The organism is Stenotrophomonas testudinis (assembly GCF_024499815.1).
In the GTDB taxonomy this organism is placed as follows: Bacteria; Pseudomonadota; Gammaproteobacteria; order Xanthomonadales; family Xanthomonadaceae; genus Stenotrophomonas.
The window spans coordinates 1-87,485 of record NZ_JAMOKY010000013.1 but is presented as its reverse complement, the minus strand read 5'-3'; the positions used below and the strand labels follow the sequence as shown (position 1 = coordinate 87,485).

Below are 87,485 nucleotides of genomic sequence, written 5' to 3'. Positions count from 1 at the left end.
GGGGGGGGGGGGGGGGGGGGGGGGGGGGGGGGGGGGGGTGGGGGGGGGGGGGGGGCGGGGGGGGGGGGGGGGGGGCGGGGGGGCCCCCCCCCCCCCCACGGAGGTGAGGACCAACGGTCCGCACCCACCCATCAACGGCTCAGATGCAGGAACTGCAGGTGCCGTTCGTACTGGCTGATGATGTCGTTGATGATCTGCTTGCGGCTGTAGCCCACCAGGTCGTAATCCTGGCTGCCTTCGAACAGATGCACCTCTGCGCGGTAGTAGCGCTGGTTGCGCAGCTGCTGGGCGGCGAAGGACGGGGTCAGGTAGCCGCTGAGGATCACCCGGTACTGGAAGTCCTGCTGCTCGCCGTGGTTGACCGACAGCTCCATGTCACCGGCCTCGAAGCGCGTGACCACTTCCCAGCCCTGCCCTTGTAGCTGCTCGGCCACCGCTTCCATCGCCGGCTTCACCGTGTCATCCATGAAGCGGTAGACCTGGTCGCGCACCGGGAAGTGCATGGCCTGGCTCAGGCGCTGGCGCCAGCCCTGGTGGTGGCGGTCATCCCCAATCAGCGGTGATGGCCGGAACTGCTGCGCCCGCTCGCGGTGCGATTCATCGCTGAAGGCGCGGGTCAGGCCCCACATCATCAGCAGCAGCACCGCCGAGAATGGCAGCGAGGCCAGCACCACCGCCGACTTCAATGCGTCGATGCTGCCGGCCAGCAGCAGGCCGGCGGTCAGCACCGCGATCACCGTGCCCCAGAACACGCGCAGCCAGCGCGGGCCATCGTCCTCGGGCGCACCACCGTGCGAGGACAACGTGGACAGCACCACCGCCCCCGAATCGGCTGACGTCACGAAGAAGATGAAGCTGACCAGCACGGTCAACGCGATCACCGCCTTGCTCCACGGGTAACCATCCAGCAGCGCGTACAGCACCGTGGGCGGATCATCCACCGCCAGCTGTGCCAGCTGCTGCTGGCCATGGTGCAGCACCTGGTCCAGCGCGCTGTTGCCGAAGATCGACAGCCACGCCAGGGTGAAACCGAGCGGAATCAGCAGCACGCCGAATACGAATTCGCGGATGGTGCGGCCGCGCGAGATGCGCGCGATGAACAGGCCCACGAACGGCGCCCAGCCGATCCACCAGGCCCAGTAGAACACCGTCCAGCCGCCCAGCCATTCCGGGCGGCCGCCGTAGGCGTAGACATCGAAACTCTTGCCGACCACGCTGCCCAGGTAATCGCCCAGGTTCTGCATGAGCGTACTGAGCAGGTACTGGGTGGGGCCGGCGCACAGCATGAACAGCACCAGCGCGATGGCCAGCAGCATGTTGATGTTGGCCATCCAGCGCACGCCCTTTTCCACGCCGGACACCGCCACCGCCACCGCGGCGCCCATCATGCTGGCCACCAGGATGATCTGCACCAGGTTGGAGTGCGGCACGTTGAACAGGTGGGTCAGGCCGGCGTTGAGGTGCAGCACGCCAAAGCCCATGTCGGCACCGATGCCGAACACGGTGGCGACGATGCCCAGTGCATCCACTGTGTAGCCGATGGGCCCGTTGATGCGCTTGCCGATGAGCGGGTACAGCGCCGAGCGCAGCGCCAGCGGCAGGTTGTGGCGGTAAGCGAAGTAGGCCATCGCCATCGCCGCCAGCGCGAACACGCCCCAGCCATGCAGGCCCCAGTGCAGGAACAGCAGCTGCATGGCCTGGCGCGCACCCGCCTCGCCGGCGGCCGCATCGCCCTGTGGTGGCTGCAGGTAATGGGTCAGCGGTTCGGAGACGCAGAAGAAGAACAGGGTGATGCTGATGCCGGCGGCAAACAGCATGCCGGCCCACGACAGATAGCTGAATTCCGGTTCGTCATGGTCGGCCCCCAGCTTGATGCCGCCGTACTTGGACAGCGCGACGCCGACCACGAACACCAGGTACAGGGTCATCGCCAGCAGGTAGTACCAGCCCACGTTGAGCGCGGCCCAGTCCTGCGCCTTGACCAGCAGGCGGCCGGCGCCCAGCGGGAACAGGCTGACGAACAGTGCGAAGGCAACGACGACGATCGCCGCGAAGGCGAAAACGGGCCGGAGGGTGCGCACCGGCGTGTGTTGAGGCTCCAGTGCTTCCATCGGCAGCCATCTCCGGTCGATCAGGGATTAGCCCACCGAGTCTGCATGAATGGCAGTGGACGCAGGATGAAGTGCGGGGTGGTGATGACAGCCCGGGGACAGGCAACGCGTGTTACGCGCGCGACCGGGGCCTGCACTTCTATAGAGCCGAGCCCATGCTCGGCTGCATTCTCCCAGCCGAGCACAGGCTCGGCTCTACAGATCAGCGGTGGGCCAGCGCGTACTCGAGAGCCGAGCGCACCGCTGCCACCTGTGCGTCGTTGCACTGCGCCGGCGTCGCGCGCGGGCTGTCCGGGTAGACCTCGGTGGTGGTGGTGTACTTCGCGCCGGTGATGCCCGCGCACAGCGCCAGCTTCACCAGCGGGTACTCGATGACGCCGTGGGCGACCACCGGCGAGCCGATGATCTCGTTCTTCTCATCCGCCGGGGCGATATGGGTCACCTGCTCGACCGCGGCGATCACCGCCTGCTGGAATGCCGGCTGCGGGTTCTCGCTGTCATCGACCAGGTAAAAGCCATCGGGGATCAGCCCCGGTTCGAACGGCTTGCCATCGCGCGCGGCCAGCGCCGGGCGGAACTCGCTCTCGTCGCTGTCGGTGGTCTCGTGCAGGTCGATGTGCAGCACGAACTGGCCCTGGTACGGGGCGATCAGCTCGATGACCGCCGTCGATTCGCGGGCCGGGCCATCGGCGCGGAAGTTGCGGTTCGGGTCGATGGCTTCGTAGTTCCAGCGGTTGATGCGCTCGAAGCCCCAGGGGTTCACGCACGGCACCACCAGCAGGTTGGCCTTGCCGGCGTAGTCGGCGGCGTGGTTTTCAAGGAAGTCCAGCGCGCCCATCACGCCACTGGTTTCATAGCCATGCACGCCACCGGTGACCAGCGCCGCCGGCAGCGCCGGGTTCCAGTCGCGGCTGCGCAGGGCGTACAGAGGGTAGGTTTCGCCAGCGTAGTCCAGCTGGCCATAGGCCACCTTGTCGAAGCGGTCGGCCAGGGCCTCGATGCGCGGCAACACTTCCTCGTCATAGCGGCGAAGGCGCTGCTGGCGGCCGCGCCACTGCTCCCGTTCCGCCGCGCCCCACGGCTGGCCAGGGGTTCCGACGGGGTAGAAAGCGGCAGTGGACATGGCAGATCTCGGCAGTCAGGAAGCAATCGCCCACTCTAGCACCGCCCTCCGCCGCCGTTCATCCGCACGCCTCCAAAGGTGCATTCCATTGGCGAATGGAATCAGCAATAATTCTCATTTAGCACCCTTCCGCGCCCGCCTCCATGCCCTTCCGAATCCTGCCCCCGGCCCGCCTGCCCCTGGCCGCCGCCCTCACCCTGTGCCTGTCCGCCACTGCCTTCGCGCAGGACAGCGCCACCACCCTGGACAGCATCCAGGTCTCCGGCAGCTGGCTGGGCACCGGCCTGCATGACAGCGTGAAGAGCTTTGCCGGCGCACGCACCGTGGTCGACCGCCAGCGGATCGACGCCAGCGGCGCGGCCAGCATCGGCGATGCCATGCGCCGCATCCCGGGCGTGCAGGTCACCGACAACTCGGGCACCGCCGGCAGCTCGGTCTCGCTGAACATCGGCGTGCGTGGCCTGACCGGCCGCTACTCGCCGCGCTCGACCGTGCTGCTGGACGGCGTTCCGCTGGCGGTGGCGCCGTACGGCCAGCCGCAGCTGTCGTTCGCCCCGACCAGCCTGTCCAACATCGAATCGATCGACGTGGTGCGCGGCGGCGGTGCGGTGCGCTACGGGCCGCAGAACGTCGGCGGCATCATCAACTTCAGCACCCGCGCCATTCCCACCGAGGCCGGCCTGCATGGTGAAGCCGGCGTGCGCTACAGCGCCAACGACCACGGCGGCGGTGACAGCACCCAGTACAACGCCTTCCTCGGCGGCACCGCCGACAACGGCCTGAGCATGGCTCTGCTGTACTCCGGCCAGGACGGCCGCGGCTGGCGCCAGGGCAGCGACGACCGCTTCGACGACCTGGCCCTGAAGTTCGCCTATGCCATCGACGCGCAGCAGGAGCTGCGCGCCAAGCTGTCCTACTACGATGTGCGCTCGCTGACCCCGGGCGGCCTGACCCGCGCCCAGTACGAGGCCGATCCGTTCCAGAACACCCGCCCCACCGATTTCTGGAAGGGCCACCGCACCGGCATCGACCTGGGCTACACCAACACCCTGTCGGCCGACAGCGAATTCGAGGTGGTGGCCTATTACAACGAGAGCAACCGCGCCAGCTCGCTGATCAACGCCGCCAACACCCAGCTGACCGTGCAGCCGCGCGACTACCGCGTGCTCGGCATCGAGCCGCGCTACACCCAGCGCCTGCGCTGGGGCAGCACCGTGCATGACATCACCGCCGGCTACCGCTTCCTGCGCGAGCGCGGCAACGACCGCAGCTACACCGTGGTCCGCCGCACCGGCGTGGAAAGCGCCATCACCCGCTTCGACAACGCCACCGACGCGCATGCGTTCTACGTGGACGACCGCATCGCCGTCGGCCAGTGGCGCATCACCCCGGGCGTGCGCATGGAGTGGATCGACATGGACCGCCGCCAGGCCGGTGGCGGCGCCACCTTCAGCAGCCGCAACGACAAGGCGCTGCCGTCGATCAACATCGCCTACCTGCTGACCCCGCAGCTGACCGTGTTCGGCAACTACACCACCTCGTTCGGGCCGGTGCAGAACATCCAGCTGAACTCGCAGACCGCCAGCAACCCGCTGAACCCGGAAGTGGCCAAGACCACCGAACTGGGTGCGCGCTGGCAGGATGGCGCCCTGCGCGCGGAAGTGACCGTGTTCAAGATGCGCTTCGACAACCAGATCCAGCAGGTGCCGGGCATCACCCCGCCGACCTTCCAGAACATCGGCGCCACCGACCACAAGGGCGTGGAAAGCGCGCTGGAGTACCGCTTTGCCGAGGACAGCGCGCTGGCCGGCCTGGAGCTGTACGCCAACTACACCTGGACCAAGGCGATCCAGCAGTCCGGCGACAACCGCGGCCTGGACGTGCCGTTCTACTCGCGTGACACCGACAGCATCGGCGCCCGCTACGCCATTTCCGCATGGACCTTCAACGTCTCCAGCACCCACCAGAGCGGGCAGTTCTCCGATGCCGCCAACACCTGGGCCGAGAGCGCCGACGCGCGCGTGGGCCGGGTGCCGGGCGTGCGCCTGTTGAACGCGCAGGTGGCCTGGCAGGTGCCGGGCCTGGGTGACAGCGAGATCGCGCTGGGCGTGAACAACCTGGCCGACAAGCGCTGGTACACCCGCAATGTCGACGGCAACGCCGGGCGCATGGTGGCCGCGCCGCGCACCTTCTACGTGCAGGGCCGCTACCGCTTCTAAGCCCCCCAGCCGCCCGATGCGGTGAGGGCAGCGATCACGGTGGCGGCGTATCATGCCGCCACCATGTCCTCCCACGCTTCGCCATCACGCCTGCATCTGGCGTTCCAGGGCCTGCGGCTGCGCCTGCGCGGCAGCGACCTGTGGTTCATCGCCCTCGCCCTGGTGGTCGGGCTGCTCGCCGGCGGCCTGACCCTGCTGCAATCGGGCATCGCGCGCTGGCTGCAGGCCGCGCTGTACGGCCTGGATGAAGGCATCCGCCTGAGCTCCCTGCCCTCGCTGCCGTGGACCGCCCTGCTGGTGCTGCCGCTGGGCGGCCTGCTGGTCGGCCTGGTCGCGCTGGCCGCCACCCGCCTCAAGCGCCCCCTGCTCGATGCGGTGGAAGCCAACGCCCTGCACGGCGGCCGCATGTCGATGCGCGACAACCTGATCGTGCTGACCCAGACCCTGATCTCCAACGGCTGCGGTGCCTCGGTGGGCCTGGAGGCGTCGTACACGCAGATGGGCGCTGGCAGCGGCTCGCAGCTGGGCCGGGTGATGCGCCTGCGCCGCAACGACGTGCGCATCCTGGTCGGTGCCGGCTCGGCCGGCGCCATCGCCGCCGCCTTCGGCGCACCGCTGGCCGGTGCCTTCTATGCCTTCGAGATCGTCATCGGCGCCTACACTCCGGCCGCGCTGGCCCCGGTGGCCGTGGCCGCGCTGGCCGGCGCGTTCGTCGCCGACCAGGCCGGCATCGACGCCTACCTGCTGCCGGCCGCGTCCACCATCGACGTGCGCGCCGCCGACTACGCCATCTACGGCCTGCTCGGCTGCTGCTGCGCGATGGTCGGCATCCTGGTGATGCGCCTGATCGCCTCGATCGAGGGCACGGTCAAGCGCAGCCCGCTGCCGCTGTGGGGCCGGCCGGTGCTCGGCGGCCTGCTGCTGATTCCGCTGGCGATGGCCAGCCCGCAGGTGCTGTCCTCCGGCCATGGCGCCCTGCACCTGGACCTGACCACCCACCTGCCGCTGATCTGGATCGGCGCCCTGCTGACCCTCAAGTGCCTGGCCTCCGGCATCTCGCTGGGTTTCGGCTTCCGTGGCGGCCTGTTCTTCGCCTCGCTGTTCATGGGCACGCTGGTGGGTGCGCTGTTTGCCGGCCTGCTGGCGATGGCCACCGGTGTGCCGGTGATCGATGCCACCTCGGCCGCGCTGGCCGGCATGGCCGCCCTGGCCGCCGCCGTGGTCGGCGCGCCGATGACCATGGCCATGCTGGTGCTGGAAGGCACCCACGACTTCCTGTTGACCAGCGTGGTGATGAGCGCGGTGCTGGTGTCCAGCACCCTGGTGCGGCAGTGGTTCGGCTATTCGTTCTCGACCTGGCGCATGCACCTGCGCGGCGAGACCATCAAGAGCGCACGCGACGTGGGCTGGGTGCAGAACCTCAATGCCGGGCGGATGATGCGCAAGGGCGTGGCCACCGCACCGGCCGATCTGGACACGGCCTCGTTCCGCCAGCGCTTCCCGCTGGGCTCCGGCGGCCGCGTGATCCTGGTGGACAGCGAGGGACACTACGCCGGCATCGTGCAGATCCCGCGCATGTACGGCGACGGCGTGAAGCCGGATGCGGTGGTGGGCGACTACGCTGAGAACCGTGACGTCGCGCTGGCTGCCAACGCCAACGTGGTGGCGGTGATGCAGCGCTTCGACCAGACCCAGGCCGACGAACTGGCGGTGGTGGCCAGCGATGGCCAGGTGCTGGGCGTGGTCTCCGAAGCCTTCGTGCGCAAGCGCTACGCCGAAGAGCTGGACAAGCGCCAGCGCGAACTGATGGGCGAGCGCGTCGAGGACAGCGACTGACCTTCATCCACGCATGGCGTGGATGGCAGAAACCGCGACCGCTACAGGGCTTCGCCGGCGTCGGCCAGGCGTGATTCGATCAATGCATACCACTGCTGCAGCGTGTCGATCAGCATGTCCAACTCTGCGTCGGCACGTTGCGCGCGCCCGCTGCGCAGGCAGGCCTGGGCGTCCTGCAGCTGGGTGAGGAACCCGGCCACGGTGTCGGCCTGCAGGATCAGGCCCGGCAGGCGCCGGCCGGGAATGCGCACCACCGAATGATTGCCGAGCTGGCCATACACGCTGACTGTGGTTTCCGTCTTCATGGACAAGGGCAGGAATTGGGCATTCATCGCGTGCACCATGGAAAAACCTGGCCCGCCGGCGGACGGAGATGACGGGGGAGACGCATCCACGCCAGCCGGCGGATCAGGGGGGAAACACGGGCGCCGGCAGGGCCGGCGAGGCGCTCAGTCGAGCCGGGCGGTACCGGCGATCTGCACGCGCCGGTTCGGCGCCAGGCACGCGATCAGCTCGCGCTGGTTCTGCTGCGTGCACTGCACGAGGGGGTCGGCGGCGCCGCGTCCTTCCGCGCTGATGGTCTGTGCAGGTACCCCGCCCTGCACCAGCGCCACCCGCACCGACTCGGCACGTCGCTGCGACAGCCGCTGGTTGTAGTCGGTGCCGCCGATACGATCGGTGTAGCCGACCACCTGGATCGACTGCACTTGGCTGGCTTCACGCACCTGTGCAAGTACGCCCTGCACTGCCGACTGGCCGGCCTGGCTGAGTACGTCGCTGTCGAAGCCGAACAGCGCATCGGCCGAAAGGCGCAGCGGCTGGGCCGGCAACGGTGCCGGCGCCGCGGCCACCGGCGGCGGCGCGGGTGGATCCAGCACGGCCGCACAGGCCTGCGGCTTCCAGTGCCCGGCTTGGGCGATACCCTTCCCGTCGAACTGCACCTGGAACTGGCAGGTGAAGTACTCCGCGCCCTGGGCGGTGCGGAAGTTGAACAGGTAATTCCAGCGGCGCACGCCCCACATGCCTTCGTTGAAATGCGGCGTGCCGAGCAGCGCGTACAGCTGGCGCTTGCTCATGCCGGGGGCGAAACGGCGCAGGTCGGCCACGTCGGGATAGGTGCCTTCCTTCAGCGAAGCCTTGCTGGCTTCCGGGAAGCTGACCAGCGTGTCGGCGGCCGGTGCGTCGCCGGCGGGTGCAGTGCTGCGGCACCCGGCCAACAGCACGGCGGCCAGGAGCAGGACGAGCGACGCGGCGAACGGGCCGGGGCGCGAAGTGAGTTGGAACGTCATTGGGATTCCCCCTGTCGATGTGGTGGGCGCGGCCGGGCTGACGGGCAGCCCGGCCCGGGCACTTACCACTGGATGCCGGCGCCGACGGCTACGCCGGCTTCGCCGCGGGTGTTGGTGGAACCGCTGAACTTGTAGATCCAGCGGCCGCCTTCGGAGACACCGGAAATGCCCAGGGCCATGCCGGATTCGCCGTTGTAGCTGCCCGCCGCGAACGAGGCCATGCTGCGGCCCGCTTCACTGGGCTGCGGCAGCGCTGCGGTGGCCATCGCCGAGGCAATGCCGGCCGAGGCGCGGTTGTCGGTCTTGCGCAGTTCGCGCTCGAAGCCGCCCATGCGCTCGTCGGTGTAGGCCTTGGACCAGTCCAGGGTCTGCGACATGCCGGCGCGCAGCTGGTCGACGTTGACCGCGTCGGTGCCCGCCGTACCGGCCGCAACGTTGCGCACCGTGGTCGGCCCGCTGGTGCTGCTGCCGAGGGTGACGCTGTTGTAGTTGGTATCGCCGTTGGTGGTGGTGTCATAGCGCAGCGTGCCCTGCTGCGAGGCCTGCAGCTGGCGCACGTTGACTGCGTCTGTGGCCTGGGTACCGTCAGCCACGTTGACCATCTGGCGCTCGGCACCGGCGGCGCCCACCGACACGGTGTTGGCCCGGTCGGCGACGGAGCCGGCGCCCAGTGCCACCGAGTTGTCGGCCTGCGCCTGCGCGCCGTTGCCCAGTGCGGTGGAGTTGGCCCCGGCGGCGGTGGAACCGGCACCACCGGCGGCGGAGTTGGCACCGGTCGCGGCCGGGTCGGCCAGGTTGTTGCTGTTGTTGGCGCGGAAGCTGCCGGCCACGTTGGTGATGTTCTGGATCTTCTGGTCGGTGTAGGCCTTGGACTGGTCGATGGCGTAGTTCACGCCGTTGTTCAGCTGGCCCACGTTGGTTGCATCGTGGTCATCGGAGCCGTCGGCCACGTTGGTGATCTTGCGCTCGGCCCCGCTGCTGCCCACCGACACTTCACCGGCCGAGTTGCTGCCACCGGCCTCGCCGTAGGCACCGGTGTAGCCGGTCTGTGCGCCGACGCTGGCGACCGAACCGCTGCCCAGGGCCACGCTGTTGTCGGCGCTGGCGCTGGCGCCGTTGCCGACCGCCACGCTCGAAGCACCGGCCGCGCTGGCCTGCGGGCCGACCGCCACGGCTTCATCGCCGGTCGCGGTGGCCTGCGGGCCGACCGCCACGGCTTCATCGCCGGTCGCGGTGGCGGCGGCCGCCGCCGAGTTGACCGCCAGGTAGGGACTGGCGCTGCCGTTGAGGATGCGCTGGTTGAGGGTGCGCAGCGAACCATCGACCGCCGAGAACGCGGCAGTGACGTTGCTGTAGTCGTTGAGCGAGATGCTGCCGTCGGTGGCGATGCTGGAAATGCTGAAGGACGGGGCGGTCCATTGCGAGGTCGTGCCGTCGTAGGTGGTACTGCCGCCGAAGTAGTTGGCGATGGTGGCATGGGTGGCGAACAGCTGGTCGCCGGTGATGGCATCGCTGCTGCCCGCCTGGATGCTGCCGGCCGCCACGTTGGTCAGCCGCACCGCTGCGCCGCCGGTACCGCTGAGGGTGACCGAATCCATCATGTCGCCGTTTGCATCCACATCGTATTTCACTGCGCGCATGTCCAATTCGTCGGTCTGGTCGACCACGTTGGCCAGCGAGTTGCTCACCGCATCGAAGGCACTGCCCACGTCGTTGTAGCTGCCCTGGCTAATGGTCCCGTTGGCGGCCACGTTGTTGATGTTGTAGGTGGGCGCGGTGACCACGCCGTTGGCATCGACCGCTGCGCCGCCGCCCAGATGGGCGGCCACGGTCTGGTTGGCGGCGAACAGCTGCGCACCGTTGATGGCCTCGCTGCTGAGCGCACTGACCTCGCCCGGGCCCAGGTTGCGCAGGGTGGTGGCGGTACCGCCCTGGCCCAGCGTGGCGCTGGCGTAGTCCACGCTGCCATCGGCATTGAGGTCGTAGCGCAGGGCGCCCTCCTCCGATGCCTGCAGCTGGCCCAGGTTGACCGCATCGGTCGCCTCGGTAGCCGCGGCCACGTGGCTGATCTGCCGTTCCGCACCGGCGGCGCCGACGGAGACGGTGTTGTCACGGTCGGCCAGACTGCCTGCGCCCACAGCGATGCTGTTGGCGGCGGTGGCCTGCGCGTTGCTGCCCACGGCGATGGAATCGGCGCCGGTGGCCAGCGCTTCCACGCCGGTGGAATTCACCCGCAGGTACTTGGTGCCGCCGTTGCGGATGTCGTTGATCTGCGTGTTGAGGTTGACCAGCGAGCCATCGACCGCATCGAAGGCATCGGTGGCGTTCTCGTACGCGCCCTGCGCGATGGCGCCGTCATCGGAGATGGTGCTGATCTCGAACAGCGGCGCGGTGAAGGCGCCGGTGGCCGGATCGAAGGCGGTGCGGCCGCCGAAGAAGCGCGTGATCGCATCGTTGCTGGTGAACAGCTGGCTGCCGTTGACCGCTTCGGTGCTGCTGGCGCTGATCGCGCCCGCCGCCAGGTTGGACAGCGTGGTGGTGCCGGTGCCGTTGCCCAGGGTGACGCGGCGATAGTCGGGGTCGCCGGCTTCGTCGAGGTCGTAGGTGACGGCAACGTCGCCCAGCGCATCGATCTGGCTGATCGCGCCCCGCAGCTGCGCGACGTTGACCGCATCGGTGCTGGCACTACCAGCCGCCAGGTTGGTGATCTGACGTTCGCCACCGTCGGCACTGCCCACCGACACTTCACCGGCGGATACCTGCGCAGCGGTCAGGCCGAAGGCGGTGTAGCTGGCCTGCGCGCCGCGCAGTGCGGCCGAGCGGTAGCCCAGGGCCACCGAGTTGGCCTGGTTGGAGGTGGCCTCGGCACCGAGCAGGGTTTGCCCGTTGGCGGTGCCCACGGCGCTGTCGCCGACGATCACCGAGTGGCCCATGCGCGCGGCGTAGTCGGCGGTGGGCACGCCGGTGGGATTGGTCGGATCGTTGGTGCCGTTGCCGGGGAAGGCAACGCTGGCATCGACCTTGGGCAGTTCGTGGCGCGCGTTGGCGCCGATCACCACTTCCCGCGAGCCATTGGCATAAGCGCCGTCACCCATCAGCACCTGGTAGTCCTGTGCCGGGTTGACCGCCCAGCAGGAGATGTTGGCCAGGCCGATGTCCAGGCACTTGGCCGCCCAGTCCGGCGCCTGGTCCGGCAGCAGCAGGCCGAGCAAGCCGCCCGGGTTGCCGTTGTTGATGTTGTAGATGTAGCTGTCCGACGTCACGCCACCGATCAGGGTGAGATGCGAGTTGCCGCCGGTGACCGCACCGCCCAGGCCATTCAGCGTGGTGCCGACCGGCGTGGCGTTGACCAGCGGAATGCCCAGCAGGTTGACCGTCGAATACGTCTGCATGACGTTGGCGGTGCTGACATTGAGGTTGCCGTTGGTCAGGTAGCCGGTGCCACCGAACAGGCTGGCGGTGGTCGGGCCGATCAATGCGCTGAGGCCACCGACCAGCCCACCGGTGCCGACGATGACACCGGCATTGCGGTCGACGGCCACGGGGGCCTTCGGGCTTTCCGTCGGGATCGGCGACGGCTGGGTCAGGCCGAGTCCGCCCAGGGTGTTGCCGAGCAGGCCACCCACCGCACCGCCGAGGTTGCCGACCGTGCCGTTGAGATCGCCGTTGACCAGGCTGCCGACTGCGCCGCCGACACCGTCCAGCGCACTGCCGACGCCGGTGAGCAGGCCGCCCAGGCCCAGCGAACTGGTCTGTGCGCCCACCACCGAGGTGCCGGCCAGCTTCAGGTTGCGGTCTGCGATGACGGCTTCGCCATCGGGGCCGAGCACGCGCACCTTGCCCGCGACGGAGCCATCGAGCCCGGCGGTCAGTGCACGATCCTCGGTCTCGCCCGGCAGCTCTTCCTTGGCCGGCAGCGTGACAGCCGCCGTCGCGCCGACCTGGCCCTGGCCTTGGATGGCCTGGCCGGCCAGCGCCAGCTTCGCATCGACCTGGCCATCCACCGCGGCCTTCAGGCCGGACAGCGAAGCGGTCTGCGTCGCCGCAACATTGGCGGCAATGTCAGCCTTGGTATCAGGACTGGCGACCTGCCTGCCGGCCACGCCCACCTGCGCCTTGGCGGCGGCGGTGGTGGCCAGGGCGAGCGGTGCCTGTGCCTGTGGCGCCAGCTGCGCACCGAGCGCGGCGTCGACGCGGGTGCTGCTGCCCAGCCCGACCGAAGCGCGCACATCGGCGGCCACGGCCGGTGCGGCCACCTGCTGCGGCGGGTTGCCCGCACCCAGCGACACCTTGACGGTGGCCGGCAGCACATCACGTACGACCGGCAGGCCGGTGGTGCTCAGCTGCAGGCCGATGCGTGCATCGGTACTGATGGCCGGGCTGGTCTGTGCCTGGCGCGCAGCGGCGGCGAGGGCCACTTCCGCATCCACCTTGACCGGCATGGTCTGGGTGTACTTGGCCGCCAGAGCCTGCAGGTCGCGCAGCGACTGGTTGGCTTCACTGGCGGCAGCGGTGCCGCTGGCAAGAACGCTCAGCAGCGCCAGGGCCAATGCACTGGGCACCAGCAGTTTCGATTGCGGATCGCGGAGCGTGGTCGCTCCACCATCGCCGGTGGCCAGTTCCGAGGCCACAACAAGAGCATTGAGCTGGCGGTTCCATACACGCCGGTAAATGCGGTTCATGAGCACTTCCCCCGTTGACGAACGACTTGAAATCCAGTGGGCATGCCGGTTGGCATGTGACTGATATTTCAGCGTCTTCAACGTGGGCGGGGCACTTCATTCCGGCAGGGCAATCGCGCATTCCGGCAAAGCCACGGGCGGATTCGGCAGGCGGATATGCAGATTCGGCAGCGCGCCTGTTTCAGGCCGGCTGGCCCATCTGTGCCGGCGAGCGCATCAACGTGTCGCGCGGCAGTTCGCCGAACACCTTGCGGTAGTTGTCGGCAAAGCGCGAGAGATCCCACAGGCCGCAACTGAGTGCAATGGCCTTGACCGAGCGGCGGCTGGAGTCGGCCATCGACAGGCTGCGGCATGCGGCGCACAGCCGAAGCATCGACAGGTAACGGTTGGGCGACACGCCGAACAGATCTTCGAACGCGTAGCGCAGGCCACGTTCGCTGACGCCGGCCGCATCACAGATTTCATTCATATAGATGTTGCGCCGCAGGTTGAGGCGCATGAAGTTCTCGGCGCGCTGCGCGATGAGGTAGTGCGTCCGCCGCGCGCGGGTGAAGCCGGGGCGATCGCCAGGCCCGGCCGCCAGCAGCGCCTGGATGTGTTCGTGCAGCAGCCGGTCGGTCTCTTCCGGCAGCAGTGCCGCACCCTGCCCCAGCTGCGCATGCAGCTGCAGGTAATGGTTGGCCAGCGCCTGGCTGTCGACGGGCAGCTGCACCAGGCTCAGGGCCTGGCCGGCCGGTGGCGTGCTGCGCAGGCTCAGCTCGGTGAGTTTGCGCTGCACCCGCGCTACGGGCAGCAGCATGACGGTGATCTGGGTGCCGGCGCTGAGCGTGAACTCACTGATGCCTTCGGGCAGCACCGTGAACGACATGCCTGCCACCATCGGCACGCCGTGGCACCAGCTCTGCAGTTCATCGGTGGCATGCACGAAGCCGAGCATCGCCCAGTCCGGCGGCAGCATGAAGCGCCCACGGCAATGGAAGCCGCAGGTGATGCTGCAGAACAGCGCTTCATCGTGCACACGCGAAGAAAAGGCAGCCTTGGGCCCGTTGCCGTCGAGCAGCAGCAGTTCCACATCGCAGACGCGAAGCACACCGCTCAGCGTCGCCAGGTCGATCGACCGGAGTTCGCCGTCGTCGAGCTGGCCGCCTTCGATATCGCCCACCCCACCTTCCATGACAGTGTCGTCCCCCCATGAGTCCGTATCCGCCGCCCCCACTGCCTGACAGGGCGCGCGCCGCAATCCATTCATCGTGCCGTAGCGAGCACTGCCTGCAATGCGGCCGGCTGCCTCGGGTACGTTTCGATTACGTTGGAGTATTGCGTGTAAATGAGCGTCCGTAAACAGTGATGCATTACGCAAACCATTAATGTTCAGCCTTTCGAAATGTATCCGCGAATGGCACGGAATTCGCATGCGGCAAGGCTTCCCAGAGATTTTCTCGATCTAAATGAACGGATTTGTCGGGTAACGTTTTTTCTTCACCTGAACGGCCGTTTTTCTTCACGCAAAAATGGCTTTCTGCCGAATTTGCATATTGATTTGGCTTGCGGCACCACGCCATTCGGGCAAGAGTCGATGCCATGGTGATCCGGCCACGCGGCATCGGCCTCAGCCAGGGGGAAACATGCAAATGCACGCCACCCGCACACAGCCGACCCGCGGCAGGACGCCGCGCGATGGCGCTCGTGTGCAGGCTGTTCCTGCGGACAGGGATCACGTTGATTGACCATGGCGGGACTGTCCCGCCATGTCCCCCTGCCAGGATGGCGGGGGTCCATGGATGGACCCGGCGGAGCCGGGCGCCCATTCAACCCGGGTAATACACGAAAATCTGACTGGTATAGGGAGACAACCGTCATGAACGCATCGATCCGCAAGTTCCTCAACGAAGAAGACGGCGTGACCGCGCTGGAATATGGCCTGCTGGCAGCGGTTATTGCCGGGCTCCTGATCGCCGTGGGCAAGGATCAGATCGCCGGTTTCTTCAAAACGCTGTTCGACAAGTTGGAAGCAACTGCAACGGAAGCCACCGGAGCTGCTTGAGCGACCGCTGCGCCATCGAGGATCGCGTAGGTGCAACCTCGATGGCGGCTTCTGTTTCACGCAATTGTCCATTGATGGACGCTGAGGGTGTGGGATGACGTTACTGGGGCTGTTGGCCATGGGTTTGAGCCTGCGCATCGCGATCAGCGATCTGTATGCCCGCCGTGTCCCCAATGCCTGGCTGGTCGGAGCGTGCGCGCTTGCCCTCCCGTTGATTGTCGCCGGTCAGTTTTCCGGCCCGCACCTGCCATGGTGGGGGCACCTGCTGGGCGCCGCGCTGGGGCTGGCATCGCTGCTGCCTTTCTACGCGCTCGGCTGGATGGGTGCCGGTGACGTCAAGTTCTTCGCCGTGCTGGGGTTGCTGCTGGGCTGGAACGCCCTGCTGCCGATCTGGATCGCCGCAAGCCTGGTGGCAGGCCTGCACGCGGTGCTGGTGATCAGCACACGACGGGTGATGCCCTGGGTATCGCCACGCCTGCAACTGCACTGCGCGCGATGGAGCGCGCACTGGCAGGCGCGCCCGGCCATCAAGGACATGCACCTCGCCCGCCAGGGACGCCGGGGCATCCCCTATGCCGCCTATCTCGCCTTCGCCGCCATCGGCTGGGTCGCGGCCTCGACCCTGGGAGTACCGCCATGAAGACGATCCGATCCCAACGCGGCGTCATCACCGTCGAGTACGCACTGATGATGATGCTCGGCTTCCTTCCGCTGCTGATGCTCACCTTTTCCGGCGTGATGATCATGGCCGCACAGCAGACGCTGGCGACCGCATCGGCCGAAGGCGCGCGTGCATCGCTGCGCTTCGGCAGCACCGCCGAACGTCGCGTCGCCGCATGCTCGGCCGCACGCCGCTCGATGCAATGGCTGCTGCGCTTCTCGGGCCAGGAGCCTGACTGCAGCGCGGCCAGCAGCAGCGGCGCCATCGTGGTCTCGCCGCCGGCGGCGTGCAGCGGCCTGGCCAGCGCGCAGTGCGTGACCGTCACGGTCAGCTACGACTATTCCAGCCACCCCTTCCTTCCCGGCACCGGCACGCTGTACGGCTGGGTGATGAAGGCCCCGATCCGCAGCGTTGCGGTCGCCCAGCTCGATCTCGGCAGCAACTGACGATCGGTTTCAGGAGATGGTTCCATGCTCAAGTTGACCCGCATCGCTGCTGTCGCACTGATCGCCCTGGCCGCGCTGCTTGCGGTGGTGGCGTTCATGGTGGGGCGGAAGCCCGCCACCACGGCGACCGCGCCCATAGCGGCTTCGACCACCGACGCACGCACCATCACCGTGGTGGAAGCAGTGGCACGACTGCCGGCCGGCGAACCGATCCGCGCCGATGGCGTACGCCTGGCGCAACGCACCAGCGCCGAACCGGGCGCGTCGTCCGACCTGGCCTCGGTACTCGGCAAGGTGCCGGTGCAGGACATCGCCGAGGGCACCACGGTCAGCCGCGGGCTGCTGGCGCAGGGCTTTTCGCTGCAGCTTCGCCCCGGCGAGCGAGCGTTGGCGGTGCCGGTCGATGAGCTGGTGGGTGCGGGCAACCGCATCCTGCCGGGCGATTTCGTCGATGTCTTCCTCAACCTGCGCAGCGCCAACAACAGCGCGAACGGCCAGCCGGAGCCGGCGCAGACGCGCCTGCTGCTGTCCCGCCTGCGCGTGCTCAGCTATGGGCAGCAGGACATCGCCGTGGACACGGCCCAGGCGGGCACTGAAAACAGCGGCAGCGCGCAGGGCGACGACCCGCGTGCCGCCGACATCACCGGCAGCGCCAGCACGGGCAGCCGCAGCGACACCGCCCAGCCTGCACGCAGCGCGGTGCTGGCGGTGCCGGTGGACGAAGCCAACCGCCTGCTGCTCGGTGCACAGCAGGGCAAGCTGTTCCTGGCACTGCGCAACCCGGCCGATGCCGGCCTGCCCGACATTGCCCTGTTCCCGCAGGCACGCGGCGTGCTGGATCCGCTGCGCGGCCTCGACAGCGAACAACAGGAAGCGCTGCAGCGCCCCGAGAACAGCGCCTACGCCGGCATCGACGGCGATGGCCTGGCCGGCGGCGCAGCCCGACCGCGGCCGGTGGCCGAGGCGACGCCGCGCCCGGCCGCACCGCGCCGCGCCGCCGCGCGCCCGGCCGGCATCGAGATCATCCGTGGCGACAGTGCAGCCCCCCGCGGTTCCCTTTGACCTGCCCCGAGACCTTCCATGACCGTACATCGCCCGCATCCCCGCCCGACCGCCCGCCAACGCTGGCTGGCCCTGCTGCTGGTGCTGCTGGCGCCCGGCACGGGCGTGGCGGCAGATGAGCTGGTGCTGCAGGCCCGCGAACAGCGTCCGTGGACGCTGCCGGCCGATCTCGAACGGGTGGCGATCGCCGATCCGGGCGTGGCCGACGTGGTGATGCTGCGCGGCCAGCGCCAGGCACTGCTGGTCGGCAAGGCGCCCGGCACCACCACCTTGCTGCTGTGGCACAAGAAGCAGGGCGAGCCGCAGCGCCTGCAGGTGCGCGTACAGAGCGCCGTGCAGGGCGCCGCGGATGCCGGCCGCAACGGCCTGGTGTTCACCCAGCAGGACCAGCAGGGACTGCTGCAGGGAAGCAGCGACAGCATGCTGACCCACATGCAGGAGCAGAAGACTGCGGCCATGGCCCTGGGCAAGGACGGCATGCTGGCCGACGCCTCCACCATCGCCAGTGGCGGCGTGGTGCAGGTGGAAGTGAAGGTGGTCGAGTTCAACAAGACCGCACTGAAGCAGATCGGCATCAGCTTCCAGAACCGCAACGGTGGCTTCGCCTATGGCTTCGCCCGCCCCGGCGGCATTCTGCCGGGCAACACCGGCGTGCTGCCGGGAATGACGGAAGGCGGCAGCAGCAACGAAGCAGAGTCGCCGATCTCCTCCGCATTCCGGCTGGTGTTCGGCTCGACCAAGGGCCTGTGGAATGCCGACGTCGACCTGCTGCAGAGCAACGGCATGGCCCGCGTCCTGGCCGAGCCGACGCTGGTCGCACTGTCAGGCCAGAGTGCGAGCTTCCTGGCCGGCGGCGAGCTGCCGATCCTCGAGCCGCAGGGCCTCGGCACCACCACCGTCACCTACAAGCCCTTCGGCATCGGCCTGACCGTCACCCCCACCGTGCTGTCGCCCAACCGCATCGCACTGAAGGTGGCGCCGGAAGCCAGCGACCTGGACTACACCAATTCCATCGCCCTCAATGGCGTGCAGATCCCCTCGATCAGCACGCGCCGCGCCGACACCACGGTCGAGCTGGGCGACGGCGAGAGCTTTGTCATCGGCGGCCTGGTCAGTTCAACGGTGGCGTCCACGGTGAACAAGATTCCGATGCTGGGCGACCTGCCGATCATCGGCTCGTTCTTCCGCAATCTCGACTACAAGCGCCAGGACAAGGAGCTGGTGATCATCGTCACCCCGCGCCTGGTGCAGCCGCTGGCCCGCAACACCGAGCTGCCGCTGCCCGGCGATCGCGAGTCGCGCCCGCACATGCCCGAATGGGGTGCATGGCTGCTGGGCCCGGTCAGCCAGGACCCGGTGCCAGGCTTCTCGCGCTGACCCGATGCTGCCGAGCCCACGCCCATGCCCTACGCCACTGCCCAGCCACTGCATGCCACGGGACCAGCGATGAACCTGGTCCTGTACGGCATTGATCGTGAACTGCTGCAGCGGCTGGCGCTGCGGCTGCCGGCATCGGCGGTGCTGCACTGGCAGGACAGCACGCAGCCGACCTCGGCGCAGGACCTGCAGCGGGGTGCCAACAGCCTGGTGCTGCTCGACTTCCGCCCGGAATACGCGGCGTCTTCAACCGTGCTGGCTGAGCAGCTGCAGCAGACCCAGCCCGATCTGAACCTGATGGCCGTGGGGGCCACCGGCACCGGCCAGGTGGAAGGCGTGGTGATGGCCCTGCGCGCCGGCCTGCGCGATGTGCTCGACCTGGACAGCGACAACGGCGCAATCGAGATCGCCCTGCGCCGCGCGCTCTCCCCGCGCACCGCCGCCGCCCCGCAGCCGTCGCACCGCGCGCGGTTCGTGCTGCTGCTTGGCGTACGCGCCGGCGTTGGCACCAGCACCCTGGCCGCACATCTGGCCGTGCTCGCCCAGCAGCAGCGCAGCCATGCGGGCGACGATGCCACGGGAACCGACGGCCTGCTGATGGAGCTGGCGCAGCCGGCGGGCGATCTCGCGCTGTACCTCAACCTAGACAGCCGATTCCACTATGAAGATGCGCTGCGCAACGCCAGCCGCATCGACGCCACCCTCGCGCGCACCGCAATGGCCCGGCACACCAGCGGCCTGGTCCTGCTCGACCGTGCCAGCGGCAGCGATGCGGTGCCGCCCTCCGATCCCGGCGCGCTGCTGCAGCGCCTGCGCGGGGTCTTCACCAGCGTGCTGTGCGATGCCGGCGGTTGCCCGCTGCGCCAGCTGCCGCCGCTGCTGCTGGAACAGGCCGACGAGATCTGGCTGGTGGCCGACACCGCCATCGCCACCCTGGTCTCGCTTGATCATGCCCTCAAGCACCTGAGCGGGCAGCGTGAACGCGAGAGCCGGCTGCAGCTGGTGGTCAACCGTCATGATGAACACAGCGGCCTGAGCCCCGAACAGATCGCACGCCGCTTCGAGCTGCCGCTGCTGGCCACCCTGCCCGAGCGCCCGCGCGTGCGGGCCGCGGCCAGCCACGGCCATCTGCTGCTGCAGGATGCCCCGCGCGATCGGTACCTGCGCGCCCTAGCCCCGCTGGTGGCGCGACTGGACCCGGCCGCCGGCCCGGCCCTGCCGCTTGGCCTGCGGGAAAGACTTGCCCTTGCCCTGGGTGGAACGCCATGGAAGACAAAGTGACCCTGTTTCCCAATGCCATGGCGCGCGCCGGGCTGCCTGACAACGCACCGGCCAGTCCGCCGTTCGCGCAGACCGAGCAGTACCAGAAGGTGCTGTCGGCCGCGCATGAGCACCTGCTCAACAGCATCGAAGACGAGCGGATCGACATCGACTCCTGGGCGCCGGATACCATCGCGCGCTGGGTGCAGGTGCAGACCGTCAGCTTCATCCAGGAATGGCGCATCCCGATCAACGAGGAGGAGATGCAGACCGTCGCCCAGGGACTGGTGAAGGAGCTCACCGGTTTCGGTCCGCTGGATGACCTGCTGCACGACCCGACGATCGAGGACATCCTGATCAACGGCTTCAAGGACGTGCATGTCTCGCAGGGCGGCGTGCTGCGGCGCGCGACCCAGCGCTTCACCGACGACACCCACCTGCTGCGCATCCTGCGCCGCATCCTGGCCCCGATCGGCCGCCGCCTGGACGATTCCAATCCGATGGTGGATGCGCGCCTGCCCAACGGCGGCCGCCTCAACGCCATCATCTCGCCGTTGGCCGTGGACGGTCCGATGGTGTCCATCCGCAAGTTCCGCAAGGACCCCTTCACCCCGGACGAACTGCTGGCCAAGGGCACCTTCGACGCACCGATGCAGGCGCTGATCAAGGCCATGGTGCTGGGCCGCTGCAACATCCTGGTCTCCGGCGGCACCAGCTCGGGCAAGACCTCGCTGCTTAACGCGCTGACCAGCTACGTGCCGGAAACCGAGCGCGTCATCACCGTGGAAGATACCGCCGAGCTATCGCTGAACCACCCGCACGTGGTGCGCCTGGAGAGCCGCGTGGGCGGTGCCGATGGTCATGGTGCGGTCGGCATCCGCGACCTGGTGCGCAACAGCCTGCGCATGCGCCCGGACCGCATCGTGGTCGGCGAGGTGCGCGGCGCCGAAGTACTGGAAATGCTGCAGGCGATGAATACCGGCCATGACGGTTCGATGGCCACCATCCATGCCAACTCGCCGCGCGACTGCCTGTACCGCATCGAGATGCTGGCTGGCTTTGCCGGCTTCCAGGGCAGCGAGGACAGCCTGCGCCGGCAGATCGCGAGCGCGATTGACTTCATCGTGCAGATTTCGCGACTGCCCAGTGGCCGCCGCGTGCTGGTGTCGATCACCGAGATCACCGGCGTCAGCGACAACCTGATCACTACCCAGGAGATGTTCCGCCACGAAGTGCAGGTGGATGCGAACGGGGCGGAGGTCAACCGCTGGATCGGCCTCGGCTTCCAGCCCCATTCGCGCAAGCTGGAGCCGTTCCGCCAGCAGCTGCGCGAGTCGCTGTACGGAGACTTCTGAAATGGGCACCGCCGCGCTCCTGCTGCTGAGCATCGTGGCCGTGCTGCTGGCTGCGGCCGTGTGGCTGTGGGGCGCCGCGCACGGCCGCGAGCAGCGCCAGAGCTCGCTGCAGCACGCCGAGCAGCAGCTCGGCCGCGGTGGCAGCACGCCGCTGCCAGCGACCGATCCCGCGCGTGCCGCGCCCGCAGCAGCCAAGCGCGCCCTGCCCTGGGACGCCTTCCTGCAGCGTGCGGGCCTGGAGCCGGGCTGGAAGCTGCCGCTGCTGCTGCTCGTGCCGGGCATCGCGCTTTCCGTCGTCGCCGTGATGCGCCTGGGTACGCTGTGGATGTTCCCGCTCACGCTGGGCCTTTACCTGCTCGGCTGTGGGCTGTGGATCGTCCGCCGCACCACCCGCCTGCGTGCGCGCCTGCTGCACCAGTTGCCGGATTTCCTCGACAACCTGGTGCGCCTGACCGCGCTCGGCAACAGCCTGCAGATGGCCTTCCAGACCGCATCGGTGCAGACCACCGCGCCGCTGCGCGGCATGCTCGACACCACCGTGCGCTACGCGCGCAGCGGCATGGACCTTGACCGTGCGCTGGGCCTGGCCGCGCAGCCCTACCAGATGGACGTGCTCAAGGTGCTTGCCGTGGTGATCGGTGTCAGCGTGCGCATCGGCGGACGTTCCGACCAGATCCTGCAGCGCATGGGCGATTTCATGCGCGACCTCGAGCAGGCGCAGCAGGAACTGGCGGCGACCACCTCGGAAACGCGGATGTCGGCCTGGGTGCTGGGCCTGCTGCCGCCGGCCTGCGCCGTGCTGATGGCGATCAGCAGTCCCGATTTCTTCCAGCCCGTGCTGCACGACCCGCTGGGCCACAAGGTGTTGTTGATGGCCCTCGGCCTGGAGCTGGTCGGTGGATTCCTGCTGTATCGACTGGCGCGCTCGCTATGACCAAGCATCTGTGCCCGGGAGACCTGCGATGAGCGCCGCCACCTGGTGGATGCTGGCCCTGCTGGTGCTGGCCGCTGGCGTGGCATTGCTCGGCCTCGGCGGGTGGGTACGTGGCAGCCGTGAAGCGCGCACCTCCGCGACCCTGCAGACCGCACTGCGCCCGCGTGATGCCGCACCGCCGGAGCCCGCGCCTGCGCGCGACTCCTTTGGATGGCTGCAGCAGCTCGGCCAGCTATTCGCCGGTGGCCGCCTGGAAGCGGCGCTGTTGGCCAACGAAGACCGGCTGCTGCTCGACCTCGCCGGCTGGAACACGCGACGTGGCACCGCCATCTACCTCGCCCTGCGGCTGATGCTGGCTGTACTGGTGCTGGTGGCCGCACTGGCAATGAGTGATGCCACCGGCGTGTCACGCCTGATGGTGGTCATCGCTGCGCTGGCGGCGGGACTGCTGTTGCCGAAGTTCGCACTGTCCAGCTGGGTGAAGCGCCGGCGCCGCGCGGTGTCCAACGAACTGCCGCTGCTGATCGACCTGCTGCGCCTGCTGCAGGGCGTGGGTTTCAGCATGGACCAGAGCCTGCAGACGCTGGGTGACAAGCTGCGTGATGCGCTGCCCGTGCTGGGTCGCGAGATCCAGGAAGCAAATGCCGCCTACTCGCTCGGCCGCACGCGCGCTCAGTCGCTGCGTCGCCTCAGCGAGGTCTACGGCGATGACGACCTGTCCAGCCTGGTGCAGCTCATCCTGCAGGTGCATGCGCATGGCGGCGCGGTGCAGGAACCGCTGCGGCAGTTCAGCGTGCGCCTGCGCGAACAGCGCCGCAATGCGCTGAAGGAAAAGGTCGGAAAGCTCTCGGTGAAGATGACCGTGGTGATGATGCTGACCCTGCTGCCGGCGCTGATGCTGGTGCTTGCCGGCCCTGCGCTGGTGGCGCTGGCCAATACCTTGACCAAGATGGGATGAACCTCATGCCTGCGCTTCGCCCCGCCTACCTGCTGTGCGCCCTGGCCGCGCTGTCCGGCTGCGCCTCCACCGCCCCGGCCTATCGCAAGGGGCCGAGTCTGGCCGAGCCGACACCGGCGCCGCAGGACAGCCGCAACACCTATCTGGAGCTGATCGCGCGCATGCAGCAGCAGGGCGCGTGGTTTGCTTCGCTGGCCCACGTCGACGCCTACCGGCAGCGCTTCGGCGATGCGCCCGCGTTGCGCCTGCTGCAGGCCGACGCCCTGCGCGAGACCGGCCAGGTCGACGCGGCCGCCGATATCTATCGCAGTCTCGATTCCGGCGCCCAGGCCGCCGCTGCCGCGCACGGCCTGGGCCTGATCGCAGCGCGCCGAAACGATGATGCCGCCAGCGAACTGGCGCTGGCGCGCGCTACCCGCCTGCAGCCGTTGAACACCGACTACCTCGGCGACCTGGGCTATGCGCGCCTGCGTGCCGGCCAGCTGGAGCAGGCACGCGAACCGCTGGCCAAGGCGCTGGAGCTGCAGCCGGGCAATGCCAAGGCCACCGCCAACCTGGCACTGTGGGCCGTGCTGCGCGGTGATGCGGCAACGGCCGAGCGGCTGGCGGCGCAGGCCCAACTCAGCCCGGACGTACAGCGCAGCATCAGCGAGCAGGCCCAGCAGATCCGCGCACGCTGGCAGCAGCGTGACGCCGCACGCAGCACGCCGGCCACCGCCCCGGTCGCAGCGGCGCGCACCGCCATGCCCACCCGCGTGGCCGTGCCCGGCCGCATTGCCGCCGAAACCCAACGCGCCGAGCGCGACGACCGCCTCGTCCCGCGCCTGCCGCCGTCCATGCTTGAACGCTTCGGCAGTGCCGACCACCCCACCGGGAACACGCCATGACCGCTTCCATTTTCCTGTTCCACCCCCGCATGGCCCTGGCCGCCACATGCCTGCTGTGGGCGTCGGCCAGCGCCGCACAGTCTCCGCAACCGCCACTCACCGGCCAGATGATGGGCGGCCCCCTGCCCGCAGTGCCGGCCCCCGTGCACGCGCCGCCGTCGGCACCGGCCCAGCAGCTGCCCACCGTGGATCTCACCGCACCTGCGGTGGCGACGACCGCCTCCGCCGTCAGCACGCAGGCCGCACCGCCGGCCGCCCAGAGCACGGTCGCGCCGGTGCCGACCGGCAACGGCGCGACCGTGCGCCACCTGTTCCAGCTGCAGGCCTCGGGCACCCAGGCCGGCGCCCGCCTGCCGATCCTCGGCGACCAGGCCACGGCCAGCTACGCGCGCTACCTGAAGAGCTTCGAGCACGAGATTCCGGAGTTCTTCGAAACCGACGTCACGCCCGCTTCCGGCGCGTCCGGCTCCGGCCGCTGAGGATGCGACGATGAGCCGTGCGCCGCGCACCCTTGCCTTCCACCAACGCGGTGGCATGTCGGTCACCATGATGCTGGTGCTGGTCTCGCTGGTGACGATGCTCGGCCTGGTGGAAGTGGGCTACCTGCTCTGGGCCAAGCGCGATGCGCAGAAGGTGGCCGACCTGGCCGCGCTGGCCGGCGCGCAGCGCCTGGACCTGTGTACGTCGGGCAACAGCGACAATGCTGCCGCCCGCCACAACGCACTGCAGGAAAATGGATTTGGCGGCCAGCTGGAGGTGAGCTGCGGCAACTGGAACGCCAACCACGCCAGTGCCGATCACTTCCTCGCCGCCGTCAGCGCGGATAATCCGCGCAATGCGGTGAAGGTCGTGGCGCATCGCAGCGTGCTGCCGTTCTTAGGCATCAATGCGCAGCTGCCGACGGTCAGCGCCCAAGCCGTGGCCAAGCGCACCGCGCCGTCCGCGGCGTTCAGCGTGGGCTCGCAGCTGCTGCGCACCAATGGCAACTCGCCGCTGATGTCCACCCTGCGCCTGGTCGGCCTGGATGTAAGCAACGCCACCGTGCTGTCCTACGACGGCCTGGCCCAGGCCAGCGTGACCCCGTCGGGCCTGCTGAAGGCGCTGGGTATCCCGGTGGAGGCCAACCTGAGTGTGGCCGATTTCAACCGGCTGCTGTCGGTCAACAGGATCTCGCTGGCGCAGCTGGTCGATGCCACCGCCGTCGTGCTCGGGCGGGACAGCGTAGCCGCCGCGCAGCTGCGTGCGCTGGGCAGCCTGGTGTCGACCGGCCTGGACATCAACCAGGCCAACATCACCCTTGGCAGCCAGACAGGCGGTGGCGGCCTGTTCGCCGAAGTGATCGCTCCGGATGGAACCATCGGCAGCGCGCTGGAATCGAAGATCAACGTGCTGGACCTGCTCAATACCGGCATTTCCATCGCCAATGACAACAATGGCCTGCAGGTCCGCGGCCTCAACCTGCTCGGCATCGAAGCCAAGGCCGGCGTGATCGAGCCGCCGTCCATCGCCATCGGCGGCATCGGTGCGCGCGCCTACAACGCGCAGGTACGGTTGATGGTGGACGTCGACAGCAACCGCGTGCCCGCCATCGGCGCACTGCTTTCGCTGCTGGGTACGCGCCTGCACCTGCCGCTGCACATCGATGTCACCAATGCGATGGGCACGCTGACCTCGATCCAGTGCGGCGCCACACCGCCCACTGCCACGGTCAAAGTGGATTCGTCGGTGCTGCGGGCGTGCGTCGGCAACGTCAATACCGCCGATGTGTTTTCGAAGAACAACGTCTGCGACGCAACGCTGCAGAACGCCCAGCTGCTGACCCTGCTCGGCCAGCCGCTGATCAACAACAAGATTACCCTGCCCGCGTTGACCGACAGCCAGAGCCTGACCCTGGCTGCGGGACAGACCGGCTCCACCCGCATCAACCCGCTGGCGCTGGGTGATACGGTGTCAGGGCTGGTCAATGAGCTGCTACGCGTACTGTCCGGCATGCTGAGCGGGCCGGCAGGCGATCCCAAGCAGGCCGCCACTGCCCTGGCCGACCGCTACCTGACCGCCGCGCACGCCCCCGGTGCCCGCTACAACGTCGACAATGTCATTCCGCTGCTGATCAACGGAAACCCTTCCATTGAACTGAAGGGACTGGGAGAGTGGGCCGCGCCGAACGGCGTGCCTTACGCCTGCGGCCTGCTCCTGCTGGGCACCTGCTACGAGCCGGGCTCGGTCTGGGCGGCGTACCGGGTCACCGTCACCGGCCAGGGCCTGGGTGCCCTGGACGGACTGATCGGCGGTCTCACCGGGCAGCTGCTGGTGCGGCGCTGCGACAGCCTGCTGGGCAACCTGCTCAACTACAACAACTGCGTGCGTGACAACCTGGCGTCCTACATCCAGACCAAGCCCGGCGGGTTCAATGACCCCAGTGCCGGTGGCGGCATCACCGCCCCCGGTAACAACGTCAGCTGCTCGGGCCTGCTGTGCACGGTGCTCACGCCGATCCTGGAGATCCTCAAGCCAGTGCTCAAGAGCGTCGGCAAACTGCTGACCGACCTGCTGGCCAATCTGCTGGGCCTGGAACTGGGCCGGACCGACGTCAGCATGCAGTCGATCCAGTGCAATGCCGCCCAGCTGGTGTATTGAGTGCCGTCCAGTGCGGTTGGCGTCTGCTGCACCCATGCTAGACTCGCGGCGGGGAACCACATTCATTTCAACCACACTTCATTCGTGGATGGTCTAGACATGCGAGAAACTTCAGGGGGCACCGTCTTCGCCCGGTATCCGCGCGGCGCGGCACTGCTGGCCATGGCCATGATCCTGGTGGCACCGTCGGCACTGGCAGCACGCGGCGATCGCGAAGCGGCGGCCGAACCGGTCCGCAGCGGGCCGGTGGTGCGCAATACGGTGGACGAACTCAAGCAGTTGATGGATGGCAACCAGCTCACCGAGCTGCGTACCACCTACAACGGCAACTACGGCGCCAGCCTGCTGTTCAACGCCAGCACCCTGACCTACTACGTGGCGCTGTTCCAGGAAAAGAACTTCTGGCGCGTCATCAAGACCGATGCCGTCGACAACGCCGAGCGCGTCTACCGCACCTTCGTGCAGCAGACCGAGCAGCTGGCCCAGGTCTACATCGACACCACCCGCCTGGAAGCAGGCAAGCGCTACACCGAGCGCCTGGTGTCGTACAACGAAGAGCGCCTGCGCACCCTGCAGCAGGAAATGGAGCAGCAGCAGGCACAGTCGGCCCAGGTCAGCGCGTCCCTGCAGCAGGCGCAGCAGCAGGCGGTCAGCCTGAGCACCGATGTGCAGAGCACCAACAACCAGCTGGACGCCCTGCAGCGCCGCATCCAGATCCTGCAGGCCGAACAGGGCAATCCGGAGCTCAGCCTGCCGAAGGCGGAAGCTTCCGGTGCGCCGGCGGCGGCCAGCGACGGCAACTGAGGTCCTGGCACTGCACTACACGCGACGGCACCTTCGGGTGCCGTCGCTGTTTCAGGGGGATTGGCAGGCCAGGCGCAGGGCGTCATCCAGCTGCCGCCGCTGCTGGTAGTCCAGCCGACGCGCACGCGCCATCTTCCGCGCCTGCTCGCGGCGCACCTGCTCGCAACCGGCTGGATCACGCGCGAGGGTGATCAGTGCGCCCTTGGCGCTACCACGGCGGCCACGCCGGACAGTGCCTGCCGCCCTGCCCGCCTGCGCTGGGCGCACGGGCTTCGACTCACCCTTGCCTCGTGCCTGCACCGCCTCGGCCGGCACGTCCCAGCGCCATTCCGCCCGGCCCTGGCACGGCGTCTGCTGGTAGACCGGGTGCGGCCCGTCCACGCACTTGTAGACATGGGTCTGGGCCAGCGCGGTACCGGCCAGCAGCAAACCCATGATCGCCCCCGACAGCATCCTCTTCATGCGGCGTCCTCCCTGGCAGAGCGGGCATCGTGGCCAGCGTCGACCGCACGCCGCCAGAGCCAGACGCGTCGCCCCCACCTGCGACGGCCTGCCATCCATCGGACACAGGCGTGCAAGCCACGGGGGGGATCCTGCGCTGTACTGCCGGTACGCCGGCAGCGTCACCGCCGGTTGTCTTTCCCCTACCGCCAAAGGAACCCGCAATGAGCAACTTCGTAACCGTCAAAGATGGCGCCCGCATCTTCTACAAGGATTGGGGCACCGGCCAGCCGATCGTGTTCGCCCATGGCTGGCCGCTGTCGTCCGACGCGTGGGATCCGCAGATGCTGTTCATGGGCCAGAACGGCTACCGCGTCATCGCCCATGACCGCCGCAGCCACGGCCGCTCCAGCCAGACCTGGGACGGCAACAACATGGACACCTACGCCGACGACCTGGCCGCGGTGCTCGATGCCCTCGACCTGAAGGACGCGATCCTGGTCGGCCACTCCACCGGTGGTGGCGAAGTGGCCCACTACATCGGCCGCCATGGCAGCAAGCGCGTGGCCAAGGTGGTGCTGGTCGGCGCCGTGCCGCCGCTGATGCTGAAGACCGAGGCCAACCCGGCCGGCACCCCGCTGGAAGTGTTCGATGGAATCCGCAAGGGCACCGGCGGTGATCGCTCGCAGTTCTTCAAGGACCTGACCGCACCGTTCTTCGGCGCCAACCGTGATGGCAACAGCGTCACCCAGGGCATGCGCGATTCGTTCTGGCTGCAGGGCATGCTGGGCGGCGTCAAGGGCCAGTACGACTGCGTGCACGAGTTCTCGGAAGTGGACTACACCGAAGACCTGAAGAAGATCGACGTGCCAGCCCTGGTCGTGCATGGCGATGACGACCAGATCGTGCCGTTCGATGCGTCGGCCAAGCTGTCCTCGCAGATCATCAAGGACGCCGAACTGAAGGTCTACGCCGGTGCCCCGCACGGCCTGACCATCACCCACGCCGACCAGTTCAACGCCGACCTGCTGGCGTTCGCACGCAAGTGATTTAAAACGACGGCGCCCCAAAGCGCCGCCGCCCCTCCGGTAGTGCCGGCCGCTGGCCGGCTCTACCCGGGATCCCGCTCAGAACGCGAAGCAGGCACAGCCCATCGCGCCCCAGAACGCGGTCAGATCGTCGGTCGGTGCCGCGTGCTGCGCGGCATGGCCGTGGGCGCCGTGGGTGCCGCAGGCCACACCGTGGTGGTGATGGTGCGCAGCAGCCAGGCCGGTGGCGGTGCCGCCAACGTGGTAACCACCGAACGTGTTCACCGGCGACCAGTCCGGCATCGCCGGCGGCAGCTGCGGTGCCAGGCCGGCATAGTCGCCATCGGCGTGCACGATGCGGCCACCGACCACGGTCAGCAGGCTGGTGATGTCGGCGATCTGCGCATCATCAACGCCGAAGAAATCGGACGACAGCACGATGAAGTCGGCCAGCTGGCCCTGCTTCAGCGTGCCCTTCACCGCTTCATCGCCGGAGAACCACGCACTGCCCTGGGTCCACAGGCGCAGTGCCTGTTCGCGTTCCAGCAGGTTCTCGTCGCCATACAGGGCCAGGCCACCAACGGTGCGCCCGGTCACCAGCCACGACAGCGCCACCCACGGGTTGTAGCTGGCCACGCGGGTGGCATCGGTACCGGCGCCGACCGGCACGCCCTCGGCCAGCATGCGCTTGACCGGCGGCGTATGCCGCGCGGCCTGCACGCCATAGCGCTCGACGAAGGCTTCACCCTGGTAGGCCATCCGGTGCTGCACGGCGATGCCGCCGCCGAGTGCACGGATGCGCTCGATGTTGCGCGGGGTGATGGTTTCGGCGTGGTCGATGAACCAGTGCAAGCCATCGAACGGCACCTCGCGGTTCACCTGCTCGTACACATCCAGGATGCGGGTGATGCTCTCGTCGTAGGTGGCGTGGATGCGGAACGGCCAACGCTTTTCCACCAGCAGCTTCACCACGTCGTGCAGCTCAGGCTCCAGCTCCGGCGGCAGTTCCGGCCGCGGCTCGTTGAACAGCTCGAAGTCGGCGGCGGAGAACACCAGCATTTCGCCGGCGCCGTTGTGGCGCAGCAGGTCGTCGCCCTGGCGCGGCTGCAGGATCTCGCTCCAGCCACGGAAATCGTTGACCTCGTTGCCCTTGTTCTGGGTGAACAGGTTGTAGGCGATGCGCACGGTCAGCTGCTCGTCGCGGTGTAGCTGCTCGATGACCTGGTAGTCCTCCGGGTAGTTCTGGAAGCCGCCACCGGCATCGATCACCGAAGTGATGCCCAAGCGGTTCAACTCACGCATGAAGTGACGCGTGGAATTGGCCTGGTACTCGATCGGCAGGCGCGGGCCCTTGGCCAGCGTCGCGTACAGGATCAGCGCGTTGGGCTTGGCCAGCAGCAGGCCGGTCGGGTTGCCCAGCGAGTCGCGCACGATCTGCCCGCCGGGCGGATCCGGCGTTTCCTTGGTGTAGCCACAGGCCCGCAGCGCGGCGCGGTTCAGCAGCGCCCGGTCGTACAGGTGCAGCAGGAACACCGGTGTGTCCGGCGCGATGTCGTTGAGCTCCTGCAGGGTGGGCAGGCGCTTTTCGGTGAACTGCGTTGCGGTGAAGCCACCGACCACGCGCACCCACTGCGGTGCCGGGGTACGGTCGACCTGCGCCTTCAGCATGGCCATCGCATCGGCCAGCGAGCGCAGGCCATCCCAGCGCAGTTCCAGGTTGTAGTTCAGGCCACCACGGATCAGGTGGGTGTGGCTGTCGTTGAGGCCGGGCACGATGCGGCGGCCCTGTGCGTCGATGATGATGGCCTCGTTGCCCCATTCGCGCATGATCTGCTCGTCGCTGCCGACCGCGGCGATGCGGCCGTTCTGCACGGCCAGTGCCTGCGCGTGTGGCTGCTGCGGATCAAGGGTGGTGACGCGGGCGTTTCTGATGACCAGCGTGCTCATGCGACGCTCCTTCGGAAGGGTTTCGATGGCCGCGGCGGCACCGCCGGCCAGCCCCAGCGCCATCGCGGCGCCGCTGGCCAGCACGACGTTGCGTCGGCCGTGGTCGAGAGGGGAGGAACTCATGCGATGTCTCCAGGCAGGGCCAGGCCATCCAGCGCCCAGGCGCCTGGCCCGGCCAGGGCGATCGCCAGCAGGGCCAGCGTCCACATCAGCGGGTATTCGGTGCCACCGCGCATCCAGAACCAACCCTTGGGCAGGGCCAGCAGCGCGGTGAAGGCAATGAACGCGGCCGCGGCAAGTGCGGCAATGCGGGTCTGCCAGCCCAGCAGCACGGCCAGCCCGGAGGCCACCTGCAACAGGGCCAGCAGCAGCGGCAGCGGCGCCGCCGCCGGCAGGCCGAAGCCGCGCAGTTCACCGGCAAAGCCGGCCAGGCCCGGGCCGCCGAACCAGCCAAACAGCTTGCCCAGCGCGTGTGGCAGCAGGAAACCTCCCGCTGCCACGCGCAGGATCAGCAGGGCCAGGTCGAGGCCATGCCCGTTGCCCATGCTCAGTGGCCGCCTTCCTGCGCGCCGAACATGGTCTTGGCGTACTGGATGCCGATGCCGTAGCCGCCAGCGTGGTCGCGGGCGATGCCGGTGGTCAGGCCGTAGGTCTCGCCACGGGCCCAGTCGCGCTGCAGTTCCAGCAGGTACTGCACGCTGGTGATCGGGCGCGCACCGGCCTGCACCATGCGGGTGACCGCACGTTCGTGCGCCTCATCGCTGACATCGCCGCAGGCATCGGTGATCACATAGACCTCGAAGCCCTGTTCCAGCGCCGACAGGGTCGGGCCGACGATGCACACGCTCGTCCACAGGCCTGCCAGCACCAGGCGCTGCTTGCCGATGCGGTTGATCTCATCGATCACCGGCTGGTCTTCCCAAGTGTTCATCGAGGTGCGGTCGAACACGGTCTGGCCGGCGAAGATCTCCGGCAGTTCCGGGAACATCGGGCCAGAGAACGACTTCTCGGCAACGGTGGTCAGTATCACCGGCACGTTGAAGCCCTTGGCACCCTTGCTGATCAGCGAGACGTTGTTGCGCAGCGCGGAGATGTCGATGGTGTGGGTGGCAAATGCCATCTGCGACTGGAAGTCGATCAGCACCAGGGCGTGGTCGGTCGGGGAAAGCAGGCCCTTGGCAGGCGTGGCGGTAGCAGTGGTCATGGGTAAGTTCCAGTAGTGGGCGGGACAGCAGTTGAAGGAAGGGAAGACGGGAGGCGCAGGGCGGCATCACCGGCCAGGTACTGGCCCGGGCTGCAGCCGGTCTCGGCACGGAAACTGCGGACGAAATGGCTCTGGTCGAAGAAGCCCAGGTGCTGGGCCAGGCGGGACATCGGCTGGTCGCCGGCCGGCAGCAGTTGCCGCGCGCGTTCGATGCGGCGACGGCGCAGGTAGCGCAGCGGGCTGGCACCGGTGCCGGTGCGGAACAGCCGCACCAGATGGAAACGGCTCACGCAGGCCACCTGGGCCAGCTCCGTCACCCGCAGCGGCTGCGACAGATGCGCATCGATATAGTGCAATGCGCGCTGCAGTGCGGCAGCCTGGTGTGGCGCCAACGCGGTGGCTGGGGCGACGGGCGGTGAAGCTTCGGCCATGACAGAGCACCGCGACGGGGTTCCCCATGGTGGGCCGCCAGGTGCCGATGCCCTACCCCCGTCCGTCGAGGCCACCGCTCACCCGTTCGGGGGAGGTCGACGTGCCAGCAGGCGTCGTCCGAACTGCCGTGCATCCAGCGAGTACGCGCCCGGACCGAGCAGCAGCAACGCCAGCGGCAGCGCCAGCAGCGGCACGGCCGCGCCCTGCAGCCACAATCCCGCGCAGGCCAGCATCGCCGACAACGGGGTCAGCCACCCCAGTACCAGCAGCGCGACGCCAAGAGCGCATAGCACCACCAGGACGCCTGAATGCAGGCCCGGCGCACACAGGGCAGCGGCCAGGCACAGCCGCAGCCAGAGCAGGCCCAAGCCGGGCCCACGATCGGGAAACATCACGAACAGACGCTGCATCCTCGGCCTCCACCACTCCATTGCCGGCGTGATAGCCGATCCCGCCGCCACCGCGCCTACCCCGTTCGGGTCACCCTCGGCTGCCCCGCACCTGCCAGAATGCTGCCCATGCGTGGCCGCCCCTTTCCCTTGCTGCGTCGCCTGCCGGCGCTGCTGTCGTGCCTGCTGCTGATCGCCCTGCCCGCCTTCGCCGAGCAGCGGCCGGTCGTGGCCGATGGCATGCCCGGCTACCAGCACACCGCGTGGCGGGTCGGACAGGGCGCGCCCGGCGACATCTGGGACATCGCCCAGGACGCGCAGGGCATGCTGTGGCTGGCGACGGGCTCGGGCCTGTACCGCTTTGACGGCCGCCGTTTCGAACGCCAGGCCGCGCCGCCCGGCAGCACGTTTCCCTCGACCAACATGGTCACCCTGGCGCTCGATGCGGATGAAAGCGTGTGGATCGGCTATTTCCAGGCGGGCATCAGCCATTTCTCCGCCAGCCACCTGCGCAGCTTCGGCCGCGCAGAGGGTGTGCCGATCGGCGTGGTGCCACACTTCAGCCGTGATCGCGACGGTCGCCTGTGGGCGGCCATCAACGGTGGCCTGCGCTGGTTCGATGGGCAGCAGTGGCGCGCGTTGCCCACCGGCAACGGCGTGCCGGAGCGGCGCGTGCAGTGGCTGCTGCATGATCGCCAAGGCACGTTCTGGGTGCTGGCCGACCTGAAGATCTGGCGACGGCCCGCCGGTGCCAGCACTTTCGACGACACCGGCATCGCCGTCTCGCAGATGGCCTCGTTGGCCGAAAGTCCGCGCGGCGAAATCTGGCTGGCCGACCGCATTCGCGGCACCTCGCCGCTGGCCAACGCGCACGGCCTGCTGCCTGCGGCCGAGCGCGAGGCACGGCGCCTGCCCGAGCTGGTCGCCGCGCGCCTGCAGTTCGCCGCCGATGGCGCGCTGTGGGCCACGATGAGCCCGCATGGCGGCGTGGCAAGGGTCACCTTCGAGGGCGACCAGGCCACGCGCCTGGAGCGCTTCGATACGCCGCAGGGACTGACCGCGACCTCGGCGGTGCCGGTCCTGCTGGATCGCGAGGGGAATCTCTGGGTCGGCACCAACCTCGGCCTCAACCGCTTCCGCGCGCGCAGCGTGCAGACCCTGGCGGCCGGCCCGACCGATCCCTATCGTTCGCTGGTACGCGCCAGCGACGGTCGCGTATATGGCTATGGCGAGGACCTGAGACCCTACGACCTGCGCCGCAGATTGGTGGGCGAAAACGCCGCACAGCTGCAGGATGCCGCACGCCAGGCGCCGACACCGTTGTGGCAGTTCGACTGGATCAATCTGGTCCGCACCGTCGGCGGCCACGCCACACGCATTCCACTGCCGGCCCCGTACGCCGGTCAGTCCCTGCAGGCGCTGCTGTTCCACAACGACGATGACGCCTGGATGTGTGTCGGCGAGCGCGGCGTTCTGCGCTACCAGCACGCGCGGTGGTACCGCCAGCCGCGGCTGCCCGAACAGGCCTGTTCGTCGATGGCGATGGCCAGCGATGGCGCCGTGCTGCTGGGCTATGCCGATGGTCGGCTGCGACGCATGGATGACCGCGGCGTGGCGACCTTCGATACCCGCCAGGGGCTGGCCGTCGGACCGGTGACGGCCCTGCTGCAGGACCAGGACATGCTGCTGGTGGCCGGCGAAGCCGGGCTGGCCGCGCGCATCGGCGACGGCCACTTCAGCGAGGTGCGCACCGACATGGCGGGCGTGCTGGAAGGCATCACCGGCATGGTCGCCGACGCACACGGGCGGCTCTGGCTCAATGGCAGCCGCGGGCTGGTGCGGCTGGACCGCACTGCCCTGCGTACCGCCGTGCTCACCCATCAACCGGTGGCACCGCGCCTGTTCGATGCCGTCGACGGCATGCCCGGCATCGCCCTGCAGAGCGGCCCTATTCCCACCGCCGCACTGGCCGCCGACGGCCTGCTGTGGCTGGCCACCAACCAGGGTCTGGCGTGGCTGGACACCAACGCTGCGCACACCAACACCCAGGCACCGGGCGTGCGCATCGGTGATGTGCTGTACGGCGCCACCCAGGCACCGCTGCAGGAAGGGCTGCGCCTGCCGGCCGGCACCACCCAGCTGCAGATCGACTACGTGGCGCTGTCACTGGCCCGGCCGGAACGCAACCGTTACCGCTATCGGCTGTCCGGCGTGGACGAGGGCTGGCAGGATGCCGGCAGCAGCACGCGCGCCTACTACACCAACCTCGCCCCGGGCACGTACCGCTTCGAGGTGGAAGCGGCCAACGAGGACGGCATCTGGAGCACGGCGCCGGCCAGCCGCAGCTTCAGCATCGCCTCCACCTTCGTGCAGACGATCTGGTTCAAGCTGCTGTGCGCGGCGCTGGTGCTGGTGGCGCTGATGGTGGCCGTGCGCATCCGCAGTGGCCAGCTGGCCGCACTGTTCCGCGCGCGCCTGCAGGAACGCCATGGCGAGCGCGAGCGCATTGCCCGCGATCTGCACGACACCCTGCTGCAGGGCAGCCAGGGACTGATCCTGCGCCTGCATGCGATCAGCCAGTCGGCGCAGACGCCGGACAACGTGCGCACCCAGCTGGAATCGGCGATGCAGCTGGCCGAACGCAACCTCGCCGAGGGCCGCGAGCGGGTCAATGCGCTGCGCGATGGTCCCTTCGCCGGCCGCGACCTGGCCACCGCCCTGGCCGACGTGCATGCCGAGTACGCCGGCCAGGGGACCAACCCGCTGCGCCTGACCGTCGAAGGCACGCCACCGCCACTGCGGCCCGATGCCGTGGAGGAAGTGTTCCTGATCGGCCGCGAAGCGATCCGCAATGCCCTGCGCCACGCCCAGGCCAGCGCCATCGAAGTGGAGCTGTCCTACGGCAGCCGATGCTTCCTGCTGCATGTGCGCGACGACGGCGTCGGCATTGCCGACGACGATGCCGGCCATGGCCACTGGGGCCTGCAGGGCATGCGCGAACGCACACAGCGGCTGGGCGCGGAACTGCAGCTGTGGACCCGCCCGGGGCTGGGCACCGAAGTCGCGCTGGCGGTTCCCGCACGGCGCCTGTATCACCGCCGGCCGCCACGTTGGCGCTGGCCCTGGAGTGCAAAGCACCATGACTGAGTCTTCTACCCCGATCGGCGTGCTGGTGGTCGACGACCATCCCCTGCTGCGCGACGGCCTGGCCGCCCTGCTCGGCGCGCAACAGGACCTGCGCCTGCTGGGTGAAGCCGCCGATGGCGAAGAAGCCATCGCGCGCTACCAGGAACTGCAGCCGGACGTGGTGCTGATGGACCTGCAGATGCCGCGCCTGGATGGCGTGGAAGCGATCGCGCGGATCCGTGCGCTGGATCCACGCGCGCGCATCATCGTGCTGACCACCTACCGTGGCGACGTGCGTGCGGTACGTGCGCTGCAGGCCGGCGCCAGCGCCTACCTGCTGAAGGACATGCTGCGCCACGAACTGGTGGACACGATCCGCACGGTGGCCGGCGGCCGCCGCGCCGCGATCCCACCGGCGGTGGCCGCGAGCATCGCCGCCCACGTGGTGGAAGACCGGCTGTCGCCGCGCGAGACGGAAGTGCTGCGGCACGTTGCTGGTGGCCTGTCGAACAAACGCATCGGTGAGCGGATGCAGATTTCCGAGCAGACGGTGAAGGCACACATGAAGAGCCTGATGGACAAGCTGGGCGTGGGTGACCGTACCCATGCCGTGACGCAGGCGCTGCGACGCGGGATCATCAGCCTGGATGACAGCGGTCACGACTAAGGGTGGGGTTTTCTGCAGGGCTTGCAGCCCTGCACCTGCAGAAGCAACGTCAACGTCACCGTCAACGTCAAAAGCCTGCATTCCGTGGGATGGCGGGGCGGTGTGGGTGGTCAGGACACGCCGTGAACCCGTCCATGGGGGCTCGATGGCGCCATCCATGGCGCCAACGGTCCTGCCCCACCCACACCGCCCCTCCTCTGACAGTAGGCCGACGGCTGTTGGCAAATGCAGCTGTTGGTCGGCACATCTGTCAGATATCGAATGAATTCATCCACGCATGGCGTGGTTCTACTGCGACTGTGCGGCTGTTGGTGGGTGTCGACCGTTGGTCGACACATCTGTCAGACAACGAATGAATTCATCCACGCATGGCGTGGCTCTACTGCGACTGTGCAGCTGTTGGTGGGTGCCGACCGTTGGTCGACACATCTGTCAGACAACGAATGAATTCATCCACGCATGGCGTGGCTCTACTGCGACAGGCGGTTGGTTGGTGTCGACCTTGGTCGACACGATTTTTCCATCAGATATCGAATGAATTCATCCGTGCCGCCCAACGGTCGGCACCCACCAGAGCAGAATGCCGTTCCGACAGATCGCGGAAAACTGTCGAAGGCGGGGTGGGGCCGGTTGAGGGGGCGTGAGCCGCATGGATGCGGCGACCGAGCTTACATGGACGTACTTGCAGCGTCCCCCTCAACCGGACCCAACCCGCCTAACCTCAGGAAACCAGCCTTTGACGTTGCTTCGGGCGTTGCGTTTGCATTGAGCAGGTGCAGGGCTGCAAGCCCTGCAGAACAACACTCACCTCAACCGCACCAGCAGGCTGCTGCCCGCACACACCACTGCCAGCCACGCCACGCCGTGCCACCCCCACTGGGCAAGTGCGAGGCTGCCCAGCGCACCACCCGCCGCCATGCCGATGAACATGCCCGTGAACAGCAGCGCGTTGAGGCGGCTGCGCGCCGGCGGCACCAGGCCGTAGACCAGCGTCTGGTGCGCCACCAGCGCCGACTGGAAACCGAAGTCGAACAGCAGCGCACTCACCACCAGCAGCGGCAGCAGCGCCGCCGCCGGCAGCCAGCTGTCGGCCAGCAGCAGGCCGAAGCCCACCAGCGCCACCGCAATCGCCAGGCGTGCCACCGTGTGGCTGCCCAGACGGTCGGCGTAGCGGCCCGCAAATGGTGCCGCCAGCGCGCCGGCCGCACCGGCAATGCCGAACGCACCCGCGGCGGCACTGCCCAACCCGAGCTTGGTGTGCAGCATCAGTGCCAGGGTCGACCAGAACGCGCTGAAGCCCACCGCCAGCAGCGACTGGCTGGCGACCGCGCGGCGCAGCTGCGGCTGCTCACGCCACAACTGCAGCAGCGAGGCCAGCAACGCCGGATAGCGCAGCGTGCTGGTCGGAGCGAAGCGCGGCAGCGCCTTGGCCATCAGCGCGCCCATCGCCGCCACCGAAACCGCCGCCAGCACGAACTGCGTGCGCCAGCCCCAGGCTTCGGCGACCACGCCGCTGACCACGCGCGAGAGCAGGACGCCCAGCAACAGGCCGGTCATCACCCGGCCAACGATCTGCCCGCGGTGTGCGTCCGGGGCCAGTACCGCGGCCGCGGGCACGATGTCCTGCGCGAGGGTGGCCATCAGGCCCACCAGCAGGCTGGCCATCAGCAGGCCCGGCAGCTGGCCAGCCAGCGCCGCGCCCGCCAGGGCCAGCGACAACAGGACCGACTTCAGCAGGATCAGGTGGCGACGGTCGAAACGGTCACCCAGCGGGGCCAGCAGCAGGATGCCCAGCGCGTAGCCCAGCTGGGTCAGGGTCGGCACCAGGCCGACGCCACGCTCGCTGGCGCCGAGGTCCTGCGCGATCAGGCCCAGCATCGGCTGGCTGTAGTACAGCGAGGCCACCGAAAAGCCGGCGCCGGCCGCCATCGCCAGGACCAGCTGGGCCGAGGGGGCGGCCATGGGCGTGGCGCTAACGGAAACAGAGGGGGCGGACATGGATGAACTCCGGGGAGGAATGGTGCATAGCCTGACGATATTCGCTACACGTCTGTAGTAGGATCAGGCACATATCCTTCATACGCCCAACGCATGACCGACCTGCCCGCTGGCGCGGACCGCCTCGACCTGCTGCGTACCTTCCTGCGCATCGTCGATGCCGGCAGCCTTTCCGCCGCCGCCACCCAGCTGGGCACTACCCAGCCCACGGTCAGCCGGCGGCTGCAGGCGCTGGAGCGACAGCTGGGCCTGCGCCTGCTGCAGCGCTCCACCCACGGCCTGCAGCTGACCGAGGACGGCCAGCGCTGCCAGCGCCACGCGCAGCGGGTCATCGACGAGTGGGAGTCACTGCAGGCCGAACTGCATGGCGAGGCGCAGGTGCTGCGCGGACGCCTGCGGGTGATGGTGCCGCACGCGTTCGGCCAGGCGCAGCTGCTGCCGACCATGCTGGATTTCCTGGCATGGCACCCGCATCTGAGCCTGGAATGGATCCTCGAAGACCATCGCCCGGATTTCGTTGCCGAGGGCATCGACTGCGCCGTGCGCGTGGGCCCGGTGGACGAGCCGCGCATGGTCGCCCTGCCGCTGGCCGAGGTGCCGCGCATCGTGGTGGCCTCGCCCAGCCTGGCTGACCCGGCAAAGGTGCGAACGCCCGAGCAGGCGCAGGCACTGCCGTGGATCGCACTGGCCACCTACTACCGCGAGCGCCTGCTGCTGCACGATGCGCACGGGCGCGCGCACACGCTGTCGATCGCCCCGCGCCTGCTCACCGACAACCTGTTCGTGGTTCAGCGTGCCGCTGTGGCCGGTCTGGGCGCGGCGGTGGTCTCGGCGTGGCTGGTGGCCGACGATCTCGCCGAAGGCCGCCTGGTGCAGCTGTTGCCACAGTGGCAGGCGCCACCGCTACCGGTGCACCTGGTGTTCCCCGCCGCGCGCCAGCAGCCGCTGCGGCTGCGCGCGTTCATCGATGCGATGAAGGAAGCACTGCCGCAGCTGCATGGGATGCGGCCGGCGGTGCGCTGAACCGCTGGAAGGGTCAGAGCCCCTCCCTGTGGAAAAGCAACCGACCCTGGGCTGGAGGGTCAGCGCCCTTTCCATCGGAAAGGGCGCTGACCCCGCAGCCGATCACTTCGCCTTGGCCGCCTCGGCATTCCACGCTGCCACCTTGGCCTTGGTGTCGGCCAGCATCTTGTCCAGCGCCGCACGGTCATACAGGGTGCCGCGCAGGATCACGCTGTCGATCTTTTCGGTCGCGGCGATGTCCTGCAGCGGGTTGGCGGTCAGCAGCACCAGGTCGGCCGCCTTGCCGCTGGCCACGCCACCATAGCGATCCATCTGGCCGAACCACGCCGGGCCCGAACGCGTGGCCGCCGACAGCGCCTGCGGCGCGCTCAGGCCTTCCTTCACGAACAGCTGCAGTTCCTGGTGCAACGCAATGCCCGGAAAGTTGTACGAGTTGAGGAAGCCGGCATCGGTGCCCGCGATGATCGTTACCCCCGCTTCCTGCAGCATCGGCAGCACCGAAGCCACCTGATGGTACTGCGCGTGGCGCGCTTCGATCTGCGCCGGGGTCGCCTTGGCCGCGCGATCCACGCGCCACTGGTAGGTCGCACGCAGGCCCGGGCCGATGTAGGCCAGGTACGGATCGTTGGCGTGGTCATCCTGGTCGAGGAAATCGAGGATGCGGCCGCCATTGAGGGTCGGGGTCACGAACACGCCGCGCTTGGCGAAGTCGCGGTAGGCGTGCATCGCCGTATCGTGGTCGAAGCTGGCATCCAGGCGGCGGTTGGCCTCGGCGCGGTCGATGCGACCGGCACCGAAATCGGCGGCGATCTGCGCTTCATCCTTGCTGCCGGCCTTGAAGGCGTAGTCGAGATGCTCGATCGAAGCCAGGCCGGCATCGACCGCCTGTTCGACGGTCAGCGCCATCGGGATATGGCCCGACGCCTTCAAGCCAGCCTTGCGCGCGGCGCTGGCCGAATACAGGAACAGCTCCGGCTTCAGCGTGCTGTCGGTGATCTTCACGAAATCGACCTTGTCGTGCTGCAGGCGGGTGATCGCCTTGTCGACGTCAGCCTCGCTGCCCACTTCGATGGTGCCCTTCCAGACCGGCTTGATGCCTTCGATCTTGGCGCCGGAGCTGAGCAGGCGCGGACCGAACAGCGTGCCGTTGGCGATCTCGCCACGCCACTGCAGCACCTGCTCCGGCAGGTCGCCCGAGCAGTCGCGCACGGTGGTGATGCCATGGGCGATGTACAGCGGCAGCAGCGCCTTGTTCTCTTCGATGAGGGCCGGGCCGCCGCCGAAGTGCACGTGCATGTCCCACAGGCCCGGGATCAGGTACTTGCCCTTGGCGTCGATCTGGCGGCTGGCGCTCCACTGGCTGCGCAGCTGCGCATCGGGGCCGACGGCGACGATGTCATCGCCACGGATCACCACGCTCTGCCCCGGCAGGCTGCGTGCGTGTTCGACATCGACCACGGTGGCGTTGCGGATCAGCAGGTCGGCACGCTCGGCAGCGGACGCCGACAGCGGTGCGACGGCAAGGAGGATCGCAAGGGACAACGGACGGGACTGGAACATGGACGGCATCCTGGTGGGCGCGCGTAACGCGCAGGTTGGAAGGGGTCGGGATTCAGCGCTGGGCGCCGGCCTGGCGCAGCAGGGTTTCAATGTGGGTGTAGCCACGCTGGCGTGCGTGCATCAGCGGCGTCACGCCATCGCCATCGGCCAGTTCGGGATTGGCGCCGGCGTCGAGCAGCAGCTGCACGATCTGCACATGGCGCGGGCCGCCATCGCCGAGCAGGATCGCTTCCAGCAGTGCGGTCCAGTGCAGGCGGTTGACATGGTCCACCCCCACACCCGCGCGCAGCAGTGTGCGCACGGTGGCCACATGGCCGCGTTCGGCCGCGGGAATCAGGGCGGTGCCGCCGTAGCGGTTGGTGCTGCGCAGGTCGGCGCCGTGGGCCAGGGTCAGCGCGAGGATGTCATCGAGGCCGCGCGCGCCGGCATACAGGTAAGCACTGTCCTGCATCGCATCCTTGGCGTTGACGTCGGCACCGGCCTCGATCAGTTCGCGTGCGGCATCGACGTGGTTGCCGTGGGTCGCCAGCAGCAGTGCGGTGCGACCTTCACCATCGCGCGATTCCAGATCGGCATCGTCTTCCAGCGCCGCACGCACGGCGGCGGCATCGCCTCGCGCGGCGGCATCGCGCAGGCGCGCATCGGCCGGACCGGCCGTGGCCGAACACCCCGGCACCACCATTGCCAACAGGCACAGCAGCAACAGGCGACCCAGCGGGCCGGGCAAACGAGGGCGACGAGCGATGCGCATCTGCGGTTCTCCGGTGCAGCGGGGCGCCGTGCTTGCCGCCCCCTGCCCTGCATGGTAGAAGTCGCCACGTGCATCCAGAAGTGAAATGTTCAAATGCAAGACAGTGCCAAATCGAATAGAACGCTGTTCGAACTGGACCTGCTGCGTGCGCTGGTGATGGTGGCCGACTGCGGCAGTTTCACCACTGCGGCCACGCGCCTGCATTCCACCCAGTCCACGGTGAGCCAGAAGGTGCGGCGGCTGGAGGAACTGGCCGGGCACCGCCTGCTCGAGCGCGGCCACCGCGACGTGCACCCCACCGATGCCGGCCACACGCTGCTGGGCTACGCGCGGCGCATGCTCGACCTGAACGAGGAAATGGCCCAGGCGCTGGCCGGCGCCACGGTGGAGACCGCGGTGCGCATCGGCGTGCCGGAGGATTTCGTCAACGCGCAGACCACGCGCATGCTGGCTGCCTTCAGCCGCCGCCACCCTCAGGTGAAGCTGGAAATCAGCAGCGGCCTGAGCCGGGACCTGGCGCATGGCTTCGACCATGGCGAGCTGGACCTGGTGCTGGTCAAGCAGCGCCGCAACACGCGCCAGGCGGTGCACTGCCGGCGCGAGCCGATGCACTGGATCGACGGCCAGCGAAGCAGCAGCCTGCAGCTGGATCCGCTGCCGCTGGTGACCTTTCCGCCACGCGGACTGTACCGCGACGAGATGATCCAGGCGGTGGAGGCGCTGGGCCTGCGCTGGCGCATCGCATTCACCAGTTCGTCGCTGAGCGGCATCCAGGGAGCGGTAGCCGATGGCATCGGCATCAGCCTGCTGCCGCGTCGCGCGGTATGCCGCGAGCACCGCGTGATCGATGGCGAGCGTGGCCTGCCGGTGGTGGAGAACTATGAGATCGGGCTGCTGCATCGGCCGGATGCTGATGATGCGGTGCGCGCGCTCGCCGCCGAACTCTGGCGGCAGGTCCAGCGCGAGGCGGAGTAGTGTTCGGCAGGGCTGCGCCCTGCACCTGCTCAACGTCAACGTCAACGTCAAAAGCTGGCTTTCCGTGGGTTGGCGGGGTGGGTCCGGTTGAGGGGGACGCTGCAAGTAGGTCCCTGTAAGCTCGGTCGCCGCTTGCTCGTGTGCGCTGTCCTGCGCACACGGCAAGACCGGGGTTGGGCGTCCTGCCCAACCCGCCCGAGGCATGCCTCGGGCCCATGTGGCTCACGCCCCCTCAACCGGACCCACCCCGCCTTCGACGGTTTTCCGCGATCTGTCGGAACGGCGTTCTGCTTCGGTGGGTGCCGACCGTTGGTCGGCACGGATGAATTCAGTCGATATCCGACAGATGTGCCGACCAACGGTCGGCACCCACCAACAGCACACGGGAACTGTCAGAGGCGGGGGTGTAGGTGGGCAGGACCCCGGAGGGGCATTTACGGCGTGTCCTGACCACTTACACCGCACCGCCATCCCACGGAATGCCGCTCTGGCTCTTGACGTTGAATTTGATTCGGCAGGTGCAGGGCTGCAAGCCCTGCCGACAACACCCACCTTCCCTGGACAACCACGCGCCGCTCGACCGGCACACCTGCCACCGCCGCCGGACCGTGATCCGCCCGCACCGCCACGAACGTCGCCGGCAGCCCCTCGCCCATCCCGTAGTCCGGCAACCCGATCACCGCCGCCGCATGCGTGGTGACCATGTTCAACGCCAGCATCAGGTCCGCATCCGTGTAGAACCCCGAACGGTAGCCCAGCAGCATCGCCCGCTGCAGCAGATCGCCATTACCGTAGGGCCACCAGCAGTCACGGATGTTGTCGTTGCCCGCGAACACCCGCACCCCGGCATCATGCAGCGCCCGCAGCAGCGGGAACGGATGATCGCCCGGCGCGTTGCTCATGATCGCCACGCCGGCGGCCGCCAAGGCCTCGCCCACCGGCAGTGCGCGCGCCAGCGGCACCTCGCCCAGTGCGTAGGCGTGACTGACCGCCACCCTGCCCTGCAGCCCGGCAGCACGCGTACGCGCGGCGATGCGCAGCAGCTGGGCCAGGCCGGCTTCGCCCGGTTCGTGCAGGTGGATGTCCAGGCGCACGCCGTAGCGCTCGGCCAGGCCGAACAGCAGGGCCAGCTGCCCCTCGGCATCGCCATCCAGCGTGGTCGGGTCGATGCCACCCAGCACCTCCACGCCCTCGGCCAGGGCCTGCTCCAGCACCACGGCCGTGCCCGCGCAGGACATCACCCCCGCCTGCGGGAACGCCACCAGCTGGATCTGCATGATGTCTGCGCAGCGCTGCGCAGCCTCGCGCACGGCCTGCAGGTGCCGCAGGCCGGTGCTGGCGTCGATATCGACGTGGCAGCGCATCGCCACGGTACCGAAGCCGCTGCACTGGCGGATCAGCGCCTCGGCGCGGTCCACCATCGGCGCGGCGTCGGCCACGGCGGCCTTTTCCACCGCCAGGCGCTCGCGCAGGCTGGCCACCGGCTGGTGCGGATGCCAGCGGTCGCCGACGAAACTCTTGTCCAGGTGGATGTGCCCATCCACCAGGCCCGGCAGCAGGGTAAAACCCTGCAGGTCGATGACCTCGGCACCTTCAGCCGGGCCCGCTGTGCGGTTGAAACCCTCGAAACGCCCGTCGCGGATGTGGAAATGCACCGGCGCACCCTCGCGGTCGACGCCGCCGTGGATGAACTGCAGGGTCATGGGGGCAACTCCCGGAAAGCCAGACAAGGGCCCCATCGTGCGCCGCGCCCGGCCCATCGGCCAACGAAATATCTGCATGCCTCGTATTTGGCAACGCGATGAATGCCCGAAGGGTCGCGACGCTTTCGGCACGCCGGGGACACGCCTGAACGGGTAACATGGGCGCCTGTTTCCGCTGTGATGCCGCATGGGCCCGTCCGACCGCCACGATCGTCTCCGCCGCTGGCAGGCCGCATCCCTGCTGGCCGCTGCCCCGATCGCCAGCCTGTCCGCCGCCGATGCCGGTGCCACCGCGCCGCTGCAGGCGCCGCCCGGACAGCAGCGCGTCGCGCCCGCCGCCCTGGTCGAGCAGCTGCACCAGCGCGTGCTGGCCGGCCCCAGTGCAACCGGTACGCTGGAAAGCTGGTGCGCCGAGCATGGCCTGGCCGAGCAGGCCCGCGTGCGCGCCGTGCGCGTGCACGGCCAAGACAAGGCGGCACCGGCCGACGTGCTGAAGGCGCTCGGTGCGGGCGCCGATACGGCACTGCGCTATCGCCGTGTGCAACTGTTCTGCGGCAGCCGCGTGCTCTCCGAAGCCGACAACTGGTACCTGCCGGGCCGTCTCAGCGCGGCGATGAACCAGGTGCTGGACAGCAGCGACGAACCGTTCGGCCGCGTGGTCGGCCCCCTCGGCTTCCAGCGCCAGACCCTTGCCGACCAGACCTTCTGGCCACCGCGCGGCGATGGCGACCATGGCGTCATCCTGGAAGTGCGTGCCCTGCTGCGCGACCGCCAGCAGCAGGCCTTCAGCTACGTCATCGAGTCGTACAGCTTGCAGGCGCTGCCCTGACGGCGAGCGTGCGGTAGTCGAGCAGGCTCGGCGCTACTGGCTGATGCCGTTGGCAGTGGGATTGATCGAGAACACGAACCGCCCCGAAGACTGCCCGTTTCCCAGCGGATACTCGGCCGTCATCAACGCGTAATGCGGTGCGCCGCGGTCCTTGCCGAACACGCCAACCCAGTCACGGAATCCACCTTGGCTGCGGCTGCGCACCTCGCCCATGCACAGGGTGTAGCCACACGACAGCGAGGCCAGCGCCACGTCCGCGCCCAGCGCACGGGTCGCCGCGGCGTGGTACAACCGGGTCAGATCCTGCGCATCCGGACTTAGCGACGCATCCGCTTCGAACTGTTGCAGGGCTGCTTTGAAGCTTCTGCTGGAAAGGAGAGTGGCCTCGGCCTGGTCGCCCGACAATTCACCGCCGTTCAGCAGTCGCGACTCTCCTACGAGATAGGCCGCATTCGATGGCATGGCGTGTTGTGCCAGCGGTCCAGCTGCGGCGGCACGTGGACGCGCAGGCGCAGGCACGGGCGCCCGCTCATCATCGGGAGAGGCGGCGTGACCGGTCGCCTGCGCCTCCGATACGTCCGCCTTGACGGGGCGCTGCGCGATCTCATTGCGCGCGGTTCCGGTTTCGCCCGGATGGCAGCCTGGCAACACGCCCAGCAGCATCCCGGCGATCAACAGCATCCTTGCATCCATCCGTGCACTCCCTGCGTGGAAAGGCCACAGCATCGGCCGTTCGCACACGTTGCGCCATCTGCATCGCACGAGCAAGCGCCCTGCAACCGCGCCTTCATCCCTGAACGGCCATGAACCATCGCGCAGTACGCTCCGCACTTTGCAACAAATTTCATGGGCATCGCCCCGCACAGACGGGATCGTGGCCGGATGTGCATCGAACCGAACCCCACGTCCCTTCCTGCCCTGCACCCGGTACTGCGCCGCCACCTGCTGCTGCTGGGCCATGGTTCCATCAACCTGCGCTCGCTGCAGCGCACCGACCTGTCCGGCTGGCGCACGCTGTGCGGGCAGCGCCGCACCCGCTGCAACCTGAACTGCCGCAACGAGGCCGAGGTGCAGCTGTTCATCGGCATCCAGCGCTCGCGCCTGCAGGAGGACAATGACCGCCTGCTGCTGGGCGTGTTCGACCAGCCCAGCCATACCCTGATCGACCAGCTGACCGTGCGGCTGCAGTCCGCGCGCGACCGCAGCGCCGAGCTGCAGCGCTTCTGCCAGGCCGACTGGACCGATGCGCAACGCTTCGCCGACACGCTGCAGGCGCTGTGCCCGTTCCTGTTCGAACAGGTCGGACTGCACCGTGTGTATGTGATGCTTCCACCCGACGACAGCGCCGGGCTTGCAGACGTGCTGCGCGCCGCCGGCTTCGAGAACGAAGGCCTGCTTCGCGACCATCACCTGGGCCCTGACGGCTGGGAAGACCGCAGCCTGCATGCGCTGACCGCGCCGACCTGGCGCCGCCAGCATCCCGCGCGGGGCTAGCGCACCCGCTCCAGCGCGGAACCGGCGCCGGTCAGCACGCTGCACGCGTGGTCCTGCAGCTCCTCGGCACTGGCGTCGTTGCCGGTGGCGGTGTCGAGCCGGGTCGCCAAGAGCACGAACCCGGGAGCGCCGTGCGCATCGCGGTGACCGGCCACCAGCAGGCTCCAGCTGCCGACGTCGGCCGGGCCGCTCAGGTCGAAGGCCAGCAGGTTCAGCGGGTTGGCGGTCAGCTCCGCGCCCGGCAGCACGCGCGCCTGGTACGGGTGGCCACGCAGCGGCACCGGCAGCGGCGCCCACTGCTGCCCCAGCGCTGCACGCTGCGCGTCCAGCGCCTGCACCACCTCGGCACGCAGGCAGTCCACGTGGATGTGCAGCTGGTGCTGCGAGCGACCATGCGGCGAGTTCAACGCCAGGCTGGCCACTTCGCGCGGCAGCGGCTGGCCAAGCGCCTGCTGGGTATGCGAGCGCGCCTGCCATGCGGCGGCGAAGTAGTTCGGCACGCCCTTGCGGTACAGGCCGGGGCTTTCAATGCCACTGACCTTGTCCAGCGGCATCAGCAGGAACTGGTAATCCCCATGCGAATCCTTGACCAGTACGTCGCGGCGGTCGGCGCCGGGCTGCACCTGCAGGCAGGCACCTCGCGGGCCATCGCTCCCTCCGCAGTCGCGCTCGATCAGGCGCCACAGCGCATCGGAATGGGCCGGCGGCGGCGGCGGCGGCGGCGGCGGCGCGCTGGCACAGGCAGCCAGGGTGGTCAGGGACAACAGCAGCATGGGACGCAGGGACACGGTGGAAACTCACGTAAACAGGGCACGACAGGCAGCGCCGCGCGCCTATTGTAGAGGGCCGCCTACCCGCTCAGTACGTCCCGAACGGCACTTCCACGACCTTCGCCGGGCCATGGCCCGGGGCCTGCAGGGTGTAGCGGTCAAGCGCACCGTCGTCATCGGCAAAGGGCTGGCGCTGGAACTGCACCCGGTACTGCACCTCCCCCAGGCGCACCGTGGTCGCCTCCGAGTCCAGCGCGGCCGCTTCCGGCAGCAGCAGGCCGCCCAGGTCACTGTAGGCACCGGCAACATCGGCGAAGGTGTAATCGGCCAGCTCATCCACCCGCTGCATCGCATAGACATGCGGCACATAGGGCCGGGACGGGCTGCGCACGTTGCCGAGGTCATCCACCCCGGCCTGTGCGAGATGGTACTGCTCGCGCAGCGCGGCCACGCCCAGCGACGGACTGGCCACCTGCAGGCAGCACACCGCGCGGCGGCCTTCGCGATCAAGGATGACGAAGCGGTCGCCGCGGGTCGCTTCCTGCGGCAGCATGCCGAACGCCAGGTTGCGCTGCGCCGGCTCATGGCCGGCCTCGGTCTGCAGGTTTCGCCAGCCACCGAACACGGGGGCAGCATCGGCTGTTGCGGCCGCCACTGCCGGGTCGATGGTCGCGGCGTTGGCCGTCGCCGTTGCCAGCAGCAACGGCAGCACTGCCATCGAGGTCAGCCAGCCCTGTCCGTGCGCACTGCCTGCCTTCATACCCTGTTCCGTACCTGCGCCGGAATGGCCCGACCTGCCCGTCGGCGCGATGCCGCACGTTCGCGCACTATGCATCGACGGTCGGCCATCGGCAATGATGCGATCGCTGTCGGGGCCGCGTCAGACAGTGCTATGGTGCGGCCATTCCCCTGCAATGGAGCGCCCGCATGACTGCCCACCGCCTGTACCTGCTGCTTCCTGCCACTGCACTGCTGCTGTCGGCCTGCGTCAGCACGCCCGGCCCGCAGGTCAAGGGCAGCGGCCGCTGCGATGCCAGCACGCTGGGCTGGGCCGTGGGCCAGCCGGCCAACGAAGCCAACATGCGGCGCCTGTCCAGCGAAAGCGGTGCCGGCCTGGTCAACCCGATCGGACCGACCACCATCACCACCAAGGACATCCGCCCGGACCGCCTGCGCGTGTACGTGGACAAGAACAACGTCATCACCGCCGCACGCTGCGAGTGACCCTTCTGTAGAGCCGAGCCCATGCTCGGCTGCTCTGGCCTTCTGTAGAGCCGAGCCATGCTTGGCTGCTCTGGCCTTCTGTAGAGCCGAGCCATGCTTGGCTGCCCCCGCAAACGCAGTCGAGCAAGCTCGACGCTACCGCGCTCAGGGCTCGGTATAGCCCGCGCAGTCCGGCAGCGCCTGGTCCGGCTGATAAGCACCACCACTGAAGCGGAACGTGCGCACATAGGTGCACGCAGGGTCCTGCTCGGTGCGCAAGTCCTTCTTCCTCAGCGGGCCCTTGGCCAGCGAATCCTCGTTGCGTGACACACCGGCCGGGAAGCGCGTGGCCACCGTCCGGTAGCGCAGCACCGGCATCGCCGTGGCGGTGGAATCCAGCGAGAGCCTGGCCGAGAACCCGTAGCTGTCATGGCAGGCGCCAGCGCGCTGCTTCATATCCTGCTCGCTGAAGCAGGCACGGATCTCCGCATGTCCCGCCCAGGCCACACCGAGCACGTCATTGTCGACCTGGATGCCGTCGTCCAGGTGCCGCACCCGTGCCAGCTGCAGGCGCGACGCATCGGCACCGCCGCCGGAATACATGTTGCCGACCTTGCTGATGCCGCCGACCAGCACGTTCTGCCGCACACGCTGCTGCGGATCGGCCACGGCCTGGTCGGCACCCACGCCCGGTGCCAGGCGCACGATCCATGGCCACAGTGACAGCTCACCTTCAGACGGCACATCCATCGTCACGTGCCACGACTGCGGCTGGCCCGTGCCCTGTGCACGTTCGGTCACCACCAGCGTGGTGGATGCCTCACCTTCGGTGTCGCTGGGCTGCAGGGCCACGCACCAGGCACGGTCGGCCGTGCAGCTCTGCAGGCGGTCCCGGCCATCGTCGCCGGGCAACACCACCTGGCCCAGCGGTTCCATCACATTGCCTGCAGCGTCGCGCTGCTGCGGCAGGATCGATCCCTGCGCAGATGCCAGTGCCGGCGCGGACAGCAGCAGCGCAAGCCACGCGGCTCGCGAAATCATCGTGTGCATCGTCACTCCTGCGCCTCGGCGCGTCTCTCCGGAATGCCGATGATAGTCAATGCCCGCTGCAATCGCAGCCGCCCCACCCCGCCACCTTGGACGTGTGGCCGATACCGGGATTGAACGTGTTGCTCGGGTCCAGCTGCCGATAGAAACCAGCCAGCGCCGGCTTGGCCGGGTACAGGTGGCCGACGTTGTGTTCGGCCGGATACTCCGCGCCACGCTGGTCCAGCAGCGCCCACATCGCATGTTCGATGGCCACCGGGTCTTCGCCTTTGCGCGCGATGTAATCCTGGTGGAACACATGGCAGAGGAAGTGCCCGTAGTACAGCTTGTGCAGCAGGCGCCCATCGATGTCGGCGGGCAGCGTCTCGAACCAGTCCGCATCGTCGCGGCGCAGGGCGATGTCCAGCGCCACGATGTCCTGCACCTGCGCGCGATGGACTTCCCGGTAGCGCACGGCCGCGCCAGCCACGGCGAAACGATGCAGGAACGCCTTGCGCCCTTCCTCGGCGCTGCAGCGGAAGAAACCACCCTCATTGTTGGCGAAGCACTCGCGCAGCCAGCGCTCGGTCTCCGCGGCATCCTGCGCCGACACCTTCAGCAGCAGGTGATGTTCGTAGCGCTGGCGGAACTCGCCCATGCGTGGCGGCAGGTGCGACGGGAGCAGGCCGACCAGCGCCTGCATCACCCGGTCGGTCACCCCGCGCAGGCCCAGCCGCTCGAACCAGCCATCCACGCGGCTCTTCAGCGCGAACGCCGCCGGCACGCGCGCCGTGCCGAGGCGATCGATCAGCAGGAAGGTGTCCTTGCCGTAGCGCTCGCCGATGTCGTACGCATCGCGGTGGATGTACTCACCGGCAATCGGCAGGCGCTCGAAGCCAGTCAGCAACTGGCGGCGGATGGCGGTGAGCGTGGCGGTGCGGTTGCTGCCGATGTAGAACACCTCGGCGGCTTCCTTCTCGAACGTATCCAGGCGCACGGCGAACACCGCCAGTTTTCCCGCCGAACCGGAGGCCTCGTAATGGCGACCGGGATCGGCGTTGAAACGCGCGGGCGTATCCGCATCGACACGTCGCACATCCTCGGCATAACGCGCATCGGAGGCAGCGCGGCCATCGCCGTCGCCAATGTCGGAGGGGCTATAGTCGCCCGCCTGCAGGCGCTGCAGGATCTGCTCAGGCGCATCGCCGAGGGCAATGCCGAGGTGGTTGACCAGCTGCAGCTGGCCTTGTGCATCGACCTGCGCGAACAGTGCCAGCTCGGTATAGGCCGGGCCACGGCGCACCAGTGCGCCGCCGGAATTGTTGCAGATGCCGCCCAGCACCGAGGCACCGATGCACGACGAGCCGATCACCGAATGCGGCTCGCGCCCCAGCGGTGCCAGCATCTGCTCCAGACGATCCAGCGTCGCCCCGGGCAGGCACAGTACCTGGCGGCCCTCGTTCAACAGCTGGATGCCGGTCAGGCGCGGCGTGCTGACCAGTACGATCGGCCGATCGTAGTCGCCGCCATCGGGAGTGGAACCGCCGGTCAGGCCGGTATTGGCCGCCTGCAGGATGATCGCCGCCCCACCCTGCACCGCCGCCTGCAGCACCCGCCAGAGTTCCAGCAGCGTGCCCGGGCGCACCACGGCAAGCACCGGGCCTTCGCCGAACCGATAGCCGCGGCGGAAACGACGGGTCGCCTTGTCACCGGTCAGCACATGGCGGCTGCCGACGGCGGCACGCAGCTGCGCCAGCACGCTCGCGTGGTCGCTCATGGCAGGCTGGCCAGCGAGTCGCGGCCGATGTCGGCGATGCGGCGCGCGCCGGTCAGCGTCATCGCAACGCGCATTTCCTTGGCGATCAGGTCCAGCAGGTTGTCCACGCCGGCCTCACCCTGTGCGGCCAGTGCATAGACGAAGGCGCGGCCCAGCAGCACCGTGTCGGCACCCAGCGCCAGCATGCGCACCACGTCCAGGCCGTTGCGGATGCCCGAATCGGCAAGGATCTTCAGGTCGCCCTGCACGGCATCGGCGATGGCCGGCAGTGCGCGTGCGGTGGACAGCACGCCATCCAGCTGGCGGCCACCGTGGTTGGAGACCACGATGCCATCGGCGCCGAACTTAACCGCGTCGCGCGCGTCGTCCGGGTCGAGGATGCCCTTGATCACCATCGGCCCCTTCCAGAACTCGCGGATCCACTCCAGGTCCTTCCAGGAAATGGACGGGTCGAAGTTGCTGCCCAGCCAGCCGATGTAGTCCGCCAGTCCGGTCGGGTTGCCGCGGTAGGCGGAAATGTTGCCGAGGTCGTGCGGGCGCCCGAGCAGGCCCACGTCCCACGCCCAGCGCGGGTGGGTGATGGCCTGGCCGATGCGGCGCAGCGAGGCCTTGGGACCGCTCATGCCCGAATGCGCGTCACGATAGCGCGCGCCGGGCACCGGCATGTCCACGGTGAACACCAGGGTGGTCACACCAGCCGCCTGCGCACGCTCCAGCGCGTTGCGCATGAAGCCGCGGTCGCGCAACACGTACAGCTGGAACCACATCGGCCGCTGGATGGCCGGCGCGACTTCCTCGATCGGGCACACCGAGACGGTCGACAGGGTGAACGGAATGCCACGGCTGTCAGCCGCACGCGCGGCCTGTACCTCACCGCGCCGGGCGTACATGCCGGTCAGGCCGACCGGCGCCAGCGCCACCGGCATCGCCAGCGTTTCGCCGAACAGCTCGGTTTCCAGGCTGAGGTCGGACATGTTGCGCAGGATGCGCTGGCGCAGCGCGATGTCGGACAGGTCGGAAACGTTGCGCTTCAGCGTGTGCTCGGCATACGCGCCGCCATCGATGTAGTGGAACAGGAACGGCGGCAGTCGCCGCTCGGCTGCGGCACGGTAGTCGGTGGAAGCGGAAATGATCATGGGGTCAGCCGGAAGTCATCAGCCATGCGGGGAAGGGAGACGCGAGGCCCGCGCACGCCGGGCTTCGTTGTCATCGAGCGTGCGCAGCGTGGTGTGCACGAACTCAAGGTGGGCATGGGCCGCGGCGCGCGCGCGTTCGGGCTCGCCCGCCAGCACCGCATCCATCATCTCGCGATGCTGGTCGGACAGCGGCGAGAAGGTTGCTGCCGAGGTGTAGAGCTTCTCGCGGCTCTGCGAGATGTTGGTCTGCAGCAGCTCGAACAGGCCGCGCATCACCTGCAGCAGCACCAGGTTGTGCGAGGCCTCGGCGATGGACAGGTGGAAGGCCGCATCGGCTGCGGCCTCGCCGGCCGGGTCATTCTTGCCGTGCGCGTCCAGCATGGTCTGGAAGGCCCGACTGATGCGCGCGCGATCCTCCTCGGTGGCACGCAGCGCGGCATGCCACGCCGTGGCACCTTCCAGCGCGTGGCGGATCTCCAGCACATCGAAACGGTATTCCGGATCGCCCTGGAACACCGGCAGGTAGGGCACCAGGGGTTCCTGCAGCGCCTGCCGGGCGAGTGCCGCCGGGTCGGCCACGTAGGTGCCGCCGCCGACGCGCGCGGTCAGCAGCCCCTGGCTGGCCAGCTGCGCGATAGCCTCGCGCAGCGCGGTGCGCGAGACGCCCAGCTCCAGCGCCAGAGTGCGCTCGGCCGGCAGCCGGTCGCCGGGCTGCAGCTGCTGTTCCTGCACCAGCAGGCGCAGCTGCGCGGCCACCTTGTCGGAGACACGCGTCGAGGTCATGAAGTCCACCTGGCGGCAGACCCATATTGGTATGACCATTTATTGAAGGATAGGCACAAACGATTCAAGGCAGGCGATCAAAGCAGGCGAGAATCCTATTTAATCACAGCTTTCGCCTTTACATTGGTCCGACCATTTGGCTGCCATTGGGGTCAGAGCCCCTGCGGGGATCCGATCAGAGCTTCCTCTCCACCCGCCGGATCACCGCCAGCACCAGCACGCACAGCACGCTCACCCCGATGGCGATCACGTACTTGCCGATGCCCACCGCGATGCCGATGGCCGCAGCCATCACCAGCGAACTTGCCGTGGTCAATCCGCTGACCTGGTCCTCGCGGTTGCCGCGAAGGATGGTGCCCGCCGCCACGAAACCAACGCAGGCCACCACCGCCTCGATCAGGCGCACCGGATCGACCTGCAGCAGGTCGCGGTAGCGCTCCTGCTGGAAATGTTCGGCCACCGAATCACCGAGGCCGACGATCAGCGCCGCCGCCCCGGCAATCAACATGTGCGTGCGCAGGCCCGCAGCGTGCTTGCCCATCTCGCGTTCGACGCCCAGCACGCCGCCGAACAGCATCGCCGCGGCCACGCGCAGCAGGATCGATACATCCTGGGTCAGTTCCATCGGCAGGCTCCGGGAGTTTCCCCGGAGCGTCGCGCGAGGGCCGTAGCACCACGGTGAAGGTGCCACCACGGCCGGTTCAGCCGGCAGCGCCGGGCTTCAGTGCATCACTGCGCCAGGTAGCCACCGTCGATCGCGTAGTAGGTGCCGGTCGCGAACGAGGCATCATCACTGGCCAGCCAAGCCACCAGCGCCGCCACTTCTTCCGGCGTGCCCAGGCGCTTGAGTGCATGGCGCCCTTCCAGCGTTGCGCGCACCTTGGCATCCATCTTCTCCAGCAGCGGCGTGGCGATGAAGCCCGGGCCGACCGCGTTGATGCGGATGCCGTCGCCGGCGTGTTCCCACGCGGCGGTCTGGGTCAGGCCCACCACGCCGTGCTTGGCCGCCACGTAGGCGGTCGAACCGGCATAGCCCACCTGGCCCAGGATCGAGGCCATGTTGATGATGCTGCCGCCCTTGCCCGCCGCGCGCATCGCCTGGATCTGCGCACGCTGGCACAGGAACACGCTGGTCAGGTTCACATCGACCACGCGCTTCCAGCCATCGACCGGATAGTCGCCACTGCTCGCGGCCGGGCCGCCGATGCCGGCGTTGTTCACCGCCACGTCGATGCCCCCCAACTCCTTCACCGTGCGCTGTACCGCTGCCTCTACCGCCGTTTCATCAGTTACGTCCAATGCGACGCCCATGGCCTGCACGCCCTTCGCCTTCAGGCGCTGCACGGTGGCATCCACGGCGTCCTGTTTCAGGTCCCACACCGAGAGGCTGGCACCGGATGCAGCAAGCAGTTCCGCCACGGCCAGGCCGATGCCGGACACACCTCCGGTCACGATCGCGGTCTTGCCCTTGAGCTGATAGTCGATCATCTGTGTTCTCCACGTGTTGGTCATCGATGCGGAGCGTGTCCGCCTGTTGATGACGTTACGCCCGCGCGTGTTACGGACGTGCCATCTGCAGCGACATTCGACGCCCATTGCCTGCAACGAACCTTCTCATCGCTGCAACGCATTCGCGCTTATGCTCCAAGCCACACCTCTCCCCCCAGTGGAACCTTCAATGAGCCCTGCCGCCGATCTGCTGTTCACGCCCACCCACCTTGGCGATATCGCCGTGGCCAACCGCATCGCCATGGCACCGCTGACGCGCAACCGTGCGCTGCCCGACCGCGTGCCCTCACCGCTGGCAATCACTTACTACCAGCAGCGTGCCAGCGCCGGCTTGATCATTGCCGAGGCAACGCAGATCAGCCCGCTCGGCCAGGGCTACCTCGACACCCCGGGCATCTACAGCGACGCGCAGGTGGCTGGATGGAAGCCGGTAACCGACGCGGTGCACGCCGCCGGTGGCCGCATCGTGCTGCAGCTCTGGCACGTTGGCCGCATCTCCCACACCAGCCTGCTGCCGGAAGGCGAAGTGCCGGTGGCACCGAGCGCGATCCGTGCCAATGGCAAGACCTTCACCGCCAATGGCTTCGAGGATGTGTCGGCGCCACGTGCACTGGACATCGAGGAAATCCCGGCGCTGATCGAGGACTACCGCACCGCCGCGCGCAACGCGATTGCCGCGGGCTTCGATGGCGTGGAAGTGCACGCCGCCAATGGCTACCTGATCGACCAGTTCCTGCGCGATGGCAGCAACCACCGCAGCGATGCCTATGGTGGCAGCATCGAGAACCGCACGCGCCTGCTGTTTGAAGTGGTCAGCGCGGTGGCCGAAGCCATTGGCCCGGCCCGCACCGGCGTGCGCCTGTCGCCGGTCACGCCGGTCAACGATGCGCACGACAGCAATCCGCAGCCGCTGTTCGACCGCGCGGTGGAGCGCCTGGACACCATCGAGGGCCTGGCCTTCATCCATGTCATTGAAGGGGCCACTGGCGGCGACCGTGACAACCTCGCCTTCGACTACGCCGGCCTGCGTGCGCGTTTCCGTGGCCCGTGGATTGCCAACAACGGCTACGACGCCGTGCGTGCCGAGCAGGCCGTTGCCAGCGGCTACGCCGACATGGTGGCCTTCGGCCGACCGTTCATCGCCAACCCCGATCTGGTGGCACGCCTGCGCAGCGGCGCCGCTCTGGCCGACCTCGACCCCAACACCCTGTATGGCGGCGGCGAACACGGCTACACCGACTACCCTGCACTGGGCGCATAATCCATTGTCACCGGCCCGTCGCTGCGGCGGCGGGCCCGCGCTAGTATGGCTGTTCGGTGTTCGATTACCTGCAGGAACAGCGCATGCACCACGCCGAGCAGGGCCTGCGCGAACGTGGCTGGAGCGTCGAGCAGGCGGCGGCCGCGACCGGCTACCGCCACCCGAGCAACTTCGCAGCGGCCTTCCGCAAACGCTTCGGCCTGGTACCCATCCGCTGGCGTACCGGGCCCTCGAAGGTGGGGTGACCTGCGCTCTGGCGGATTGGCCTCCGCTCTGGTGGGTGTCGACCGTTGGTCGACACGCTGTTGCATGCACCGCCGGGCAGAGCCCGGCGCGCTCACCAACCTCAATACACCGGCAGATCGATGTAACTGGCCTGTGCGGCGCTGTGCCAGACCCGCTGCGTGGCCTTCTGGTAATCCCCCGGCTTTGCCAGGTAGATGTTCGGCACATAGGTCTGCGGGTTGCGGTCGTACAGCGGGAACAGGCTGGACTGCACCTGCACCATCACCCGGTGCCCCTTCTGGAACACGTGGTTGGCATTGGGCAGGTCGAAGCGGTACGGCTGCACCTGGTTGGCCACCAGCGCCTTGGGCTCACTGAAGCTCTCGCGATAGCGGCCGCGGAAGATCGCCAGCGAGACCGGCAGCTCATAACCACCCATTTCCGGCGACGAGGCATCCTGGTCCGGGTATACGTCGATCAGCTTCACCACCCAGTCACTGTCGGTGCCACTGGTCGACGCCTGCAGGTGCACCGCCGGCGCGCCACCGATGCGCAGCGGTTCGCTCAGCGGCTCGGTGATGAAGGTCAGCACGTCCGGTCGACCATCGACGAAGCGCTGGTCCTTCACCAGCCAGGTGGTCCACATGTCACGATCGCCGAAGCGCACCGGACGCGGCACGAACGGCACCGGCTTGGCCGGGTCGGACACGTATTCCTCGAAGTCACCCTCGCCCGCCGCCGGCGCCTGGAAGGCCAGCTTGCCACCGGCACGCAGGTACAGCGGCTTGCTGGCTGCGGCGCACTCCTTCTGGCAGCTGCGCGGCCAGCCCTGCAGGCGGTCCCAATGGTTTTCACCGGTGTTGTAGATCAATACCGGCGGCGTATCGGCCTTCGGTGCGCCGTCCACCAGGTACTGGTCGAAGAACGGCTTGAGCACGTCGCGGCGGAACTGCAGCGCAGTATCACCGTCGAACTTCAGCGCGCCCAGCGAGTCACCGGTGTAGTTCACCTGGCTGTGCCGCCACGGGCCCATCACCAGATAGTTGAGGGTGTTGCCGGAGTCGCGGCCCTCCATCGCCTGGTAGGCATGGTTGGCGCCCCACATGTCTTCCTGGTCCCACAGGCCCTGCAGCCACATGGTCGGCACTTTCAGCGGCGTCTTCGCCATCACCGCGTCCAGCGCCTGGCCCTGCCAGAAGGCATCGTAGGACGGGTGCTGTACCAGCTTCTTCCACCAGGTCAGCTGGTCCACGCCGGTGAAGTGCGCATAGTCGCCAGCCGAACCGATACGCAGGAAAGTGCTGTAATCGTCGTAGCCGAGGCTGGGCAGCGGCGTGCCCTTGCCGCGCTTCTCGGTCTGCATCGCGAAGTAATTGAAATTGACCTGGCGGAACGCGCCGTAGTTGAGCCAGTCGTCGCCCATCCAGCCGTCGACCATCGGACTTTCCGGTGCGGCAACCTTCAGCGCCGGGTGCGGGTCGGTCAAGGCCATCACCACCGTGAAGCCCTCATACGACGAGCCCAGCATGCCGACCTTGCCGTTGGTCTCCGGCACGTGCTTGACCAGCCAGTCGATGGTATCCCACGCATCGGTGGAATGGTCGACCTTGGTGTTGTTCAGCGGACCGCGCAACGGCCGGGTCATCACGTAATCGCCTTCGGAACCGTACTTGCCGCGGATGTCCTGGAAGACGCGGATGTAGCCGCCATCGACGAACACCTCATCGCCCTGCGGCAGCATGTCGCGCATGCGCGGCGAATCGGTGCGGCTGGCGCGGCCGGCCGCGTCGTACGGCGTGCGGGTCAGCAGGATCGGCGCGTTGTGCGCGCCCTTGGGCACCACGATGACGGTGTACAGCTTGGTGCCATCGCGCATCGGCACCATCACCACGCGCTTGTCATAGTCACGGCCAACATCGGGGACCACGAAGGGCTTGCCGCTGATGTCCGGGGTCATCGGCGGGGTATCGGCGGCCAGCACGGTGCTGGACAGGCCAAGGGCGATCGCTACAGCAACGGCACGCACACGCATGGAAACCCCTCCCGACAGGAAAGTCCCAAGCCTACTCCTGCCCTGCCCGGTGAAGTGTGTGCAGGCTTTGCGTTCTGCGCTCTTTGGGGGCAGGACTGATGGCACATGTGCCGTGTGGCATCGGAGCGCTCGCCGGGCAGGGCCCGGCGCTACCGACCCGCGGCCCCGAGGGGCGGCGTCCCATGCCCGGCGGATCCGATCCGCGCCCCGAGGTAGCGCCGGGCCATGCCCGGCGGATCCGTCAGCCCGATTGAACCTCATGCAGCGCCAACCAGCGCCAACGCCCCTGTTCCTGCCGCAGCACCGCCAGCGACTCCCGCCACGCGACGGCCCCATCGCCCACTGCATGCCCCTCGCGATAGCGCAGCACGGCCAGCGGTGACGGCGCTTCAATCACCTGCACGGCGTCGACGGCGATGCGCAGGCCCGGGCGCGCACCATGCCCGCCCACGAACAAGGCCTGCACCGCCTGCCGATCCAGCCGCCTCCCGGCAATGCCGACCATGCTGAAGTCCGCGCAGAAATGCGCCATCAGCTCGTCGAGTGCGGCGGCGCCCACCTCGGCGCGGAACCACGCCTGCAGCGTGTCGTGCAGTTCGTGGATTTCATGTTCGGCTGTTTGTTGCATCAGGCATGCTCCGGTTGCGCAAGTTTCAGGGGCTGCGAGCGGCGCAACAGCGCCATCGGCAGCAGGGTAAGGAAAGCGGCCAGGCCCAGCGCCCCACCGGTGGCCCGCGCCGGCAGCCACTGCATGGCCAGCGCCAGCAGCAGCGCGATGGCGGCGGTGCCAAGACAGAAGCTGAGCTGTCGGTTGAGATTCCACAGCGCGCTGGCATCACCCAGCGCCTCGGCCTCCACACCATGGAAGGCCAGCGTCTGCGCGGTACTGCTGCACAGGCTGCCGCCCGCCCCCATCAGCGCGAACAGCAGCGCCGCCAGCGCGAAGGACGGCTGCGGCAGCAGGGCCATCAGCAGCAGGCCCGACGCCTGCAGCAACATCCCGCCACGCAGCGCTGCCGCAGGCCCGAACCGCGCCAGCAGGCGATGGCTGCCGGTGATGGCCAGCGCCGAGGCCAGCGCCCACGGCAGCATCAGCGCACCGATGCGTGCGGCGCTGTAACCGGCCTGGTGCAGCTGCAACGTGCTGGCCAGCTGGCTGCCGATGAAAACGCCAGGCACGGCCAGATAGACCAGCATCGCCAGCCGCAGCCCGCGATGCGACAGCAGCGACCAGCGCAGCAGCGGCTGTGCCTGCCGGCGCGCGTGCCGCAGGTGGGCGGTCGCCAGCATCAGTGCCAGCAGCAACAGCATGGCCCCGGCAATCCGGTGGCGGGGTTCACCCAGCCAGGTCAGCGCCAACAGCATCACGCCCAGCGCGCTCATTGCCGTGGCCAGCGCATAGGCCTGCAGGCGCGGCACAGTGCGTTCACCATCGGCCGGCATCCACGCCAGCACCAGGCCCATCGCCGCCAGTGCCAGCGGCAGGCTGGCCCACAGCACGCCGCGCCAGGACAGCCACTGCACCAGCAGCCCACCCAGCGCCGGCGTCAGCGCCGGTACCAGCAAGGTCACCAGCAGGACGCGACGGGTCAGCGCACCGCGCTGCTCAGGGCTGCAGTGCCGGTAGGCCGCGGCCTGCGCGACCGGGATCAGCAGGCCACCGGCCAGGCCCTGCAGCAGCCGCCAGCCGAGCAGCCAGCCGATGCCCGGCGCCGCACCGGCCAGGGCCGCCGCCATCGCGAACAGCAGCAGCGCCACCAGCAGCAGGCGGCGTTCGCCACAGCGCGCGGCCAGCCACGGTGCCAGCGGGATCACCACGCTCAAGCCCAGCATGTAGGCGGTACCGACCCAGGCCAACAGGCCGACATCCGCATGCAGCTCGGCCGCCAGCGCCGGGTAGGCCACCGTGGCGATGAACATGTTGACCAGGTCCAGGGCGAACACCAGCAGGAAGATCGCCTCATGGCGCAGGCGGGGGGACGGCATCGGCGGCGCTCCAGCGGGGAAGCGGCCAGCATGCCTTTCGATGCTTGTTGGAAAAACACGACAGCAGCTGCAACACTGTCAAATCTGTTTTGACAATGAATCGCCATGGTCAGCCTGGATCGCTTCGACATCTTCCGCGCCGTGGTCGACGCCGGCAGTCTTACCGCGGCCGCCGACCGCCTCGGCCTCAGCCGCGCGGTGGTCAGCTTCAACCTGAAGCGGCTGGAACAGGAGCTGGGGGTGACCCTGCTGTTGCGCAGTACCCGCCACCTAGCCCTGACCGAGGCCGGCGAACAGTTCCTGCAGCATTGCGTGCAGGCACTGGATGCGGCCCAGGCCGCGATCGATGCCGCGCGCCGCGACCAGCACCAGCTGCAAGGCACGCTGCGCCTGACCACCACGCCGGAGTACGCGCAGCTGCGGCTGATCCCGGCATTGGAGGCATTCCGAGCGCGGCACCCGGCGCTGCAGCTGCATCTGTCCACGTCGCCGGCACCGGCCGACCTGATTCCCGAGCGTTTCGACGTGGCCATCCGCCTTGGCCGCCTGCCGGACTCAGGCCTGCATGCCAGCGAACTGGAGCGGCACCCGCTGTGCGCGGTGGCCGCACCGTCGCTGCTGGCGCGCCTGCCCTCTGCCGATGCGGTCGATGAGCCGGTGCAGCTGGCGCCCTGCCCCGCCTCGGCTATCCGCGCCTGGCCGATGTGCCGGTGGTGGCGCCGGACGGCAGCGACGCGTTGTTTGCCACCAATCCGGGCAATGCCGTGGTGCGCGTGGACGGCGCCAGCAGCCTGCGCGCCTTCGCACTGGCCGGCGCAGGCGTCACCGTGCTGCCGCGCTGGCTGATCGAGGACGACCTGGCCCACGACCGCCTGCGGCCGGTGCTGCGCCAGCACCGCTTCCCGCAGCAGAGTGTCTACGCCGTCTACCCGCACAGCACGCAGCCCTCGCCGAAGGTTCGCCAGTTGATCGATTTCCTGCGCGGGTGGTTCACCGGCACGCCGGACTGATGATGGCGCCCGCCGGGGATACCGTGACCGGGTAGCGCCGGGCCATGCCCGGCGAGCGCAGCGGCATCCCATAAAAAGAAACGGCCCCTTTTCGGGGCCGTTTCTTCGAACATCAATAACCCGCTGGATCAGCGCAGCACCTGCTCCGCCAGCTGCACGTCCACCGTCTGCAGCGGTTCGGCCGCGTTGCGCGACAGCTGCGCCTGGTAGGTACCGCCGACGATCTTCCACTGGCGCGCCTGCGCATCGTAGTGGGCCAGGGTCTTCGGCTCGGCTTCGATGCGGATGCGGCGCTGTTCGCCCGGCTGCAGCTGCACCTTGTCGTAGCCGATCAGGCGGATCGGCGTGCTGCTGCCGGCCGGCAGCTTCAGGTACAGCTGGGCCACGTCCGCACCGGCGCGCTTGCCGGTGTTGCGGATGTCCACGCTGGCGACCAGGCGCGAACCTTCCACGCTCACCTTCAGGTTTTCATAGGCGAACGAGGTGTAGGACAGGCCGTGGCCGAACGCGAAGGTCGGGGTCAGGCCCTTGGCGGCCATCCACTTGTAGCCGACGTTGGCGCCTTCGATATCGAAATCGAACACGTCGCCGAACTCCTTCTTCGGCTTGAAGCCCAGGCCGTCGATGTGCGGGCGCGGCAGCTGCGATTCGTCCACCACCCAGGTCACCGGCAGGCGGCCGGACGGGTTGGCCTGGCCGGTCAGCAGCGCGGCGATGCCTTCACCACCGCGGATGCCCGGGTACCAGGCCTGCAGCATCGCCGGCACCTGCGCCAGCCACGGGGTACGCACCGGGCCGTTGGTTTCCAGCACCAGCACGGTCTTCGGGTTGGCCTTGGCCACCGCCGAGATCAGCGCGTCCTGGTTGTCGGGCAGCTGCATGTCCGGCAGGTCCACCGATTCGGCCGCCCACTGGGTGGCGAATACGATGGCCACGTCGGCCTGCGCGGCTGCCTTGGCCGCCGCAGCGGCGTTGCTGCCGTCCACATACTCGATGGTCGCGTCCGGACGCGCTGCACGCAGCGATTCCAACGGCGAGGACGGGTGGAAGATCACCGGACCCGGCCAGGTGGTCGGCATCACGCCCGGCACTGCGTTGGTGCCCTTGGCGGTCACGCCCACCATCGACGAACCACCACCACCGATCACGCCCTTGTCGGCATGGCCACCGATGATGACGATGCGCTTCACGCTGTCGGCCAGCGGCAGCAGGTTGCCTTCATTGCGCAGCAGCACGCTGCCTTCTTCCACCGTGCGCTGGGCAACGGCGTAGCCGGCTTCGGCATCCACCTTCTGGTGCTGCGGCGGATTGTCGAAGTTGCCATGCAGGAACATCGTGCGCAGGATGCGCGTCACCATGTCGTTCAGGCGCGCCTGCGGCACCACGCCGCCGTGCACGGCCAGGCGCAGCGGTTCATCGAAGAACACCGCCGCGTCGAACACTTCACCGGCCGACTGCTGGTCCAGGCCGGCCAGCGCCGCCTTCGAACCGCTGTGCACGCCACCCCAGTCGGACATCACGAAACCGGGGAACTTCCATTCCTGCTTCAGCACCTGGTTCATCAGATAGCCGTTCTCGCAGCCGTAGGTGCCGTTGATCTTGTTGTACGAGCACATCGCCACGCCCGGGCGACCGGCTTCCAGCGCGATCTCGAAGGCCAGCAGGTCCGATTCGTGCATGGCCTGTTCGCCGATGCGCACGTCGTGGAAGTTGCGGCGGGTCTCCATGTCGTTCAGCGCGAAGTGCTTCATCGAGGAGATCACGTGCTGGCTCTGCACGCCCTGGATCAGCGCGCCGACCATCGAACCAGCCAGCAGCGGGTCTTCACCGGCGTATTCGAAGTTGCGACCGTTGCGCGGGTCACGCTGCAGGTTGACGCTGCCCGACAGCAGGATGTTGAAGCGCTGCTGCCACGCTTCGCGGCCCATGGTCGCGCCACCGGCGAAGGCCACTTCGCGGTTCCAGCTGGAGGCGGTGGACGGGCCGGACGGCATCGCGGTGGCAAAGTCGCCCGGACGGATGCCGCCCGGGTTGGTCACGCCCACGCCGGCATCGGCCGACTGCTGCGCCGGAATGCCCAGGCGCGGCACCGCCGGCACGAAACCGGCCGAACCCACGGCGCCTTCCGGCAGCGGGCCACCGTCCTTGCCCAGCCCGAAGTAGCTGTGCAGCATCTGGAACTTCTCGTCCTCGGTCATCGCCTTCAGCAGCAGCGCAGCGCGCGCATCGGCGTTGAGGGTGGCGTCCATCCACGGCTGCTCGCCGCCCTTGTCGGCCACGTAGGCCAGGGTCAGCAGGGTCGCGCGCAGGGCGCTGCCATCGATCTTGAACGGCGCGCTGCTGGCAGCCTGGAAGCCATCGCTGAAGTAGCTGGCGTCGGCTTCCAGGGCCACGCGTGCCGGATCGAAGCCGGCGGCCTTGGCCGATTCACCGGCCACCGCACCCAGCAGCACGGCCGGTGCGCCCAGGCGCGAACGGGTGACCAGGGCCGGCAGGCGCGCGGCGCCCGCACCGGCATCGGTGTACAGCGCCACGGTGTGGCGGCCATCGTCCAGGCGCAGGTAGTTCAGGCCCGGCTGGTCGGGGCCGGATTCGGCGGCGATCGGCAGGCGGGTCAGCACGGCCTGGCCCTGCTGGGTCTGGCCGTCATCCTTGCCGGCGGCGATGAAGCGGTATTCGTAGCCCAGGCCATCGGCCAGCAGCTGCAACGGATCGACCTCGCCGATGCCGCGCTGCACCTGGCGCACGCTGACGGCGTCCACCTGCAGGGATTTCAGCTGGGCAGCCAGGGCGGGAATGGCATCGGCGGTCGGCGTCTGGTCCAGGGTCAGCACGGTGAAGGCGGCCGTGTCGGCCCAGGCCGGGGCGGCCAGCGCGGCAGACAGCGCAAGGGACAGGGCAAGCGGCTTTGTAAACGTTTTCATCGGCGGGCGTAATTCCGTTGCCAAGGCAATCGGTCCAGGGAAAGTGCCGCCGAAGGGTGCAGCGTTCATGCCGCGCGGGCGTTGCCAGGCAACACACCGCGGGCCAGGGGACGGACCGGTCTGCGCGCGGGACCCTCCTCCCGGCGTGACAACCTGCCTGCCCGGGCCGTCGAGCGGCCCATCCCATTAAGATTGGGCGAGGCCGTTGATGACTGTCAACAGGACCTAAGTCACAGGCCCCCATCTGGCCCTGGTTATCAGGCCATTACCGGCGATCATCAGCGAGCCGCAGGGGCGTGCCGATAATGGGAGTTCCCGGCGATGGACCGAGCCCATGAACGTACACCGCACTTTCGACCACCTCTGGCGCGACCGCTGTGATACTTCCAGCCAGCGCAGCCCGCGCGTACTGATCCGCGTGTTCGTCACTCCCGGCGAGCTGGAGCGCAGCGTGGCGTTCTACGAGCAGCTGCAGGGCGTGGTGGCCGATGCCGGCTTTCCGTTCCCCGATGCCGGCCTGCGCCTGGCCATGGTCGGTGCGTTCCTGCTGATCGAAGGCAGCGATGACGCACTAGCGCCGTTCACCTCCACCACCGGCACGTTGCTGGTCGATGATGTGCGGCCCTATCACGACAGGCTGGTGGCGGCCGGCGCTGAGATCATCTTCCCGCTGCAGGTCGTGCCCACCGGCGCGGCGTTCAATGCGGTGCATCCCGATGGCACCGTGGTCGAGTACGTGCACCATCGCCCGGATCCGCACGGGCGGTGATGGGGCGGCCGGGCTGCCGCCCGGCACCCGCTGACGTCAACGTCAACGTCAAAAGCCTGCATTCCGTGGGATGGCGGGGTGGACCCGGTTGAGGGGGACGCCGTAAACCCATCCCTGGGGGCTTGGTCGCGGCATCCATGCCGCTCACACCCCCTCAACCGGACCCACCCCGCCTTCGACAGTTTCCTGCGAGCTGTTGGAACTTGCTGCTGATAGAGGCTGCTGCTGATGGTGGTGGGTGCCGACCGTTGGTCGGCACGGGGGGCGGATCTGCATGGATTCAATTCCGGTGGAGGTCCATCCACGCACGGCGTGGATCTACAATTGCGGCATGCCCCACCCCGCCCTGCCCCACGCTGGTGGCAGCGGCACGCACGCGCATTACGCCCACCAGCTGCTGCTCAGCGATGGCGCGCGCTGGCAGGTGGAGATCGACGGCGTATCGCCGTGGTCGTGGTTGAACGCCGGGTCGTAAGGCCAGAGGCGTTCGGCCACGAATGAAACGGCGATGGCGAGGGCGAGCAGGGCCAGCAGCCACAGCGGGTTGCCGTGGTGGTGGCCGACCCAGGCGATGGCGGCGACGACGAAGGCGGACAGGAACAACGGGGCGTACAGGCGGAGGATCCAGCGTTTCATCGGCAGGCCGTGAGTGAGGGGCCTGCAGAGTGCCCCCCGCGTCCCCGGCCGGGATTGAACAAACGGCGCAACGCGCAGGCCGACGGGGTCGGGGATTCTCCGGTAGATCCACGCCATGCGTGGCTGCCTTTCGCCTTCATCAACCTGAAATCCCATCCCGGAATTTCATTAGTAATTCTACTCACAAGGCGAGTAGCATGTCGGTCTCAGCCCCTGATCCTGGCCCGTCGATACTCGCTCCATGCCCGTCGTTCCCGCCCATTCCTGCCGCTTCCCGCCTGACCGGCGCCTCCCCTGGAGGACCGGCTGATGGGTGCCGTCGTCGCGCTCGACCGTCTGCTGGACGGCCGCCAGCTGTGGCGTGGCCAGGCGCGCACGGGGCCGGCCAGCGACCACCTGGCCAGCGGCCACCCGGCGCTGGATGCCCGCCTGCCCGGCGGCGGCTGGCCGGCCAGCGGCCTGTGCGAGGTGCTGCAGGATGCCCCCGGGGTGGGTGAGCTGGCCCTGGTCTGGCCGGCGCTGGCCAGGCTGAGCCAGCGCGACCGGCCGATCGTGCTGGTCGCGCCGCCCTATCGCCCGCACGCCCCGGCCTGGGCTGCGGCCGGCCTCGACCTGGCCCAGCTGCAGATCATCCAGGCCGCGCCGAAGCAGGCCCTGTGGGCGGCCGAACAATGCCTGCGCTCGGCGGCCTGTGCCGCGGTGCTGTGCTGGCCGCAGCCGCAGCAGGCCGATGACCGTTCGCTGCGCCGCCTGCAGGTCGCTGCCGACAGCGGCCAGTGCCTGGGCTTCGTGTTCCGCGATGTGCGCGCCGCGCGCAATCCCTCCCCGGCCAGCCTGCGCCTGCAGCTCGACCACGGCCAGGTGCGGGTGCTGAAGTGCCGCGGCGGCCTGCCACCGGCGCAGCCGCTGCCGCTGGCCCTCGCCCACTGAGGCCGCACCATGCATTGGGCCTGCCTGTTGTTGCCGCAGCTGGCGCTGGACAGCGTGCTGCGCCTGCAGCCGGACCCGCAGCGGCCGCTGGTGCTGCTGCAGGGGCCGGCGCAGCGCCGCGTGCTGCGTGCGGTCAGTCCGGCGGCGCGCGCGGCCGGCCTGCGCCCGGGCATGCTGCTGTCGGCCGCGCAGGTGCTGGTGCAGGACATGCAGCTGCACGATTACGACCCCAGCGCCGAACAGCACACCCGCCAGCTGCTGGCCAGCTGGGCCTATGCCTACAGCTCGCAGGTCAGCCTCGATTTCCCGCATGCGCTGGTGCTGGAAATCGGCGCCAGCCGTGCCCTGTTCGGTGACTGGCTGAAGATCGAGAAACGCCTGCGCGATGGACTGCACGAGCTGGGCTTCCGCCACCGCCTGGTGGCCGCGCCCACCCCGCATGCCGCACGCGTGCTGGCCAACGTGCACGACGGCCTGGGCGTCGACATGCAGCAGCTGCCGGCGCTGCTCGCGCAGCTGCCCCTGTCGCGCTGCGGCCTGCCCGCCGAAGCGGTCACCGTGCTCGGCCGCTCCGGCCTGCGCACGCTGGGCGCCGCGCTCGACCTGCCGCGCGACAGCCTGGCCCGGCGCTTCGCCCCCGATGTGCTGCAGCAGCTGGATGCACTACGTGGCCTGCCAGCGCCGCCACTGCGCTATTACCAGCCGCCGGACCGCTTCGATGCCCGCATCGAATTCGAGTACGAGATCGAATCCAGCCAGGCGTTGCTGTTCCCGCTGCGCCGCCTGCTGCTGGACCTGGCCGCCTTCCTCTGTTCGCGCGATGGCGGCGTGCAGCGCTTCGACCTGTATTTCGAACACGACCTGCTGCCGGCCAGCGTGCTGACCATCGGCCTGCTGGCCCCCGAGCGCGATGCCGCGCTGCTGTTCGAGATCGCCCGCAACCGCATGGAAGCCTTCGCCCTGCCCGCCGGCAGCCGGGCGCTGCGCCTGCAGGCCGAACACCTGCCACCGTTCGTGCCGGCCGCGCGTGATCTGTTCGACACCCGCCCGGCACAGGCGATGCCGTGGACCCAGCTGCGCGAGCGCCTGCGCGCACGCCTCGGCGATGACGCCGTGCAGCCGCTGGCGGTGCAGGCCGACCATCGCCCCGAATGTGCCAGCGGCACCCAGCCGGCGGCCAAGCCGCCTGCGTACTGGCCGCTGCGCCCCGGCTGGCTGCTGGACGCGCCACAGCCGCTGCGTGACCCACGCCTGCGCATCGTCGCCGGGCCGGAGCGGATCGAATCGGGCTGGTGGGACCAGGCCGACGCGCGCCGCGATTACTACGTGGTGGAAACCGCGCACGGCCAGCGCGGCTGGGCCTTCCGTCCGCGCAACGATCCACATGCGCCGTGGATGCTGCACGGCTGGTTCGGTTGAACCACCATGGCCGCCGCCTTCCCTGCCTATGCCGAACTGCATTGCCTGTCGGCCTTCAGCTTCCAGCGCGGCGCGTCCACCGCCGATGAGCTGTTCGCGCGTGCCGCCGGCCAGGGCTACCGCGCCCTGGCGATCACCGATGAGTGTTCGCTGGCCGGCATCGTGCGTGCCTGGCAGGCAGCGAAGACGCACGGCGTGGCGCTGCTCATCGGTGCCGAATTCCAGATCGAGGATGGGCCGAAGATCGCCCTGCTGTGCACCGACCAGGAGGCCTATGCCGGCCTGTGCCAGCTGATCACCACCTGCCGGCGGCGCGCGGGCAAGGGCGAATACCGCTGCCTGCGCGAGGATCTGCACGGCCTGGCCGAGGGCCTGCTGTGCCTGTGGCTGGACCGCCAGCCCGATGCCAGCCACCTGCCGCTGCTGCGCAGCGCCTTCGACGACCGCCTGTGGCTGGCGGTGGAACTGCACCACGAACACGACGACGTGCGCCGCCTGCAGCAGCTGCAGGCCTTCGGCGAACGCCATGCTCTGCCGCTGGTGGCCAGCGGTGACGTGCACATGCATGTGCGCCGCCGTCGCGCCCTGCAGGACACGCTTACCGCGATCCGCCACCGCTGCAGCGTGGCCGAAGCCGGCTGGCGACTGTTTCCCAACGGCGAACGCCACCTGCGCCCGCGCAGTGCGCTGGCCCAGCTGTATCCCCCCGAGCTGCTGGCCGAGACCCTGCGCATCGCCGAGCGCTGCCACTTCACACTGGACCAGCTGCAGTACACCTACCCACGCGAGCTGGTGCCCGACGGGCAGACGCCTGACAGCTGGCTGCGCGCACTGGTGGAAGAAGGCATTCCCGAGCGCTGGCCCAGAGGCATCCAGCCGGCGCAGCGCGCGCAGATCGAACACGAGCTGGCGTTGATCGCCAAGAAGAACTACGCCTCCTACTTCCTCACCGTGCAGGACATCGTGCGCTTCGCCCGCAGCCAGCAGATCCTCTGCCAGGGGCGTGGCTCGGCGGCCAATTCGGCGGTGTGCTTCGTGCTCGGCGTCACCGAGATCGACCCGGCGCGCAGCAACCTGCTGTTCGAACGTTTCATTTCCGATGAGCGCGACGAGCCACCGGACATCGACATCGATTTCGAGCACGAGCGCCGCGAGGAAGTGCTGCAGTACGTGTTCAACCGCTATGGCCGCGAGCGCGCCGCGCTCACCGCCGTGGCGATCAGCTACCGCGGCCGCAGCGCGATCCGTGATGTTGCCCGCGCGCTCGGCCTGCCGATGGACCAGGTGAATGAGTTGGGTGCAGCAATGGACCACTGGGGCGGCAACATCCCGCTGCCGGACACCCTGCGCGAACGCGGCTTCGATCCGGACACGCCGCTGATGCGGCGCCTGCTGTCACTCACCGGAGAGCTGATCGATTTCCCCCGACACCTGTCGCAGCACCCGGGTGGTTTCGTCATTTCCGAACACCCGCTGTCCACCCTGGTACCGGTGGAGAACGCGGCCATGGCCGGGCGCACCGTCATCCAGTGGGACAAGGACGACCTCGACGCCACCGGCCTGATGAAGGTCGACTGCCTGGCGCTGGGCATGCTCACCGCCATCCGCAAGTGCCTGGCCATGCTGCAGCAGCACGGCCTGCACGAAGGGCGCATGGATGCGATTCCAGACGAGGATGGCCCGACCTACGACATGATCTGCGCCGCCGAAACCATCGGCGTGTTCCAGATCGAATCGCGCGCGCAGATGGCGATGCTGCCACGCATGCAGCCGCGCACCTTCTACGACCTGGTGATCGAAGTGGCGATCGTGCGCCCGGGGCCGATCCAGGGCGACATGGTGCACCCCTACCTGGAGCGGCGGAGGATCCTGCGCGAACAGGGCCCCGAGGCACTGAACGATCCGGACAACCCGCTCTATCCACCCCAGCTGGAGCGCGTGTTCGCGCGCACCCTGGGCGTGCCGCTGTTCCAGGAGCAGGTGATGCAGCTGGCGGTGGATGCCGCCGGCTACAGTGCCGGCGAAGCCGATGCACTGCGTCGCTCGATGGCCGCGTGGAAGCGCCACGGCGGGCTGGAGCCGCATCGCGAAAAGCTGTTGACCGGCATGCTCGACCGCGGCTACAGCCTGGAGTTCGGCGAACGCCTGTTCGAGCAGATCAAGGGCTTCGGCAGCTATGGCTTCCCCGAGAGCCATGCGGCCAGCTTCGCCCTGCTCACCTATGCCAGCTGCTGGCTGAAGTGCCATTACCCGGCCGCGTTCACCGCCAGCCTGATCAACAGCCAGCCGCTGGGTTTCTACAGCCCCGACCAGCTGCTGCAGGATGCGCGCCGTCATGGCATCACGGTATTGCCGGTGGATGTGCGCCACAGCGACTGGGACTGCAGCCTGGATTTCAGCAAGGGGGCAGCGGCGATCCGGCTCGGCCTGCGCCTGATCGATGGCTGCAGCGAAACGGCAGTGCAGGCACTGATGCGCGAACGCGCGCGCCGCCCGTTCGATGATGTCGGCGATCTCTGCCAGCGCACCGGGCTGGACCGGCGCCAGCAGGGCCTGTTGGCCGATGCCGGTGCGCTGCGTGGGCTGAGCGGCCACCGCCATCGTGCGCGCTGGGATATTTCCGGCGTGGAAAACCGGCTGCCGCTGTTCGACCAGGCCCGCGCCACCACCGAGGCCCGCGTGGCCCTGCCCCTGCCCAGCGCGTGGGAGGACATGCAGGCCGATTACCGCAGCACCGGCACCACGCTCGGCCGCCATCCGATCAGTTTCCTGCGCGCGCAGCTGCGCAGCCGTGGCTGCCTCGACGCCGCGCAGCTGGCAGGCCACGGCCATGGACGCCGCGTGCGCATCGCCGGCCTGGTACGCATGCGCCAGCGCCCGCAGACCGCCAGCGGCGTCACCTTCCTCACCCTGGAAGACGAGACCGGCATGGTCAATGCCGTGGTCTGGCGGCACGTCGCCGATCGCCAGCACCGCGTGCTGGTCGATACCCAGCTGATGCAGATCGACGGTCGCCTGGAACGCGTAGACGGCGTGCAGCATGTGATCGTGCAGCGCATGCTGTGCCTGGATGAACTGCTGCAGGGCCTGCGCAGCCACAGCCGCGATTTCCATTGACCGCGCGGCCCTACCCATCCGCTTTTGCATCCGCTATCGTCGGCACATCCAAGGAAGGACGAACGATGGCCCGCGCACTGATGCTGACCACCCTGGGGGTGTCGACCCTCGCCCTGCTCGTTTCCGGCTGGACCGCCTGGAACCTGCACAACAGCCAATCACCGCAACGGGTGATCGAAGCCCGCGGCCTGGTCATCCACGATGACAAGGGCCAGGCCCGCGTCATCCTCGGCGCCCCCGTGCCCGATCCGCTCAGCAAGGGCAAACCGCAGGGCCCGCGCGCCACTGCACTGTCGGGCATGATCCTGCTCGGCCCCGATGGCTCCGAACGCGGGGGCTACGGCACCAGCGACCGCGGTGGCGAAGCCCTGCTCACCCTGGACGATGCCAGTGGCACCACCGAAGTGTTCAAGGTCGTAGCCAACCCCGATCGCGGCGCCAGCCTGATGGTGCGGCACCAGAACAACACCGGCGCCATGCTCACCTCATGGCAGGGCAAGCCGGAACTGGTGTTCCTGGATGACACCGGCCAGACCTACTACGTGCGACCTGGCGCCAACGCCGCGCCCTGAGCGCTCACCCTTGTAGAGTCGAGCTAGCTCGACGCTACACACCGCACACCGCCACCAGGTCATCGGCCAACTGCCGCAACTGCGCCGTCGACAACGCCGCACAGGTAATGCGCAGCCCATGCGCCGGTGCGGCCACCGCAAACACCTCACCACCACGCACATGCCAGCCGCGCGCCGCCAGCGCCAGCACCTGCGCGCGACTGTCACCCGGCAGAGGCAGCCACAGGTTCAAGCCCTCCATCGACAGCGGCGTCGGCAGCCCACGGGCGCGCAGCAGTTCCTGCAACCACTGCAGGCGCTGCTGGTAGCGCTCAGCCGCGGCGGTGATCTTCGCCCGCTGCGGCGCCGATTCAAGCACCGCACTGGCCGCATCCTGCAGCAGGTGGCTGACCCAGCCGGTGCCGGCCGCCAGACGCAGGCGCAGTACGCTGGCAGTGGCAGCATCGCAGCCCAGCCACGCCAGCCGCACGTCAGGCCCCAGCGCCTTGGACAGCGAACGCAGCAGCGCCCAGCGCCGGCCATCGTCCGGCAGCACCGAATGGTAGGGCTGCTGCGAAAGCAGCGCGTAGTGATCGTCGATCAACACGGCCACCTGCGGGTAACCGGCCAGCAGCTGCCGCAGCGCCCGCGCCCGCTTCGCATCCAGGCTGGCGCCGGTGGGATTGTGCGCACGCGGGGTCAGCAGCACCGCCCGCGCACCGGCCTCCAGCGCCGCACGCAGCGCCTCCACCTGCATGCCATGCGCATCCACCGCCACCGGCAGCACCGCATGCCCGCCCGCGGCCAGCACGTTCAGGCTGCCAAGGAAGCACGGATCCTCGATCGCGATGCGGTCACCCGGCAGCAGCCACGCCGCCAGCAGGCGCTCGATGCCATCCACCGCCCCATGGGTCAGTTCCAGCGCATAGCCGGCCGGGCAATGCGGATCCAGCGAGGCGCGCGCCAGCCGCTGCATGCGCACATCCACCGTCTCCGCCCCGTAGAGCCGCGGGGACGCGGCCTGAACGCGCAGCGTGGGAAGAAGTCGCGGATCCGGGTTGCCACCGGCCAGGTCGTGCAGGGCCAGCCCCGGCGCACTTCCCTCGCGGGCCATGGCCTGTGCCGGCCCACGCACCACCGTGCCCCGGCGGCCGCCGGTGCTGGCCAGGCCGGCACCGTCCAGGCGCTTGTAGGCGGCCGCCACGGTATTCCTGTTCACCCCCAGCCGCTCGGCCAGCTCCCGCACCGGCGGCAGCACGCTGCCCGCGGCCAGCTGGCCATTGCCGATACCCTCACGAATGCTGTCGAAAATGGCCTCGGCACTGCGCCCGGTGATTTTCATTTTGTCCTATGCCAAACTAATACTTGTCCTGTGCCAGTGTATCCCACCCTGGCCGCCCCGCACCGGAGGTCCCCCATGCCCCTAGCCGCCGCCGACTGGCCCGTCGCCCAGTCCGTCGAACAGATCGCTGCCAACCTGGTCACCGTGCGCCAGCGCATCGCCGATGCCTGCATGCGCGCCGGCCGCGACCCAGCCAGCGTGCGCCTGCTGCCGGTCAGCAAGACCGTCGACGAGGCGCGCATCCGCATGGCTGTGGCCGCCGGTTGCCACGAGCTGGGCGAGAACAAAGTGCAGGAAGCCCAGCGCAAGGCCGAAGCCACGGCTGACCTCGGGGTGCACTGGTCGGTCATCGGCCACCTGCAGACCAACAAGGCCCGCCATGTCGCCCGCTTCGCCCGCGAATTCCAGGCCCTGGACAGCCTGCGCGTGGCCGGCGCCCTGCAGCAGCGGCTGCAGCTGGAAGACCGCACGCTGGACGTGTTCGTACAGGTCAACACCTCGGCCGAACCCAGCAAGTACGGCCTGGAACCGGACGCCGTCACTGCCTTCGTGCAGCAGCTTCCCGCCTTCGACCGCCTGCGCGTGCGCGGGCTGATGACCCTGGCGATCTTCACCCCCGACGTCGAACGCGTACGCGCCTGCTTCGTGCGCCTGCGCGAACTGCGCGACCAGCTGCAGCGCGCCGCACCGGCGGGCATCGACCTGCCAGAACTGTCGATGGGCATGTCCGGCGATTTCGAGGTCGCCATCGAAGAAGGTGCCACCGTGGTCCGCATCGGCCAGGCCATCTTCGGCGCGCGCGCGACGCCGGACAGCTTCTACTGGCCCAGCGCCGGGGAACCGGCATGACGGCCGCTGCCCGCAAGCACGCCGTGGTGCTGCAGCACGTTGCCTTCGAAGACCTGGGCACGCTGCACCCCCTGCTGCTTGCACAGGGCTGGACCGTACAGGTCCTGCAGGCCGGCGTCGATCCGCTCGCGCACGCCGAAGCGGCCGACCTGCTGGTGGTCCTGGGCGGCCCGATCAGCGTCAATGACACAACGCTCTATCCGTTCCTGGCCGACAGCATCGCCCTGCTGCACCACCGCCTGCAGCAGCAGCGGCCGACACTGGGGATCTGCCTGGGCGCGCAGCTGATGGCGCGCGCGCTGGGCGCCACGGTCGCGGCCAGTGGTGGCAAGGAAATCGGGTTCGCGCCGCTGCTGCTCACCGAAGATGGCCAGCGCTCCCCGTTGCAGGCCCTACAGGGCATCCCGGTGCTGCACTGGCATGGCGAAGCCTTCGAACTGCCCGACGGTGCGCAGCGCCTGGCCAGCACGCCGGCCTGCCGCCACCAGGCCTTCGCTGTCGGCCACCATGCCCTCGCCCTGCAATGCCATCCGGAACTGGATGCACACCCGTTCGAGCGCTGGCTGATCGGCCACACCCTGGAGCTGGCCCAGGCCGGCATCGACCCCAACGACCTGCGTGCGCAGGCCCGTCGCTACGGCGCGCCGCTGGCCGCTGCAGCCAACGCCATGTTCGCGCAGTGGCTGCAGCACCTGCCGGAGAACCCGTGATGCATTACCGCCTGACCATCCATCGCCACGGCAAGTACTGGGGGCAGTTCGACTGCGAGGGCCCGGGCGCCCTGCAGCATCTGGACGCCCTCGCCGCGCGCCTGCCCGTCGAAGACGGCTTCCAGCTGCAGCGCCTGAAGGGCGTGGGCGAGGAACGCATCCTCTCCAGCGGTGCCGATGGCCTGCGCATACTGGCAGCGCAGATCCAGTACAAGCCCCTCTGAAACCGGACGACTGCTCTCACCGCAGCTGTAGAGTCGAGCATGGCTCGACTCTACCCCCCGGGTCAGGCCTTCAGCACCTCCACCCGGTACGACACGCCATCGCCGTCGTGTTCGATGATCAACCCGTGCACGTCCGATTCGAAGCCTGGGAAACGCGCATTCTGCTCACGGGCGATCCGCAGCGACTGGATGATCGGCTCATCGCTGGCACCGAAACGCTCACCCGGCATGATGGTCGGGATGCCCGGCGGGTACGGCACCAGCATCGTGGCGGCAATGCGGCCGCTGATCTGCTCGATGTCGACCCGCTCGATCTCGCCCTTCACCAGATGGTTGTAGGCATCGGCCGGGGTCATCACCGGCGTCGGCAGATCCACGTACATCTCGCGCATCACCTTGGCCACCGCGAATTCCTGATTGAACGCGTGCAGCGCATCGCACAGGTCACGCAGGCCCCAGCCGGCGTAGGCAACCGGATAGTCGGCAGCCAGCGTCGGCAGCGCCTGGCTCAGCGGCGCATTGCGGTCATACAGTTCCTTGAATGCCATCAGCTCGGTCACCAGGGTGCTCCACTTGCCCTTGGTGATGCCCATCGAGAACAGGAACAGTACCGAATAGAGGTTGGTCTTCTCCACGGTGATGCCACGGCTCCACAGGAACTTGCTCAGCACCGCCGCCGGAATGCCCAGCCTGCCCATGCTGCCGTCCATCGAAAGGCCCGGGGTGAGCAGGGTGACCTTGATCGGGTCGATCAGCACGTAGTCGTCGACCAGGTTCTCGAAACCATGCCAGTGGCCATCGGGCTGCAGGTACCACTCCTCGCGCTTGGCCACCATTGGCGCCGGCGTATCGCCCTTGTCCAGGCTCCGCTCGACCTGGGTGGGTTGCCAAACACTGAACCACCAGTCCTCGCGCCCGAGGTCGTCGCGCACATGCAGCATCGCGCGACGGAAGGCGATCGCCTCGTCATGCATCTCCTGCACCAGCGAACGGCCGGCATCGCCCTCCATCATCTTCGACGCCACGTCGCAGGCCGCGATCACCCCGTAATGCGGGCTGGTCGAGGTGTGCATCATGAACGACTCGTTGAAACGCTCGGCGTCCAGGTTGCGCTGCGCCGAGTTGCGTACATGGATCATCGACGCCTGCGAGAACGCGGCCAGCAGCTTGTGGGTCGAATGGGTGGTGAAGATGATCGCGTCCTGCTCGCGCGGCTTGCCCTTGGCCATGCCGTAATGGTTTTCGTAGAACGGATGGAACGCCGCGTAGGCGTACCAGGCCTCATCGAAGTGCAGGAAATCCACCGCACTGCCGATCTCGTCGGCGATCTTCTCGGCGTTGTAGCACAGGCCGTCGTAGGTTGAGTTGGTGACCACCGCGATGCGCGGCTTTGACCCGGCACTATAGGCTTGGCTTGCCAAGGGATTGGCGGCGATGCGCTGCTGCAGTGATTCGGGGGTGAACTGGTCCAGGCTGATCGGGCCGATGATGCCGTGGGCGTTGCGGCTGGGGGTGAAGTACACCGGCACCGCACCGGTCATGATCAGCGCATGCAGCAGCGATTTGTGGCAGTTGCGGTCGACGAAGACCACGTCACCGCGGGCCACCGTACCGTGCCAGACGATCTTGTTGGCGGTCGAGGTACCGTTGGTGACGAAGAAGGTGTGGTCGGCACCGAAGTTGCGCGCGGCCTCTTCCTCGGCATCCTTGATCGGGCCCGTATGGTCGAGCAGCGAGCCCAGTTCAGGCACCGAGATCGACAGGTCGCTGCGCAGGGTGTTCTCGCCGTAGAACTGGTGGAAGGCGCGCCCCACTGGCGATTTGGTGAAGGCCACGCCACCGGCATGGCCCGGTGTATGCCAGGAATAGTTTGATTCGGCGGCGTGGTGGATCAGCGCCTTGAAAAACGGCGGCAGCAGGTTTTTCATGTAGTCTTCGGCCGCGCGTATCACCTGCCGCGCGATGAAGCTCTTGGTATCCTCGAACAGGAAGATGAAGCCATGGATGTGCTTGAGCAGCTTGCTCGGCACCTTCTCGATGGTGCGCCGCTCGCCGTACAGGAACACCGGCAGGTTGGCGCGGCGCGCGCTCTGTTCGCGCAGGAACGCGGTGAGGCGCTGGAACTCGCCGTCCACTTCCTCGCTGCCATCGATGGAGATCAGCACCGCCGAGGCGGCCACGTAGGTCCGTGCACCGGCACGCGCATCATCCAGGTTCAACCCGCACAGCACGCGCTGGTCGTTGCCACGCAGCTCCTCCACCAGCGCGCGGATCAGGATGCCGCCGATGCGCGGCGACTCGTAGTCGTTGTCGATGACAATGACCGGGTAATCCAGAGACTTGAAGTACACGTTGATTCTCCTTGTCGAACTCAGGAACGCTGGGTGCCGGCGCCGATGGCCGATGCCTCACGAGCGCGCTGCCGCTGCTGGCGACGCTCCTCGCTGAAGAAGGGATAGAACACGGTGATGAACAGCACGAACAGGAAGGCGTACTGCACGATGCTTCCCGACGAACCGTAGATCGCCCACAGGCAGTACACGACGGTCAGGCTGGTCAAGGTCCAGAACGCACCGGTGTGCACCAGGGTGTGCGAGCGCTCGACCACGAAGTAGCAGGCCACGCACGAATAGATGTACGGCAGCAGGGTCAGCACCACGGCAGCCGAGGTGATCACATCGAACTGCGCCGATGCGGTTTCCGAGGTCGAGGTGACGAGCACCGCCAGGGTCATCAGCATCGCCACGATCAGCACGCCCTTGACCGGCACGTCGTCCTTGTTGGTCTTGCTGAAGATGCTGGGGAACAGGCCATCATCGGAGGCGGCCTTCGCGCTCTGTGCGGTCAGCAGGATCCAGCCACCCAGTGAACCGGCCGCGCCAACGAAGGCGCACAGGCTGACCAGCGCCCCGCCCCACCCGCCTACGGCCTTGGCTGCCGCCAGCGCGAACGGGGCATCGGACAGCTGCAGTTCCGCATTCGGCACCATGCCCATGATCACCGAGGAACTGGCGATGTAGGCGATGGCCGCCAGGAACACGCCGGCCAGCGTGGCGCGGGCCACGTTCTTTTCCGGGTTCTCGACCACGCCCGCGGTCACCGAGGCCGACTCGACGCCGATGAAGGCCCACAGCGTCAGTGCCGCCGCGCTGGAGATCGCACCGAAGTTCGACTCACCCGACACGTTGTAGGCGCCCTTGAAGATGTCCGCATCGAAGAAGAACCAGCCGAAGATCGCGATGCCCAGGATCGGTACCAGCGCGAAACTGGTGGTGACCGTCTGCACCCGCGTCACGAAGGCCGGGCCGATCACGTTGGCGAAGCTCAGCGCCCATACCAGCGCCAGCACCGCGATGCAGCGCACCAAAGGTTCGGACAGGATCGGGAAGAAATAGCTGAAGTAGCCCACGGCGGCGATCGGGATGGCGACATTGCCGATCCAGTTGGCGAACCAATAGATGGTGTTGGTCTGGAAGCCCATGTAGGGCCCGAACCAGTCACGCGCATACGCATACGGGCCGCCGGCCTTGGGCGCCAACTTGCCCAGTTTGGCGAATACGAACGCCAGCAGCAGCGCGCCAGCCGTGGTGATCAGCCAGCCCCAGATGGAGGCGGTGCCGATCTTGGCCAGGCTGGAGGGCAACAGGAATACACCGGAGCCCATCATGTTGCCGGCGACGAGGAAGGTGGCTCCGACCACCCCGATCTTCTTTGCTTCTGCCATGACACTCTCCTGAAGCTGGCATTGGCCCGGCAGCACCGGGCATGGGGACTGGCCGCGCTGGCGTCGACCGCTGGCGGCTATCTGATGAAGTTGTATTGCAGGCTGCCCTGTACCCGGACCGTGTCGCCGCGCGCGCCGCCCTGCTGTTCCAGGCGTCCGTAAAGCAGCTCCATGCCCATCGTCCACGACGGTGCCGGGCTCCATATCAGGTTGAAAACGCCGTAGCGGCTTTCGCGGAACGCCTCGGCGGCCAGTGCGCTGTTCCGCTCCAGGGTCAGCTGGCCGAAGATCAGGTTCGAGCGCCACAGCTGCGACCAGTAGTGGGTGTAGCCGACGAAGCCGCCGTGCAGGTCCAGCGCATCGAGTCGCCCGTTGGCATCGACCACCGCATCCAGCCCGGAACCGGTGAGGTCGGCGGTGTAGCGGCTGAGGCCGCGCCCGCCCAGCGCACCGAACAGCAGCAGGTCGCGTTCGCCCACCGCCGCCGAGCCGCTGAGCTGCAGGCCCCCGCCCATGCGCCGGTCGCGCTCGCCCTCACCGTCATAGGCCAGGCTGCGGGCCACCGCCCCCAGTTGCAGATGGCCCCAGTCGCGTTCCATGCGGGCGGTAACGCTGACGTCGGGCAGACGGTTGGCGGCCGCCCGCGTCTCGCTGGCCCCGGCCAGTTCGGTGTCCGGATCCTCGGCGGCCAGTGTCAGCGTATTGCCCATGCCCATCGTGAAGCTGTGGTGGATGCCGGCCACCAGCAGATAGCCCGCGCCGCCCGGCCCGGCAAAGTCCAGGGTGTCGGGCAGGCTGTCGGCGTCCATGAAGCTGGAATAGCCGTAACCGGCATAGGTATTGCCGAGCTGGCCATAGGCATGGCGCAGGCGGAACTGGTAGCCGTCACTGCTGCCGAAGAAGTCATTTTCCAGGTAGAAGCGCAGGTTGCCGTGCGTGGTCGGCCGCCGCGCCTCGAAGCTGAAGCGGGTCTGCTTGGCGAGGATGTTGAAGTTGGACACATCGCGGTGGCTGCCGCCCACGGGTATCGACGAAGGTATGAACTGGTCCTCGTCGCCGGCCGCGCGTGAATCGGCGATGGCATCGAGCTTGGCGTAGCCACCGATGCGGATGACGGTGTCCGTGCCAGGGATGGCGAAGAAGCCTTTCAGGTCAGGATCGGTCGGGCCCGCAGCGCTGTCCGGGCGCGACGCTGCAGTGGAGGGGTCGGCCACCGATTCACGCTGTGGCAGCACCGGCGATGCCACGCCGGGCACCTGGGTGGGATGCAGCACAGCGGTCGTGGCTGGCGGGGCAGCGGATGCTGTCGTCGCCGCATTGGCAAGGGCTTCGCGCTGTTCGAGGCGGTCCAGGCGCTGCTGCATGCCTTCCAGTTCCCGGCGCAGGGTCACGATCTCGCGCCGCAGAGCCTGCGCGTCCTCCTCCTCAGCATGGGCCGGCGTTGCCGCCATCGCCGCCATGCATGCCAGACTCAGTCCTGCCAAGCGCATTGCATCCTCCATGGACGAACACCTGCCAGACACTGCCAGGCGGGACGCCTGCGCGTTCCCGACAGCGACCTGCCGTTGCTGGGTTGCGGAGTACTGCGTCGATGCCCGCAGGCAGCCTGCATGCTGCAGGCAACAGGACGATGACATCGCCCCGTGTTTTCCGTGGGTGGGTCGACTGCGGCTGCGCTGCCAGCGAGGTGGCGACCGCAGGCGTCTGGGTAACAAGCCCGAAGTGAGAGTGTCGTGAATGACGCGGCATGAATCACCTGTTCCAGGCAGATCCGTGACGCTGTCCCTGTCGTGTTGACGCTGGAATCCATGCGTCGAGGCTAGCGAACCTGTCGCTTTCAGCCTTGATTGCGATCAACTTACGATGCTTGATCTCAGTCACTATTCATAAGTGACGCCGCACCACTTACTGCGCAGCCGTATCCCGCCGCCCTGTCGCAGAATGCAGCAGGCCCGCACGTTGCCATGCGGGCCTGCTGTTGATCACGGGTGAGCGCCGCGGTCAGCGCGGACCCAGCACCTTCAGCAGGTCGTCGCCCTGCGGCAGGCCGGCACGGCGCTCGACACTGCCCTCGGCATTCTGGAACAGGATGCCCGGCGTACCCTGGAAGCCCATTTCCACCATCAGCACCTGGTTGGCGTCGAGCTTGCCAGCCACCTCGCGGCTGATGCTTGGCAGCGGCTTGATGCCACCTCGGTCGAACTGGTGTTCGTTCTCCAGCAGCGCGGCACTGGGGTCGCGGGCGGTCAGGATGGCTGCGGCCTTGGCCGGGCTGTCTTCACGGATCACGCCGACCATGATGTGACGCAGCTGCACCTTGCCTGCATTCACCCAGGGACGCGCCGCATCCCAGAATTTGTGGCAATACGGGCAGTTTGCGTCACTGAAGGTGTAAACGATCCGCGGCGCGTCGGCCTTGCCGTCACGCACCCACGCGCTGGCTTCCAGCTTGGACCACATCTTGGCCGACATCGGCGCGGACACCAGCTTCTCCACCGCCTCGGCGGCCACGTCGTTGCCCTCGGCATCGAACAGGCTGCCGACCAGCACATGCTTGCCATCCGTTGTCACATACGCCGCCGCCGGCTGCTGGCCACCGACCACGCCGGCAAAGCCGCGCAGGCCGCCCGGCGCATCAAATTCGGAAACGACCTCGAAGCCGTGCTTCTCGATGCCCTTCAGGACCGCGGGGCGCTCGCCCTTGCCTGCCGCAGGGGCCGCCGCAGCGGTGCCGGCGGGCGTCTTGGCTGGCGGCGTCTGTGCCTGGCTGCAGGCGGTCATGGCCAGCAGCATCGGCAGGATCAGCACCGCAGGCGCGGTGCGCAGGTAAATCGACAGCATGGGAACTCCAAAGGGAAATGCCCGCGCAGGCTACCGCAGCCTGCGCAGTTTGTGTTCAAGACCGGCATGGGTCAGCTCACCGAGGTGCAGATCCTGCAGGCGCCCCTGCGCATCTAAGAACAGGGTCGAGGGATAGGCGCGCACGCCCAGCGCGGTGGAGGCCGACGCAGGCTCGTCCAGCAGGACATCGCGCAGTGCAAGCTGCTCTGCAGCCAGGAACTGCTGCACCTCATCCTGGCCTTCTCCCTGGTTGAGGAAGATGAACTGCAGCTCGGGGTGGGCCTGCTGCGCGCGGGCCAGAACCGGCATTTCGCGCCGGCATGGGCCACACCAGCTGGCCCAGAGATTCAATACCACGGGCTTGCCACGGAATCGATCCAGGTCCAGCGACTGCCCCTGCACATCCACCACCTGCACCGCCGGCAGGGACAGCGTGTTGGCCTGCCACTGCGACAGACCATAACTGCCCACGCCCCACACCAGCGCACCCGCGAGTGCGCTGCACAGCACCGGAACACGCAGCGAAGGATGGCGACGCAGGCGCCAGACACCCCATCCCAGCGCGGCAGCCAGCACTACCACCACGTGGTAGCCGCCATCGGCAATCTGCAACATGCTCCAAGGCGCGTCACGATAGAAGGCGAAATTGGCGGCAATGAAGGACACACGGCCGCAGAGCAGGCCGACCAGCAGCATGTCCAGCACCTGGCCCGCGCCCGAAGGCCGCGGCGGCATGGGCTGGCGCGCCGGCCAGAGCCGCGCGATGCCCATCGCCAGCAGCAGACAGATCAGGATTACCACTACCGGCATCGGCACCGGCCCCACACTTGCCATTACATCACCTGCACCACATTCCCGAGTCCTGCATGGTCGGAGCGCCGCGCCCGCGTTGCAAGCGCGGCGTTCTGCCCGTGGTTGTCAGGCCGCGTCCAGCCGCGAGTCCGCAACCGGTACCACCGGCACGGCCCGCGATGCCATCGCCGCCGGTGCCGGCAAGGCGCGCTCACGCCGCTTGCAGTTCACGTGCCGCCGGTAGTTGGCCGGCGTCATGCCAACGATGCGCAGGAACAGGCGACGGAACGCGCTCTGGTCTGCATAACCCACGCCCCAGGCCACCTCGTCGATGCTGGCGCCCTGCTGCAGCAGGGTCTGCGCCTTGGCCACGCGCAACCGCTGGCAATACTCGATGGGGCGCAGCCCGGTGGCTTTCAGGAAGCGGCGCTGCAGCGTCCTCGGCTCAAGGCCGGAGACCTCGCAGATGGCCGGCAGCGTCGCCCCGCGTGCAGACGTGGTGTGCAACCAGCGCTGGGCCTTGAGCACATCACGGTCACCGTGGGCGAAGTTGGCACTGAACCGCTCCAGGTCCTGCTGCACGCCCGCCGGCACGACGATGCCCAGCTGCTGCGCGACCGCGCTGGCCACACCCTGGCCGTGCAGGCGATACAGCAGACGCAGGCCCAGATAGCGCCATGCCTGTGGGCCGGCCACGGTGAGCAGGTCGCCATCATCGACCAGCGCACGCTCACTCGGGGCCCAGCTGGCGGCCTGGCCCTGCAGGCCCGGATGGCGCCGCAGATCCGGGCCCGACACGGTGCGCCCGGCCAACAGACCCGCCCGTGCCAGCACGCCGACGCCGTCGGCCGCCGCAGCCAACAGGCTGCCGCCGTCGTAATGCGCACGCAGCCAGTCCAGCAGGACTTCCTCGGCGCGCACCGAGACCACCGGGCTGACCTGGCCCGGCAGGGCGATCACGGCAGGAATCGCCGCATCCAGCATTTCCGCACCGGCGATGCGGTTCACACCGCGATTGCTGGCCGGCACGATCCAGCGGGTGACCAGCACGCGGGCACTGGGGCGCCGCTGCTGCTGGGCCAGGCGATTGGCCACATGGGCCATTTCAGCCAATACCGAAGCTGCAGACGGATCTCCCCCCGGATACTCCACCACGGCAACCTCGACGAAAACCTCGTTGTTCAGTCCCTCCACACTCCCCTCCTCCATTCGTTCAGGCCGTCGAGCGGCCGGTTCAGGCGAAGGGTAGGAAGTGCCGCAACGGCAGGGCTATGAAGAAAGTTGCAAAGTGCGCTGAATGGGGAAAACCCACAGACCCTTGACTCTTGACCAGACTCCAGGGTTGACAATGGCGGCATCCACCAGGAGTGCGCCATGAATATTGGACAGCTGGCCCGCGAGGCCGGGGTGCCGATCGACACCGTCCGCTACTACGAACGCCAGCAGCTGCTGCCCACCGCGGCGCGCTCTGCCGGCGGCTACCGCATCTTCGGCGAACAGGACCTGCGCCGGCTGCGGTTCATCCGCCGGGCCAAGGCGCTGGGCTTCAGCCTGGAGGAGATCGCCGAGCTGCTGGCACTGAGCGACCGCCACCAGCAGGACATGGCCAGCGTGCGCGATACGGCACAGGCCCGCCTGCTCGACATCGAGCAACGGATGGCCGAACTGCAGCGCATGCAGGCCGCACTGGCACAGCTGGTGGACGCCTGCCCCGGCCATGGTGCGCTGGAACAGTGCCCCATCCTCGCCGCGCTGACCGAGGACAACGCATGAGCACAGGACATTCCCACCACGGCCACGGCCCGTCGCCCACTGCAGGCGGCTGCTGTGGCAGCGCGAAGAACGCGCCAGCCACGGTGAAGGACCCGGTCTGCGAAATGGAAGTGGACCCGGCCAGCACCGCGCATCACGCCCATCACCGGGGCCAGGACTACCACTTCTGCAGTGGTGGCTGTCGGCAGAAATTCATCGCCGATCCGCAGCGTTACCTCGCTCCGTCGTCATACATCGCCCCCAAGGTCCCCGCGGGCACGCTCTACACCTGCCCGATGGACCCGGAAGTCGTGCAGGAAGGCCCCGGCACCTGTCCGATCTGCGGCATGGCGCTGGAACCGATGATGCCCAGCCTGGACGAAGGCGAGAATCCGGAACTGGCCGACTTCCGCCGCCGCTTCTGGGTGTCGCTGCCGCTGAGCGTGGCGACGATGGCGCTGGCGATGCTGGCGATGACGCCGCTGCTGCATGCGCTGTCGCCGACGCTGCGGGTGTGGATCGAGGGCGCGCTGGCCACGCCGGTGGTGTTGTGGGCCGGCTGGCCGTTCCTCGAACGCTGGGCGCAGTCGATCGGCAACCGCAGCCCCAACATGTGGACGCTGATCGGTACCGGCGTCATCGCCGCCTACGGCTACAGCGTGGTCGCCACGGTTGCACCGGGCGTGTTCCCGCCCTCGTTCCAGCAGCACGGCCACGTCGGCGTGTACTTCGAAGCGGCGGCGGTGATCATCTCGCTCACCCTGCTCGGCCAGTTGATGGAGCTGAGTGCGCGGGCCAAGACCTCGGCAGCGATCAAGGCCCTGCTGGGCCTGGCTCCGAAGACCGCGCGGCGCATCGACGCCGATGGCAGCGAGCATGACGTCGAACTGGCGCTGGTGAAGGCAGGCGACCGCCTGCGTGTGCGCCCCGGCGAAAAAGTGCCGGTGGACGGCCGCGTGCTGGAGGGCCGCTCCTCACTGGACGAATCGATGCTGACCGGCGAACCGGTACCGGTGACCAAGCAGGCTGGCGACAGCGTGATCGGCGCGACCCTGAATGGTTCCGGCGCACTGGTGATCGAAGCCGAACGCGTGGGCGATGACAGCATGCTGGCGCAGATCGTGCAGCTGGTGGCGCAGGCGCAGCGTTCGCGCGCGCCGATGCAGCGCATGGCGGACAAGGTGGCGTACTGGTTCGTGCTGGCGGTACTGGCCGTGGCCGCGCTGGCGCTGTTCGGCTGGGGCCTGTTCGGACCGGAGCCGTCATGGACGCATGGCGTGCTGAGCGCGGTGGCGGTGCTGATCATCGCCTGTCCGTGTGCGCTGGGGCTGGCCACGCCGATGTCGATCATGGTCGCCACCGGCCGCGCCGCGCAGCATGGCGTGCTGTTCCGCGATGCCGAAGCCATCGAAGCACTCGGCAAGGTCGATACGCTGGTGATCGACAAGACCGGCACGCTCACCGAGGGCCGCCCGGCGTTCGATGCCGTGCATGCCGGCGCGGGGTTCGAAGACACCCAGGTGCTGCAGTGGGCGGCCAGCCTGGACCAGGGCAGCGAGCATCCGCTGGCTGAAGCCATCGTCACCGCTGCACGCACGCGTGGACTGCCATTGCTGGCGGTGGAGGATTTCGATTCGATCACCGGCCTGGGCGTGCGGGGCCGCGTGGACGGCCGCGCGATGTGGCTGGGCAACACCGCGCTGATGGCCGGGCAATCGGTACAGGTGGCCGCCGTGCAGGAACAGGCCGATGCGTTGCGCCGTCGTGGTGCCAGCGTGATGTACCTGGCGGTGGACGGGCAGCTTGCAGGCCTGTTGTCAGTGGCTGATCCGATCAAGTCGACCACCGCCGAAGCGATCGCCGCGCTGCACCGCGATGGGCTGCGCATCATCATGGCCTCCGGCGATGGCCTGCTGACCGCGCAGGCCGTTGCGTCCACCCTGGGCCTGGACGAGGTACACGGCGAAAGCCGCCCCGCCGACAAGACCGCACTGGTGCAGCAGCTGCAGGCACAGGGTCGCGTCGTGGCGATGGCCGGCGACGGCATCAACGATGCCCCTGCACTGGCCAGCGCCAACGTCGGCATCGCCATGGGCACCGGCACCGACGTGGCGATGTCCAGCGCACAGATCACGCTGGTGAAGGGCGATCTGCGTGGCATCCTGCGTGCGCGCCAGTTGTCGCGTGCGGCCGTGCGCAACATGCGGCAGAACCTCGGCTTCGCCTTCCTCTACAACGGGCTGGGCATTCCGGTCGCGGCCGGCGTGCTGGTGCCTTGGGGCATTTCGTTGTCGCCGATGCTCGCTGCGGTGGCGATGAGCCTCAGTTCGGTATCGGTCATCAGCAACGCGTTGCGCCTGCGCGCGCAGCGTCTGCCGGGCGGCTGACATCGACCTCGCAACGGACGTGAAGAAAAGTGCAACAAACGCTTGCCAACCCCCGGGGGCACAGCTATTATTTCGCTCCTCAGCGACGTGGGGCCATAGCTCAGCTGGGAGAGCGCCTGCATGGCATGCAGGAGGTCAGCGGTTCGATCCCGCTTGGCTCCACCACTTCGACATTAGGCCGTCGAAGATCTACAACTTGAAGTTTTCGTGCGTCCCCATCGTCTAGAGGCCTAGGACATCACCCTTTCACGGTGGCGACCGGGGTTCGAATCCCCGTGGGGACGCCAACTCATCACGAACAACGAGGACCCGGCCGATAACCGGGTCTTTTTTGTTCACCGCCTACCGGCGTTCAGGTTGTGGCGTTGCGGTTCCCCTGCCCTCGTGGCCCTGGTGAACCAAAACAAAGAAAGCGAAAAAAAAGCTTCCACAAAGGTGAATACGTTGGTAAGATAGGCGGCTCGGTAACACGGGGCCATAGCTCAGCTGGGAGAGCGCCTGCATGGCATGCAGGAGGTCAGCGGTTCGATCCCGCTTGGCTCCACCAC

72 protein-coding genes, 3 tRNA genes and 2 pseudogenes are annotated in these 87,485 nt (G+C 68.3%); 39 read left to right on the top strand and 38 right to left on the bottom strand.

Going from position 1 to position 87,485, the window contains the following annotated elements:
• Positions 1-131: 131 nt before the first annotated feature.
• Together betT and NQ204_RS10065 are read right to left on the bottom strand one after the other, a co-directional pair.
• Positions 132-2,111 (bottom strand): choline BCCT transporter BetT, encoded by a 1,980-nt coding sequence (betT, locus tag NQ204_RS10070; RefSeq protein ID WP_256643782.1) that lies wholly within the window; start codon positions 2,109-2,111, stop codon positions 132-134.
• Between the two features lie 202 nt (positions 2,112-2,313).
• Complete coding sequence (locus tag NQ204_RS10065) at positions 2,314-3,234, bottom strand: M14 family metallopeptidase (protein ID WP_116864114.1); 921 nt, start codon at positions 3,232-3,234, stop codon at positions 2,314-2,316.
• 143 nt (positions 3,235-3,377) lie between these two features.
• Between NQ204_RS10065 and NQ204_RS10060 the strand changes: the two genes are divergently transcribed.
• Together NQ204_RS10060 and NQ204_RS10055 are read left to right on the top strand one after the other, a co-directional pair.
• A complete protein-coding gene (locus tag NQ204_RS10060) occupies positions 3,378-5,453 on the top strand; it encodes a TonB-dependent receptor family protein (RefSeq protein WP_256643781.1) in 2,076 nt (691 codons plus the stop codon).
• A 63-nt stretch (positions 5,454-5,516) separates the two neighbouring features.
• Positions 5,517-7,289, top strand: a complete 1,773-nt coding sequence (locus NQ204_RS10055; RefSeq protein WP_079222151.1) for a chloride channel protein — start codon at positions 5,517-5,519, stop codon at positions 7,287-7,289.
• Between the two features lie 41 nt (positions 7,290-7,330).
• On the opposite strand, the gene NQ204_RS10050 is transcribed toward NQ204_RS10055, so the two are convergent.
• The 5 genes from NQ204_RS10050 to NQ204_RS10030 all read right to left on the bottom strand — a co-directional run bounded on the left by NQ204_RS10050 (position 7,331) and on the right by NQ204_RS10030 (position 14,978).
• The gene (locus NQ204_RS10050; protein WP_234456007.1) at positions 7,331-7,621 is read right to left on the bottom strand and encodes a DUF6959 family protein; all 291 of its coding nucleotides are present in this window, start codon (positions 7,619-7,621) and stop codon (positions 7,331-7,333) included.
• Positions 7,622-7,738: 117 nt separating this feature from the next.
• Complete coding sequence (locus NQ204_RS10045) at positions 7,739-8,578, bottom strand: OmpA family protein (RefSeq protein WP_256643780.1); 840 nt, start codon at positions 8,576-8,578, stop codon at positions 7,739-7,741.
• 62 nt (positions 8,579-8,640) lie between these two features.
• Positions 8,641-13,260, bottom strand: a complete 4,620-nt coding sequence (locus NQ204_RS10040; protein WP_256643779.1) for a YadA-like family protein — start codon at positions 13,258-13,260, stop codon at positions 8,641-8,643.
• 181 nt (positions 13,261-13,441) lie between these two features.
• Positions 13,442-14,434 carry an AraC family transcriptional regulator gene (locus NQ204_RS10035; protein ID WP_116864108.1) on the bottom strand — a complete coding sequence of 331 codons (993 nt, stop codon included), beginning with the start codon at positions 14,432-14,434 and terminating at the stop codon, positions 13,442-13,444.
• A gap of 190 nt (positions 14,435-14,624) precedes the next feature.
• The gene (locus NQ204_RS10030) at positions 14,625-14,978 is read right to left on the bottom strand and encodes a hypothetical protein (protein WP_133249423.1); all 354 of its coding nucleotides are present in this window, start codon (positions 14,976-14,978) and stop codon (positions 14,625-14,627) included.
• Positions 14,979-15,118: 140 nt separating this feature from the next.
• Here NQ204_RS10030 and NQ204_RS10025 point away from each other — a divergent pair, with 140 nt between their 5' ends.
• From NQ204_RS10025 to NQ204_RS09965, 13 genes are all read left to right on the top strand, one after another.
• Entirely contained in the window at positions 15,119-15,304 is a 186-nt protein-coding gene (locus NQ204_RS10025; RefSeq protein WP_116864107.1) for a Flp family type IVb pilin, read from the top strand.
• A 94-nt stretch (positions 15,305-15,398) separates the two neighbouring features.
• Positions 15,399-15,944: an A24 family peptidase gene (locus NQ204_RS10020; protein ID WP_116864106.1), complete on the top strand. Its 546-nt coding sequence runs from the start codon at positions 15,399-15,401 to the stop codon at positions 15,942-15,944.
• A complete protein-coding gene (locus tag NQ204_RS10015; protein WP_116864105.1) occupies positions 15,941-16,411 on the top strand; it encodes a TadE/TadG family type IV pilus assembly protein in 471 nt (156 codons plus the stop codon). Before NQ204_RS10020 ends, NQ204_RS10015 begins: the two co-directional genes overlap by 4 nt.
• Before the next feature lie 24 nt (positions 16,412-16,435).
• Entirely contained in the window at positions 16,436-17,473 is a 1,038-nt protein-coding gene (gene cpaB, locus NQ204_RS10010) for a Flp pilus assembly protein CpaB (protein ID WP_256643778.1), read from the top strand.
• A gap of 18 nt (positions 17,474-17,491) precedes the next feature.
• A complete protein-coding gene (locus tag NQ204_RS10005) occupies positions 17,492-18,850 on the top strand; it encodes a type II and III secretion system protein family protein (RefSeq protein ID WP_116865305.1) in 1,359 nt (452 codons plus the stop codon).
• Positions 18,851-18,919: 69 nt separating this feature from the next.
• A complete protein-coding gene (locus NQ204_RS10000) occupies positions 18,920-20,131 on the top strand; it encodes a P-loop NTPase family protein (protein ID WP_256643777.1) in 1,212 nt (403 codons plus the stop codon).
• Positions 20,116-21,465: a TadA family conjugal transfer-associated ATPase gene (locus tag NQ204_RS09995; RefSeq protein ID WP_116865303.1), complete on the top strand. Its 1,350-nt coding sequence runs from the start codon at positions 20,116-20,118 to the stop codon at positions 21,463-21,465. Before NQ204_RS10000 ends, NQ204_RS09995 begins: the two co-directional genes overlap by 16 nt.
• A gap of 1 nt (position 21,466) precedes the next feature.
• Positions 21,467-22,399: a type II secretion system F family protein gene (locus tag NQ204_RS09990; RefSeq protein ID WP_116865302.1), complete on the top strand. Its 933-nt coding sequence runs from the start codon at positions 21,467-21,469 to the stop codon at positions 22,397-22,399.
• Between the two features lie 28 nt (positions 22,400-22,427).
• Positions 22,428-23,357: a type II secretion system F family protein gene (locus NQ204_RS09985; protein ID WP_116865301.1), complete on the top strand. Its 930-nt coding sequence runs from the start codon at positions 22,428-22,430 to the stop codon at positions 23,355-23,357.
• Positions 23,358-23,362: 5 nt separating this feature from the next.
• Positions 23,363-24,244: a tetratricopeptide repeat protein gene (locus NQ204_RS09980; protein ID WP_256643776.1), complete on the top strand. Its 882-nt coding sequence runs from the start codon at positions 23,363-23,365 to the stop codon at positions 24,242-24,244.
• Positions 24,241-24,723 (top strand): DUF3613 domain-containing protein, encoded by a 483-nt coding sequence (locus NQ204_RS09975; protein WP_256643775.1) that lies wholly within the window; start codon positions 24,241-24,243, stop codon positions 24,721-24,723. Before NQ204_RS09980 ends, NQ204_RS09975 begins: the two co-directional genes overlap by 4 nt.
• Before the next feature lie 10 nt (positions 24,724-24,733).
• A complete protein-coding gene (locus tag NQ204_RS09970; protein WP_256643773.1) occupies positions 24,734-26,881 on the top strand; it encodes a TadG family pilus assembly protein in 2,148 nt (715 codons plus the stop codon).
• 99 nt (positions 26,882-26,980) lie between these two features.
• The gene (locus NQ204_RS09965; RefSeq protein WP_116864999.1) at positions 26,981-27,685 is read left to right on the top strand and encodes a DUF2968 domain-containing protein; all 705 of its coding nucleotides are present in this window, start codon (positions 26,981-26,983) and stop codon (positions 27,683-27,685) included.
• Between the two features lie 51 nt (positions 27,686-27,736).
• On the opposite strand, the gene NQ204_RS09960 is transcribed toward NQ204_RS09965, so the two are convergent.
• Positions 27,737-28,147 carry a hypothetical protein gene (locus NQ204_RS09960; protein ID WP_256643772.1) on the bottom strand — a complete coding sequence of 137 codons (411 nt, stop codon included), beginning with the start codon at positions 28,145-28,147 and terminating at the stop codon, positions 27,737-27,739.
• Positions 28,148-28,350: 203 nt separating this feature from the next.
• On the opposite strand from NQ204_RS09960, the gene NQ204_RS09955 reads away from it, so the two are divergent.
• Entirely contained in the window at positions 28,351-29,175 is an 825-nt protein-coding gene (locus NQ204_RS09955; protein WP_116865001.1) for an alpha/beta fold hydrolase, read from the top strand.
• Between the two features lie 78 nt (positions 29,176-29,253).
• Here NQ204_RS09955 and NQ204_RS09950 read toward each other — a convergent pair whose 3' ends face one another.
• The 5 genes from NQ204_RS09950 to NQ204_RS09930 all read right to left on the bottom strand — a co-directional run bounded on the left by NQ204_RS09950 (position 29,254) and on the right by NQ204_RS09930 (position 33,147).
• On the bottom strand, positions 29,254-31,101 hold the full coding sequence (locus tag NQ204_RS09950) for an amidohydrolase (protein ID WP_256643783.1): 1,848 nt from the start codon (positions 31,099-31,101) through the stop codon (positions 29,254-29,256).
• A 119-nt stretch (positions 31,102-31,220) separates the two neighbouring features.
• On the bottom strand, positions 31,221-31,646 hold the full coding sequence (locus tag NQ204_RS09945; RefSeq protein WP_256643771.1) for a DoxX family protein: 426 nt from the start codon (positions 31,644-31,646) through the stop codon (positions 31,221-31,223).
• Between the two features lie 2 nt (positions 31,647-31,648).
• Entirely contained in the window at positions 31,649-32,305 is a 657-nt protein-coding gene (locus NQ204_RS09940) for a hydrolase (RefSeq protein WP_256643770.1), read from the bottom strand.
• Complete coding sequence (locus NQ204_RS09935) at positions 32,302-32,736, bottom strand: helix-turn-helix domain-containing protein (protein WP_256643769.1); 435 nt, start codon at positions 32,734-32,736, stop codon at positions 32,302-32,304. The genes NQ204_RS09940 and NQ204_RS09935 overlap by 4 nt, the downstream gene beginning before the upstream one ends.
• Positions 32,737-32,814: 78 nt before the next feature.
• Entirely contained in the window at positions 32,815-33,147 is a 333-nt protein-coding gene (locus NQ204_RS09930; protein ID WP_256643768.1) for a hypothetical protein, read from the bottom strand.
• A gap of 99 nt (positions 33,148-33,246) precedes the next feature.
• Between NQ204_RS09930 and NQ204_RS09925 the strand changes: the two genes are divergently transcribed.
• Both NQ204_RS09925 and NQ204_RS09920 read left to right on the top strand, forming a co-directional pair.
• On the top strand, positions 33,247-36,273 hold the full coding sequence (locus NQ204_RS09925; RefSeq protein ID WP_256643767.1) for a sensor histidine kinase: 3,027 nt from the start codon (positions 33,247-33,249) through the stop codon (positions 36,271-36,273).
• A complete protein-coding gene (locus NQ204_RS09920; protein WP_256643766.1) occupies positions 36,266-36,919 on the top strand; it encodes a response regulator in 654 nt (217 codons plus the stop codon). The genes NQ204_RS09925 and NQ204_RS09920 overlap by 8 nt, the downstream gene beginning before the upstream one ends.
• An 804-nt stretch (positions 36,920-37,723) precedes the next feature.
• Here the strand turns inward: NQ204_RS09920 and NQ204_RS09915 are convergent.
• Complete coding sequence (locus NQ204_RS09915) at positions 37,724-38,917, bottom strand: MFS transporter (RefSeq protein WP_256643765.1); 1,194 nt, start codon at positions 38,915-38,917, stop codon at positions 37,724-37,726.
• Positions 38,918-39,010: 93 nt separating this feature from the next.
• Here NQ204_RS09915 and NQ204_RS09910 point away from each other — a divergent pair, with 93 nt between their 5' ends.
• Entirely contained in the window at positions 39,011-39,940 is a 930-nt protein-coding gene (locus NQ204_RS09910) for a LysR family transcriptional regulator (protein ID WP_256643764.1), read from the top strand.
• A 102-nt stretch (positions 39,941-40,042) separates the two neighbouring features.
• Here NQ204_RS09910 and NQ204_RS09905 read toward each other — a convergent pair whose 3' ends face one another.
• Both NQ204_RS09905 and NQ204_RS09900 read right to left on the bottom strand, forming a co-directional pair.
• Positions 40,043-41,500, bottom strand: coding sequence for an amidohydrolase family protein (locus NQ204_RS09905; RefSeq protein ID WP_256643763.1), 1,458 nt, complete (start codon positions 41,498-41,500; stop codon positions 40,043-40,045).
• 52 nt (positions 41,501-41,552) lie between these two features.
• Positions 41,553-42,251 carry an ankyrin repeat domain-containing protein gene (locus NQ204_RS09900; protein WP_116865328.1) on the bottom strand — a complete coding sequence of 233 codons (699 nt, stop codon included), beginning with the start codon at positions 42,249-42,251 and terminating at the stop codon, positions 41,553-41,555.
• A 93-nt stretch (positions 42,252-42,344) separates the two neighbouring features.
• On the opposite strand from NQ204_RS09900, the gene NQ204_RS09895 reads away from it, so the two are divergent.
• Complete coding sequence (locus tag NQ204_RS09895; RefSeq protein WP_116865327.1) at positions 42,345-43,226, top strand: LysR substrate-binding domain-containing protein; 882 nt, start codon at positions 42,345-42,347, stop codon at positions 43,224-43,226.
• A gap of 434 nt (positions 43,227-43,660) precedes the next feature.
• Here NQ204_RS09895 and NQ204_RS09890 read toward each other — a convergent pair whose 3' ends face one another.
• Positions 43,661-44,929: an amidohydrolase family protein gene (locus NQ204_RS09890; protein WP_256643762.1), complete on the bottom strand. Its 1,269-nt coding sequence runs from the start codon at positions 44,927-44,929 to the stop codon at positions 43,661-43,663.
• Between the two features lie 187 nt (positions 44,930-45,116).
• On the opposite strand from NQ204_RS09890, the gene NQ204_RS09885 reads away from it, so the two are divergent.
• Positions 45,117-45,758 (top strand): hypothetical protein, encoded by a 642-nt coding sequence (locus NQ204_RS09885; RefSeq protein WP_256643761.1) that lies wholly within the window; start codon positions 45,117-45,119, stop codon positions 45,756-45,758.
• Between the two features lie 33 nt (positions 45,759-45,791).
• Here the strand turns inward: NQ204_RS09885 and NQ204_RS09880 are convergent, their stop codons facing one another.
• Positions 45,792-46,439, bottom strand: a complete 648-nt coding sequence (locus tag NQ204_RS09880) for a hypothetical protein (protein WP_256643760.1) — start codon at positions 46,437-46,439, stop codon at positions 45,792-45,794.
• Positions 46,440-46,640: 201 nt separating this feature from the next.
• Between NQ204_RS09880 and NQ204_RS09875 the strand changes: the two genes are divergently transcribed.
• Positions 46,641-47,252: a GNAT family N-acetyltransferase gene (locus NQ204_RS09875; RefSeq protein WP_116864451.1), complete on the top strand. Its 612-nt coding sequence runs from the start codon at positions 46,641-46,643 to the stop codon at positions 47,250-47,252.
• On the opposite strand, the gene NQ204_RS09870 is transcribed toward NQ204_RS09875, so the two are convergent.
• The gene (locus NQ204_RS09870; protein ID WP_256643759.1) at positions 47,249-48,040 is read right to left on the bottom strand and encodes a CDP-diacylglycerol diphosphatase; all 792 of its coding nucleotides are present in this window, start codon (positions 48,038-48,040) and stop codon (positions 47,249-47,251) included. The two genes, NQ204_RS09875 and NQ204_RS09870, sit on opposite strands and share 4 nt — an antisense overlap.
• A 70-nt stretch (positions 48,041-48,110) precedes the next feature.
• Positions 48,111-48,782, bottom strand: a complete 672-nt coding sequence (locus tag NQ204_RS09865) for a decarboxylase (RefSeq protein ID WP_256643758.1) — start codon at positions 48,780-48,782, stop codon at positions 48,111-48,113.
• 167 nt (positions 48,783-48,949) lie between these two features.
• Here NQ204_RS09865 and NQ204_RS09860 point away from each other — a divergent pair, with 167 nt between their 5' ends.
• Complete coding sequence (locus NQ204_RS09860; protein ID WP_256643757.1) at positions 48,950-49,246, top strand: I78 family peptidase inhibitor; 297 nt, start codon at positions 48,950-48,952, stop codon at positions 49,244-49,246.
• 144 nt (positions 49,247-49,390) lie between these two features.
• On the opposite strand, the gene NQ204_RS09855 is transcribed toward NQ204_RS09860, so the two are convergent.
• From NQ204_RS09855 to NQ204_RS09830, 6 genes are all read right to left on the bottom strand, one after another.
• Positions 49,391-50,275 carry a hypothetical protein gene (locus tag NQ204_RS09855; RefSeq protein ID WP_256643756.1) on the bottom strand — a complete coding sequence of 295 codons (885 nt, stop codon included), beginning with the start codon at positions 50,273-50,275 and terminating at the stop codon, positions 49,391-49,393.
• 46 nt (positions 50,276-50,321) lie between these two features.
• On the bottom strand, positions 50,322-52,028 hold the full coding sequence (gene dld / locus NQ204_RS09850; protein WP_256643755.1) for a D-lactate dehydrogenase: 1,707 nt from the start codon (positions 52,026-52,028) through the stop codon (positions 50,322-50,324).
• Positions 52,025-53,164, bottom strand: a complete 1,140-nt coding sequence (lldD, locus tag NQ204_RS09845; protein ID WP_256643754.1) for an FMN-dependent L-lactate dehydrogenase LldD — start codon at positions 53,162-53,164, stop codon at positions 52,025-52,027. The genes dld and lldD overlap by 4 nt, the downstream gene beginning before the upstream one ends.
• 18 nt (positions 53,165-53,182) lie before the next feature.
• A complete protein-coding gene (gene lldR, locus NQ204_RS09840) occupies positions 53,183-53,947 on the bottom strand; it encodes a transcriptional regulator LldR (RefSeq protein ID WP_116864455.1) in 765 nt (254 codons plus the stop codon).
• A gap of 175 nt (positions 53,948-54,122) precedes the next feature.
• Complete coding sequence (locus tag NQ204_RS09835; RefSeq protein ID WP_116864444.1) at positions 54,123-54,572, bottom strand: MgtC/SapB family protein; 450 nt, start codon at positions 54,570-54,572, stop codon at positions 54,123-54,125.
• Between the two features lie 104 nt (positions 54,573-54,676).
• On the bottom strand, positions 54,677-55,435 hold the full coding sequence (locus NQ204_RS09830; protein ID WP_116864443.1) for an SDR family NAD(P)-dependent oxidoreductase: 759 nt from the start codon (positions 55,433-55,435) through the stop codon (positions 54,677-54,679).
• Between the two features lie 190 nt (positions 55,436-55,625).
• Here NQ204_RS09830 and NQ204_RS09825 point away from each other — a divergent pair, with 190 nt between their 5' ends.
• Complete coding sequence (locus NQ204_RS09825; protein ID WP_116864442.1) at positions 55,626-56,717, top strand: alkene reductase; 1,092 nt, start codon at positions 55,626-55,628, stop codon at positions 56,715-56,717.
• Positions 56,718-56,761: 44 nt separating this feature from the next.
• Positions 56,762-56,962 (top strand): annotated as a pseudogene (locus NQ204_RS09820) (helix-turn-helix domain-containing protein); the annotation flags it as partial.
• A 101-nt stretch (positions 56,963-57,063) separates the two neighbouring features.
• Here NQ204_RS09820 and NQ204_RS09815 read toward each other — a convergent pair.
• The 3 genes from NQ204_RS09815 to NQ204_RS09805 form a co-directional block, all read right to left on the bottom strand.
• The gene (locus tag NQ204_RS09815; RefSeq protein ID WP_116864441.1) at positions 57,064-58,974 is read right to left on the bottom strand and encodes a CocE/NonD family hydrolase; all 1,911 of its coding nucleotides are present in this window, start codon (positions 58,972-58,974) and stop codon (positions 57,064-57,066) included.
• A gap of 241 nt (positions 58,975-59,215) precedes the next feature.
• On the bottom strand, positions 59,216-59,602 hold the full coding sequence (locus NQ204_RS09810; protein WP_256643753.1) for a DUF4440 domain-containing protein: 387 nt from the start codon (positions 59,600-59,602) through the stop codon (positions 59,216-59,218).
• Positions 59,602-60,960: an MFS transporter gene (locus NQ204_RS09805; protein WP_256643752.1), complete on the bottom strand. Its 1,359-nt coding sequence runs from the start codon at positions 60,958-60,960 to the stop codon at positions 59,602-59,604. Before NQ204_RS09805 ends, NQ204_RS09810 begins: the two co-directional genes overlap by 1 nt.
• A gap of 105 nt (positions 60,961-61,065) precedes the next feature.
• Between NQ204_RS09805 and NQ204_RS09800 the strand changes: the two are divergent.
• Positions 61,066-61,970, top strand: a pseudogene (locus NQ204_RS09800) (LysR family transcriptional regulator).
• Positions 61,971-62,098: 128 nt separating this feature from the next.
• Here NQ204_RS09800 and NQ204_RS09795 read toward each other — a convergent pair.
• Positions 62,099-64,894 carry a beta-glucosidase family protein gene (locus NQ204_RS09795; protein ID WP_256643751.1) on the bottom strand — a complete coding sequence of 932 codons (2,796 nt, stop codon included), beginning with the start codon at positions 64,892-64,894 and terminating at the stop codon, positions 62,099-62,101.
• Positions 64,895-65,228: 334 nt separating this feature from the next.
• On the opposite strand from NQ204_RS09795, the gene NQ204_RS09790 reads away from it, so the two are divergent.
• Positions 65,229-65,663, top strand: a complete 435-nt coding sequence (locus NQ204_RS09790) for a VOC family protein (protein ID WP_079222247.1) — start codon at positions 65,229-65,231, stop codon at positions 65,661-65,663.
• A gap of 381 nt (positions 65,664-66,044) precedes the next feature.
• On the opposite strand, the gene NQ204_RS09785 is transcribed toward NQ204_RS09790, so the two are convergent.
• Positions 66,045-66,299 (bottom strand): hypothetical protein, encoded by a 255-nt coding sequence (locus NQ204_RS09785; protein ID WP_256643750.1) that lies wholly within the window; start codon positions 66,297-66,299, stop codon positions 66,045-66,047.
• A 309-nt stretch (positions 66,300-66,608) separates the two neighbouring features.
• Between NQ204_RS09785 and imuA the strand changes: the two genes are divergently transcribed.
• The 4 genes from imuA to NQ204_RS09765 all read left to right on the top strand — a co-directional run bounded on the left by imuA (position 66,609) and on the right by NQ204_RS09765 (position 72,337).
• Positions 66,609-67,229, top strand: a complete 621-nt coding sequence (gene imuA / locus NQ204_RS09780) for a translesion DNA synthesis-associated protein ImuA (protein WP_256643749.1) — start codon at positions 66,609-66,611, stop codon at positions 67,227-67,229.
• A gap of 9 nt (positions 67,230-67,238) precedes the next feature.
• Positions 67,239-68,648, top strand: coding sequence for a Y-family DNA polymerase (locus NQ204_RS09775; protein WP_256643748.1), 1,410 nt, complete (start codon positions 67,239-67,241; stop codon positions 68,646-68,648).
• Positions 68,649-68,654: 6 nt separating this feature from the next.
• On the top strand, positions 68,655-71,765 hold the full coding sequence (locus NQ204_RS09770) for an error-prone DNA polymerase (RefSeq protein ID WP_116864007.1): 3,111 nt from the start codon (positions 68,655-68,657) through the stop codon (positions 71,763-71,765).
• A 65-nt stretch (positions 71,766-71,830) separates the two neighbouring features.
• The gene (locus tag NQ204_RS09765) at positions 71,831-72,337 is read left to right on the top strand and encodes a hypothetical protein (RefSeq protein WP_116864006.1); all 507 of its coding nucleotides are present in this window, start codon (positions 71,831-71,833) and stop codon (positions 72,335-72,337) included.
• A 34-nt stretch (positions 72,338-72,371) separates the two neighbouring features.
• Here the strand turns inward: NQ204_RS09765 and ptsJ are convergent, their stop codons facing one another.
• Positions 72,372-73,658, bottom strand: coding sequence for a MocR-like B6 salvage transcription factor PtsJ (gene ptsJ / locus NQ204_RS09760; RefSeq protein ID WP_116864005.1), 1,287 nt, complete (start codon positions 73,656-73,658; stop codon positions 72,372-72,374).
• A gap of 75 nt (positions 73,659-73,733) precedes the next feature.
• On the opposite strand from ptsJ, the gene NQ204_RS09755 reads away from it, so the two are divergent.
• From NQ204_RS09755 to NQ204_RS09745, 3 genes are read left to right on the top strand one after another with little or no spacing between them, the layout of a single operon-like run.
• The gene (locus tag NQ204_RS09755) at positions 73,734-74,507 is read left to right on the top strand and encodes a YggS family pyridoxal phosphate-dependent enzyme (protein ID WP_116864004.1); all 774 of its coding nucleotides are present in this window, start codon (positions 73,734-73,736) and stop codon (positions 74,505-74,507) included.
• A complete protein-coding gene (locus NQ204_RS09750; protein WP_116864003.1) occupies positions 74,504-75,217 on the top strand; it encodes a glutamine amidotransferase in 714 nt (237 codons plus the stop codon). The genes NQ204_RS09755 and NQ204_RS09750 overlap by 4 nt, the downstream gene beginning before the upstream one ends.
• On the top strand, positions 75,217-75,441 hold the full coding sequence (locus NQ204_RS09745) for a hypothetical protein (protein WP_116864002.1): 225 nt from the start codon (positions 75,217-75,219) through the stop codon (positions 75,439-75,441). Before NQ204_RS09750 ends, NQ204_RS09745 begins: the two co-directional genes overlap by 1 nt.
• A gap of 62 nt (positions 75,442-75,503) precedes the next feature.
• Here the strand turns inward: NQ204_RS09745 and NQ204_RS09740 are convergent, their stop codons facing one another.
• From NQ204_RS09740 to NQ204_RS09715, 6 genes are all read right to left on the bottom strand, one after another.
• On the bottom strand, positions 75,504-77,792 hold the full coding sequence (locus tag NQ204_RS09740) for an Orn/Lys/Arg family decarboxylase (protein WP_116864001.1): 2,289 nt from the start codon (positions 77,790-77,792) through the stop codon (positions 75,504-75,506).
• 20 nt (positions 77,793-77,812) lie between these two features.
• Positions 77,813-79,165: an arginine/agmatine antiporter gene (gene adiC, locus NQ204_RS09735; RefSeq protein ID WP_116864000.1), complete on the bottom strand. Its 1,353-nt coding sequence runs from the start codon at positions 79,163-79,165 to the stop codon at positions 77,813-77,815.
• A 77-nt stretch (positions 79,166-79,242) separates the two neighbouring features.
• On the bottom strand, positions 79,243-80,655 hold the full coding sequence (locus tag NQ204_RS09730; protein ID WP_256643747.1) for a DcaP family trimeric outer membrane transporter: 1,413 nt from the start codon (positions 80,653-80,655) through the stop codon (positions 79,243-79,245).
• Between the two features lie 511 nt (positions 80,656-81,166).
• Positions 81,167-82,006, bottom strand: a complete 840-nt coding sequence (dsbG, locus tag NQ204_RS09725) for a thiol:disulfide interchange protein DsbG (RefSeq protein ID WP_256643746.1) — start codon at positions 82,004-82,006, stop codon at positions 81,167-81,169.
• A 30-nt stretch (positions 82,007-82,036) separates the two neighbouring features.
• The gene (locus NQ204_RS09720; protein WP_256643745.1) at positions 82,037-82,840 is read right to left on the bottom strand and encodes a TlpA disulfide reductase family protein; all 804 of its coding nucleotides are present in this window, start codon (positions 82,838-82,840) and stop codon (positions 82,037-82,039) included.
• 84 nt (positions 82,841-82,924) lie between these two features.
• Positions 82,925-83,992, bottom strand: a complete 1,068-nt coding sequence (locus tag NQ204_RS09715; protein WP_243402711.1) for a GlxA family transcriptional regulator — start codon at positions 83,990-83,992, stop codon at positions 82,925-82,927.
• Positions 83,993-84,172: 180 nt separating this feature from the next.
• On the opposite strand from NQ204_RS09715, the gene NQ204_RS09710 reads away from it, so the two are divergent.
• The 5 genes from NQ204_RS09710 to NQ204_RS09690 all read left to right on the top strand — a co-directional run bounded on the left by NQ204_RS09710 (position 84,173) and on the right by NQ204_RS09690 (position 87,484).
• Complete coding sequence (locus NQ204_RS09710; RefSeq protein ID WP_116863996.1) at positions 84,173-84,571, top strand: heavy metal-responsive transcriptional regulator; 399 nt, start codon at positions 84,173-84,175, stop codon at positions 84,569-84,571.
• On the top strand, positions 84,568-86,937 hold the full coding sequence (locus NQ204_RS09705) for a heavy metal translocating P-type ATPase (protein WP_256643744.1): 2,370 nt from the start codon (positions 84,568-84,570) through the stop codon (positions 86,935-86,937). The genes NQ204_RS09710 and NQ204_RS09705 overlap by 4 nt, the downstream gene beginning before the upstream one ends.
• An 89-nt stretch (positions 86,938-87,026) precedes the next feature.
• Positions 87,027-87,102 (top strand) — tRNA-Ala (locus tag NQ204_RS09700).
• Positions 87,103-87,148: 46 nt separating this feature from the next.
• Positions 87,149-87,224, top strand: a tRNA-Glu gene (locus tag NQ204_RS09695).
• A gap of 184 nt (positions 87,225-87,408) precedes the next feature.
• A tRNA-Ala gene (locus tag NQ204_RS09690) sits at positions 87,409-87,484 on the top strand.
• Position 87,485 lies beyond the last annotated feature (1 nt).

Bases quoted from the DNA above. Each gene is read 5' to 3' on its own strand.
- betT (WP_256643782.1), bottom strand. From the start codon at position 2,111: ATGGAAGCACTGGAGCCTCAACACACGCCGGTGCGCACCCTCCGGCCC.
- NQ204_RS10065 (WP_116864114.1), bottom strand. From the start codon at position 3,234: ATGTCCACTGCCGCTTTCTACCCCGTCGGAACCCCTGGCCAGCCGTGG.
- NQ204_RS10060 (WP_256643781.1), top strand. From the start codon at position 3,378: ATGCCCTTCCGAATCCTGCCCCCGGCCCGCCTGCCCCTGGCCGCCGCC.
- NQ204_RS10055 (WP_079222151.1), top strand. From the start codon at position 5,517: ATGTCCTCCCACGCTTCGCCATCACGCCTGCATCTGGCGTTCCAGGGC.
- NQ204_RS10050 (WP_234456007.1), bottom strand. From the start codon at position 7,621: ATGAATGCCCAATTCCTGCCCTTGTCCATGAAGACGGAAACCACAGTC.
- NQ204_RS10045 (WP_256643780.1), bottom strand. From the start codon at position 8,578: ATGACGTTCCAACTCACTTCGCGCCCCGGCCCGTTCGCCGCGTCGCTC.
- NQ204_RS10040 (WP_256643779.1), bottom strand. From the start codon at position 13,260: ATGAACCGCATTTACCGGCGTGTATGGAACCGCCAGCTCAATGCTCTT.
- NQ204_RS10035 (WP_116864108.1), bottom strand. From the start codon at position 14,434: ATGGAAGGTGGGGTGGGCGATATCGAAGGCGGCCAGCTCGACGACGGC.
- NQ204_RS10025 (WP_116864107.1), top strand. From the start codon at position 15,119: ATGAACGCATCGATCCGCAAGTTCCTCAACGAAGAAGACGGCGTGACC.
- NQ204_RS10020 (WP_116864106.1), top strand. From the start codon at position 15,399: ATGACGTTACTGGGGCTGTTGGCCATGGGTTTGAGCCTGCGCATCGCG.
- NQ204_RS10015 (WP_116864105.1), top strand. From the start codon at position 15,941: ATGAAGACGATCCGATCCCAACGCGGCGTCATCACCGTCGAGTACGCA.
- cpaB (WP_256643778.1), top strand. From the start codon at position 16,436: ATGCTCAAGTTGACCCGCATCGCTGCTGTCGCACTGATCGCCCTGGCC.
- NQ204_RS10005 (WP_116865305.1), top strand. From the start codon at position 17,492: ATGACCGTACATCGCCCGCATCCCCGCCCGACCGCCCGCCAACGCTGG.
- NQ204_RS10000 (WP_256643777.1), top strand. From the start codon at position 18,920: ATGAACCTGGTCCTGTACGGCATTGATCGTGAACTGCTGCAGCGGCTG.
- NQ204_RS09995 (WP_116865303.1), top strand. From the start codon at position 20,116: ATGGAAGACAAAGTGACCCTGTTTCCCAATGCCATGGCGCGCGCCGGG.
- NQ204_RS09990 (WP_116865302.1), top strand. From the start codon at position 21,467: ATGGGCACCGCCGCGCTCCTGCTGCTGAGCATCGTGGCCGTGCTGCTG.
- NQ204_RS09985 (WP_116865301.1), top strand. From the start codon at position 22,428: ATGAGCGCCGCCACCTGGTGGATGCTGGCCCTGCTGGTGCTGGCCGCT.
- NQ204_RS09980 (WP_256643776.1), top strand. From the start codon at position 23,363: ATGCCTGCGCTTCGCCCCGCCTACCTGCTGTGCGCCCTGGCCGCGCTG.
- NQ204_RS09975 (WP_256643775.1), top strand. From the start codon at position 24,241: ATGACCGCTTCCATTTTCCTGTTCCACCCCCGCATGGCCCTGGCCGCC.
- NQ204_RS09970 (WP_256643773.1), top strand. From the start codon at position 24,734: ATGAGCCGTGCGCCGCGCACCCTTGCCTTCCACCAACGCGGTGGCATG.
- NQ204_RS09965 (WP_116864999.1), top strand. From the start codon at position 26,981: ATGCGAGAAACTTCAGGGGGCACCGTCTTCGCCCGGTATCCGCGCGGC.
- NQ204_RS09960 (WP_256643772.1), bottom strand. From the start codon at position 28,147: ATGAAGAGGATGCTGTCGGGGGCGATCATGGGTTTGCTGCTGGCCGGT.
- NQ204_RS09955 (WP_116865001.1), top strand. From the start codon at position 28,351: ATGAGCAACTTCGTAACCGTCAAAGATGGCGCCCGCATCTTCTACAAG.
- NQ204_RS09950 (WP_256643783.1), bottom strand. From the start codon at position 31,101: ATGAGCACGCTGGTCATCAGAAACGCCCGCGTCACCACCCTTGATCCG.
- NQ204_RS09945 (WP_256643771.1), bottom strand. From the start codon at position 31,646: ATGGGCAACGGGCATGGCCTCGACCTGGCCCTGCTGATCCTGCGCGTG.
- NQ204_RS09940 (WP_256643770.1), bottom strand. From the start codon at position 32,305: ATGACCACTGCTACCGCCACGCCTGCCAAGGGCCTGCTTTCCCCGACC.
- NQ204_RS09935 (WP_256643769.1), bottom strand. From the start codon at position 32,736: ATGGCCGAAGCTTCACCGCCCGTCGCCCCAGCCACCGCGTTGGCGCCA.
- NQ204_RS09930 (WP_256643768.1), bottom strand. From the start codon at position 33,147: ATGCAGCGTCTGTTCGTGATGTTTCCCGATCGTGGGCCCGGCTTGGGC.
- NQ204_RS09925 (WP_256643767.1), top strand. From the start codon at position 33,247: ATGCTGCCCATGCGTGGCCGCCCCTTTCCCTTGCTGCGTCGCCTGCCG.
- NQ204_RS09920 (WP_256643766.1), top strand. From the start codon at position 36,266: ATGACTGAGTCTTCTACCCCGATCGGCGTGCTGGTGGTCGACGACCAT.
- NQ204_RS09915 (WP_256643765.1), bottom strand. From the start codon at position 38,917: ATGTCCGCCCCCTCTGTTTCCGTTAGCGCCACGCCCATGGCCGCCCCC.
- NQ204_RS09910 (WP_256643764.1), top strand. From the start codon at position 39,011: ATGACCGACCTGCCCGCTGGCGCGGACCGCCTCGACCTGCTGCGTACC.
- NQ204_RS09905 (WP_256643763.1), bottom strand. From the start codon at position 41,500: ATGTTCCAGTCCCGTCCGTTGTCCCTTGCGATCCTCCTTGCCGTCGCA.
- NQ204_RS09900 (WP_116865328.1), bottom strand. From the start codon at position 42,251: ATGCGCATCGCTCGTCGCCCTCGTTTGCCCGGCCCGCTGGGTCGCCTG.
- NQ204_RS09895 (WP_116865327.1), top strand. From the start codon at position 42,345: ATGCAAGACAGTGCCAAATCGAATAGAACGCTGTTCGAACTGGACCTG.
- NQ204_RS09890 (WP_256643762.1), bottom strand. From the start codon at position 44,929: ATGACCCTGCAGTTCATCCACGGCGGCGTCGACCGCGAGGGTGCGCCG.
- NQ204_RS09885 (WP_256643761.1), top strand. From the start codon at position 45,117: ATGGGCCCGTCCGACCGCCACGATCGTCTCCGCCGCTGGCAGGCCGCA.
- NQ204_RS09880 (WP_256643760.1), bottom strand. From the start codon at position 46,439: ATGCTGTTGATCGCCGGGATGCTGCTGGGCGTGTTGCCAGGCTGCCAT.
- NQ204_RS09875 (WP_116864451.1), top strand. From the start codon at position 46,641: ATGTGCATCGAACCGAACCCCACGTCCCTTCCTGCCCTGCACCCGGTA.
- NQ204_RS09865 (WP_256643758.1), bottom strand. From the start codon at position 48,782: ATGAAGGCAGGCAGTGCGCACGGACAGGGCTGGCTGACCTCGATGGCA.
- NQ204_RS09860 (WP_256643757.1), top strand. From the start codon at position 48,950: ATGACTGCCCACCGCCTGTACCTGCTGCTTCCTGCCACTGCACTGCTG.
- NQ204_RS09855 (WP_256643756.1), bottom strand. From the start codon at position 50,275: ATGCACACGATGATTTCGCGAGCCGCGTGGCTTGCGCTGCTGCTGTCC.
- dld (WP_256643755.1), bottom strand. From the start codon at position 52,028: ATGAGCGACCACGCGAGCGTGCTGGCGCAGCTGCGTGCCGCCGTCGGC.
- lldD (WP_256643754.1), bottom strand. From the start codon at position 53,164: ATGATCATTTCCGCTTCCACCGACTACCGTGCCGCAGCCGAGCGGCGA.
- lldR (WP_116864455.1), bottom strand. From the start codon at position 53,947: ATGACCTCGACGCGTGTCTCCGACAAGGTGGCCGCGCAGCTGCGCCTG.
- NQ204_RS09835 (WP_116864444.1), bottom strand. From the start codon at position 54,572: ATGGAACTGACCCAGGATGTATCGATCCTGCTGCGCGTGGCCGCGGCG.
- NQ204_RS09830 (WP_116864443.1), bottom strand. From the start codon at position 55,435: ATGATCGACTATCAGCTCAAGGGCAAGACCGCGATCGTGACCGGAGGT.
- NQ204_RS09825 (WP_116864442.1), top strand. From the start codon at position 55,626: ATGAGCCCTGCCGCCGATCTGCTGTTCACGCCCACCCACCTTGGCGAT.
- NQ204_RS09815 (WP_116864441.1), bottom strand. From the start codon at position 58,974: ATGCGTGTGCGTGCCGTTGCTGTAGCGATCGCCCTTGGCCTGTCCAGC.
- NQ204_RS09810 (WP_256643753.1), bottom strand. From the start codon at position 59,602: ATGCAACAAACAGCCGAACATGAAATCCACGAACTGCACGACACGCTG.
- NQ204_RS09805 (WP_256643752.1), bottom strand. From the start codon at position 60,960: ATGCCGTCCCCCCGCCTGCGCCATGAGGCGATCTTCCTGCTGGTGTTC.
- NQ204_RS09795 (WP_256643751.1), bottom strand. From the start codon at position 64,894: ATGAAAACGTTTACAAAGCCGCTTGCCCTGTCCCTTGCGCTGTCTGCC.
- NQ204_RS09790 (WP_079222247.1), top strand. From the start codon at position 65,229: ATGAACGTACACCGCACTTTCGACCACCTCTGGCGCGACCGCTGTGAT.
- NQ204_RS09785 (WP_256643750.1), bottom strand. From the start codon at position 66,299: ATGAAACGCTGGATCCTCCGCCTGTACGCCCCGTTGTTCCTGTCCGCC.
- imuA (WP_256643749.1), top strand. From the start codon at position 66,609: ATGGGTGCCGTCGTCGCGCTCGACCGTCTGCTGGACGGCCGCCAGCTG.
- NQ204_RS09775 (WP_256643748.1), top strand. From the start codon at position 67,239: ATGCATTGGGCCTGCCTGTTGTTGCCGCAGCTGGCGCTGGACAGCGTG.
- NQ204_RS09770 (WP_116864007.1), top strand. From the start codon at position 68,655: ATGGCCGCCGCCTTCCCTGCCTATGCCGAACTGCATTGCCTGTCGGCC.
- NQ204_RS09765 (WP_116864006.1), top strand. From the start codon at position 71,831: ATGGCCCGCGCACTGATGCTGACCACCCTGGGGGTGTCGACCCTCGCC.
- ptsJ (WP_116864005.1), bottom strand. From the start codon at position 73,658: ATGAAAATCACCGGGCGCAGTGCCGAGGCCATTTTCGACAGCATTCGT.
- NQ204_RS09755 (WP_116864004.1), top strand. From the start codon at position 73,734: ATGCCCCTAGCCGCCGCCGACTGGCCCGTCGCCCAGTCCGTCGAACAG.
- NQ204_RS09750 (WP_116864003.1), top strand. From the start codon at position 74,504: ATGACGGCCGCTGCCCGCAAGCACGCCGTGGTGCTGCAGCACGTTGCC.
- NQ204_RS09745 (WP_116864002.1), top strand. From the start codon at position 75,217: ATGCATTACCGCCTGACCATCCATCGCCACGGCAAGTACTGGGGGCAG.
- adiC (WP_116864000.1), bottom strand. From the start codon at position 79,165: ATGGCAGAAGCAAAGAAGATCGGGGTGGTCGGAGCCACCTTCCTCGTC.
- NQ204_RS09730 (WP_256643747.1), bottom strand. From the start codon at position 80,655: ATGCGCTTGGCAGGACTGAGTCTGGCATGCATGGCGGCGATGGCGGCA.
- dsbG (WP_256643746.1), bottom strand. From the start codon at position 82,006: ATGCTGTCGATTTACCTGCGCACCGCGCCTGCGGTGCTGATCCTGCCG.
- NQ204_RS09720 (WP_256643745.1), bottom strand. From the start codon at position 82,840: ATGGCAAGTGTGGGGCCGGTGCCGATGCCGGTAGTGGTAATCCTGATC.
- NQ204_RS09710 (WP_116863996.1), top strand. From the start codon at position 84,173: ATGAATATTGGACAGCTGGCCCGCGAGGCCGGGGTGCCGATCGACACC.
- NQ204_RS09705 (WP_256643744.1), top strand. From the start codon at position 84,568: ATGAGCACAGGACATTCCCACCACGGCCACGGCCCGTCGCCCACTGCA.